The following is a 115,343-nucleotide window of genomic DNA, read 5'->3' as shown; positions in this document are numbered from 1 at the left end:
AGTCCTACGGCCTGCGCAGACTGCTCGCCGGTTTCGGCAAGCCGCTGCTGCTGGCGCTGCTCCTGGTCGCCGTCGACGCGGGCATGGGGCTGCTGCTTCCCGTACTGATCCGGCACGGCATCGACGAAGGCGTCTCGCAGCTCGCGCTCGGCGCGGTATGGGTGGCCGCCGGGCTCGCGCTTGGCACCGTGCTCGTGCAGTGGGCGGCGCAGATCGGCGAGACGCGGATGACGGGACGGACGGGCGAGCGCGTCCTCTACTCCCTCCGCCTGAAGATCTTCGCGCAGCTCCAGCGGCTCGGACTCGACTTCTACGAACGGGAGTTGACCGGGCGCATCATGACCCGGATGACCACGGACGTGGACGCCCTGTCCACCTTCCTGCAGACCGGGCTCGTCACCGCCTTCGTCTCCGTCGTCACCTTCTTCGGCATCATGGTCGCGCTCGTCGTCATCGACGTGGAGCTCGCGCTCGTCGTGTTCGCGACGCTGCCGCCGCTGATCATCGGCACGTTCTTCTTCCGCCGCTCCAGCGTCAAGGCGTACGAGCTGGCGCGTGAGCGCGTCTCGGTGGTCAACGCCGACCTCCAGGAGTCCGTCGCCGGGCTCCGCATCGTGCAGGCCTTCCGGCGCGAGCGCATGGGCGGCGAGAAGTTCGCCGCGGCCAGCGCCGACTACCGCAAGGCCCGCATCCGCGGACAGTGGCTGATCTCCATCTACTTCCCGTTCGTACAGCTGCTCTCGGCGGTCGCCGCGGCGGCGGTGCTCTGGGTCGGCGCGGGCCGCGTCGAGGCGGGGACGCTCACGACCGGCGCCCTGGTCGCCTACCTCCTCTACATCGACCTGTTCTTCGCCCCCGTCCAGCAGCTCTCCCAGGTCTTCGACGGCTACCAGCAGGCCACCGTCTCGCTCGGCCGCATCCAGGAGCTGCTCCGGGAGCCGACCTCCACCGAGGCCGCCGACGAGCCGCTCGACGTCCTGTCCCTGCGCGGCGAGATCGCCTTCGAGGACGTGGACTTCGCGTACGGCTCCGCCGACGAACCGGAGGAGGCCCTGAGCGACGTGCGCCTGCGGATTCCCGCCGGGCAGACCGTCGCCTTCGTCGGCGAGACCGGCGCGGGCAAGTCGACGCTGGTCAAGCTCGTCGCCCGGTTCTACGACCCGACCGGCGGCCGGGTGACGGTGGACGGCACGGACCTGCGGTCCCTGGACATCACCGCCTACCGCCACCGCCTCGGCGTCGTCCCGCAGGAGGCCTACCTCTTCGCGGGCACGGTGCGCGACGCGATCGCCTACGGGCGGCCCGACGCCACCGACGCCGAGGTGGAGGCCGCGGCCCGCGCGGTCGGTGCGCACGACATGATCGCCACTCTGGACGGCGGCTACCTCCACGAGGTCTCCGAGCGCGGCCGCAACCTCTCGGCCGGCCAGCGCCAGCTCATCGCCCTGGCCCGCGCGGAGCTCGTCGACCCGGATATCCTGCTCCTCGACGAGGCGACCGCCGCCCTCGACCTGGCCACGGAAGCGCAGGTCAACCAGGCCACCGACCGCATCGCGGGCAAGCGCACCACCCTAGTCGTCGCCCACCGCCTCACCACGGCCGCCCGCGCGGACCGGGTGATCCTGATGGACCACGGCCGGGTCGCGGAGGACGGCACGCACGAGGAGCTGCTCGCGCTCGACGGCCGGTACGCGACGCTGTGGCGGACGTTCGTCGGGGAGGCGGAGCCGTCCGCCGCCTAGCGGACGGCCTCGCGCATGGATCATGCCGGTGAACGAATCGGGGCGGTCGCGCAACCGGGCGCCCTACGGTAGGCGTCCGTACATCAGTACGCTGATGCGGATGTGTCGGGAGGGATACCGGTGAGCAGTGGTCGAATACGGCGGAGCCTTGCGCTCGGCGCCGTCGTCCTCGCGGCTGCCCTCCTGCTGGGTGTCGCGGGCGCCGGTGCGGCGCAGGCGCAGCCATCGTCCGGACGCTGCGCCGGGCACAAGGTGCGCACCCTTTCCTTCAGCACCGGCAAGATCGTCGTCTACAAGAGCCGCGGCTACATCTGCGCCGTCACCGTCGCCAAGCGCCCCGGCGCCCGCAAGACGATGTCCGTCAGCGTCCAGGCCCGCGGCAACCGCCCGGCCAGGGACAAGGGCCGCTACACGCGCCAGGCGGGCCCGGTGACGGTGCACGCCGGGCATCGGTGCGTGTGGGTGAAGGGCGCGGTGGGCGCGGGGGGCATCAGCTCGGGCTGGATCCTCTGCTGAGGGCGATGCCGCTACGGATGCCCCCTTTGTGACGTACTGCGTTCTGGTGTGACGCAAGAGCCCCTAGTAGTGAGCGAGTTGCTCCGATAAGTTCCGGCGGACGCAACCGTGAACTTATGGGGAGAGTGCATGCGCAAGGCGCTCAGATGGCTTCTGTCGCTGGTGGTGCTCATAGGCACCGTCGGCACGGCGAGTGCGGCAGGGGCGGCCACCGCCGCCGAACCGCGGGCCACCGACATCAAGGACCGACTCCTCGCGATACCGGGCATGAGCCTGGTCGAGGAGAAGCCGTACACCGGCTACCGCTACTTCGTCCTCAACTACACCCAGCCGATCGACCACCGGCACCCCTCCAAGGGCACCTTCAAGCAGCGCCTTACAGTCCTGCACAAGGACACCGCACGCCCCACGGCCTTCTTCACCAGCGGCTACGGAGTCTCCACGACCCCCAGCCGCAGCGAGCCGACGCGGATCATCGACGGCAACCAAGTCTCCTTGGAATACCGCTACTTCACGCCGTCCCGTCCCCAGCCGGCCGACTGGTCCAAGCTCGACATCTGGCAGGCGGCGAGCGACCAGCACCGCATCTTCAAGGCGCTGAAGCCCCTCTACGACAAGAAGTGGGTGGCCACCGGCGGCTCGAAGGGCGGCATGACGGCCACGTACTACGAGCGCTTCTACCCGCGTGACATGGACGGCGTCGTCGCGTACGTCGCACCGAACGACGTGGTGAACAAGGAGGACTCGCGCTACGACAAGTTCTTCGAGACCGTCGGCACCAAGGAGTGCAGGGCCAAGCTGGAGGCCGTGCAGCGCGAGGCACTCGTGCGCCGCGAGCCGCTGGAGAAGAAGTACGCCGCGTTCGCCGAGGCGGGCGACTACACCTTCAAGACGGTCGGCAACCTCGACAAGGCCTACGAGGCGGTCGTCCTCGACCTGGTGTGGGGCTTCTGGCAGTACCAGCCGGAGTCCGCGTGCGCCGACGTCCCCGACGCCAAGTCCGCCTCGGACCAGGCGATCTTCGACTACGTCGACGCGGTGGGCGGCTGGTCCTCCTACACCGACCAGGGCCTGACCCCGTACACGCCGTACTACTACCAGGCCGGTACGCAGCTGGGCTCGCCCGACATCAAGCAGCCCTGGCTCGGCGACCTGAGCCGCTACGGCTACCAGCCGCCGCGGAACTTCGTGCCGCGTGACATCCCGATGAAGTTCCAGTCGGGCGCCATGAAGGACGTCGACCGCTGGGTGCGGCACAACGCGCAGCGGATGCTGTACGTCTACGGCGCGAACGACCCGTGGGGTGCCGAGCCGTTCCGTCCCGCCAAGGGCGCGAAGCACGACTCGTACGTCTTCACCGCTCCCGGGGCCAACCACGGCGCGAACGTCGCCGGTCTCGTCCCGGCGGAGAAGGCCAAGGCGACGGAGCGGATCCAGGCCTGGGCCGGTGTCTCCACCTCGGCCTCTCCCAAGCCGCTGGCTCCGTACGACGCGAAGCTGGACCGCAAGGACGAGCACAAGCAGATGACCTTGCGGCCGTAACGCCCGCTCCGTCATCGGCTTCGCCGGGTTCGTCCCCAAACGCCGGACGGGCTGACTCGCAGCCCGTCCGGCGGCAGGGACCCGCTCACACCCGCACCGCACACCCCACCGGCTTCGCACCCCCCAGCGACACGTAGAGCTGTGTCGCGGCAGGGCACAGGGACCGTTCGGCGGCGGCCACCGTCACCCGGTACTCGGGGGCCTTCGTCCCGGACCCGTCGCAGGCCGTCTCCCGCACCTCGCCCCGCCCCGCCGCGTAGACGCAGTCCCCGACCACCGTCCGGGGCCCGCCCCCGCCCCCGGGGTCCCCGGGATGCGGCTTCTCCAGGTTCCGCATGCAGGCGTAGCCCCGCGGCACATCGCCGGTCCCGTCCTCGTCCGCCGCGGGCCTGTCCTCGCTGATGTGGAGCACGAAGTCCGTGTGGAGGGGGCACGAAGGGCCCTTTGAAACCTTGCCGTCGTAACGGGCGACGACCCTGGCCGTCGCCCGCTCGCTCGTGCACGACACCTCCGTGAAGCTCGCGCGGCCCCGCGAACTGCACTCGTCCACCGCGAGGAAGACGACGCCGTGCCCGGACGGCTCCGACGAGGCCGGCTGCCGGCCCTTCAGGCTCCCCGACGCGTCCGACCCCGGATCCGAGGACTTCTGGCAGCCGGTCACGGCGGCGCACAGCGCCACCGCGAGCAGCACGAGCAACCCCCGCACCACCCCGGACCACGCCGTGTTCCTGCCAAGCAAGGCATGCATGGCGAACCCCCCGATACGTGCACCCAGCGTGACCCGCCGGAGCGGGCGCGCACCAGGTGCGTGGGGTGCTTTGGGTCAGCCGGCGGTGGCACGCCGGGGGCGCGGCGTACAGGTCAGTACGTCAGCCCGTGCCCGACCGCATACAGCACCTGCCCCGGGTCATCCGCACGCTGCACCGGCACGGGCAGCTGCCCCCGCGGCTCGGCGCGCCCCGCGATCACCCGTACCGCGGCCCGCAGTTCGACGTCCGTCCAGCAGTACGCGGCGAGCGACGCGCCCACGCTCGGGAGCCACGCGATGTCGTACGGATTGCGGATCGCGAGGGCGACGACGGGGACACCGGTCGCCACCAGCGCCTTCACCAGCGCCTTCACCAGGGCGATCTGGGCGCTGCCCGCCCCCACGTTGTACGTGCCCACGAGCACCGCGGCCTTGCCCGAGGCCGCCGCCACCGCTTCGGCGATCTTCGCGGCGGAGGGGGCCGTACCCGTCGGCAGCACCGTCGGCGTGAAGCCGAGGTCCGTCAGCTCGCGGCCCATGACGGCCGTCGGCGGACCCGTCGTGCCCGACGGCGACGCCGGGTCGGCGCCCACGACGAGCACGTCCCGGTGCGTGCGCCCCGACAGCGGAAGCAGCCCGTCCGTGTTGAGTAGCAGCGTCGTCGTCTCCTCCGCGATCCGGTCGGCGGCAGCGAGGTGCGCGCGCGTGCCGACCGCCCGGTCGACACCGCGCGAGGTGACGTACGGGTCGGAGAAGAGGTCGAGCTTCGCCTTGAGACGCAGGATCCGCAGGATCGATTCGTCGAGCCGCGCCTCCGTCAACTCGCCGTCCCGCACGGCCTGGAGCACCGCGTTCCAGGCGGTCTCCGGCTTCGGCGGGTTCAGGAGCTGGTCGACGCCCGCCTTCAGCGCGAGCACCGGCACCCGGTCGTCGCCGTACTTCGTGCGGACGCCCTGCATGCCGAGCGAGTCCGTCACCACGACGCCGTCGTAGCCGAGTTCCTCGCGCAGGATGCCCGTGAGGATGGGGCGGGAGAGCGTCGCGGGATCTTCGGCCGGGTCGAGGGCGGGGACCACGATGTGCGCGGTCATGATCGAGTCGATGCCCGCGGCCACCGCCGCGCGGAATGGCGGGGCGTCCAGGGTCTCCCACTGCTCACGGGTGTGGTGGATGTACGGCAGCTTGGAGTGGCTGTCGTCCTTGGTGTCGCCGTGCCCGGGGAAGTGCTTGGACGTCGACGCGATGTCCGTGCCCTGGTAGCCCTTGACCTGCGCGGCGACCAGGTCGGCGACCGCTTCGGGGTCCGAGCCGAAGGACCGTACGCCGATGACCGGGTTGCCGGGATTGACGTTCACGTCGGCGACCGGGGCGTAGTTCTGCCGGATGCCGAGCGCGCGGAGTTCGGTGCCGGCGATGCGGGCCGCCTTGCGCGCGGTGGAGCGCGAGCCCGCGGCGCCCAGGGCCATCGCGCCGGGCAGGAGCGTGGCGGGGATGCCGACGCGGGCGACGGCGCCGTGCTCCTGGTCGGTGGAGAGGAGCAGCGGGATGCGGGCGGTGGGGGACTGCTCCGGGTGGTCCGGGGTGAGGGCCGCGCGCTGGATGCCGTTCGAGAGGTCGGCGATCTGGTGCGGGGCACGGGTGTTGTGCGCCCAGCCGAAGTAGATGATGCCGCCGAGGTGGTACTTGGCGACCGCCTCCGCGGCGGTGCGGACGCCGAGCTCCTCGACGTTGGCGTCGATGTCCGCCTGGTCGGGCTCGGTGGCGGAGTGGCCGTACACATGCATCACGAAGAGCTGGCCGACCTTCTCCTCGAGGCTCATGCGGGAGATGAGCTCCCGCAGCTTCCGGTCGCGACCGCGGTCGCCGCTGCCCGCCGCGTGAGCTGCGGAGGGCGCGGCCAGGGCCGTCGCCGCGACGGCCGTGGCGGTGAGCAGGGTGCGTCTGGAGGCGGGGCGGTGGGACATGTGCGCTCCTTCGGGGACGGAAGCCGGGCCGGAGCCTGGTGAAGGAAACTTTCCGGAAGTCACGGATATCCCGAAGATTTCTGCCGGTCAAGGGATGCGGCGGCCACGGTGGAGGAGAGGGGCCGTCACCGGCGCTGTTGAAGGGGTTCGCACCGGTGACGGCATGCTGCCGGCCGCGGGCGGCAGAGAGGGTGGTCAGCGTTCGCAGCCAGCAGCGATGCCGACACCGCCTCGCGGAGACTCACCCGGCAGCACGCCGGTTGGACGAGGGTTGCTCCGTCAGGGTTCCCGGTCGGAGGGCGATTTCAGGAAATGGTGCGGACGGGAATCCTGAGCTTCAGGAAGCCCGCGTCGCGGGCGCCGCGGCGGCTATCGCGGTCGCGCCATCGGGCGTCGCGGGTGCCGCGTCCGGCTTCGTCGGCGCCGCGTCGGACCAGTGGCCCCGCAGGGTCCGTACCGTCTCGGCGATCGCGGGGCGCCGCGACGCCCCGGCCCGCCACAGCGCGTACAGCCGCCGCACCGGCAGCGGATCGAGCCGCACGGTGACCGCGCCGTCCGGGATCGGCCCGCGGCCCAGGCGGGGGATGAGCGCGATGCCGAGCCCCGCCGCGACCAGCGCGACCAGGGTGGGGTTCTCCTCCGCGGTGTGCGCGATGTCCGGTTCGCAGCCCGCCTCCCGCAGGGTGCGGACCAGCCACTCGTGGCAGACGAGCCCCGGCGGCTGCGTGATCCACCGCTCGCCCTTCAGCTCCTCGCGGCGCACGGCACCGCGGCCCGCGAGCCAGTGCCCCGCGGGCACGACGAGGTCGCAGTAGTCGTCGCCGATGATGGCCTGTTCGACGCCGGGCGGCGTCGGCAGCGGTGCGATGTCCCAGTCGTGCACGACCGCCATGTCCACCGCACCCTTGGCCACCAGGTCGATGGAGAGATGCGGGTCGATCTCCGACATCCGGGCGTCGAGCGCGGGATGCCGGTGGGCGAGATCCGCGAGGACGCCGGGCAGCAGGCCGCGCGCAGCCGAGGCGAACGCCGCGATGGTCAGACGCCCCGCGGGCAGCCCGCGCCGCTCCTCCAGCTCGGTCTCCGCGCGCTCCACGATCGCCATCAACTCCTGCGCGGTGGCCGCGAGATGACGGGCTTCCTCGGTGAGCGCCACGCCCCTGCCCTGCCGTTCGAGGAGGGTGGTGCGCGTCTCGCGCTCCAGCTTGGCGATCTGCTGGGAAATGGCGGACGGGGTGTAGCCGAGCGCGGTGGCGGCGCCGCCGACGGTGCCGTGCACGGAGACGGCGTGCAGGGCGCGGAGCCGAGCGAGATCGAGCACGGGAAGCCCTCCCCATTCGTCGGCGGTGCCTCTCGGCGGCCACCCGACCAGTTAGCGTTGCTTCATCCCATCATGCAGATATCCGCGCTGGTCCTACATGGTCCGGGCGGGTGATCCTCGACGCATGCGACCCGCACATGTCTTTCTGGCCGTCCTCGTCGCCGCCGTCTGGGGCGTCAATTTCGTGGTCATCGAGGTGGGCCTCGACCACTTCCCGCCGCTGCTCTTCTCCGCCCTGCGCTTCCTGGTGGCGGCGCTGCCCGCGGTCTTCTTCGCGGGGCCGCCGAAGGTCGCCTGGAAGTGGGTCGTGGGGGTCGGACTCGTCCTGGGGGTCGCCAAGTTCGGGCTGCTGTTCATCGGCATGGACGCGGGGATGCCGGCCGGGACGTCCTCCCTGGTCCTCCAGATCCAGGCGGTGTTCACGGCGCTCTTCGCCTTCGTGGCCCTCGGTGAACGACCCGGCCGCGTACGCCTGTTGGGCATGGTCATCGCGCTCGCGGGCATCGCCGTCGCGGCCGTCGACGAGGGCGAGGCGGGCCCGCTCACGGCTTTCGCGCTGCTGATCGCCGCCGCGGCCTGCTGGGGCGCGTCGAACGTCCTGACCCGCAAGGCCTCCCCGCCCGACGCGCTGAACTTCATGGTGTGGGTGAGCACGGTCCCGGTCCTGCCGCTGCTCGGGCTCTCGCTGCTGTTCGAGGGCCCGACGGCGGACCGCGCGGCCCTGGGCTCCCTGGACTGGCAGGGCGCGGGCATCATCGTCTACGTAGCGTGGATCACGACGGTCTTCGGCTTCGGCGCCTGGGGCTATCTGCTGCGCCGCCACCCCGCGTCGACCGTCGCCCCCTTCTCGCTCCTGGTCCCGGTGTTCGGGATGTCCGCCGCCGGGCTCGTCCTGGGCGAGTCGGTGAGCGCCCTGGGGTGGTGCGCGGCGGCTCTGCTGGTCGGCGGGGTGGGCCTGGCGTCCCTGGCCGGGGCCGGGCGAGGCGGGGTCAGGCGAGGCGGTTCAGGAGCCGTGACAGGAAGTCCCTTCCCTGGCCCAGGAGTTCGGGCAGCGGAGCCGCGTCCTCGTACCACCGCTTCTCGTACTCCCAGCACAGCCAGCCGTCCCGGTGCTCCCCGCTGAGCAGCACGTCCACGACCTCGGCGAGCGGCAGGACGCCCTCGCCGAGCCCCAACGGCGTCGTGTCGCCGTCCCCCGCGATGTCCTTCACCTGGACGTAGCCGAGGTAGGGGGAGAGGGCCGCGTGGCTCTCTGTGGGGGACTCGCCGCCGAGCCAGGTGTGCATCACGTCCCACAAGGCGCCCGCGTGCCGGTGGCCGACCGCGCCGAGCACACGGGTCGCCGCGGCGCCCGTGCGGTGCGAGTCGTGGGTCTCCAGGAGGATGCGTACGCCGAAGTCCGCGGCGTGCTCGGCCGCGGTGCCGAGCCGTCGGGCCGCCGTCGCGTCGGCCTCCTCCGCGCTCTGCTCGGTGCCGCCGCCGGGGAAGACGCGGATGAAGGGGGCGCCCAGGTCCCGGGCGAGGGCGAGCAGGGCACGTATGTCGTCGAGGACCGGCTCGTCGTCGCCCGGTGCGGCCACGCGCGCGTACCCGGAGATCCCGAGGATCTCGATGCCCGCTTCCTTGAACCGGGCGGCCACGTCGGCCCGTTCGGCGAGGTCGATCCCCGGGTGGACCGGCTCCTCGGGATGCGCGCGCAACTCGATGCCTTGATAGCCGTGGGTGGTGGCCAGGCTCAGCACGTCGGCCAGGGGGAGCCCGGGCACACCGAGGGTGGAGAAGGCGAGTTTCATGACGCCGACCCTAGGTGCAGGTGCCAGTCCTGTCCCACCAGGTCGACGCCGAAGGAGCGGTGCGGCTTCTCGTCCACGAGGACGAATCCGTGCCGCTGGTAGATGGTGCGGGCGGCGCCGAGGATGTCGTTGGTCCACAGGACCATCTCGCGGTAACCCACTCCGCGTGCGAACTCGATGCAGGCGCCCACGAGTTGATCGCCTATGCCGTGACCGCGCGCGTCCGGCTCGACGATCAGGAGCCGCAGCCGGGCGGTCCCCGGCGCGTCGTCGCGCACGCACATCACACAGCCCGCGGGCCGCCCGTCGAGCTCGGCGATCCACACCCGCTCCAGGTGCGGGTCGTGATCCTCCGCGAAGTCGGCGACGATCCGGGCGACAAGGCCCTCGTAGTCGGTGTTGAACCCGAACTCGGCCGCGTACAGGGCGGCGTTGCGCTGCACGATCCACCCGAGGTCGCCCGGGGCGGGCTCGCGCAGGATCGAGCGTGAGGGGGCCGCCCCGCTCCCGCCGCCGCTCAGGATCTCCCGCACGGTGCGCATCGCGTCCGCGAGGCGGGGCCGGTCGGCGGCCGGGACGTTCGAGAGCAGCGACCCGACGGCTTCGCTGGACCGCTCGTCCAGCAGCCCGGCGGTCTCGCGCCCCCGCGCGGTGAGCGTGATGCGCTGGCGTCTCGGGTCACGCTCGGAGGGCGCCCGCACGACGATCCCGGCCTTCTCGAGCTTGCCGAGCAGACGGCTCAAGTACCCGGCGTCCAGGCAGAGTTCACCGCGCAGATCGGCCGCGTCGAGATGACTGGCGTGATGGAGCTCGTAGAGGACGCGCGCCTCGGTGAGGGTGTACGGGACGTACAGCTGGCGGCTGTAGTCGAGGGCGCCGATGAGGTTCGTGTAGAAGCGGTTGAACGCACGGATCTCATGGATGGGCGTGTCGGTGGCGTGCGGCACAGGGAATCACTCCGGAGCGTCGGGCCGGTCTACCCTTGACTGAGTCAAGGGTACGCCCGCGTCGCCGCTGCCCGCCATGGATTGCTGGGGAGGATTTTTCCCGGCCGACGCCCCCGGCGCCGCTGCCGCCGGATCAGTCCAGTCAGTCCAGGTCCCCGGCCTTCGGGAAGCCGTCCGTCGTGATGGTGATGTCACGCCCCTGGAGAGGCAGGACCAGATCCTGGCCGAACGGGACCTTCGCCGCGTCTTCGTAGCTCCCCGTCCTGGTCGGCCCGCGGTGGACGGTGCAGACCCCGTCCTCGGGGTCGATGACCACGTAGAGGGGGATGCCGCATTCCGCGTAGAGGTGGAACTTCTTGGCGAAGTCGTTGTCCCGGATGCTCCGCGAGACGACCTCGATGACCGCCTCCAGGCTGTGCCACTCGAAGCGGCCACGGCTGTTGCGCTCGGCGCCGGGGGCCACGATCGCCAGGTCAGGTGCGTAGCCGTACTGGCTCGACGGGAAGTCGATCATGACGTGCGAGAGGATGTCACCGTGCGCGGCGAGCTGCTGCTCGATCTGAGGGGCTGCCTTCAGGATGACTTTCCACCGGTACTCACCTTGTGGCGTCATGATGATCTTCCCCTCCGTGATCTCGACGCGGTAGCCGCGGGGAAGATGGACGCCGTCCAGTACGTCCCAGGCGCTGGGTGCATCCATGACCATGACTGCCATATGAGCCTCCTTTTCCCGGTGACGTCAAAGACATCGAGGGCTCAGCGACACGGCGGCGCCGTAGACCCCCGCACCATCAGCTCCGCGGCGATCGTCGCCACCCCGCCGGGGGGCGCTTCCTCCGCGCCCGTGGCGAGACGCCCCGCGCGGGCGCCCGCCTCGTACAGCGGCAGTCGTACGGTCGTCAGGGCGGGGACGGCGTCCACCGAGAACGGCAGGTCGTCGAAGCCCGCCACCGAGATGTCCTCGGGGATGCGCAGGCCGCGCTCGCGCAGGGCGGCGGACGCGCCCAGGGCGACCGTGTCGTTGGCGGCCACGATCGCTGTCAAGTCCGGGGCGCGGCGCAGGAGTTCGAGGGTGGCCTCGTAGCCGGACCGGCGGGTGTAGGGGCCGTGCACGGTCAGCTCGTCCTGGTCGGCGTTCCCGGCGTTCCCCGCGCCCGCCGCCGCGAGCGCGTCCCGGTGGCCTTCGAGCCGGTGCCGGGTGGTCGTCCGCTCCATCGGCCCCGCCACGTACCCGATCCTGCGGTGCCCCAGCGTCAGCAGGTGCTCCGTGAGGCGCCGCCCGCCGTTGCGGTTGTCGAAGGTGAGGGTGGCCACCGCCGCGTCCGAGTCCTCAAGGGGCGGCCGTCCGCAGAGCACGATCCGGGTGCCCGCGTCCGCGAGGCGCGCCAGCTTCGCGGACATCGCGGCGGCGTGGGCGGGGTCCTCCAGGGCGCCGCCGGTCAGCACGACGGCGGCGGCGCGCTGCCGCTGGAGCAGGGTCAGATACGTCAGCTCGCGCTCCGGGGAGCCCCCCGTGTTGCAGACCACGGCCATCCGCTCGCCCCCGGCGCGCCCGCCCGGCCCGCCGATCTCGGACTGGACGGCGCCCGCCATGATCCCGAAGAACGGGTCGGCGATGTCGTTCACGAGGATGCCGACCAGGTCGGAGGTGGCCGCGGCGAGCGAGCTCGCGGGCCCGTTGAGGACGTAGTCGAGGTCGTTCACGGCCCGAAGGACACGCTCCCGGGTGGCCGCGGCCACCGGGTAGTTGCCGTTCAGCACGCGGGAGACGGTAGCGGGGGAGACCTGGGCGCGGGCCGCCACGTCCGCCAGGGTCACGGTCATCTCGTCGTCCTCCGGTCACGGCTCTGGTCCGAAGCCCTTGTCCGAACCTTGTGCGGCAGGCTAGCTTCTTCTTGGATAGAAAGCGCTTGCTATGCGCTTACCTGCGTACGGAGGGACCCCTGTGACTCGCAAGACGGTGCGCATCGCCATGAACGGCGTGACGGGACGGATGGGCTACCGCCAGCACCTCGTCCGCTCCCTGCTCGCCCTGCGCGAGCAGGGCGGTCTCCCCCTGGGTGACGCCGAGGGCACGGTGCTGTGGCCCGAGCCGGTCCTGGTGGGCCGCAGAGAGCACGCACTGCGGGAGATCGCGGAGCGCCACGGACTTGACCCCGAGAAGGACGTATCGACGGATCTGGACGCGGTCCTCGCCGACCCCGCCGTCGACATCTACTTCGACGCGCAGGTCACCTCCGCGCGCGAGGAAGCCATCAAGCGGGCCATCGCCGCGGGCAAGCACATCTACACGGAGAAGCCGTCCGCGACCGGCCTCGCGGGAGCCCTCGAACTGGCCCGTCTTGCCCAGTCGGCCGGCATCAAGCACGGCGTCGTCCAGGACAAGCTCTTTCTACCGGGACTGCTCAAGCTGAAGCGCCTCATCGACGGCGGTTTCTTCGGCCAGATCCTGTCCGTCCGGGGCGAGTTCGGCTACTGGGTCTTCGAGGGCGACTGGCAGAGCGCCCAGCGCCCCTCCTGGAACTACCGCTCTCAGGACGGCGGCGGCATCGTCGTCGACATGTTCCCGCACTGGGAGTACGTCCTGCACGAGCTGTTCGGCCGCGTCCGCAGTGTCCAGGCGCTGGCCGCGACGCACGTGCCGCAGCGCTGGGACGAGCAGAACAAGCCCTACGACGCCACGGCGGACGACGCCGCGTACGGCATCTTCGAGATCGAGGGAGGCGCGATCGCGCAGATCAACTCCTCCTGGACGGTCCGCGTGAACCGCGACGAGCTCGTCGAGTTCCAGGTGGACGGCACGGAGGGCTCGGCGGTCGCGGGCCTGCGCAACTGCCGCGTACAGCACCGGAGCAACACCCCCAAGCCGGTCTGGAACCCGGACCTGCCCGCCACCCACTCCTTCCGTGACCAGTGGCAGGAAGTCCCCGACAACCAGGAGTTCGACAACGGCTTCAAGGCGCAGTGGGAGCTGTTCCTGAAGCACGTGTACGCGGACGCGCCCTACCACTGGGACCTGCACGCGGGCGCGCGCGGCGTGCAGCTAGCCGAACTGGGCCTGAAGTCCTCCGCCGAGGGCCGCCGCATCGAGGTCCCGGAGATCGCCCAGTGACGCTGCTGCTGCCGCGCGTGGACGGCACCACGTACGCGTACGAACCCCGCCCGGCGCCCGCGGAGGCGGCGGCCGGGGGCTCCGTCCTCACCTCCCGCACGGTCTTCTCGGCAGCACACGTGGTGGCGGACCCCCGCGCCGACGTGTCCCCGGACTCCCCGGCGGCCGTCGACTGGGACGCGACCCTTGCCTTCCGCCGCCATCTGTGGGCGCAGGGCCTGGGGGTCGCCGAGGCGATGGACACGGCTCAGCGGGGGATGGGCCTCGACTGGAAGGGCGCGGCGGAACTGATCACGCGGTCCGCCGCCGAGGCGAAGTCGGTGGACGGTGCGATCGCCTGCGGCGTGGGCACGGACCAGCTGACAGGACCCGCGGACCTGCCGGCGGTCCGCGCCGCCTACGAGGAGCAGCTCGCGCTTGTCGAGTCGACCGGCGCCCAGGTGATCCTGATGGCGTCCCGGGCCCTCGCGGCGGCGGCGACGTCACCGGACGACTATCTGGAGACGTACGGCCACCTCCTGCGGCAGGCGAGCGAGCCGGTGATCCTGCACTGGCTCGGCCCGATGTTCGACCCGGCGCTCACCGGCTACTGGGGCAGCGAGGACCTGGACGCGGCGACCGACACCTTCCTGGAGGTCATCGCCGGGCACCCCGACAAGGTCGACGGCATCAAGATCTCCCTCCTCGACCCGGGGCGCGAGATCGCGCTGCGCCGCCGCCTCCCGGACGGCGTGCGCTGCTACACGGGGGACGACTTCAACTACCCCGAGCTGATCGCGGGCGACGAACAGGGCTTCAGCCACGCCCTGCTGGGCATCTTCGACCCCTTGGCCCCCCTGGCGGCACAGGCGGTACGCCTTCTCGACACCGGTGACGTGAAGGGGTTCCGCGCCTGCCTGGACCCCACGGTCGAGCTGTCCCGCCATCTGTTCCAGCCGCCCACACGCTTCTACAAGACGGGAGTGGTGTTCCTGGCGTGGCTGGCGGGCCACCAGAGCCACTTCACGATGGTGGGCGGCCTCCAGTCGGCACGTTCGCTGCCGCACCTGGTGCACGCCTACGAACTGGCGGACGCCCTGGGTCTCTTCCCGGACCCGCTCCTGGCAGAGTCCCGCATGAAGTCCCTTCTCACCACGTACGGAGTCCAGCAGTGAGCGAGGCCTTGGCGCGGTTCTCCATCAACCAGATGACGGTCAAGCAGCTGTCGTTGCCGGAACTGGTCTCCGCGTGCACCGAGTTGGGGGTCCCTGGGGTGGGCCTCTGGCGGGAGCCGGTACAGGCCTACGGCCTTGAGGAGACCGCCAAGCTGGTGCGCGACGCGGGCCTGTCCGTCACCACGCTCTGCCGTGGCGGCTTCCTCACGGCGATCGAGCCGCACGCGCGCGTGGCGGCCATCGACGACAACAGGGCGGCGATCGACGAGGCGGCGACGCTCGGCACGGACACGCTGGTCCTGGTCTCCGGCGGGCTGCCCGCCGGCAGCAGGGACCTGCACGGGGCGCGCGCCCGTATCGCCGATGCGCTCGGTGAACTCGCCCCCTACGCCGCCTCGCGGGGCATCCGCCTGGCCATCGAGCCCCTCCACCCCATGTTCGCGTCGGACCGCTGCGTGGTCTCCACGCTGGCCCAGGCCCTCGACCTGGCGGAGCTGTTTCCCGCCGCGGAGGTCGGGGTCTGCGTGGACACGTACCACGTGTGGTGGGACGACCGGGCGCCTGCGCAGATCGCCCGCGCGGGGCGGGCGGGCCGCCTCCACGCGTTCCAACTGGCCGACTGGGTCACGCCGTTGCCCGAGGGCGTCCTGAACGGCCGCGGCCAGCTCGGCGAGGGCTCGGTCGACCTGCGCTCGTGGCGGGCGCTGGTGGAGGAGGCGGGCTACGGGGGTCCCATCGAGGTAGAGCTCTTCAACGAAACCCTATGGACCCACCCAGGCAAGGACCTCCTAAAACAAACAACCACCGCCTACGCCAGCCACGCCTGCTGACCCCCACCCCCTGAACGAACAAGCTTTTCCCGCCCACCCACCCGATTGCCCGGCAGCACCATCGATCAGCCAACGATGGGCCGCAGTCGGCGACGCTCGCGAGGGGACGTGCCGGTATGTCCGCCCGGAGCACGGTTCGCGGCGCTCCAGCTCCGAAGTAGCCCGGCGGCCACCGGACGATAGCGAGGACGGACATACCGGCGCGGCACCGCACCCACGACCGGACAGCCAGCCCCCCCCGCAGGGCTACCTCTTCTTGCCGCCCAGGATTTGGTTCAGGAGGTCTCCGATGCCGCCGCCGCCAGCAGGCGACCCCGTTGTCCCCGGCTTCGGGGACGTCCGGGCCCGCTTCGTCAGGACCGTGAGAAGCACCGGGATCAGGAGTTCGATCACGCGGGTCACCGTCGCCGCGGGCAGCCCCGTCCTTTTCGCGACCGCCTGGGCCACCGGCCTGCTCATCTTCGCCAGCACCCCCGACAGCATCCCGCCCGCCGCAAGCCCCCCGAACCCCCCGAACCCGGCGATCCCCTGCGGAGGCGTCGCCTCGGCGAAAGCCTGCTCGACCTCCTCGGCCTCCGCGGGATCCTCCGCCTTCTCCTGCAGGTTCCCCGAGAGCGCGCTCACCGTGGTGCCCACCACGTCCTGCGCCCCCGCGGCATCCGTACCGAGAAGCCCCGCGATCTCCTGAAGCTTGTCGTCGCCGAGTTCGTCGAGGACGTCCTTCTCCAGAGAGGTTCCGCTTCCGGGCGAGGTTTCGGGAGATTCTTGGCTCATGCGTTAAAAGTTACTTCTGCCCGACTTCGTCGGCACCCCGAAAAACTAGTGGCCTTGCCCGTGCAACCCTTCCCGCCCGACGCGGGTCGTACTGTGCGTCGGGACCTCCGTGGGGGGGATCTGGGGGGATCGCCGGAGGGCCGACAGGGGAGGGGAGACCCGAAGGGGCCCGGTCGAAAGACCGGGCCCCTTCGGGTCTGTCACCGCCCGGGCCCGAGCCGCGCTCACCGAGTTATCCACAGGCTTCCCGCACTGTCTCCCGCACTGTCAGCGCCGAGCGATAGCGTCGGCTCATGTCGAGTCCAGCAGAAGCAGCGGCCTCAACGGCAAAAGCGGCGCCAGGCACCGCCGTGGTCGAGGGGGTCCTGGAGCGGATCACGTACGCCAACGAGGAGAACGGGTACACGGTCGCCCGCGTGGACACGGGCCGCGGCAGCGGCGACCTCCTCACCGTCGTCGGCGCGCTGCTGGGCGCCCAGGCAGGCGAATCCCTGCGCATGGAGGGCCGCTGGGGCTCCCACGCGCAGTACGGCAAGCAGTTCACGGTGGAGAACTACACGACGATCCTCCCCGCGACCATCCAGGGCATCCGCCGCTATCTGGGCTCGGGCCTCATCAAGGGCATCGGCCCCGTCATGGCCGACCGCATCACCACCCACTTCGGCGTGGACACCCTCGACATCATCGAGAAGGAACCCAAGCGCCTCGTCGAAGTCCCGGGCCTCGGCCCCAAACGCACCAAGATGATCGCCGCGGCCTGGGAGGAGCAGAAGGCCATCAAGGAGGTCATGGTCTTCCTCCAGGGCGTGGGCGTCTCCACCTCCATCGCCGTCCGCATCTACAAGAAGTACGCGGACGCCTCCATCTCCATAGTGAAGAACGAGCCCTACCGCCTCGCCGCCGACGTCTGGGGCATCGGCTTCCTCACCGCGGACCGCATCGCCCAGTCCGTCGGCATCCCGCACGACAGCCCCGAACGGGTCAAGGCAGGCCTGCAGTACGCACTGTCCCAGTCCACCGACCAGGGCAACTGCTATCTCCCCGAGGACCGCCTCATCGCGGACGCGGTGAAGCTGCTCCAGGTCGACACGGGCCTGGTGATCGACTGCCTGGCGGAGCTGGCCACCGAAGAGGAAGGCGTCGTACGCGAGACGGTCCCCGGCCCCGGCGGCGAAGAGTCCGTCACCGCCGTCTACCTCGTCCCCTTCTACCGCGCGGAACTCTCCCTCTCCGCCCAGCTCCTGCGCCTCCTGCGGACCCCCGAGGACCGCATGCCCGCCTTCCAGGACGTGGCCTGGGACAAGGCTCTCTCCTGGCTGGCCGCCCGCACCGGCGCCGACCTCGCCCCCGGTCAGGAGGAAGCGGTCAGGCTCGCGCTCACGCAGAAGGCGGCCGTCCTCACCGGAGGCCCCGGCTGCGGCAAGTCCTTCACGGTCCGGTCCATCGTGGAGCTGGCCCGCGCCAAGAAGGCCAAGGTCGTCCTCGCGGCGCCCACGGGCCGGGCCGCCAAACGCCTCGCCGAGCTCACCGGGACGGAGGCCTCCACCGTCCACCGCCTCCTGGAGCTCAAGCCGGGCGGGGACGCCGCGTACGACAAGGACCGCCCGCTCGACGCGGACCTCGTCGTGGTCGACGAGGCGTCCATGCTGGACCTGCTCCTGGCCAACAAGCTGGTGAAAGCCGTCGCCCCCGGCGCCCACCTCCTGTTCGTCGGAGACGTGGACCAGCTGCCGAGCGTCGGCGCCGGCGAGGTCCTGCGGGACATGCTCAGCGAGCGGAGCCCCATCCCCGCGGTCCGGCTCACCCACATCTTCCGCCAGGCCCAGCAGTCCGGCGTCGTCACGAACGCCCACCGCATCAACTCGGGGGTGCCGCCCATCACCCAGGGCCTCTCCGACTTCTTCCTCTTCGTGGAGGACGAGACCGAGGACGCGGGCCGGGTCACGGTGGACGTGGCCGCGCGCCGCATCCCGGCGAAGTTCGGCCTCGACCCGCGCCGCGACGTCCAGGTGCTCGCACCCATGCACCGCGGCCCGGCGGGCGCGGGGAACCTGAACGGCCTGCTCCAGCAGGCCATCACCCCCAGCAGACCCGACGTACCGGAGAAGCGCTTCGGCGGCCGGGTCTTCCGCGTCGGCGACAAGGTCACCCAGATCCGCAACAACTACGAGAAGGGGCAGAACGGCGTCTTCAATGGCACCGTCGGAGTAGTCACCTCGCTCGACTCCGACGAGCAGCGGCTCACGGTCCTGACGGACGAGGACGAGGAGATTCCGTACGAATTCGACGAACTGGACGAACTGGCGCACGCGTACGCCGTCACCATCCACCGCTCCCAGGGCAGCGAGTATCCGGCGGTGGTGATCCCGGTGACCACGGGGGCATGGATGATGCTGCAGCGGAACCTGCTCTACACGGCGGTCACGCGCGCCAAGAAGCTGGTCGTCCTGGTCGGTTCGCGCAAGGCTCTGGGGCAAGCGGTGCGCACGGTCTCCGCGGGCAGACGCTGTACGGCCCTGGATTTCCGGCTCGCCGGAGGCCGTGGATCCGCTCCGGGATCCATGCTCGGATCCACCCCCGGATCCGCCTCCCGAAATTTTGATCGATCAAACGAGTAGGAAAGGTCACAGAGCACTTCCGCAACCGGGGCGAAGAGGGGCAGGATGAGAAGGTTGGCGGCACTCAGTGCCGCCAATAGGCCCAATGGTCGACCCCGAGTGCACTCTCCAGGGCCAAATGGGGGATGGTAGAGACAGTCAGGGCACCTCGAAGAAGAGGCACAACGTCGGTGAGGGATGACGTGAGCGACAACTCTGTAGTACTGCGGTACGGCGATGGCGAGTACACCTACCCGGTGATCGATTCGACCGTCGGCGACAAGGGCTTCGACATCGGGAAGCTCCGCGCCCAGACCGGTCTGGTGACCCTGGACAGCGGCTATGGCAATACCGCCGCCTATAAATCCGCCATCACCTATCTCGACGGTGAGCAGGGGATCCTCCGGTACCGCGGCTATCCGATCGAGCAGCTGGCCGAGCGCTCCACCTTCACCGAGGTGGCGTACCTGCTGATCAACGGCGAACTGCCGAAGGTCGACGAGCTCGCCAGTTTCAAGAACGAGATCACGCAGCACACCCTGCTGCACGAGGACGTCAAGCGGTTCTACGACGGCTTCCCGCGTGACGCCCACCCGATGGCGATGCTGTCCTCCGTGGTCAGCGCGCTGTCGACGTTCTACCAGGACAGTCACAACCCGTTCGACGAGGAGCAGCGCGACCTCTCGACGATCCGCCTGCTCGCCAAGCTTCCGACGATCGCGGCGTACGCCTACAAGAAGTCCGTGGGCCACCCGGTCGTCTACCCGCGCAACGACCTCGGCTATGTCGAGAACTTCCTGCGCATGACCTTCTCGGTGCCGGCCGCCGAGTACGACCTCGACCCGGTCGTCGTGTCCGCGCTGGACAAGCTCCTGATCCTGCACGCGGACCACGAGCAGAACTGTTCGACCTCCACCGTGCGTCTGGTGGGCTCGTCGCAGGCGAACATGTTCGCCTCGATCTCCGCCGGCATCTCGGCCCTCTGGGGCCCGCTGCACGGTGGCGCCAACCAGTCCGTCCTGGAGATGCTCGAGGGCATCAAGCAGGACGGCGGCGACGTCGACAACTTCATCCGCAAGGTGAAGAACAAGGAAGACGGCGTGAAGCTCATGGGCTTTGGGCACCGCGTCTACAAGAACTTCGACCCCCGGGCGAAGATCATCAAGGCTGCGGCGCACGACGTCCTGTCGGCTCTCGGCAAGGATGACGAGCTCCTGGACATCGCGCTCAAGCTCGAGGAGCACGCGCTGGCCGACGACTACTTCGTCGAGCGCAAGCTCTACCCGAACGTGGACTTCTACACGGGCCTCATCTACCGCGCGATGGGCTTCCCGACCGAGATGTTCACCGTGCTGTTCGCGCTGGGCCGGCTGCCGGGCTGGATCGCGCAGTGGCACGAGATGATCAAGGAGCCGGGATCCCGCATCGGGCGCCCGCGCCAGATCTACACGGGCGAGGTTCTCCGGGACTTCGTCCCGGTCGAGGGTCGCTGACCCTCACTGGAGCGCCAAGCGAAAAGCGCCCCGCCGCCGATCCCCCCACGGGTCGACGGTCGGGGCGCTTTCCTGTTTCCCGGTGCGGATTCCCCCCACGGGATCCGGCCGGGCGTCTGTGGTGGCAGCGCGCCAGTCTTTCCTGCGATCTGCCGGGACGCGTACGTATCGGGAGGGCCGCTCAAAGCTCTCCGGTGCACGTGTCCCGGCCAACGCATTCCTAGGAACATCCCCCAAGATGTCCCCGATGTCTAGAGACGTCCCCCAAGACGTCTCTGGCATCGTCCTCTTAGACTCACGAGCCCCCTCGATGGTTACGTTGAGATCCCTGTGATCTGCGTCTCCTGCATATGTCCTGTACGTATGCAAGAGGTCCGATATGCCGATCGAGACTCAGGCGTGAGAATGCTGCGACCAAGATGTGAAGAGCTTATGTGAAGTTTCTGAGACGGAGGCTATTGCTGACCACAAAGACCGAGGAAAATGCCATCGCGGCCCCGGCGATCATCGGATTCAGGAGCCCGGCCGCGGCGAGCGGCAGTGCGGCGACGTTGTAGCCGAAGGCCCAGAAGAGGTTGCCCTTGATCGTGGCGAGGGTCTTGCGGGAGAGCCTGATGGCGTCGGCCGCCCCGCGCAAGTCCCCGCGCACCAGCGTCAGATCACTCGCCTCGATGGCCGCGTCCGTGCCCGTGCCCATCGCGAGGCCCAGATCCGCGGTGGCGAGCGCCGCCGCGTCGTTGACCCCGTCCCCGACCATCGCGACGACCTTGCCCTCGTCCCGCAGCCGCCGCACCACATCGACCTTCTCCTCGGGCAGGACCTCCGCGAACACGGCGTCCGCCCCGATGCCGACGGACTTCGCCACCGCGTCGGCCACGGCCCGGTTGTCCCCGGTGAGCAGCATCGGCGTCAGCCCCAGGGCGCGCAGCTCGCGCACCGCTTCGGCGCTGGTGTCCTTCACGGTGTCGGCGACGGCGATGACGCCGCGTGCCACGCCGTCCCAGGCGACCAGGACGGCCGTACGTCCCGCCGTCTCGGCCTCGGCCCTGAGCGCGGCCAGCGAAGCGAGCCCCTCGACCCCCGCGTCCGCGAGCAGCCGCTCACGGCCCGCGAGCACCACGTGCCCTTCCACCGTGCCGCGCACGCCCGACCCCGCCACGTTCCGGAACCCCTCCACGGCGGGCAGCGCGCCCACCGAGAGCCCCAACTCCGCGGCGGCGCCCGCCGCGACGGCCCGTGCCACGGGATGCTCGGAGGCGTGCTCCAGGGCCCCCGCGAGGCGCAGCAGCTGCTTCTCCTCGGTCTCCCCGGCGGCGTACACCTCCCGCAGCGTCATCCGCCCCGTCGTCACCGTCCCGGTCTTGTCCAAAACGACGGTGTCCACCCGCCGCGTGGATTCGAGGACTTCGGGGCCCTTGATGAGGATGCCGAGCTGCGCGCCGCGCCCCGTGCCGACCATCAGGGCGGTCGGGGTCGCCAGGCCCAGGGCGCACGGGCAGGCGATGATCAGGACGGCGACGGCCGCGGTGAAGGCGGCGGTCACGTCGCCGGTGGCGCCGAGCCAGCCGCCGAGCGTGGCGGTGGCGATCATCAGGACCACCGGCACGAAGACCGCGGCGATCCGGTCGGCGAGGCGCTGCACCTGGGCCTTGCCGGTCTGCGCGTCCTCGACGAGCTTCGCCATCCTGGCCAGTTGGGTGTCGGAGCCGACCCGCGTGGCCTCGACGAGGAGGCGCCCCGAGAGGTTCGAGGTCGCCCCGGTCACCGCGTCGCCCGCGGCCACGTCCACCGGCACGGACTCGCCGGTCAGCATCGAGACGTCGACCGCGGACGCCCCGTCGACGACGGTGCCGTCGGTCGCGACGGTCTCCCCGGGGCGTACGACGAACCGGTCGCCGACCACCAGACGCGCGACCGGTATGCGGACCTCCGCGCCGTCCCGCAGCACGGCCGCCTCCTTGGCGCCCAGTTCGAGCAGAGTGCGCAGGGCCGCGCCCGCCTTCCGCTTCGAGCGGGCCTCCAGCCAGCGGCCGAGCAGGATGAACGAGACGACGCCCGCGGCGACTTCGAGATAGATCGTCGACGCGGCGTCGGCGCGCGAGACGGTGAACGTGAAGCCGTGCCGCATCCCCGGCATCCCCGCGTCCCCGAGGAAGAGCGCCCACAGGGACCAGCCGAACGCGGCGAGCGTGCCCACCGAGACCAGGGTGTCCATGGTCGCGGCGCCGTGCCGCAGGTTCGTGAACGCCGCCCTGTGGAAGGGGTATCCGCCCCAGACGACGACCGGCGCCGCCAGGGTCAGCGAGAGCCACTGCCAGTTGTCGAACTGCAGCGCGGGGATCATCGCGAGCAGGACGACCGGGAGCGAGAGCAGCGCCGAGACGATCAGGCGTTGGCGCAGGGTGTCCGGCTCGGTGATGTCGGCGGTGGTGACCGGCGCCTCCTGCGCGGGAGGCGCGGGGACGATCTCCTGGGCGCTGTAGCCCAGCTTCTCGACCGTCGCGATCAGCTGCGCGACCTCGACCCCTTCCGCGTACGAGACCTTCGCCTTCTCCGTGGCGAGATTGACCGACGCGGTCACGCCCTCCACGCGGTTCAGCTTCTTCTCGATGCGGGCGGAGCAGGAGGCGCAGGTCATTCCGCCGACGGCGAGTTCGACTTCGTTCATGGCTCTTTCATGCGTCTGGGGTGAAGCGGCTGCGGGCCCTGTGACGGTGTCACAGGGCCCGGGGTACCCGGCAGAGGGCAGGTCAGACCTTGCTGACACCGGCGAGCTCATAGCCCGCCTCGTCGACGGCGGCGCGTACCGCGGTCTCGTCCAGCGGGGCCTCGGAGACCACGGTCACCAGGCCGGTGGCGGCCACCGCCTTGACGGAGCTGACGCCGGCGATCTCCGAGATCTCACCGGAGACGGCACCCTCGCAGTGACCACAGGTCATGCCGGTCACCTCGTACACGGTCGTCACGGCACCCTGCGGCGTCGCGGCGGCGCCGTCGGAGTGGCAGGAACCGCTGGGGGAGCAGCAGGAGCCGGTCGTCTCTGCCTGCGGGAGCTCGGTCTGGGCGCTCATGTCGTTCTCCTCGATGAGGGTGCGGCGTGTGTGCGGGCCTGCTTGTGCGTCGTAATGTGCAGGAGGGGTCCCGGTGTTCCCGGAGCCCTCCTGACACTCACCACTCTATACCCCTAGGGGGTACACCTCAACGAGGGGGCCACGGAGGGGGCCGAGGGTGGTGCCCCACCGGGGCGGTCAGTCCCTGCGCCCGCGGTTGCTCGGCCTCGCGGCCACCCAGGCGCGGATGGTGTCCGCGTACCAGTAGGGCTTGCCCGACTCCACGTGGTCGGGGTCGGGGAGCAGACCGTGCTTGCGATAGGAGCGCACGGTGTCGGGCTGCACCCGGATGTGTGCGGCGATCTCCTTGTACGACCAGAGCTTTCGGTCGGTCATCGATGGCACCTCCCTGGCGGGCGCCGCAGGGGCGGCTCGGGGGAGCCGTCGGGGGAGCTGCGGCGCGACGCTGGCGATCACTCAGCCTGTGCCCGGTGAACGACGCGGAGTGAGCGCAGGGGGGCGGCTGTCGACTCCCTGTGACGCAAGACCCGCGTATACGGGACATGTGTGACAGGAGGAGGTTGTTTGTGACGCTTGTGATGCATTCAGGCGGCGCATGACCACGGCGCGAATCGGGCGCACGGGACGCGGGGCAGGGCCCACGGGGCGAGCGGCACGTCGATGCCCGTGAGGTGGCCGCCGTGCTCGCCCAGCACCGGCGTCGTGCCAAGCCCCGAGAGCACCGACACCAGCGTCACCGGCTCCTGCCTCGACCTCGCGAGCGGGACCCCCCAGCCGTCCGCCGCGCTAGGCGCCGCAGGAGCGCAGATACGAGCGGGTGCGGCGGGCGATGGGCAGCGGCTTGTCCGGCGGGCACGGGTACATGTCCTGCTCCACGATGGCGAACAGGTCGACGCCCAGTTTCTGGGCCGCCGCGAGGACCGGCTCGATGGCGGGCACCCCGGTCGGCGGCTCGCACATCACGCCCCGGGCCACGGCGGGCCCGAACGGCATCTCCTGGGCCCGGACTTCGGCCAGGACGGCCGGGTCGACCTGCTTGAGGTGCAGATAGCCGATGCGCTCGCCGTACGTCTCGATCAGCTTGACGCTGTCGCCGCCGCAGTAGGCGTAATGGCCCGTGTCCAGGCAGAGCGAGACGAGGCCGGAGTCGGTCGCGTCCAGGAAACGGGTGACGTTGGCCTCGTCGTCGATGTGCGTGTCGGCATGAGGGTGGACGACCACGCGCAGGCCGTACCGCTCGCGCACCTCGTGCGCCAGGCGCTCGGTCTGGAGCGTGAGCTGACGCCACTGCTCCGGGGTGAGCGTGCGGTCCTCCAGGACCTCGCCGGTCTTGTCGTCCCGCCAGAAGGAGGGGATGACGACGAGGTGCTCGGCGCCCATCGCCCGGGTGAGCGCGGCGATGTCGGACACATGGGCCCAGGTCTTGTCCCAGACGGCGGGGCCGTGGTGCAGGCCCGTGAAGACCGTCCCGGCCGACACCTTCAGGCCGCGCCGCTGGGTCTCGGCGCTCAGGACGGCCGGATCGCTCGGCAGATAGCCGTACGGGCCGAGCTCGATCCACTCGTATCCGGAGTCCGCCACCTCGTCGAGGAAGCGGCTCCAGGGGACCTGGCCCGGATCCTCGGGGAACCACACCCCCCACGAGTCGGGTGCCGAGCCGATCCGGATGCGTGACAGCGTCGTCATGTCCGCCAGCTTTCAGGGCGCCGCGGAACGGTGTCAAGGAGTGGTCCGAATGTAAGGACAATGTGTTGACAGGGTTCGTGGTGCGGCATAGACCTAGGGGAGGACTCAAGGGGGCGATGCCGAGGAGGAGTACAGGGTGACCGATCCGAACGACGCCAGCGATCCGTACGACGTGATCACGATGGGCCGGATCGGGGTGGATCTGTACCCCCTGCAGGCCGGGGTGGGTCTCGCCGACGTCAGCACCTTCGGCAAGTTCCTGGGCGGCTCGGCGTCGAACGTCGCCGTCGCCGCGTCCCGGCTCGGCCGCCGGGTCGCCGTCGTCACACGCACCGGAGAGGACCCCTTCGGGGACTATCTGCACCGCGAGCTGCGGGAGTTCGGCGTCGACGACCGGTGGGTGAGCGGGGTCGCGGGCCTGCCGACCCCGGTGACGTTCTGCGAGGTCTTCCCGCCTGACGACTTCCCGCTCTACTTCTACCGGCAGCCCAAGGCGCCCGACCTCGAGATGTACGAGAAGGAGCTCGACCTGGACGCCATCGCGTCCGCACGGGTGTTCTGGATGACGGGTACGGGGCTCTGCGCGGAGCCCAGCAGGTCGGCGACGCTGGCCGCACTGCGCCGGCGGGCGAAGGCGGGGCTCACCGTCTTCGACCTCGACTGGCGGCCGATGTTCTGGGAACGGGCGGACGAGGCGCGGGGCTTCTACGCCCAGGCGCTCGCCCAGGCCACCGTCGCGGTCGGCAACCTCGACGAGGTCGAGATCGCCACGGGCGTACGGGAACCGGAGGCAGCGGCCCGCGCGTTGCTGGACGCCGGCGTCGAACTCGCCGTCGTCAAACAGGGCCCCAAGGGGGTCCTCGCGATGAACCGCGCGGGCGAGCGCGCCGAGGTGCCGCCACTGCCCGTGACGGTGCTCAACGGCCTCGGCGCCGGGGACGCCTTCGGCGGGGCGCTGTGCCACGGGCTGCTCTCCGGCTGGGAGTTGGAGCGGATCATGCGGTACGCCAACGCGGCGGGGGCGATCGTCGCCTCCCGGCTCGAATGCTCGTCCGCGATGCCGTTCCCGGACGAGGTCGACGCGGCGCTCGCCGCGGGAGCCGTGACCCATGATTGACCTCGCCGAACTCGTCAGGACCCGGGCCCGGCACCCCGAGGCCATCGCCGAAGCCGCCGTCCGGCGCGTCCGGCGCCCGCTCCTCGGCGACAGCGGACGGCTGATGATCATCGCCGCCGACCATCCCGCGCGGGGCGCCCTCTCCGTCGGCGGGGACCGGTTGGCCATGGCCAACCGCGGGGACCTGCTCGAACGGCTCTGCGTGGCGCTCTCGCGGCCCCGCGTGGACGGCGTGCTCGCCACCGCCGACATCCTCGAGGACCTCCTGCTGCTCGGCGCCCTCGACGGCAAGGTCGTCATGGGGTCGATGAACCGCGGCGGGCTCGCGGGAGCCTCCTTCGAGCTGGACGACCGGTTCACGGGGTACCGGGCCGAGGACATCGACCGGCTCGGTTTCGACGCCGGGAAACTCCTGCTGCGGGTGGACCACGACGACCCCGGCTCCCTGGCCACCCTGTACTCCAGCGCCCGCGCCGTCGACGCCATGGCCGCCCGGAAACTGCCCGTCTTCGTGGAGCCGTTCCTCTGCCGCCGCGCCCCCGACGGCGGGCCGCCGCGCAACGACCTGAGCGCCGGGGCCGTCACCACGTCCATCGCGATCGCCTCGGGGCTCGCCGGGACATCGGCGTACACCTGGCTGAAGGTCCCCGTGACGGAGAATCCGGACGACATGGCAAGCGTCATGGAGACCTCGACCCTGCCCGCCGTCCTCCTCGGAGGTGACCTCGGTGACGACAGCGATGCCGCGTACGAGAAGTGGCGCGGGGCGCTCCAACTGCCCACCGTGCACGGTCTCGTCGCCGGGCGCACGCTGCTCTACCCGGCCGACGGTGACGTGGCGGGCGCTGTCGACACCGCCGTCGGACTGCTGTAGGAGGGCCACATGACGTACGTACCGAGGGGCAGCGCGGCCGAAGGCCCCTATGCCCTCGAACTCGACCCGAAGCGGTCCGGTCTGGTCTATTCCGCGCTGCGCGTGGTCGACATCGAACCCGGCACCGCACACTCCTTCGCGACCGGGGAGAGTGAATGGATCGTGCTGCCCCTGACCGGCGGCTGTACGGTGCACGCGGAAGGCGAGATCATTGAACTGCTGGGCCGACAGGGTGTGTTCAGCGGAGTGAGCGACTTCGCCTACGTGCCTCGTGACGCCCAGATCCAGATCGCCTCCGGCGCGGGAGGCCGCTTCGCCCTGGCAGGAGCGAAGTGCGAGCGTCGACTCCCCGCCCGCTACGGCTCCGCGCCGGAGGTTTCCGTCGAGCACCGCGGCAGTGGCACCTGCGCCCGCGAGGTCCGCAACTTCGCGTCCGCCGACGCCTTCGACTGCGACCGGCTCATCGCCGTCGAGGTGATCACGCCCGGCGGCAACTGGTCCTCGTACCCGCCGCACAAGCACGACGAGCACCGCCCCGGCATCGAGGCCGAGCTCGAAGAGATCTACTACTTCGAGATCGAGGCCGGCCAGGGAGGGCAGGACGGCTTCGGATACCAGCGGGTGTTCCCCTCGCGCCCCGGCGGTACGGACGTCCTCGCCGAGGTCCGCACGGGGGACGCCGTGCTCGTACCCGACGGCTGGCACGGGCCCTCGATCGCCCAGCCGGGGCACAGCATGTACTACCTGAACGTGATGGCAGGTCCCGGAGACGAGCGGGAGTGGCGGATCTGCTTCCACCCCGATCACACGGAGGGATACCGATGACGGCGGAGGGAAATCGATGACCTCGACGATCAGGCTGACCACCGCGCAGGCCCTCGTCCGCTTCCTCGCCCGGCAGTTCACCGAGCGCGACGGCGAGCGGCAGCGGCTCATCGGCGCCACCTGGGGCATCTTCGGGCACGGGAACGTGGCGGGCATCGGCCAGGCCCTCGTCGAGTACGGCGACGAGATGCCCTTCCACCAGGGCCGCAACGAACAGGCCATGGTGCACGCCGCCGTCGGCTACGCCCGTCAGTCGGGCCGCCTGTCCACGCACGCCGTCACCACCTCCATCGGCCCCGGCGCCACCAACCTCGTCACGGGCGCCGCGCTCGCGACCGTCAACCACCTCCCGGTGCTCCTGCTGCCCGCCGACACCTTCGCGACCCGCCCCGCCGACCCGGTGCTCCAGCAGCTCGAAGTCCCGTACGCGGGCGACGTGTCGGTGAACGACTGCCTGCGCCCGGTGTCGAAGTACTTCGACCGCGTGACCCGCCCCGAGGCCCTCATCCCGGCCGCGCTCGCCGCGATGCGCGTGCTCACCGACCCGGCCGCCACCGGAGCCGTCACGCTCGCGCTGCCGCAGGACGTGCAGGCGGAGGCGTACGACTGGCCGGAGGAGTTCTTCGCGGAGAGGGTGTGGGGTGTACGCCGTCAGGCACCCGATCCGCGTGAACTGGCCGCCGCCGCGCGGGCCGTGCGCGAGGCGCGGCGCCCGCTGATCGTCGCGGGCGGCGGGGTCCACCACAGCGCGGCCGAGGAGGCGCTGCGGGACCTCGCGGACGCGACCGGCATCCCCGTCGCCTCCACCCAGGCGGGCAAGGGGTCCCTGCGGTTCGACCACCCGGCGGACGTCGGTGGCATCGGGCACACGGGCACCGCCACGGCCGACGAACTGGCCCGCACCGCCGACCTGGTGATCGGCGTCGGCACCCGCTACAGCGACTTCACCACCGCGTCCGGCACGCTCTTCACCGAGCCCGGCGTCCGCTTCCTGAACCTCAACATCACGGCGTTCGACGGCCACAAGATGGCGGGCACACCCCTGATCGCGGACGCGCGCGCCGGACTTGAGGGTCTGACCGGCGCCCTGGAGGGATGGCGCGTGCCGCCCGCGTACGTCGCCGAGTACACCGAGGACAAGGTGCGCTGGGAGCAGCGGGTCGACGCGGCGTACGCGACGGACGAACCGGACGTACGGCCCACCCAGCTCCAAGTCCTCGGCCTGCTGGACGCGTTGGTGACGGACGAAGACGTGCTCATCAACGCGGCGGGGTCCCTGCCCGGAGATCTCCACAAGCTGTGGAGGGCGCGCTCGCCCCGGCAGTACCACGTCGAGTACGGCTACTCCTGCATGGGATACGAGATCCCCGCCTCGATCGGGGTGGCCCTCGCGGTACCGGACCGGCCGGTCTGGGCGCTGGTGGGCGACGGGACGTATCTGATGATGCCCACCGAGATCGTCACGGCCGTCCAGGAGAACATTCCGGTCAAGGTCGTGATCCTGCAGAACCACGGGTACGCGTCCATCGGCGGGCTCTCCGAGTCCGTGGGAGGCGAGCGGTTCGGCACCGCCTACCGCTTCCGGGCCTCGGACGGGACGTACACCGGGGCCCCGCTGCCCGTGGATCTCGCGGCCAACGCGGCCTCGCTGGGGATGCGTGTGATTCGCGCCAAAACAGTGGCTGACCTGCGGGATGCCCTTGCGGAGGCGCGGGCGGCCGACGGTCCCACATGTGTCTACGTGGAGACGGAAACGGCAGACACAGTGTCGCCCCCACCCCCGGCGCAGGCGTGGTGGGATGTGCCCGTGGCCGAGACCGCGGACCGACCGTCGGCGGTCGAGGCCAGGAAAGAGTACGACCGGCACGTCTCAGCCCGACGCCGCCACCTGTGAGAGTAGGGATGCTTGTCATGACGAAGACCGTCAATCACTGGATCGGCGGGAAGACCGTCGAGGGCGCGTCGGGTACGTACGGGCCGGTGACCGATCCGGCGACCGGCGCCGTCACCACGCAGGTCGCCTTCGCCTCCGTGGAGGAGGTGGACGCCGCCGTCGCCTCCGCGCGTGAGGCGTACGCCACGTGGGGCAAGTCGTCGCTCGCCAAGCGCACCTCGGTGCTCTTCGCCTTCCGCGCGCTGCTCGACGCCAACCGTGACGCGATCGCCGAGCTCATCACCGCCGAGCACGGCAAGGTGCACTCGGACGCGCTCGGCGAGGTCGCCCGCGGCCTGGAGATCGTGGACCTGGCCTGTGGGATCACGGTCCAGCTCAAGGGCGAGCTGTCGACCGAGGTCGCCTCGCGCGTGGACGTCTCGTCCATCCGCCAGCCCCTTGGTGTCGTCGCGGGCATCACGCCGTTCAACTTCCCGGCCATGGTGCCGATGTGGATGTTCCCGCTGGCCATCGCGTGCGGCAACACCTTCGTCCTGAAGCCCTCGGAGAAGGACCCCTCGGCCGCGATGAAGATCGCGGAGCTGCTCTCCGAGGCGGGCCTCCCGGACGGCGTCTTCAACGTCGTGCACGGCGACAAGGTGGCCGTGGACGCGCTCCTTGAGCACCCGGACGTGGCGGCCGTCTCCTTCGTCGGCTCCACCCCGATCGCCCGCTACATCCACACCACCGCGACGGCCAACGGCAAGCGCGTCCAGGCCCTCGGCGGCGCCAAGAACCACATGCTGGTCCTGCCGGACGCCGACCTCGACGCGGCGGCCGACGCTGCCGTCTCGGCGGCGTACGGCTCCGCCGGTGAGCGCTGCATGGCCATCTCGGCCGTCGTCGCGGTCGGCTCGGTCGGCGACGAGTTGGTCGCGAAGATCAAGGAGCGGGCCGAGAAGATCAAGATCGGCCCCGGCAACGACCCGGCGTCGGAGATGGGCCCGCTGATCACCGCGGCCCACCGCGACAAGGTCGCCTCGTACGTCACCGGCGCGGCGGCGGAGGGCTGCGAGGTCGTCCTCGACGGCACGGGCCACACGGTCGAGGGCTTCGAGGACGGCCACTGGATCGGGCTCTCGCTCCTGGACCGCGTGCCGGTCTCGGCCGCCGCGTACAAGGACGAGATCTTCGGCCCCGTGCTGTGCGTCCTTCGCGTCGACACGTACGAGGAGGGTGTGGCGCTGATGAACGCGTCGCCCTTCGGCAACGGCACCGCGATCTTCACGCGTGACGGGGGCGCCGCGCGCCGCTTCCAGCTGGAGATCGAGGCGGGCATGGTGGGCGTCAACGTCCCGATTCCCGTGCCGGTCGGCTACCACTCCTTCGGTGGCTGGAAGGACTCCCTCTTCGGAGATCACCACATCTACGGAAATGACGGGACGCACTTCTACACCCGCGGCAAGGTCATCACCACCCGCTGGCCGGACCCGTCGGACGCGCCGGAGGGCGTGGACCTGGGCTTCCCGCGCAACCACTGAGGTCATCCCTGATCGCCGTGCGGGCCGAAGCCCCGGCCCGCACGGCGATCAGTGCCGTACCGCGCCTGTCGTACGCCGCCCTTCCCCCGTACTCCCCAAGTAGTCAACCGGGTTCAGACCACCGGCTGCCCCGGTTGTCGGACGTCGCCCGTACGGTTGAACCATGGATCTACGACTGCCCAGGCGCAGACTGCTTGCCGCCGCGGCCGCCCTCGCCGTTCTGGCGGGGGCGGGCACGTGGACGGCGGCGGCATCGGACGACGGGCCCGCCGTGCACCGTGAGGACCGCCTCATGGAGATGCCCGGCGTGGACACAACGGGCGGCGCGAAGATCGACACCTCGTACTTCACCGCGGGGGACCCCGACAAGAAGCGCCCCGCCGTCCTCATAGGCCACGGCTTCGGCGGCAGCAAGGACGACCTGCGCGCCCAGGCCGAGGACCTGGCCGAAAAGGGCTACGCGGTCCTCACCTGGTCCGCCCGAGGCTTCGGCAAGTCCACCGGCAAGATCGGCCTGAACGACCCCAAGGGCGAGGTCGCCGACGCCCGCAGGCTCATCGACTGGCTGGCCAAGCGGCCCGAGGTGGAGCTGGACAAGAAGGGCGACCCCCGCGTCGGCATGACCGGCGCCTCGTACGGAGGCGCGATCTCCCTCCTCACCGCCGGGTACGACAACCGGGTGGACGCCGTAGCGCCCCAGATCACGTACTGGAACCTGAGCGACGCCCTCTTCCCGAACGGCGTGTTCAAGAAGCTCTGGGCCGGGCTCTTCATCAACACCGGCGGCGGCTGCGAGCGGTTCGAGAAGCGGCTCTGTGAGATGTACAACCGCGTGGCGGAGGCCGGGAAGCCGGACGCGGCGGCACGCAAGCTGCTCGCCGAGCGCAGCCCGCAGGCCGTCGGCGACCGCATCAAGGTGCCCGCCCTGCTCTTCCAGGGCCAGACCGACTCCCTCTTCCCGCTGAGCCAGTCCGATGCCATCGCCAAGGCGATCCGCGGCAATCACGCGCCCGTGTCCGTCGACTGGATCTCCGGCGGCCATGACGGCGGCGACCGCGAGACGGGGCGGGTCGAGTCACGCGTCGGGTCGTGGTTCGACCGCTATCTGAAGGACGACAAGAGCACGGACACCGGCCCCGCGTTCCGCGTCACCCGCACCGGAGGCATGGACTCCACCAACGGCTCGGCACAGCTGCGGGGCGCGAGCGCCGACACGTACCCCGGCCTGGAGAGCGGGCAGCGGAAGATCGCGCTCAGCGGGCGCCAGCCGCAGCGCGTCGAGAACCCCGCGGGCGCGTCGCCGCCCGCGATCTCCGCGCTCCCCGGCGCGGGCGGTGGCGGGCTCAACCAGCTCTCCTCGCTCGGCGTCGGCGTCTCCCTCGACTTCCCCGGCCAGCACGCCGCGTTCCAGTCGGCGCCGCTCAAGGACGACCTGCGGGTCACCGGATCGCCGAAGGTGCGGGTGCACGTCAAGTCGTCCAGCGAGGACGCCGTGCTCTTCGGGAAGGTGTACGACGTGGGGCCCGGCGGCGGGCAGAAGGTGCTGCCCTCGCAGCTCGTCTCGCCGATCCGGGTGGAGGGCACGAAGGCCGGCAAGGACGTCGACCTCACCCTGCCCGCCGTCGACCACGACCTGCAGAAGGGCCACCGGCTGCGGCTCGTCCTCGCCTCGACGGATCTCGGCTATGCCTCCCCCACGAAGCCCGCCACGTACGCGGTGTCCGTGAAGGGTGACCTGAGGGTCCCGACGGCGCCCGGCGTGAAGACGGCCGCTGCCCCGCTGCCCGCCTGGGTGTGGTGGCTCCCCGCGGCCGGAGCGGTCATCGCGGTGCTCCTCCTGGTCACCGCCCGGCGGCGGACCTCGGCGCCCGCGCCGGACCCGGCGCTCGCGGAAGTACCGCTGGTGATCGAGGACTTGAGCAAGCGGTACGCCAAGTCGACGGACCGCTATGCCGTCCGTGACCTCTCCTTCAGCGTCGAGAAGGGGCAGGTGCTCGGCCTCCTGGGCCCGAACGGCGCGGGCAAGACGACCACCCTGCGCATGCTCATGGGCCTGATCCGGCCCGACGCGGGCGAGATCCGCGTCTTCGGGCAGGCGATCCGGCCGGGCGCCCCGGTCCTCTCCCGGGTCGGCGCGTTCGTCGAGGGCGCGGGCTTCCTGCCGCACCTCTCCGGCCGCGAGAACCTGGAGCTGTACTGGAAGGCGACGGGACGCCCCGCAGAGGACGCCCGCATGGACGAGGCGCTGGAGATCGCCGGCCTCGGCGACGCCCTGGCCCGCGCGGTGCGGACGTACTCCCAGGGTATGCGGCAGCGGCTCGCGATCGCTCAGGCGATGCTCGGCATGCCGGACCTGCTGATCCTCGACGAGCCGACGAACGGCCTCGACCCGCCGCAGATCCGCGAGATGCGCGAGGTGATGATCCGGTACGCGGCGGGCGGCCGCACGGTCATCGTCTCCAGCCATCTCCTCGCCGAGGTCGAGCAGTCCTGCACCCACCTGGTGGTCATGGACCGCGGCCGCCTTATCCAGGCGGGCCCGGTCTCCGAGATCGTCGGCTCCGGCGACACGCTCCTGGTGGGCCTCGCGGACGACATCTCCGACCCGCTGGTCGACAAGGTGGCCGCGCTGCCCGGCGTCGCGTCGGCGGTCCGCGCGGACGGCGGCCTCCTGGTGCGCCTGGACGGCACGGACGGTGCGAGCGCAGCCCGGCTGCTGCCCGAACTGGTGCGCCTGGAGCTGCCGGTGGAGTCCATGGGCCCGCACCGGCGCCTCGAAGACGCGTTCCTGACCCTGATCGACGGAGGCACCGCATGAGCGCCCCAGCCCCAGTCACACGCACGGAGCCGGGCACGGAACGCGCCACGGCCCCCGGATACCGCCCCGGCCGTACGCTGCCGCTGCGGGTCGAGGCGGTCCGCCAGCTGAAGCGACGCAGGACCCTGGTGATGGCCGGGGTGATGGGCCTGCTGCCCTTCGTCCTCGTCCTCGCGTTCACCATCGCCGGTTCGCCGGAGTCCCGGAGCGGCCGGGTGACGCTGATGGACACGGCCACGGCGTCCGGCGCGAACTTCGCGGCGACGTGCCTGTTCGTGTCGGCGGGCTTCCTCCTCGTCATCCCCGTCGCGCTGTTCTGCGGGGACACGGTCGCCTCGGAGGCGAGCTGGTCCTCCCTGCGCTATCTCCTCGCGGCCCCGGTGCCACGGGCCCGGCTGCTCTGGTCGAAGCTGGCCGTCGCGCTCGGCCTCAGCGCGGCGGCGATGGTGCTGCTCCCCCTCATCGCCCTCGCGGTGGGGACGGTGACCTATGGCTGGGGTCCGCTCCAGATCCCGACCGGCGGCGCACTGCCCGCCGGGACGGCCGCGCAGCGCCTGGTGATCGTCGTGGTGTACATCTTCGTCTCCCAACTGGTCACCGCCGCCCTCGCGTTCTGGCTCTCCACGAAGACCGACGCGCCCCTGGGCGCGGTGGGCGGCGCGGTCGGCCTGACCATCGTCGGCAACGTCCTGGACGCGGTGACGGCACTGGGCAGCTGGCGCGATTTCCTGCCGGCGCACTGGCAGTTCGCCTGGGCGGACGCGATCCAGCCCAGGATGGAATGGGGCGGAATGATCCAGGGCTCCGCGGTCTCGGTGACATACGCCTTGGTGCTCTTCGCCCTGGCATTCAGGGGGTTCGCGCGCAAGGACGTGGTGTCCTAGGAAGTTTCAGCCCGTCCGGCGTTTGAGGACGAACGCGGCGAAGCCGGTGACAGACCCCGCCCAAGGGCCAGGGGCCCGTTCCCGCATCGAGACTCTTCCGCAACGGTTTGGAGCGAGCGTTCACGGTGCCCCGCGCGTCACAGTCATGTGAACCGACGACGCGAGGGGGCCAGGATGCGGACCTGGAAAGTACGGCGGGGGCTGCTCGCCGCGGGCGTGGCGGGCGGGCTGTTGCTCACCGGGTGCAGTTCCGGCGGCCAGAACACGGACCGGGCCAGTGACAGCAGCGGGAAGGACCGGCGCGGCACCGCGCCGCTGCCCGCGCCGGGCCCCGCGTCGCCGGGCAGCGGCGAAGCTGCCACCCCCGGCGAGCAACAGGACGGCAAGGAGCGGGACTTCGCGCCGCCCCCGGACTACCTCTCCACGTTCGCCCTGGACGTGGACACCGCCTCGTACGGCTTCGCCCGCCGCACCCTCGCCGAAGGACGCCTCCCGGACCCGGCGACCGTACGCCCCGAGGAGTTCGTCAACAGCTTCCGCCAGGACTACCCGCGCCCCGACGGCGACGGCTTCTCGGTGAACGTGGACGGCGCCCGCACCGACGAGGACGACTGGTCCCTGATGCGGGTGGGGCTCGCCACCCGCGGCGACGCATCGGACGGCGAACGCCCGCCCGCGGCCCTCACCTTCGTGATCGACGTGTCCGGTTCGATGGCGGAGCCCGGCCGCCTCGACCTGGTCAAGGAGTCGCTCGGCATCATGACCGACAAGCTGCGCGACGACGACTCCGTCGCACTCGTCACCTTCAGCGACAGCGCCAGGACGGTGCTGCCCATGACCCGTCTCGGTGACCACCGCGGCAAGGTGCACTCGGCGGTCGACGCCATGGAGCCGGCCCAGTCCACCAACCTGGAGGCGGGCATCCGCACGGGCTACGACACCGCGGTGGGCGGCAAGCACGACGGCGCCACCAACCGCGTCGTGCTCCTCTCCGACGCCCTCGCCAACACCGGTGAGACCAGCGCCGACGGCATCCTGGAGCGCATCTCCGATGCCCGCCGTGAACACGGCATCACCCTCTTCGGGGTCGGCGTCGGCAGCGACTACGGGGACGCCCTGATGGAACGCCTCGCCGACAAGGGCGACGGCCACACCACCTACGTGTCGGACAGCGAGGAGGCCCGCAAGGTCTTCTGCGAGCAACTCCCGGCCAACATCGAACTGCGGGCCCGCGACGCGAAGGCACAGGTCGCGTTCGACCCGCGGACCGTCAAACAGTTCCGGCTGATCGGCTACGACAACCGCGCGGTCGCCGACGACGACTTCCGCGACGACAGGGTGGACGGCGGCGAGGTCGGGCCGGGCCACACCGTGACCGCGCTGTATGCCGTACGGATGAGGCCCGGCGCGAGCGGGCACGTGGCGACGGCGAACGTCCGCTGGCTCGACCCCGACAGCCGTGCCCCGCACGAGAAGTCGAACCAGATCGAGTCCGACGACCTGGACGGCGGGCTGCGGAACGCCGACGACGGGCTGCGCACCACCGCGGTCGCCGCGTACTTCGCGGACGCGCTGCGGCACGGGACCTCCACGCAGGACGCCCCGGAGCCGATGTCCACCTCCACCGATTCCCGGTCCACCTCCTGGCAGCCCCTGCCCGGCGCGCCCTCGCTCTCCGAACTCGCCGGAACAGCCGACGAGTTGTCCTCGGACAGCGACGGCGACAAGGCCCTGCGCGACCTCGCCACCGCCGTCCGCCAGGCGGACCGCCTCACCGGCGGGTACGAAGGCAGCGGCGGCGGAGAGGACGAGGGCGAGATCAGGACGGGCTGAGCGCCCTCAGCCGGTACGCGTACGTGTACGTGCGCCCCGAGTGCAGCAGATACGCGGCCAGTGGCGGCGCACCCCAGGAGTCGTTGCCGCCGACCCCCATCTGCCGGTGGTTGACCCCGAGCACCGTCTCGTCGCGCCGCTTCACCTCGTGCGGGTGCCGCGGCCCGTCGAGATCGGCGGGCGAGTGGTGCAGCGCGCTGGTCTCAAGGAGCGGCTCGCCCTCTCCCGGGTCGGCGAGCACGGTCAGTCCGCCGCCCGAGCGGTCGGCGAGCGAGAAGCGCCGCACGTCCGTCATGTTGCCGGTCTGCTGCGGCCTGACGTACGGCGCGACCTGCTCGTCCACCGTGGAGCGGTAACGTCCCACGAACGCCGCCGACTTGCGGTCCTGGTAGTTCTCGTGTGGCCCGCGCCCGTACCAGTCGATCCGCTCGAACCCGGCGGGCACGGTCAGCAGGGCGCCCACCATGGGCAGGTCGGGCAGGCCCGATGCCGCCTTCAGCGTGTGCCTGACCCGCACCTCGCCGTCGCCGCGCACCGTGAACACCGTGTGCCAGGAAGACTCCTGTGGCGCGGTCGGCAGCGTGCAGCTCACCTCGATGGTGACCTCACCGGGCGCGGGCTGCGCGGCCTTGACCTCCGTGACCTTCGCCTTGGCGCCCGCGTCGCGCCAAGTGGCCGCCTTCTCATGGAACTTGCGGCCGATGTCGTTGTCGGTGGGTCCGCGCCAGAAGTTGGGCACGGGGCCGCCCGCGAGCAGCGCCTTCCCCTTGACCTTGTACGAGGCGAGGGTGCCGGTCTCCTTGGACAGGACGACCTCGACGTCCCGCCCGGTGACCTTCACCTCGTTGCCGCTCTCGGTGAGTTCGAGGGCGGGCAGGGTTCCGGGGGCCGGGTCGGCGGGTGCGGGGGCGTGCCAGTCCAGGGGGAGCTGCTCGGCGGCGACGGTGTGGCCCGCCGGGGCCCAGCGGGTCTTGTGGCGCAGGGCGAAGGTGACGTCGAGCCAGTACTCGGAGCCGGGCTCGAGACGGCCCGGCTTCTTGTACGGGATGTGTACGGCCTTGGAGGTGCCGGGAGCCACATCGGGTGCCCGGAGCGTGCCGTGCTGGATCCGCTCGCCGTCGCATGTCACGCTCCAGCGCAGCTCGTACGCGTCCAGACCGCTGAAGAGGTGCTTGTTGCGGATCTTGACGGTCCCCGCCCCGAGGTCGTCCGCCGTCACGGCCAGCGGCTGGTAGACCTTCTTGATCTCCATGAGGCCGGGGTGGGGCGCACGGGTCGACGCCACCAGGCCGTTGCAGCTGAAGTTGCCGTCCGTCGGATAGCCGGGGTGCCAGTCGCCGCCGTACGAGAGATAGCTGTGCCTGCGGTCGCCGGGGATGGGGAGGCGGATGTTCTGGTCGACCCAGTCCCAGACGAAACCGCCGTGCAGATTCGGGTACTTCTCGAAGATCTCCCAGTACTCGGGGAGGTTTCCGTTGCTGTTGCCCATCGCGTGCGTGTACTCGCAGAGCATGAACGGCATGGGGTTGCCGGACTTGCCGTACTTCTCGACGTCGGCGGGCTTCGTGTACATCTCGCTGTGCACGTCGGCGACGGAGTTCATGCCTTCGTAGTGCACGGGCCGTGAGTCGTCACGGCCGCGGACCCAGTCCGCCATCTTCTTGAAGTTGTCGCCGTTCCCGGCCTCGTTGCCCAGCGACCAGGCCACCACGCAGGCGTGGTTCTTGTCGCGCTCGACCATCGAGCGGATCCGGTCCACGCAGGCGTCGGTCCACTCGGGCAGCGAGGCGGGCAGCCGGTCGCGCACCCCGTGCGTCTCCAGGTTGGTCTCGTCGATGGCGTACAGGCCGTACTCGTCGCACAGCTCCAGCCAGCGCGGATGGTTGGGATAGTGCGAGGTCCGGACGGCGTTGATGTTGTGCCGCTTCATCAGGAGCACGTCCTCGACCATCACCGACTCCGGTACGGCCTGCCCGTGCTCGGGGGTCGACTCGTGCCGGTTGGTGCCGTGGAACATGACGTGCTTGCCGTTGACCGTCCACTTGCCGGGACCGAAGTCGACCTGGCGGAAGCCGATGCGGGTCCGCTGGATGTCGGTCGTGCGGCCCTTGGCGTCGGTGAGGGTGACGACGAGGGTGTAGAGATTCGGGTCCTCGGCGGACCAGAGGGCGGGAGCCCTGACGTCGGCCTTGAGGGTGAGCGGCTTGTCGAAGACGGGCTCGCCGCTCAGTTTGGTGCCCGGCACGGGGCGGCCGGCTGCGTCGTACAGCCGGGCCGTGACGCGATGGCTGCCCGCGCGCGCCTCGCCGGTCCGGTCGCGTACGACGGTGGTGACGGACAGCGTCGCGTCGCGGAACGCCGCGTCCAGGTCCGTCCGTACGAAGACGTCGTGCACATGCACGAGGGGGATCGCGTACAGATACACGTCCCGGAAGATCCCGGACAGGTCGATCATGTCCTGGTCCTCGAGCCAGCTGCCGTCGGACCAGCGGTAGACCTCCACCGAGAGGGAGTTGGCGCCGGGCCGCAGATACGGGCTGATGTCGAACTCGGCCGGGGTGTAGCTGTCCTCGCTGTAGCCGACCTTCTTGCCGTTGACCCAGACGAAGAAGGCCGACTTCACACCCTGGAAGGAGATCAGGGTGCGCCGTCCGGACCAGTCGTCGGGGACGGTGAAGGTGCGGCGGTAGGAGCCGACGGGGTTGAAGTCCTTGGGCACGTCGGGGAAGTCGGGCTTCTCGTAGCCCTCCCACGGATACCTGATGTTGAGGTAGATCGGCTCGGGATAGCCCTCGATCTCCCAGTTGGAGGGCACGGGGATGTGGTCCCAGCCGCTGACGTCGTAGTCGTCGGCCTCGAAGCCGGTGGGGCGCTGCTCCGGGTTCCTCGACCAGTGGAAGCGCCAACTTCCGTTCAGCGAACGGTAGTACGGCGATTTGGTGAGCTCGCCGCGCAGGGCGTCCGCGGTGGAGGCGTACGGGACGAGTCTGGGCCTCGCCGCTTCTCTGTTGACCTGGAAGACGCGCGGATCGGCGTTCCACTCGGGGGTGTCCGCCGCCTTCGCCTCCGCCGCGAAGGCCTGTTTCTGAGCCGAGAAGGCGGCCCAGCCCACGAGGGCGGTACCGGTGGCGAGGAAGGACCGGCGGCTCGGCAGATGTGCGCCCATGCTGCAACTCCGAACGTAAGGCAACAAGAACCGCCAGCATCAGACGTGTTCGCTCAACATTCAAGACCCGAGCGGGCGGCGGAATCCGACGTTCGACGGGCCGCACAGGACCGGCGTGATCCGGCCGCCGCGCGGCCCCTCCGAGGAGCTTCTAGCCGCCGCAGAGCTGCCGTTCGGCCCGCACCGGGTCGTTGGGGAAGCGGAAGGAGGTGCGCTCCCAGGAGCCGGTGATGTTGTGCAGGAACCTGCCCGGCGTCAGGGGATCCCGCGTCGCCGCCCGCAGTTCGGCCAGCGGACCGCAGTCGAGCGCCCGCCGGGCCGCGGCGACCCCCGCCGGGTCGAGGCCCTCGGGAAGGGGGCCGCGGCCACGGTCGGCGAAGATCCAGGTGTCCGGGAGCCGCTTGTCGTGGCCCACCCTGCCGTCGATGCGCTCGGAGTGCGCGGCCAGCGGATAGGCGAGCCCGATCGGGTCGAGCGCGGCGCCGTCCAGCGGGACCACCGTGCCGCTGAAGCCCAGCGTGCTGTAGACGCCGGTGACGACGGGGGAGTTGGCGCCGGCGGGAGTCCTGGCCAGAAACAGGCTCGGCGTGCCCTCGCGACTGGCCTCGCGTACGAGACGTGCGTACGCGACGTTGCTCGGGTAGCCCGCGAAGTCGTGGTGCAGGGGATGGGCCGCCGCGTTCTGCTGGACGTACACCCCGCGTTCGTCCGCCACCCCGGCGGGCCCGATCCGCCCCTCGTACGGAATCCGCAGCAGGCTCGCGCAGACCACGGCCCAGATCCCGACGCCCACGGCCGCGATGGTCCACGCGCGCGTGAGGGGCACCAGGAAGACCGGCAGGAGCATCAGGAGCAGCCCCGGCAGGAACATCCGGCCGTGCATGAAGTCGCCGCCCACCTTGATGACGTAGGCCCAGCAGAGGAGCCCCGCGACGACGGGCGCGAGCGCCGGGACGAGGGAAGCGGCGTCGCGCCGGACCGTCCGCGCGGGCAGCAGGGCCGCGAGCAGGAACAGCCCGGGCACCCACAGCAGATAGGGGTCCGCGAAGTCCGCGAGGTAGTCGAAGCCGCGCCCCCACAGGCTCTGCGAGGCCTCCTTGGTCACACCGGGCAGCGGCATCAGCTGCCCGTAATACCCGACCCGGAAGATCTCGTACGCGACCGGCAGCGCGAGGGCGGCTCCGAGGCCGCCGAGCGCGGCCCGCCGCGAGGGCCGCGCCAGCAGCCACTGCGCGCCGAGGAAGACGGCGGACACGAGCGCCAGGTCGGGCCGTACGAGCGGGCCGAGCCCGAGGACCACGCACGTGACGGGCGAGTGCGCCCGCGTCACGAGCAGCAGCCAGGCCCCCGCGATCCAGCAGGTGGCGAGGCCGGTCTCCAGGCCGGAGGTGGCGAAGTCCCAGACCGGCGGCAGGGCGAGCAGGACGAGGCAGCCGAGGGGGAGGGCCGCCCTGTCCGCGTACAGCCGCATCGCCCCGAGCGAGGCGAACGCGAACCCCGCGGCGGTCAGCAGCAGCCCGCCGTACATCGCGGCCCTCGCGATGTCGAGCCCCGGCAGCCCCGCCAGCACCAGGAGCCACTGCCAGAGGGTGCCGGTGGAGGACTCGGCGCGTTCGCCCGCGTTGAAGACGGGGCCGTTGCCGGCCAGGATCTGCCGGACCGTGCGGACGTAGATGTGCCCGTCGTCGGACATCCAGCGCCGCTGGAACCCGGCAACCGCGATGACGAGGGCAGGCAGCAGACAGAGGACGCCGCGCCGGAGCCTGTGCCCGACGCCGCGCCGGCTGTTGATCAGCCCGAGGACGGCGTCGGGCTCGCGGAGGGAGAGGTGCGTCGACGTCATGATCTTTTCATCGGCGCCGGTCAGGCGTGGCTTGAGAGGGGGCCTTCCGGGGCCGGGGCCGCACCTCGGTCGCCGGACGGGCCGGTCCCCCCGCCCAGCATCCCCTCAGCGGATCTGCCGGCCCGAAATCGCCCGGGCGATCACCAGGCGCTGGATCTCGCTCGTCCCCTCGAAGATCGTGTAGATCTTCGCGTCCCGGTACATCCGCTCCACGGGATGCTCCCTGCTGTACCCCGCGCCCCCGAGCACCTGCACCGCCTTCTCCGTGGCCGCCACGGCCAGCTCCCCGGCGCGCAGCTTGGACATCGAGCCCTGCCCCGCGTCGAACGCCTTGTCGTTCCGCGCCATCCACGACGCCTGCCAGATCAGCAGCCGCACGGCCTCGATCTCGGTGCGCAGATCGGCGAGCGCGAAGGCGATGGACTGGTTCTCGATGATGGGGCGGCCGAAGGCGACCCGGGAGCCCGCGTAGTCCAGCGCGTACTCGTACGCGGCCCGCGCGATGCCGAGCGCCTGCGCGCCCACCGTCGGGCGGCTCACCTCGAAGGTCGCCATGGCGGCCTGACCGCGGCCCCCGGAGCCCGTTTTGGCCCCTTCGCGGGCCCGCGCGAGCCGGGCGTCGAGGCGCTCCTTGCCGCCGAGCAGACAGTGCCCCGGCACGCGTACGTCGTCCAGGAACACGTCCGCGGTGTGCGAGGCCCGAAGGCCCAGCTTCTTTATCTTCTTGGCGCCTTCGAGGCCCTGCGTGCCGGGCGGCACGATGAACGCGGCCTGCCCCCGCGAGCCCAGTGCCGGATCGACCGACGCGACCACCACATGGACGTTGGCTATGCCGCCGTTCGTGATCCACGCCTTCTGGCCCGAAAGGGTCCACTCGTCGCGTGCCTCGTCGTACGTCGCGCGCGTGCGCATCGCCGACACGTCCGAGCCCGCCTCGGGCTCGGAGACGCAGAACGCCGCGACCTTGGGGTCGTCCTCGTCGCCGAAGCACTGCGGCACCCATTCGGCGAGCTGGTCGGGCGTGCCCGCGGAGAAGATCCCGGCCACCGCGAGCGAGGTGCCGAACAGGGCCATCCCGATGCCCGCGTCGCCCCAGAACAGCTCTTCGTTGGCGATCTGCAGCGAGAGTCCGCTGGGGTCGCCGAACAGGTCGGCCAGGGACTCGAACCCGTACAGGCCGATCTTGGCGGCCTCCTGGATGACGGGCCAGGGAGTCTCCTCGCGCTCGTCCCACTCGGCGGCCGCCGGCCGCACCACGTCGGCGGCGAAGCCGTGCACCCAGCCGCGCAGGTCGCGCTGTTCCTCGGTCAGTTCGAGCGAGAAGGCCATGGTGTGTTCCCTTCCTGAAGTCGGTGGAAGTCCGTGTGCCGGGTCAGGCCTTCGGGATGTCGAAGTAGCGGGTCAGACCGGCGGCGAACGCCACGTCGCCCACGATCTTGAGCTTGCGCATCATGAACATCGTCACGGGGCTCGCATTGCCGGAGACCAGCTTGAGGAACTCGGCGTCGGCCATGACGAGCGTGACGCGCGGCTCGGCGTCGGAGCGGCCCTCGCGCACGGTGCAGGTGCCCTGTGAGATCTCCGTCTCGTGGACCGCCTCCTCGACCCCGGTGATCTTCCAGCGGATCAGTGCCTCGACGCTGCCCGCGGCCTCCGGCTTGAACTGCCGTCCCATGCGCCCGAACACCTCCTGCAGGACGCGGGAGCGCAGCTCGGCGTCCTGGGCGATCGCGGTGATCTCCTTGCCGGAGAGCCCCTTCACGATCTTCGCGAACTCCTCGGGCGTGACGCTCGCGAAGTCAAGGCCGGCCAGGCCCTCGGCGCCGCCGATGCCGTCCGTCATGGCGATCTCCTTACTCAAGAGTAAACTTACTAAGGGGTAAGGTAGCCCCGAGTCTGGGAGGCTGCAAGGGTGACGGTCAACGGGAGAACTGAGGGACGGCGTCGGCGCGTTCCGCGCCAGGAACGCGAGCAGCAGATCATCGATGTGGCGGTGACGGTCTTCGCCAAGCGCGGCTATCACGCCGCGTCCGTGGACGAGATCGCCGAACTGGCCGGAATCTCCAAGCCGATGGTCTATCTCTATCTCGACTCCAAGGAAGGGCTCTTCCTCGCCTGCCTGCGGCGCGAGGCCGACCGCCTGGTCGCCGCCTTCCAGGACGCGGCGCGGGCCGGCGGCGGCGCGCCCGAACTGCGCCTGCACGCGGGCCTCTCGGCGTTCTTCGCCTTCGTCGCCGAGCACCGCGACAGCTGGATCGTCCTGCACCGCCAGGCCTCGGAGCTGAGCGAGGCGATCGCCACCGCGGTCGCCGACGCGCGCCGGGCGGTGATGGCGCAGGTCGCGGGCCTGGTCCGGGACGGCATCGAGGAGAGCCCCGGCGGTTCGCAACTGGACGACGAGGACGCCGACTTCGTCGCGCACGCGCTGGTCGGCGCGGCGGACTCGCTCACCGACTGGATGGGCGGCCACCCGGGCCAGTCGCCGGAGGGGGTCACCCTGCGGCTGATGAACATGGTGTGGGTGGGGATGGGGCGCGTGCTCGAGGGGGAGGTCTGGGTGCCGGGGGAGGGGACTGCGTGAGGCTCCTCGCCGGGTCTGCCCCGGGCTCGGCGTTGTGAGCGCTTTGTCACCGGCGTGACGGCCGACCGGCGATTTCTCCGCCGCCCGCCCCATTGAACTTTCCCTACGCTTGAGTAAGTTGACCTCCCAGTAAGTACGCACCGCATCACCTCTGTATGACCTCTGCATGACTCTGCACGTCAGCTGGTAGCCGGGAGCCGGGAGCCGTCATGGGCGTACGCAAGGATCTGAAACGGGCGCAGCGCCACAGCGAGCTGGCGGACCGCGCCGCGGTGGACATCGTCAGGGACGAGCACGGAACCGTCCGCGAGGCGCGTACCGCCCCGCTCGCGGCGAAGGCCACCACGGGCAGCACCGCCGACATCCCCTTCACCAACGCCGCCGAGGCGCCCGGCGCGGTCGTCCTGCGCCGCAAACAGGACGACCAGTGGCAGCCGGTCACCGCGGCGGCCTTCGCGCGCGAAGTCACCGCCACCGCCAAGGGGTTGATCGCCGCCGGGCTCCAGCCGGGCGGCCGGGTCGCGCTGATGTCCCGTACGCGGTACGAGTGGGCCGTACTGGACTTCGCGATCTGGGCGGCGGGCGGCCAGACCGTGCCCGTCTACGCGACATCGGCGGCGGACCAGATCGAGTGGATCGTGCGGGACTCCGGCGCGACGCTGCTGATCGCGGAGACGGCGGAGAACGTCGCGACGGCCGAGGCGGCGGTCCGGGGCCTCACAGACCCGCCGCGCGTCCGCTGCGTCGACGACGGCGCGCTGACCGACCTGGCGGCCGAAGGCGTGGAGTTGTCCGACGAGGAGGTGACCAAGCGGAGGGCCGCCCTCACCCCGGACTCCGTCGCCACCATCTGCTACACCTCGGGCACGACCGGCAAGCCCAAGGGCTGCGTCCTCACGCACGGCAATCTGCACGCCGAGGCCGCGAACACGGTCGACCTGCTGCACCCCATCTTCAAGGAGATCACCGGCCAGGTCGCCTCCACGCTCCTCTTCCTGCCGCTCGCCCACATCCTGGGCCGCACCATCCAGATCGCCTGCATGCTCGCCCGCATCGAACTCGGCCACTGCCCGAGCATCAAGCCGGACGAACTCCGGCCCGAGCTGCGCTCGTTCAGGCCGACGTTCGTCGTCGGCGTCCCGTACCTCTTCGAGAAGATCCACGACACGGGCCGCGCGACCGCCGAGAAGATCGGGCGCGGTGCGTCCTTCGACCGCGCCGAGGGAATCGCGGTGCGGTTCGGTGAGGCGTACCTGAACAAGTTCCTCGACCAGCGCGGACCCGGCCCGTCGCTCGGGCTCCACCTCGGCTGGGCGCTGTACGAACTGCTCGTCTACCGCCGCATCCGCAAGGAGGTCGGCGGCAGGCTGCGCTACGCGATCAGCGGCGGCTCGCCCCTCGACCGGCGCCTCAACCTCTTCTTCTACGCCGCCGGGATCATCATCTACGAGGGGTACGGCCTGACGGAGACCACGGCCGCCGCCACCATCACCCCGCCGCTGAAGCCGCGCCCCGGCACGGTCGGGACGCCGGTGCCGGGCACGTCCGTACGCATCGCGGACGACGGCGAGGTGCTCATCAAGGGCGGCATCGTCTTCGGCTCGTACTGGAACAACCCGGCGGCGACGGATGCCGTGCTGCGGGACGAGTGGTTCGCCACCGGTGACCTGGGGGCGCTGGACGGCGACGGCTATCTCACGATCACCGGGCGCAAGAAGGACATCATCGTCACGTCCGGGGGCAAGAACGTATCCCCCGCGGTCCTGGAGGACCGGCTGCGCGGCCGGGCGCCCGTCGGGCAGTGCATCGTCGTCGGCGACAACCGTTCGTACGTGGCGGCGCTCATCACGCTGGACCCGGAGGCCGTCGAGCACTGGCTCGCGGTGCGCAAACGCCCGAAGGACACCCCGCTCGCCGAACTGTGCCGTGACCCGAAGATGATCGCGGAGATCCAGAAGGCCGTGGACTACGCCAACAAGGCGGTCTCGCGAGCGGAGTCCATCCGTAGATTCTCGCTGGTCGAGGGTGAGTTCACCGAGGACAACGGCCTGCTCACGCCCTCGCTGAAGATCAAGAGGCATGCGGTGACGGCCGCGTACGAGGCCGAGATCGAGGCGCTCTACGGCGAGTCCGCACGGTGAGCGGGAACGACGGGGCGTACGACTTCGACGTGCTGGTGGTCGGCTCCGGGTTCGGCGGGTCCGTGGCCGCCCTGCGCCTCACCGAGAAGGGCTACCGCGTCGGCGTCATAGAGGCGGGCCGCCGCTTCACCCGCGCCTCGCTGCCCAAGGACTCCTGGGACCTGAGGAACTACCTGTGGGCACCCGCCCTGGGGCTCTACGGCATCCAGCGCATCCACCTCCTGCGCAACGTCATGGTCCTCGCGGGCGCCGGGGTGGGCGGCGGCTCGCTCAACTACGCGAACACCCTCTACGTGCCGCCGCCCGCCTTCTTCCAGGACAAGCAGTGGGCGGGCATCACGGACTGGCAGGCGGAACTCGCCCCGTACTACGACCAGGCGCGGCGCATGCTCGGCGTACGCCAGAACCCGACCGTGACCGAGGCGGACGAGCACCTGCGGGCGGCGGCGGACCGGATGGGGGTGGCGGACACCTTCCGGCTGACGCCCGTGGGCGTGTTCTTCGGCGACGGGGCGGACGCGGGTGGTGGCTCGGGTGGTGGCGGTGCCGGTGGCGCCACCAGCATCGTCCGTTCAACGGACGGGACAGGCGCGGAAGTTCCCGATCCGTACTTCGGCGGGGCGGGTCCTTCCAGGAGGGCCTGCACCGAGTGCGGATCATGCATGACGGGCTGCAAGGTCGGCGCCAAGAACACCCTCACCGAGAACTACCTCTACCTGGCCGAGCGGGCGGGCGCGGAGATCCGCGCGATGACGACCGTGGTGTCCGTCAAAGAGAAGGGCGAGGGGGAGGGGCAGGGCTTCGAGGTGGTCGTGGTCCCCACCGGCAGGCGCCGCCGGGGCCGCCGCACCGTCCTGCGCGCCCGCCATGTCGTCCTCGCGGCGGGCACGTACGGCACCCAGACCCTCCTGCACCGCATGAAGGACGAGGGAACCCTGCCGCGCCTGTCCGACCGTCTCGGCAGGCTCACCCGCACCAACTCCGAGGCTCTGGTGGGCGCGGTGACCTTCCCGCGCCGCTACCGCAAGAAGCACGGGGACGGCCGCCCCCTGGACTTCACGCGGGGCGTCGCCATCACGTCCTCCATCCACCCGAACCCCACCACCCACGTCGAGAACGTTCGCTACGGCAAGGGCTCCAACCTGATGGCGCTGATCTGCGTCCCGCAGTACAGCCGCAGCCTCCCCAAGCCGCTGGCCGCGCTGCTCGCCTTCCTCACCCACCCCATGCTGGTGGCGCGGGTCGCGTCGACGCACCGCTGGTCGGAGCGCACGATCATCGGCCTCGTCATGCAGACCCACGACAACTCCCTCACCACACGCCTGGGACGCCGCCGCATGCTGACGGCCGAGCAGGGGCACGGCGCACCCAATCCCGTACACATCGCGGAGGGCTGGGAGGCGGCAGGACTGGTCGCCGACCGCATCAACGGCTTCGCGGGCACGAACCTGGGAGAACTCCTCAACAAGCCGCTGACCGCACACTTCCTGGGCGGCTGCCCGATCGGCGCATCGCCGGACAAGGGAGTGATCGACCCCTATCACCGCCTTTACGGCCACCCGGGCATCTCCGTGGTGGACGGTTCGTCGGTCTCGGCGAACCTGGGCGTGAACCCCTCCCTCACCATCACGGCACAGGCCGAACGAGCCATGGCGTACTGGCCGAACAAGGGTGATCCGGACACTCGACCGAAACAGGACATGAGGTACGCGCGCGTGCCGGCCGTCGCACCGGAGAACCCCGCGGTGCCGAAGGGGTCGTACGGGGAGCTGCGTCTGCCGGAGTGAGGTCGGGGGCGCCGCAGTGGGCGCCGGAGTGAGGCCGACGTTTGCAAAGTGAACCACTTCAGGATCCGGCACGTGATCACCAGTGACACCTTTATGCCGCACCTCCTGAGGAACATTCATGACGCGCAGATGGCCGCTCATCACCACGATCGCCGTATTGACCGTCGCGCTGGCCTTCGTCGTCGTGCAACTGGTGCGCGGCCAGGACTCCGGCAAGGAAGAAGAGGCCGGGGCGAAACCGGCCGCGTCCAGCCCGGACGGCGGCGCCGATTCGCTTCAGGGCCTCGGATGGTGGCCCCTCCACCAGTCCGGCACCGCGAAGGTCGGCGAGCACGACGCCGTGACCAGCGGCGACACGCGATGGACCGACGGCCCCGAGGGCGGCGCCCTGCAACTGGACGGCTCCACCGGATACGCGGACACCAACACCAAGCTCGACACCGCGGGCAAGGACTACTCGGTGGCCGCGCGGGTGCGCCTCAGCTCCGAGGGCATGACCGGCGTCCACACCGCCCTGTCGCAGGAGGGCGACCGGTTCAGCGTGTTCTTCCTCCAGTACTCCGGACCCGACGGAAACTTCGCCTTCAGTTTCCCCGGCGCCCGTACCGTCGCTGACACGCCCGAGGAGCCGCAGCCCGGCCGCTGGTACCACCTGACCGGCACGTACAGTCAGAAGGACCACCGGATGCGGGTCTATGTGGACGGCAAGCTCGCGGGCACCAGGGTGGCCTCCAGCAACGTGAAACCCACGGGCGCTGTGCTGGTCGGACGCGGCAAGTTCAACGGCGAAGCGGCTGACCACTGGAACGGCGACATCGCCGACGTCCATGCCTACGACCGGGAGCTGACCTCCCGTGAGGTGGGCTCGCTCTCCTCCCACGAACCGGGCTGACCGGCCCCGGCGAGCGAGCTCACCGCCGCCCCGGGCCGGCCGGCGCCGCACAGGCGCACGGCGGCCCGCGGCGGCGCCTGCCTGCTCTCCCGCAACCGGCTGTACCCGTCTCCCCACAGACGACCGGAGAGGAAGGCCCTTGTCGGCCAGCACTTCGACCGAAAACCCGACAACCCCTCATATACCCGGCCCTCACACACCGGGACCCCACACACCCGGCCCCCACGCCGCGGAGCCCCGCCCCGACGAATTCCTCAGAGCGCTCTACGACTCCCACGGCAGCGCGCTGCTGCGGTTCGCCGCCCGGCGCCTTGAGGGTGACTGGCACCGTGCCGAGGACGTCCTCCAGGAAGTCGCGATACGCGCCTGGCGGCACGCCGGGGAACTCGATCCGACCGCGGATTCGGTGCGGCCCTGGCTGTTCACCGCGCTGCGCAACCTCGTCATCGACGGCCACCGCGCCCGCCAGGCCAGACCGCCGGAGACCGGTGACCCCGAGCTCGCCCACCTGCCGGTGTCCGACGGCGTGGACCACATACTCACCTCCCAGGTGCTCAGGGAAGCGCTGCGCGACCTGCGCCCGGCCCAGCGCGAGGTCCTGCTGCACGTCCACTACCTGGGACGCAGCGTCAACCAGACGGCCAAGGTCCTCGGCGTGCCGCCGGGCACGGTCAAGTCCCGTACGTACTACGCCGCCCGCGCCATGCGGGAAGCCCTGCACACGCGTGGGATGTACGGCCTGGACCGCGAGGCCGGATGACACTCATGCCAGACGGCCCGCGTGCCGGGTGATCTCCAGACCGAGCGGCCCGGTGTCCAGCGAGCCGTCCGCCCCCACACGCCAGCGCCACCCCGTGGGTGCCTCGCCGATCACCAGGAGCGCGTCCCCGCGCCGCAGGCCCGCGAGGACCCCTTCCCGTCGGGGGAGCTGTGAGGCGTCCACGACGAACAGATGCGGCACCTCGCCCTGGACGGCGATCCGGCTGCTGCCCTCGATCAGCCGGTAGACCTGGGTGACGTCGGGCGATCCGGGTTCCGGGGCTCCCGTGCCCGCCGACGCCGCCGTGGCGAACGCCTCCTCCAGGCTGGCCGCGTCGTGCAGCCGCGAGGTCCGCGGCTCGTCGCCGGACAGGAGCCTGCCGTCGGTCAGGGACCCCACCAGGGTGACCTCGGCGAGTGCCCCCACCGGTCCCGCGAGCGCCTCGGCGACCACGGCCCGCACCAGGGCGCGCACCTCGTCGTCCGGACCCGTCACCGAGACGGGACCCGCCGCCCTGGAGAGGTCGACGAGGACACGGTCGGGGCCGTCCAGGCCCACCGTCACCGTCAGCGCGTACGGCAGGGCGGGCTCGCCCTCGGGGCCCGGACGGTGCAGATCGTCGGGCCGGATCGTCCAGCGCTCGCCGTCCGCCTCGGCGGCCCAGGGCGCGGGGGCGGTCTCCTCGGCCCCGGCGAGGAGCAGCCCGAGCCGCTCCTCGGAGTAGACGACCGCGTACAGGTCGGGCAGCGACCGGCCGGAGCGCAGGCATTCGCCCGTCAGCCGGCGCAGGCCCGCGTTGACCACGTCCAGCGCCTCCCGGCCCACGACGGCGGCCGAGGCGGCGCCGGGCTTCGGCGGGCGGGGCCGCCGCTCGGAGAGGACCAGCGCGGCCACCGCGCCGATCAACGCCAGCCCCAGCACCACGGCCAGGACGTACCAGATCATCTTCTGACTCCTTGTCGGGACGTCCCGGCGGAGCGGGGACGGTCGAGAGCGGGGGCGGCACAGTCGCCGCGCCGCCCACCCGTTGGCCACTACGGCGCCCGTCCGCGGATGGTTCACCGGTGCGCCGGGTGAACCATCCGACGACGGGCGCCGTAGCTCCGGTCAGTGGCTCGGGAGCCGTCGACTACGGCTGCCGAGCTCCCCATTCGCGCTGGCTGGAGGACGTTTTCGTGTCGTTGATGTTGACCGTGGTCGAGGGGGGCGGTGACGCGTTCGACGTCCACCTCGACGCCGACCCCGACACGCCCGTGAGCGCCGTGGCGGAGGCGCTGGCCGGGGCAGGAGGCGTCCACCGGCCCCCGGAGGGCCTCGGCCTGTACGCCGACGACCGGCTGCTGCCCGCCGACATGCGGCTGCGGGAAGCGCCGCTCCACCACGCGGCCATCGTGGGCCTGGGCCGCCCGGCGGGCACCGCGTCGGCCGAACCGAACGGCCTCGTGGAGCTCCGTGCGGTCGGCGGCCCCGGCGCGGGCGCCGTGCACCGGCTCGACATGGGCGAGTACCGGATCGGGCTCGGCCACGACGGAACCGCCCAAGTACTGCGCGCCGTACCGGACCGCCCGTCCGCCGTCCTGGCGATCGGCCCCGGAGGACGCTGCCGTATCCAGCCCGACGCCGCCGCGCCGGACGGCAGCATCCCGCAACTGGACCGCGAGGACCTCACCGAGGCGACCGCCTGGCCGGTCGGCGCGCAACTCCTCGTCGGCGGCTGCCTGCTCGAACTCGCCCGGCCGCAGAAGCCGGACGCGGCCGTGCAGCCGTCGGAGGACGGCACCGGCTGGAACTACAACCGGCCGCCGCGGCTGCGGCCCGCCGAGAACGCCACCCGCTTCACCCTGCCGTCACCGCCCGCACCGCCCGCCGCCCGGCCGCTCCCGTGGATCACCGCGCTGGCCCCGCTGGTGATGGCGGGCGCCGGGGCGCTGATCTTCGGCCGTATGACGATGCTGCTCTTCGGGCTGCTCTCGCCGGTCGCGATCCTCGGCAACTACCTGATGAGCCGCCGCACCGGCCGCCAGTCCCACTCCGACAGCGTCACCGCCTACGAGGAGAAGAAGGCGCGCATCGAGGGCGACGCGACGCAGGCCCTGGCCGCCGAACGCACCGCCAGGCGCCGGGGTTTCCCCGACCCGGCCGAGGTCGTCCTGACCGCCGTCGGCCCCCGACGGCGCCTGTGGGAGCGCCGCACCTCCGACGCCGACTTCCTCGAACTGCGCGTCGGGACCGCCGACATGGCATCCGACGTGGTGCTCCAGGACCCGACGAAGGACGAGCACCGCCGCGAGGACCCGTGGACCGCGTACGACGTCCCGGTGACCGTCCCGCTGCGCGAGCACGACGTCCTGGGCATCGCGGGCGAGGGCCCGGCCGCACGCGCGGTGGCACGCTGGGCGGTCGCCCAGGCCGCCGTCCTGCACAGCCCGCGTGACCTCCAGATCCATCTCCTGACGACCGGTGAGCGGGGCCGCGACGGCTGGTCCTGGCTGCGCTGGCTGCCGCACGTGCGCAAGAAGTCCGGCGACACCCCGGCCAGCATCGGCTACGGCACGGAGACCTGCGCCCGGCGGGTCGCCGAACTGACCGCGCTGATCACCGAGCGCGCCGGACGGCAGGACCGGCGCGGCAGGACCGCCGGGCCCGACGTGCTCGTCATCCTCGACGGGGCCCGCAGGCTGCGCTCGCTGCCCGGCGTGGCGCAGATCCTGCGCGACGGACCGGCCGTCGGCGTCCGCGCGGTCTGCCTGGACGCCGAGGAGCGGCTGCTGCCCGAGGAGTGCCAGGCCGTCGTCGCCGAGGAGCCCGGCGGGACCGTACGGGTGGGGCGCTCCGGCAGGGGCACCGTCGGGGGCATCCGGCCCGACGCGGTCTCCCTGGACTGGTGCCGTTCGCTGGCCCGCGCGATGGGCCCGCTGCGGGACCCGGGCGAGGCCGACGAGGGGGCCGCGGTGCTTCCCGGCTCCGCCCGGCTGCTCGACGTCCTCTCCCTCGACCCGCCGCGCGCCGACGGGATCCGGGCGCGCTGGGCGGCGGGGGGCCGCTCGACGCGGGCGGCCGTCGGCGTCTCCCTGGACGGCCCGTTCCACCTGGACCTGCGGCGCGACGGACCGCACGGCCTGATCGCGGGCACCACCGGCTCCGGCAAGTCCGAACTCCTCCAGACACTGGTCGCCTCGCTCGCGGTGGCGAACCGCCCCGACGCGATGACGTTCGTCCTGGTCGACTACAAGGGCGGCTCCGCGTTCAAGGACTGCGTGGACCTGCCGCACACCGTCGGCATGGTCACCGACCTCGACGCCCACCTCGTCGAGCGCGCCCTGGTGTCCCTCACCGCGGAACTCACCCGGCGCGAGCACATCCTCGCCGCGGCCGGCGCCAAGGACATCGAGGACTACGTCGACCTCCTGGAGCGCGAGCCGGGCGCGGGCCGTGATCCCATGCCCCGACTCCTCATCGTCATCGACGAGTTCGCCTCGATGGTGCGCGACCTGCCGGACTTCGTGAAGGGCCTGGTCAACATCGCCCAGCGGGGCCGCAGCCTCGGCATCCACCTGATCCTGGCGACCCAGCGCCCCAGCGGCGTCGTCTCCTCGGAGATCCGCGCCAACACCAACCTGCGCATCGCGCTGCGGGTGACGGACGCGGGCGAGAGCCAGGACGTCCTCAACTCCGGTGAAGCCGCCGGGATCTCGCAGCGCACTCCCGGGCGCGCCTATGTGCGCCTGGGCCAGAACTCCCTCGTGCCGTTCCAGTCCGGCCGGGTCGGCGGCCGCAGGCCCGGCGCCGCGGCGACCTCGCTGCCCGCGCCCTGGGCCGTCACGGTCGGCTGGGAGCGGCTCGGCGAGCCCCTCCCGGCGCGGCCCCGCGGAGCGGCCGTACCCGCCGAGGTGGAGACCGACCTCACCGGGCTCGTCACCGCGATCCGCGAGGCGGACCGGGAGATGGGCATCCCCGCGCAGCACAGCCCCTGGCTGCCGCCGCTGCCCGAGGTCCTGGTCACCGCCGAACTGCCGCCGCCCCCGCCCTCGGCGTACGACCTCGCGCCCGTCGCGTACGGCGTGGTGGACCTGCCCGCGCAACAGGCCAGGCTGCCCCTGGTGATCGACCCGGCGACGCTCGGCCACCTGCACATCATCGGCTCGCCCCGGCAGGGCAGGTCGCAGACGCTGCGCACCATCGCCGGCACCATGGCCGCCGCCCACTCCCCGGACCAGCTGCACATGTACGGCATCGACTGCGGCAACGGCGCGCTGCTGCCCATCGAGCGCCTTCCGCACTGCGGGGCCATCACCCAGCGCACCCAGCCCGACCGGGTGGCCCGGCTGCTCGCCCGGCTGACCGCGGAGGTGACCCGGCGCCAGGAGATGCTCGCCGCCCGCGGCAGCGCCGACCTGCCGGAGCTGCGCCGCGCCCTCCCGGAGGCCGAACGGCCGCCGCACGTCCTGCTGTTCATCGACCGGTGGGAGGTCTTCGACAAGCAGCTCGGCGAGTACGACTCCGGGAACCTGCTGAGCTCCGTCCTGAACCTGCTCCGGGACGGCGCGAGCGTCGGCATCCACCTGGTGATGACCGGTGACCGTGCGCTGTTCTCCAGCCGGGTCAACGGCTCCACCGAGGACAAGCTCGTACTGAAGCTGAACGAGAAGTCCGAGTACGGGGCGATCGGCATCACCCAGCGCAACGTGCCCGACGAGATCCCGCCGGGCCGCGCGTTCCGTGCCGCCGACCGGGCCGAGGCGCAGATCGCGCTCCTCACGGACAACCCGGAGGGCCAGGCGCAGGCCGCGGCGCTCCAGCGGATCGCCGAGCACTGCCGCGAGCGGTCGGCCCAACTGCCGTCCACTGCAAGGCCGTTCCGCGTCGACACGCTGCCCGACCGGCTCACCTGGGAGGAGGCGAACCGGTACGTGCCGCAGCCGCTGCCGTCCGCGCGCTGGGCGCTGGCCGGTGTCGGCGGCGACGAACTCACGGCGTCAGGACCCGACTTCACCCTCACGCCGACCTTCCTGGTGGCGGGACCCGCCCGTTCCGGACGCAGTACGGTCCTGACCACGCTGGCCCTGTCGCTCCTGTCGGCCGGGACACCCGTCGTCATCGGCGCGCCCGCGAGGTCGCCGCTGCGCGAACTCGCAGGACGGCCAGGGGTCCTGGCGGTCTTCGACGAGAGCGACATCGACCCCGCCGCCCTCGAGGAGACACTGGCGTCCTCGCCGGAAGGAGCCGTGGTGATCCTGGACGACGCCGACCTGCTCCTGAAGACGAAGGCCGAACCCGTCCTCACCCAGATCGCCAAGTCCGGCGCCGAGAACGGCCGGGGCCTGGTGATCGCCGGACAGACCGACCGGCTCTCCTCCGGCTTCTCCGGCTGGCACACCGAGGCCCGCCGCAACCGCTGCGGACTGCTCCTGAAGCCGCAGAACATGAGCGACGGCGAACTGATCGGCGTGAAGGTGCCCCGCAGCCGCCTGGGCGCGAGCCGGCCGGGGCGGGCGATCCTGCATCTGGGGGACGGGGTGCTGCGTACGGTGCAGGTTCCGGAGATGTCTTGAGAGAGATGTCGTGAGGGTGGCTTGAGGACGAGCCGAGGGCTCCCGCCGACGAGTTCGGCGGGAGCCCTCACGCGTGTCGTGGGCGAGTCCCGGTCAGGTCGAGCCCTCCAGGTAAGTGGAGTCGTGCACGGTCGTCTTGTCCGAGCCGTTGGGGACCGCCCCGTTGATGGCCCAGCCGAGACCGGCAAGTCCGATGAGGTTCGAGCTCTGGTCGACCCACCCCCCGAACTTCGTCCAGAAGGTGGAGATGTTCGGCAACGCCTTCAGCACGTCCGGTGTCTTCAACAGCCCACCGGGGATCTTCGACAGCACGTTCCCGACGATGCCCACCGGGTCCTTGAACCCGGTGAACGACTTGAAGGCGGGGACCACGGTCTTGATGTTGACCTGGATGGTCTTGAGGTCGTTCCCGACCGTCTTGAGGGTGTTCGCGATCCCGTTCAGGTTGGCGATCTTGATCAGGCCGACTCCGCCGAGCACCAGCCCCAGACCGCTGAGGACCATGTCGAGCACGTCCCACTCGCCCGACTCGATGCTGTCGACGATGTTCATGATGAACGGGATCGCGGCGGTGACCAGACTGGCGATCGTCAGGATGAGCCCGAGGCCCTGCAGCCCGGGGATGAGCATGGCGATGATGCCCAGGGCGGCGCTGATGAAGCCGAGCACCTGCTTGAAGATGTCCTTGATCTTCTCCCACAGGGTCTTGCCCGGGACCGCCTCGCTCGTCGCGTCGTCCAGCGCACGGGCCGCCGTCGAGGCGTCCGTCTCGCGCAACTCCCGGGCGTCCTCGGCGAGCATGCGGGCGGCGTCGAGGTCCCCCTGGGCGCTGTCGGCGTCCCCCTGCGCCGCGGACTGGTCGCCGCGGGCGTCCTCCATGGCAAGGCGCGCACTGCGCCGGGCCGACTCGTCGTCCGGCGGTGGCGGGTCCGCGGCGTCCAGGCCGCTGATCACGGAGCCCGCCGCGGCGGCGGCGTCGGTGGCCCGCTCAAGGCGTTCCTTGGCGTCCCGTCCGTCGACCAGGGCGTTGTCGGCCTTGCGCTGATGGTCGCCCAGCTGGTCGGCGTACGTGTCCAGGGCACGGGCGGCCTTGTCGTACGAACTCTGCAGCTTGTCGACCTGGTTGGCGAGGTCCCCGAGCTTGTCCCGGAGTTTGTCCATGGCCTTGCCCTCGCCGAGCTGGCTGTTCTTCAGGCCGCTGACAACGGGGAGCGCCTGGTCCGCGTCGTCGGCGACGGACCGGTACTGGCCCGCGAGCCGCGCGAGCATCTCCGCGTCGCCCGGCGTCGGGTCGTCCGAGAACCCGAAGACCGTCTCCCAGTCGGACACCGCTGGCCGCGCCATTGCCGCGCCCTCACTTTCCGTTCTCGTTCGTGGAACTGCTCTTGACTGCCACTTCCACTTCCACGAAGCGCAGGGTCCCCGCGATGGCGTCGAACACCTCGAAGAACTGGTCCTTGAGATCCACGTTGGGCGTGGAGCTGGAGACCAGCAGGTACTCACGGCGGCCCGGGATCGGGAACAGGGTGTGCAGCAGCGCCGTGGGCACGGGTCTGCCCTTGTAGTCGATGTCCTCGACCGAGGCGATCCGCCCGACGGGACCGACGTCCGGAAGCTCCAGCAGCTCCACCTCGCGCGGCGGGTATCCGCTGCTCTGCGGCCCCCCGGCCTGCATGCCGGCCCCGAAAAGCACCTCGGCCAGATCGGCCGACTGGTCGTCCGGCACGGGCATCCGCAGCACGACGGACGTGGCGCTGAGCATGGCGTCCCCACCGGGGAACCTGACCATCCCGGCCGCCTGGAGCGCGCCGCGGCCGTAGGCCTCGCGGGCGGTCCTGCGGGTGTCGCGGATCAGACCGTCGAGCCGCTCGCGGGAGAGCTGCGGGATCCCCTTCGCCTGGTGCTCGATACGGCGGCGGATGGACGCGTCCCGGGTGCTCGGGTCGAGGTCCAGATACCACCAGGAGCCGGGGTAGCGCAGTTTGTAGTGCGCGGGTGCCCCCGTGGCCCGGTCCGTGACCGGATGCGTCATCACGCATGTCCCTTCTTGGCCGCGGCCTTGCCGGCTGGCTCAACCGGCGGTCAAGGCCTACGGGCTCTCGTGAGTTCTCAGTTCTCAGTTCTTAGTTCTTCTTGGAGTCGTCGAGCGCCTTGCCGGTCTCGTCGTCCGTCTGCGTGAAGGCGTCGGAGATCTTCTTCGTGTTCTCGGAGAAGACCTTCACGTTCTCCTGCACCTTCTCGTGGCCCTCGCCCCACGCCTTGTCGAAGTCGGCGAGGGAGCCGGCGAGCGTCGAATCACCCACGTCGTCCTCCGACCCGATGTCGCTGAGCCGCGCGGTGTTGTTGATCCGCTCCCCGATGTCCTCAAGTGACTTGACGGTCTCGTTCAGATCTTCGAGGGGAACGCTGATGCGAGTCATCGGTTACTGGTCACTCCTCTCAGGCCGCTGCCGCCCGGCCCCGCCACGGAGGGGCGGGACCGGACACGGGGGCACGTCAGCCGACGGAGTTGGCCGTCTGGTCGTCGGTGTCGACGAACGCGTCGGCGACCTGCTTGATGAACTCGCTGACACCCTGCAGGCCCTCGATCGCCTTGTCGGTGCCGTTCTTGTACTCCTCCCAGAACGGACGGAACTTGGTCTCGGAGCCGGGCGTCGCGTAGGCCGCCTCGACCATCTCGTCCATCTTGGTGCTGGCCTCGTGGAGGCTCTGCTGCATCAGTTCCTTCTGGTTCTGGAGCCAGGTCGACGCCTCGTGCATCTCGTCGGGGCTGATCTTGATGTTGCCGCCGGCCATGTCGCTGCCTTCTCTCGTCTCGTTCCGCCGCGGTCACTGATCCGCGCACAACTGGCTGTACGGGGCATCCGGCGGGGCGGTTCATGCCTGTTGCGGAACGGTGACGAAGGGGGCACCCGGGACCGGCGAGAAGGCCCTCCGCATGGCACCGGCGGCAGCTGCTATGGGGGGTGATACATACGGATGAATCTGCTCCGAAGCGCGAACCAGATTTTTCTGAAGTCCGACAGCCTGCGGATGTCGAGAACGTGCCACCGGCTCCGTCCCAGGGACATCAGCGGCCACCACCGGCCGCGCGAGGAAGCATCAGGAAGAAGGAGAAACCAGCATGGCGATTCAGCGGATGGACAATGTCGGCATCGTCGTCGAGGACATGGATGCCGCCGTCGCGTTCTTCGTGGAACTCGGTATGGAGCTGGAGGGCAGGGCGGAGGTCAAGGGCCTCGTCGCCGACCAGTGCACCGGACTCGACGGCGTCCACTGTGACATCGCGATGGTCCGGACCCCGGACGGCCACAGCCGGCTCGAACTGGCGAAGTACCGCAGCCCCGCGGCGACCAGCGACGAGCCGCGCAACCGGCCGCACAACATCCTGGGCACACACCGCGTCATGTTCGCCGTCGACGACCTCGAGGCCACCGTCGCCCGCCTGCGCCCGCACGGCGCCGAACTCCTCGGCGAGATCGCCCGCTACGAGGACAGCTACCTGCTCTGCTACGTCCGCGGCCCGGAGGGAATCATCGTGGGCCTGGCGGAGCAACTGGGCTGAGACGGCTGGACCGAGCAGGCCGGGACAAGAGGAGCGGGCGCTTACGCGCCCGCTACCACCCGCTCGCTACGTTTCCCCGACCAGCAAAAAGGCCCTCCCGGCGAGGAGGGCCGACCAAGGATGCACCGCACTGCACTGAAGCGCCCCCGGCAGGACTCGAACCTGCGGCCAAGCGCTTAGAAGGCGCTGAACCGTTGCATCGTCATCTTGGTCTTGACCTGCACATTTTCGGGGCGGCTCTAGTCGGGGTCCCCAGCTTCGACACGTATTCGACTCGGCCGCCATGATTGCTGGAGGGCGGGCCGCTCGTGACCGGTCACGAGCGACACCGTGAATTGGTTTGGGCGACGGGAACTCAGGCCTCATGTTTTCTCAGTGTTTCTCCCGTATCGGCGGAGTCGAGTGCCACACTGGTGGTGGCTTCGCTTCCGGGGGTCACTCCGCAGGCCGTACGAGCACCGGTAGGTGCAGGCACGCGACAGGGCTGAGAATCGCTCAGAACTGCTCGTATCGTACGACTAGAGACTCGGTCGGCGTCACATATTGATCAAGAGCACGTGGGTGTGACCCCCTCGTCCTCACGCGCCATGCAAGGCGTGGTCTGAGGAGGAGCGCCGTGGAACCCCACGACGAGATCGAGTACGTACTTTCGCCGGATGCCCTGTTCTGGGCGATGGAGCCCTTCGGACCGCCTCTGGGTGAGGCGGCCTGCCACGCATGGGACGCGATGAGGTTCCCCAGCAAAGCGCAGCAGCAGGCCGCCTTCGACGGGGAACCGGTCGAACCGAAGCAGGACATTCCGCAGGCTCGGGCCATGTGTCGCGACTGCTCGCTGCTGCAGAGCTGCCGACAGTACGCCCTAGACAGCCGAGACGAGCACGTCTTCCTGGCGGCCGAGACGGCGGAGGAGCGGCGCAAAAGGTGGCGTAAGTCTGGCGAGGTCGTCAAGCGGCGCCGCCAGGTGGCCGAACTGCATGTCTTGAGGGTGCCGACGACGATGATCGCTCGGCTGCTCGGCCGTGACGAGAGTTCGATCCGCAGCGATCTTCGGAACCTCGGAGAGCGCGATCCGCAGCTGCCCCCTACCGCGTGAGTCGGGTGGCCGCCAGCGGTTACACGGGCCCGCCGGCGGCCACGTGCGGAGCCCCCATTCGGCGTGTCCGCACACTGCCAGACCAAACCCCTGTGCTGATGGAAAAGAACATGACGGGACGTCAGGAAGTGGAGAATCACGAGATGGTCGAAGACATGGAAGAGCTGGAAAGCGCTGTGGACGAGTTTGACACGGACGACAGTACGGAGGAGGACAGCGCTGCGATCTGGTCGCGCTTCGCTGAAGAGGACCTGCCGTCGATGGCAAAGATGGCCGCAGTTCGGCGCGCAGCTGTAGCGGCTGAGGAAGTCGGCCTGCCCGCCGACTTCGCCGCAGCGCTCGCCCACGCCGCCGTTGACCCCAGTGAGCTACGGTCCTTGCTAAAGCGACCCACGCGAGTCAATGTCGCAGGGGGCATGATCGAGGCGATTGACCTGGATCTCTACGTCCCCGGACTCGTTCCACTGCCGACCAATAACCGCACGATGGAACGACGCGTCTACCCGGCGGCCGGAGCCGAGGGATTCGTGGGTCCGCTCACCGGGCCGCGGTCTGACCCGGGCGAGACCAGCACGCTTTGGATCGGGGGCGACAGTGTCAGCCACGTCTTGGAAGAGACGGAGCGCGCCCGCGAGTTCATCCTATTGAACAACAACCTGCGTGAGTCCATCGCCGCACGTGGCATCGCCATGCCGGTGACTGTTGTGCTGTTCGAACTGAGGCATCGCGATGGCGAATCGTCGATGCCCCTTCTGGGGACTGCGGACGGTTCCAGCCGGATCACCAACGCGCAGGACGTCTTGGGGCTTACGGACGAACAGATCCACTATCACTACGCCACCAACCGGGACGACTATCGCCGCTTCATCGGTCGCGTTAGCGGGGAAGATCCTGAGGCTCTGAAGCCGACGGCGCATCGCAAACTGATCCGCCAACGCAACGCCTTGATCACACCGGCCCGTGTCTTCCTTCGCTTCACTCCGACCAGGGAGGGCTATGACTACGCGCGCGCCGTCAACGCCTTCGTCGGCATGCTCCACGTCGACCCTCCTCGGCCGTGGAGCCAAACGGGCAAACTTGAGGCCATGGCAGAAGCCGTCTTGGACGTGCTCCGCGGGGCCGAAGTGCTCGACGACCCGGTACACGACTACCTCGCTGGCCTGCTCACGCCAGAGGAGGCGAGGGCCGCAGGCCTTCCTGTGGAGCGAGACGAACAGGCGGCATTTGTCCTTGCCTCCCTGCTGCGCGAGCATCATCGCGAAATGGTCGAGCGCGGAATCCGAGACGTCACCGCCAAGAAGAGCGTGAGTGCCGGCCGGCGAACTGAAGTCATCGCAGAGTTGGCCCTACGGCCCACTCGAAGCATCGCCACCACCCTGGAATCCCGTGACCCAGAACGGCTGCGGGCTGAGCGGATGCGTGCCCCGTACCTGCGCTGTACCCGGCTAGCGCGATACGCCACAGTGCCATGGACGGTCACCGGCCGCACGCCCCAAGAGCTCCTTGACGCTGCTCTTTTGGAGCTTGCTGCTGGCAATATCTCCTCTGCTGAACCTGATGCGTGCGTGGCCCGGCTGGAACTAGCTGCCCTCGCCCAGTATCACCTCACCGCTTGGGGCGGGCTGCAGCGCGAGCCGATGAGTAGCCCCAACGCCGATAAGCGTGGACCGCATCAGATCCTGGAGCTGATGCTCCATGACGAACTGGGGTTGCGGTTGCTGACGCAGGCGATCGTCGACGGACGTGCCAAGACACGCCCTCGCCGCGTCGACGAGAACGGCGAGTTCAGTCTCGGCAAGCTCGACGACTTCGGGAAGTGGCAGGAAGATCCCGAAGGCAAGCCGATGCCGATCGAGGATACGTGGTTGCGTTATGAGTCCTATCCCGCAGGCACCGTGGTCCCGCGGCCGGCGACGGCGCCGAATGAGACTCCTCGGATGAAGGCAACTCGTCTGAAGGGCCAGATCACCCAGTTCATCGAGCAGACCAGCTTGGATGTTGACGAGCTGGCCAGCGTTGAGGAGCCGGAGGGCGCCCGGTTGCTCGACCGGGAGGGATGGTCCAAACCGAGTGAACTCCTCAGCCAGCTCATGGACATCCACTCGCAGATCGGCTACTGGGCGCGCGTAGCCGAGCGTCGGATGCCGTGATCTGATTTCGGAGAGGGGGAACCCTAGGGCTCCCCCTCTTGCTATTCCGAGATTCCGATTCTGCCCTAGTTTAGAGCGCTGTATTGACCTTGCGAATCCATTTTGCAGGGGGACCGTGGCCTGTGCGAAGGCCCGACAATGCATAGCGGCTCGGCGGTGTGGTGGGCCCAGCTGCGGAGCCGCCCCATACGACCGGACTGTTACTCAAAGTGGCCGAATGCCGATAGTTAGAGCAACGCTCGCCGCAGGAAGGCGAATCTGCATCTAGACCGAACTTACGGAGTGGCAGAATCTAGGGGTCTCTTAGTGATCAACGAACTGACGCAAGTGTTGTACTTGGTCGATGACTCTATCAGCAGATGTGCGGGGATCTTCGTGCTCCCAGAATCGCATCACGGTCCAGCCAGCGTCACCCAGTAGGCGATTGGTTTCCGCATCCCGAGATCTGTTCTGCTCGATCTTCTGCTGCCACATCTGTGCGTTCTTCTTAGCGGGGCGAAAGTGATCTGGACATCCGTGCCAAAAGCAACCGTCAACAAAAATAGCCAGCTTTTGTCGAGGGAAGACTAGATCGGCTCGCCTACGCACTCCGGTCAGCGGACTGATGTCAACGCGATAGCGCAAACCTTGCGCATGTAGTAGGGAACGCAAGGCAAGCTCAGGCTTAGTATCGCGACCCCGATTCGCACGCATTACGGCCCGGACTTCACGCGAGGAAGCCTTAGAATGAGATGGCAATGGCTCTTCGGTGAGGAGCCCTTGATCCCACGCACGGTTCCAGGCTTCCCGCAGGTTGGCCATACGCGTGGAGTGAGAGACCTCGCCGAGATAAATTTCTGGCGAACTCCCATCCTGTGACCACCTTAGGACTGCGCGAATCCTCCTGGTTCGTTTGTACAACCTCAATGTCACAGAGGCACGTGCAAAGCAGTTGTCGTCGAGGGCGACCATTCGACGATGGCGGCCGCCGGCAGCGCGGTCCTGCTCGGCAGTCGGAGAGGTACGGCTAGCGCGCTTGTAGGCACGATCAGGCGGGAGGGCCATCTTCCAAGGGGTGCCGTGGCTATCGTCTGTCATCTCGGCGTCAGTGGCCAACACTGCTGAGGGCGTCAGCTACTGCTTTCGCGAAAAATTCCCCGAGAGTAACAGGAACTGCGTTGCCCAATTGCCGCATTTTCTCCCCACGACGGCCGGATCCCTGCCACTCGTCTGGGAAAGTCATGGCGCGTGCCGTCTCACGTACCGACATGTAACGATGAAGGTAGCGCCAACCGCTGGGCTCGTTGGAGTCACGAATCCGTTCGTCGGTTAGCATGACCGACTCCCCGCCGGGCACGCCGTGAACTCCAGCCTTTACCGTCTTGGCTGGACGATCAAGTTCGTTCGGAGTGTGCCCCTTATAGATACGCGCCCCTGGCCAGCCGATATGGTCCGTGATACCCAAGTGGGCGGCCTGCTCTGTTTTTCGATCCAACACATCGTGATCGATTGGGGGGAGAGCCAGGGAAGGGGATGAAGTGCCAAAGCCTCGAACTGCGTCGCGAAGCGTCCGCCAAGGGGCGCAGTCGTCATCATCAATTTTTGCCGGAAGTGACGACCGAACGCGCTGCTTAACGTGTTCCTCTACATAAGAGTGGCGAGTCCAGTACTCGCCATCTTCATCTCTCATCGAGCGAAATAGAGCATCGATGGAATACTGGGGTGTATTGACATACTTTTCAAAGGCGTCCACGTCTACACCGAGATCGGTTCGGAATGCTACGAGGACTACACGATGGCGGACCTGCGGGACTCCATAGTCTGCTGCGTTCACCGCGACCTTTACGACGCGATAGTGCTGGTCGTCTGAATCGTTCTCGGACCGCAGAGCGAGGAGTCGTTCAAGTTCAGCATTGTGGACTTGCCAGGAGACGGAGTCGTCGCGCTGAACGAAGGGCAATGAAAGCTCTCGCTGAATATATTCAAAATAATCATTGAAGGATGGCCTTAGTAGACCGCGAACGTTCTCGCAGATTACTGCTTTCGGTTGCATCTCGCGAACAGCTTTGAACATAGCGGGAAACATATTCCGCTTGTCTTCGTCGCCCTTGGCCACACCGCCCGCGCTGAAAGGTTGGCAAGGTGGGCCGCCCGCCAGAATATCTACTTGTCCGGAGAGTCCTGACAGGTCCAACTCGCGTACGTCACCCGGGTAGAGGGGTGCAGGGTCTCCAGGCTTAGGGGGTTGGGGCCGACGGTCGTCTGTGCGTGTGATGCCGTCAACACCGAGCGTCTTCGTGGCGCTAGCCTCTAGTGTCGCGCACGCGTGTGCGTTGAACTCGTTCAATAGAAGTGGGCGGAAGCCTGCTTGGTGCACTGCCATGGCGAGGCCACCACCACCCGCGAAGAGCTCTACGCTGGTGCGGTCGTGCTTCATGCCTTCACCCTGTTCAGCCATGCTGAAAGCATACCGCGGAGGCGTCGGGCTTGAGCGACAGATGAGCGAAGTGTGTCGCAAGCTACTACCGCCGGGCGTAGGGTGCGCCCCAGTCAAGTGATCATTCAGGGGAGGGGTGGCGCAGTGGCTAGGCAGCTCGGTCTTGGTGGTGGATCTTCGCATCGAGCGGAGTTCCGGCTAAGCATTACGCAAGCTCTAAAAGATCAATTGGCCGAGGCGCTTCGAGGGCTGCAGCCGACACCTCTAACCAAGCTGGCGCTCGAGCAGCTCGAACGTCGCGGGGGAATCTATCAGCTCTACCTGGATGGGAAGTTCGTCTACGTAGGGAAAGCCGATAAGAATCTACCGGGACGCATTGCTAAGCATCGACGAAAGATCTCGGGGCGGATCGGTATTTCGCTAAGCCGCATGTCGTTTACGTGTCTCTATGTTGATGAAGATTTTCCCGCTGTCGCACCAGAGAGGCTCTTGATTGCTAAGTACAGAGAGCAGGGTGAGATCCCATGGAACACTAATGGGTTCGGGAATAATGACCCGGGTCGCCGACGAGATGACACAATCAATCCGGCAAATCATTTCGACGTGTGTTACCCCGTCGACCTAGAGCGAATTGCGGAAGGTGTTACGCCCGGAGAGATTTCGCTTCGCAAGCTTCTTGCGGACCTGAAGAAATGTCTTCCGTATAACTTCCGGTATGCGGTCACCTCGTTGGGCGAAATGGGGGATAGGGTCGTTCATGTTCCGGGTGGAGGTCTGACCGCTGACCAGCTGTTTTCATTGGTTGCTTCGGCAATAGATGAGGAATGGCAGATTGTTGTTCTTCATGGATATGTGATCATGTATCCAGATGTTATGCGCCAGTACCCGAGTGCGCGACGCTACTACCGCGATGGCGCTCAGTTTGATGTGACGCCGGAAGTTGACGACGTGGCACTTGAAATCGCCGAGGAAACCGAAAGCGATGATGACTCATAGGTGCGGCGTCAGCTGAGGTCGGTGGAGCGGCTTTGGGCGGGAGCTGGCATGGGGCGAGTGATCATGGCCCCGTAAGCTCATGTCGAGTCGGGCAGTCTGTGGACCTGCCCGTTAAAGCACGACGTTGGGGCCATGATCTTCGAGGCTCGCCCCATGGTGGCTGCCTAAAGCCGTGGAGCCGACCGCCCCAGCCGCGGGGCAACGGCCCAGGTAGTGGGTTTGCCCGCCGGGCACCGCCGCCGCGATCCGGCCTTATCGGTAACACAAAGCTCTCTGTGGCCTGCTGTGCGGCAATCCCCTGTGCCTTATGGCTGCGTGCTTGGTTTTGGCCGCTGCCGGGGCGACGGACGGACGGCGCGCGCAGCTGGTGGCGGAGACATGGAAGCGGCGGGCGGCGGCCGGACGGCGCCCCCGCGCTGTGCGCGGCCCCTCGGTCCTTGGATCGATCCCGACTTCGTTGGGTGGCGCGTGCCCGGTGGTCTTGATGGGTGTGTTCTTCGGCGTGCGCTTCTCGGGCCTACGGATGCTGCTGGTTCTTCTTCCCTTCCTAGGTCGGATCGCGGCGGCGGTACCCGGCGGGCTTCTCCCGCGTCACCGGGGACGGAAGATCTGGGCAGGGGTGGTTGAAGCTCGCGGCTGACTCTGGCGGCCGCGAGCGCAGCGAGCCTTGATTAAGTAGGGAAACTCTGTCCGCGCAGCTCGTCTCGCGGCCCGCCCCTTTGGCGTGTGTCGTCGTGACCTGCTGGTTTGACTCCGTCACGAACTGGCATATGCGGATCTGACAAGACAGGTTGTCTCACGCGAGACAAATCGGGACTATCGAGTTATGTCCACTCGGCGAACTCGTCACCGCAGCAAGGGTGTTCAGCAGCACCAACCTCGCGTAACGGCCGCGCCCACTGCACATGCCCCCGCGGGGACCCCGGAAGATGCCCGCGCTGAGGCCGTGCGGGGGCTGATGGCTCCTGGCGAGCAGCGTCTGCGGCTCGTAGCTGAGTTGGACCGCTTGGATACCGCTTTGTGGCCCCTTGTCGTCCAGGCCGTCCATGCCGGCGTCCCCTACCGGCGCATTGCTGAGCTCACGAACATTTCCCGTGCGACCGTTGCCCGTTGGGGCAAACAAGATCCTGAGGCTTGACGAGCGGGAAGGAAAAGGGCCGCGCCCGATTGCAGCGGACGCGGCCTGACCGATTCGAAGGAGTCGAAGCCATGCCGAATCGATCCCCTTCAATTCTGGCAGAAGATCAAGGGCTCGCGAACGAGCGTTTGCGAGCGGCGATGGTCGCTGCCAACGTCACCACGGAAGGGCTGGCAGACCACTTGGGGATAGACCCGAAGAGCGTGGATCGGTGGATCACAACAACGCGCATCCCTCACGCACGGAACGCGCACGCAGTGGCCAAGGTGCTTCGCATTGACCCGTACTACTTGTGGCCCATGCTCGACGAGCGGCATCGTTCCAGTGTGAGTCCCCGTGACGAGCTGATGGCCTGCTACCCGAGTCGCGGCGCCATTCCACACGGCCTGTGGCGTGGAACGCTGCTTGAAGCATCCAGCGTGATCGACCTCGCGATCTCCAACCTGATCTTCTTGACCAACGCTGTCTTCGACCTGCACGCGATTCTCGTCGCGAAGTCTGAGGCCGGTGTACGGGTTCGCATCGCCACTCCTGCTGGCTCCGGCCAGCACGTGGCCTTGATGGATGTCTTCCCCTCGTTCCCTGGGGTCAAGCTGGTAACCCATCCTGGGCTACGGGCCGACCTCTACCGCGCCGATGACGAACTTCTGGTCATCACTCCCGTAGATGGGCTCACTCCCGTCCTGTCTCCAGTGCTGCACCTGCGCCGCGTCGGCCCGGCACCGCTGACGGCGGGTTATCTGACCGCGCTGGACAACATCTTCGAGACGGCCACCCCGATGGAGCAGGCAGACGCTCCCTGATCCCACTGTGGCCGTGTATCGCTCCTGTGCGGGCAACAGCGTTCCGGTCCTGCTCGCGTTCTACGCCGGCTGCTTCGAGGGCCAGCTCCCGGATCTCAAGCGGCAGATGGAGGCCGTCGGGGATCTCCCTGATCTCGACCTGGGTCCTGGCGACTGATCCGCCCGGAGGAACTTCGACACGTATTCGACACAGCGACCCGCAGAAACCCGGTGACAGCCGGACGGCGCCGGACCCTCCCCACCCTGACCTGGGGGCGGTCCGGCGTTTACGCGTCCGCTACCCGGCCCTCGCTACGTTGCCCCGACCAGCAAAAAGGCCCTCCCGGCGAGGAGGGCCGACCAAGGATGCACCGCACTGCACTGAAGCGCCCCCGGCAGGACTCGAACCTGCGGCCAAGCGCTTAGAAGGCGCCTGCTCTATCCACTGAGCTACGGGGGCCGGATGGTGGCCGGTGGCCTGGAGCCCGGTGGGGACGAGCCGTGACCTTGCCGGGGACAAGGATAGGGCTCCCGGGTCCTTGTCCCTGGTGCTTCGCCTCCGCGGCACTATGTGGAGGTTCAGTGAAGCGGTCCTGATAATCGCAGGCAGGTGCGAATCTCGCAGCGCTTTTGGCGTCTCACGCCCCGGGTGTTGTGCACTCGTTATGCCTGTGCCCCAGTCGCCCCTTCCATCCCATGTGTCCGATCGGCGCGCAGGGGTGTCCATATGCTTCAGAAACCCGTCAAAATTGGGCATTCTTCGCATGTGGTGACCTTGGACGTACGGCCTCAACTGCTTGACGCACTCTCCGCCCTGCGCGAGCGTGTCGCCGCCGCACGCTTTCCGCTCCCCTTGGCGGGGGCGCCACGCGCGCGTGCCAACCGGGATGAGCTCCTTGCCCAGCTCGACGACTACTTGGTGCCCCGCCTGCGGGCCCCCGAAGCGCCGCTGCTCGCCGTGATCGGGGGTTCCACCGGGGCGGGCAAGTCCACCCTGGTGAACTCCCTCGTGGGGCGGCAGGTCAGCGAGGCGGGGGTGCTGCGGCCGACGACCCGTACGCCGGTCCTTGTATGCCATCCGGAGGACCATCACTGGTTCGCCGGCATGCGCGTACTGCCCGACCTCACGCGCGTGTGGGTGCCCCGTCCGGAGCCTTCGGGCACCCAGGACGAGGACGACGGGAGCGACGACCTGCTGCCGCCCGGGCCCGAGGGCGAGCGCGCGCTGCGCATCGAGACCTCGGAGACCCTGCCCCAGGGGCTCGCGCTCCTGGACGCCCCCGACGTCGACTCCCTCATCTCCGACAACCGGATCCTCGCCGCCGAGCTGATCTCCGCTGCCGACGTCTGGGTCATGGTGACCACCGCGTCCCGGTACGCGGACGCCGTGCCCTGGCATCTGCTGCGTACCGCCAAGGAGCACGACGCCACCCTCGTCACCGTCCTCGACCGGGTGCCGCACCAGCTGGTGGCCGAGGTGTCGCGGCAGTACGGGGCGCTGCTCCTCAAGGCGGGCCTGGGCGACGTGCCGCGTTTCACCGTGCCCGAGCTGCCCGAGTCCACGGGCGGCGGCGGACTGCTGCCTTCCACCGCTGTCGCGCCGTTGCGGGCCTGGCTCACCCACCGGTCCCAGGAACCCACGGCAAGGGCGCAGGCCATCGCGCGTACGGCACATGGCGTCATCCAGTCCCTCAACGTGCGGGTGCCGGAGATCGCGGCCGCCGTCGCCCTCCAGTACGCGGCCGCACTGCGGCTCACCTCCGCCGTCGACGAGGCGTACGGACACGAGCACGCGCGCGTGCGGGAACGTCTGCAGGCGGGAGCCGTCCTCGCGGGCGACGCGTTGAAGCGGTGGCGCAGCTATCCGCTGGACTGCGGCCCCGGCGAGCTCCTCGACGCCGTCGCCGAGAGCCTGGAGGCGCTCCTGCTGTGCGCGGTGACCGCCGCCGACGAGCGGATCGACGAGGCGTGGCGCCGTGAGCCGGCCTCCGCCGCCCCCGGGCTGGGCGGGCGCGAGCGGTCCATCGAGAGCGCAGAGGGCGCCGAGAGCGCCGAGCACCGCATCGGGATGGCGGTACGGCGCTGGCGACGCGTCCTGGAGGAGTACGCGGAGGACGAGGTCCGCGAGCTCGACCGGATCGAGAAGAACTTCGTGCCCGACCCCGAGATGGTGGCCGCCCTGCTCGCCACGGCCCTGCTCGGCGGGGCCCGCGGACGCTCGGCGGGCGAGACGCTCGCCGAGCGGATCGGCGCCCAAGGAGCGCTCCGGCTGCGGGACCGGGGCGGCCGACTGCTCGCCACCTACCTGGACAACGTCCTGGACGCGGAGCGCGAGCGACGCCTCGCCCCTCTCGACCGCCTCGACGTGAACCCCGAACCCCAGGCCGACCTGATCGCCGCGCTGTCCGTACTGCAGAAGGAGAGGTGACCGCGGTGACTGCCGTCACTGATCACACCGAGCACGAGCGAGAGCGCGACGAGCCTCCCGCAAAGCCGAGCAGCACCGATGGCACTCCCGGAGAGGCCCGTAACGCCGGAGAGACCTCTACGGCCGGGGAGACCCCCGCCTCCGGAGAGGCTCGTCATGGCTCCTCCGAAGGCGTCTGGGACGACGGGCTGATCGCGCGGCGCGGAGGCGCCACGAGTTCGTCCGGTGCGCCTTCCGGAGGACCGTCCGGCGCGCCATCCGTTACGCCGTCCGTTGCGCCGTCCGGTGCACCCTCCGGTACGTCTGCACCCTCCAGTACGTCTGCGTCATCCAGTACGTACTGCGGTACGTCTACGTCATCCGGTGCCTCATCCAGTACCTCCTCCGGCATCTCGACCGCGTACGAAGGGCCCCTGCGCGCCCGGCTTGACGCCCTGCGTGAACTCGTCGGGCTCTCGCGCACGCGCCTGGACAGCGCCACGCTCGCCGAGGCGGGACGGGTCCTGGACGAGGCCGCGGCCCGGCGCAGGCTCTCGGGACGGCACACCGTCGTGGCCATCGCGGGTGCCACGGGGAGCGGCAAGTCGACGCTGTTCAACGCGCTGGCCGGGGTGACGATCTCGGAGACCGGCGTTCGCAGGCCGACCACGGCGGCCCCCATCGGGTGCAGCTGGACCGACGGCGCCGCGGGGCTCCTGGACCGGCTCGGCATCCCGGGGCGGCTGCGCAGACGCCCGCTCCAGGGCCCGGACCTGAACACCCTGGAGGGGCTCGTCCTGATCGACCTGCCCGACCACGACTCGGCGGTCGGGGAGCACCGCGCGCACGTGGACCGGATCCTCGCGCTCGTCGACGCGGTCATCTGGGTCGTCGACCCGGAGAAGTACGCCGACGCGATGCTCCACGAACGCTATCTGCGGCCCATGGCGGGGCACGCCGAGGTCACGTTCGTCGTGCTCAACCAGGTGGACCGGCTCCCGGGCGACGCCGCCGACCAGGTGCTCGACGATCTGCGGCGGCTGCTCGACGAGGACGGCATCGCCCTCGGCGAGCACGGCGAACCCGGGGCCACCGTGCTCTCCCTCTCCGCTCTGACCGGCGAGGGAGTCGATGAACTCCGCGATTCCCTCGGCCAGTTCACCAAGGAGCGGGGCGCCGCCGCCCGGCGGATCGCGGCCGACCTGGACGCCGCCGCCGATGAGCTGTGGCCGGTGTACGCCGCCGGGGCAGGGACGCACGGGGGCCGGGGCGGAGTGCGGATCGGGCTCAGCGAAGAGGCGCGCGAGGAGTTCGCCGACCGGCTCGCGGACGCGGTGGGCGCGGCGGCTGCGGGGCAGGCCGCGGAACGGGCCTGGCGGCGCAACGCGGGCAAGGCGTGCGGCACCCCCTGGCTGCGGCTGTGGCGTTGGTACGAGGCCCAGCGCTCGCCCCTGAACGTCGGCTGGCCCGCGACGCGGGAGCCCGCGGACGAGGAGGCCACGGCCCGGCAGCGCGTCGAGCACGCGGTGCGCACGGTGGCCGACGAGGCTGCTTCGGGCCTGCCCCAGCCTTGGGGCCAGGCCGTTCGCGAGGCGGCGGTGCGGGGCGCGGAGGGGCTGCCCGAGGCCCTGGACGAGCTGACGGTCTCGGCCGGCGTACCGGAGGGAAGACCTCCGAGGCCCGGATGGTGGCCGGTCGCGGTCTTCGCCCAGGCGGCGATGACGATGCTCCAAGTCGTCGGCGGGCTCTGGCTGGTGGCTCAGATCATCGGCATCGCGGTACCGAACCTGGGCGTGCCGGTGCTGCTGATGCTGGCCGGGATCGTGGGCGGCCCCTGCGTGGAGTGGGGGAGCCGGATGGCGGCACGGGGGCCGGCACGACGCTACGGCGCGGACGCGGAACGACGGTTGCGGGAGGCGGCCGCCGGGTGCGGGCGGGCGAGGGTGCTGGATCCGGTGGCGGCGGAGCTGTTGCGGTATCTGGAGGTGCGGGAGCAGTACGTGCGGGTGACGGGGGCGGTTGTCGGCTGAGCGGGGGGCCTCGCCTGCCTCGCCTCACATGATCCGCCCCCTCGGTGACGCCGCGGGGCCCCGTTCGGGTGAGGGAGTTTTCCACAACTGCCCGGTAGACCACAGGGCTCAGCGGGATCGTGCCGACCGGTCCACTCTGAGATCGAAGCCGCGGGATCGACCGCCGCGGCGGCGAAGCGGAGTGGACGAGGGAGGGGTTCGGCATGAACGAGACCATGGTGACGGTGGTGGGGAACGTCGCGACGACGCCGGTGTTCCGGGAGTTGCCCTCGGGGCCGGTGGCGCGGTTCCGGCTCGCGGTGACGGCGCGGTATTTCGACGCGGTGCAGAACGTCTGGACGGACGGACACACCAACTTCTTCACGGTGTGGGCGAGGCGAGGGCTCGGATCGAATGTGCAGGGGTCCCTGGCGATCGGCGAACCCGTGATCGTGCAGGGCAAGTTGAAGGTGCGTGACGAGGAACGGGGCGGCCAGCACTGGACGTCGGCGGACATCGACGCGACCACCATCGGCCACGACCTGTCGCGCGGGACGGCTGCGTTCCGCCGCGTGCTCAAGGCGAACGCGGCGCTGACGGATACGTATGCGGGTGCGGATGCGGCGGCGCGCGAGCCGCTGCCCGAGCCCGAGCCGGTGGGGTGATGGGCCGTCAGTGTGAGATGAGGACCCAGGGGGCCGGGGGACCCAGGGGACCCGGGGGAGGGGGGCGACCGATGTGCGGCATATGGCCGACTGGGAGCGATTGATTTGTCGATAAGCCCAGTTCGGAAAGGTTGTTGGCGATAACGATTCCGAGTCGGATCGGTTATCGAACGGCAGGACGGGGGACCGTGGTGTGCCGCGTCCCTAGGATGCCGAAGGTAGCTAACGGGGCAGTTGGTAGTGGTTGCCACGCAGGTGGCAGGTGATTCTGCCCCCTCAATCTGCTGGCGGGACCACCCCCCTCGAAGTGAACGGGTCCCGCCCGGAGGGGAATTCTGTGTCTTTTGCGCGTTCTGTGTGTGCGGCGTTTTCCGCGTTCTCTGCGTTTCCCGGGTCCTCCGGGGGTCGTGCGTTCTCTGCGTTCTCTGCCCCGACCCGGGGGAGACGAGGTGCCACGCGCCTCGCCGCGGTGACGCTGGCGACCGGGGCCCTCGCGGCGGGGGCGATAGCCACCGCGGGACCCGCCGCGGCGGAAGAGGCCCCGCAGAGCCGGGGTGGAGCCGTCGCGACGCTGGGCGGGCTCCAGACGTACGACCAGGCCGTCATCCGTGAGGACGGGACGAGCCAGCAGGTGCCCGCAGGCCTCTTCGAGATGTCCGTGGACGGCGGCGGCACGCTGCAGACGTACTGCATCGACATCCAGAACCCCACGCAGAAGGACGCGAAGTACCAGGAGACCCCCTGGAGCGGCACGTCGCTGAACGGCAACAAGGACGCGGGCAGGATCCGCTGGATCCTGCAGAACTCCTACCCCCAGGTGAACGACCTGGCCGCGCTGGCGAGGAAGGCGGGCGCACGGGCGCTCACCGAGCAGGCGGCGGCGGCCGGTACGCAGGTGGCCATCTGGCGCTACTCGGACGGCGCCGCGGTGGACGCGGTCGACCCGCAGGCCGAGAAGCTCGCCGACTACCTCTACAAGAGCGCGCGCGGCGCGGCGGAGCCCAGGGCCTCGCTGACCCTCGACCCGCCCGCGGTCTCCGGGCACGCGGGGGAGCGACTGGGTCCGGTCACCGTGCGGACGGACGCGGACGCCGTGTCCGTCACCCCGCCCGCGGACACGGCAGCGAGTGGGGTGAAGGTCGTCGGCAAGGACGGTAAGCCCGTCACGTCCGCGGCTAACGGAAGCCAGCTGTTCTTCGACGTCCCCAAGGACACCCCGGACGGCTCAGCGGCACTCGCCGTGCAGGCGTCGACCACGATTCCGGTCGGCCGCGCCTTCGCCTCCGAGACCAGGAGCCAGACGCAGATCCTCGCGGGCTCCAGCGAGTCCACCGTCTCCGCGACGGCGAGCGCCACTTGGGCCAAGGACGGCGCGATACCGGCACTGTCCGCGGAGAAGAACTGCGCCAAGAGCGGCGTGGACATCACGGCGAGCAACAAGGGCGACCGTCCGTTCACCTTCCGCCTCATGGGCCTCAAGCACACCATCGAGGCCGGCACGTCCCGGACGGTGACGATCCCGCTCCAGGAAGACCAGGCCTACGACTTCACGATCAAGGGCCCGAACGGCTTCGAGAAGCGGTTCAAGGGCGTACTCGACTGCCGGACCGAGGGCAGCGTGATCGACAACAAAACAGCACCGGTATCCGACCCGAGCCCGGCATCAGCAGGCGGCACGGGCATAGGCACCGGCGACCTCGCGGAAACGGGCAGCTCCAACGCCACCCCGAAGATCGCCGGAATAGCGGTCCTGCTGGTCGTACTCGGCGCGGCGGCAATGTTCTTCCTCCGCAAGAAGAAGACCCCGCCGGAGCCGACGGAAGACTGAACCACGACCTGCCCGCCCGGCAGTTACATAACTGCCGGGCGGGGCTCCGGGCAACCGGCTGGCCGGACGTCGTGGCGGTGGCCGGGCGTCCGGCTCAGGTCATGGCCTCGAACGACCTGGGGGAGCTCGTTGCGCTGCAGGGAATCGCTGACCGGGCGCGCGGCAGTCGCGCTGGTTCGGAGGCGGAACCGGACGGGTCGGGCTGTCGCTGACGATCGCGGCCGGACCGTCTCCGGGCCGTGCGAGGTCGCCCGCCAGTGACCTGTAGCGACAGGCAGTGACACATCGATTACCCAAGTGACCGGTGAACGTCCAGGTCATGGCCCCGGGACCATACTGGTTTCCTCCGGGAGGTGGCTGTCAGGCAAGATGGGGTGTATCTGCCCACTCACTGATTGCCGGACGGTTTCTCTTGGCTGAGTACATCTACACCATGCGCAAGACGCGCAAGGCGCACGGCGACAAGGTGATTCTTGATGACGTCACCCTGAGCTTCCTCCCTGGCGCGAAGATCGGTGTCGTGGGCCCCAACGGCGCCGGTAAGTCCACGGTGCTGAAGATCATGGCCGGTCTCGAGCAGCCGTCCAACGGTGACGCGTTCCTCTCGCCCGGGTACACCGTCGGCATCCTCATGCAGGAGCCGGAGCTCGACGAGTCGAAGACCGTCCTGGAGAACGTCCAGGACGGCGCCGCCGAGATCATGGGCAAGCTCAAGCGCTTCAACGAGGTCGCCGAGCTCATGGCGACCGACTACTCCGACGCGCTCATGGAAGAGATGGGCAAGCTCCAGGAGGACCTGGACCACGCCAACGCGTGGGACCTCGACGCCCAGCTCGAGCAGGCCATGGACGCGCTCGGCTGCCCGCCCGGCGACTGGCCCGTCACCACCCTCTCCGGTGGCGAGAAGCGCCGCGTCGCGCTCTGCAAGCTCCTCATCGAGGCGCCCGACCTGCTCCTCCTCGACGAGCCCACCAACCATCTCGACGCCGAGTCGGTGAACTGGCTGGAGCAGCACCTCTCGAAGTACGCGGGCGCCGTTGTCGCCGTCACTCACGACCGGTACTTCCTCGACAACGTCGCCGAGTGGATCCTTGAGCTCGACCGCGGTCGCGCCCACCCCTACGAGGGCAACTACTCCACGTACCTGGAGAAGAAGCAGACCCGCCTCAAGGTCGAGGGCCGCAAGGACGAGAAGCGCGCCAAGCGGCTCAAGGACGAGCTCGAGTGGGTGCGGTCCAACGCCAAGGGGCGTCAGGCCAAGTCCAAGGCGCGCCTCGCGCGTTACGAGGAGATGGCCGCCGAGGCCGACAAGATGCGGAAGCTGGACTTCGAGGAGATCCAGATTCCGCCGGGCCCGCGGCTCGGTTCCATCGTCGTCGAGGTCGAGAATCTCTCCAAGGCCTTTGGCGACAAGGTTCTGATCGACGACCTCAGCTTCACGCTGCCTCGCAACGGCATCGTCGGCATCATCGGTCCGAACGGCGCCGGCAAGACCACGCTGTTCAAGATGCTCCAGGGCCTGGAGACGCCGGACTCCGGCAAGATCAAGATCGGCGACACGGTCAAGGTCTCGTACGTCGACCAGAGCCGCGCCAACATCGATCCGAAGAAGACGTTGTGGGCCGTCGTGAGTGACGAGCTCGACTACATCAATGTGGGCCAGGTCGAGATGCCCTCGCGCGCCTACGTCTCCGCCTTCGGGTTCAAGGGGCCGGACCAGCAGAAGCCCGCCGGTGTGCTCTCCGGTGGTGAGCGCAACCGCCTCAACCTGGCGCTGACCCTCAAGGAGGGCGGAAACCTCCTCCTCCTCGACGAACCGACGAACGACCTCGACGTCGAGACCCTGTCGTCGCTCGAGAACGCGCTCCTGGAGTTCCCCGGTGCCGCCGTCGTGATCTCCCACGACCGGTGGTTCCTGGACCGAGTGGCCACCCACATCCTTGCCTACGAGGGTGACTCCCGGTGGTACTGGTTCGAGGGCAACTTCGAGTCGTACGAGAAGAACAAGATCGAGCGGCTCGGTGCCGACGCGGCCCGTCCGCACCGCGCCACCTACAAGAAGCTCACCCGAGGCTGAGACCAAGGCTGAGAAGACTGAGGCTGAGACTGACATGAGTCGGCATATCTACAGTTGCCCCCTCCGGTGGTCGGACATGGATGCCTTCGGGCACGTCAACAACGCCGTCTTCCTGCGGTACTTGGAAGAGGCGAGGATCGACTTCATGTTCCGGCTCGCACCGGGGGACGGCAGCCCGTCGTTCTCGGGCGGGTCCGTCGTGGCCCGCCATGAGATCGACTACGTACGGCCGTTGGTCCATCGGCACTCGCCGGTGACCATCGAGTCGTGGGTGACGAAGATAGGCGCTGCCTCGCTCACCATCTCGTACGAGGTCAAGGACCCCGAGCAGGTGTACGTGCGGGCCTCGACGATCGTCGTCCCGTTCAACCTGGAGGCGCAGCGGCCGCGGCGGATCACCGCCGACGAGAAGGCCGTGCTCCTGACCTACATGGACGACGACGGCGACGACACCGCGGGTACGGAGGCGCTCGTCGCATGACGGCGCAGCTGCACTTCGCCGACGCCGGGGAGGCGGGGGATCTCGCCGCCTTCCTGGCCCGGCTGATCCACTACGACAAGGCAGCGGCGGTGCGGCTGCAGGCGGCGGGGGACACCCTCGCCGTGTTCGGGCGCCCGCCGTCGTTCGAGGTGCTCGCCATCCGTACGGCGCGCCTCGCGAAGCCGTACGAGCACGGCCTCGACTCCTCGCTCGACGTCACCGTCTCCGCCGGTGAACTCCTGGAATCCGTGGGGGAGTCGGCGGAGTCCGTCGAGTCGGCGGGCGTGGCCTCCGTGCCGCAGGCCGTCACCGGGCCGCCGTGGGCCGGGGTTCTTCCGCCGCGGGGCGGCTGGCAGCCGGAGCAGGGACTTCCGCCCGCGGACGCCGTACGGGGTCTTGTGGCGGCCGCGGTCGCCGAATTCAAGTCCCGCGTCGAGGAGTTGCCGCAGGAGCGGCGCGTGCGGGCCGAACTCGACCAGCTGGGGCGGGAGATCTGGTCCCGGACCATCGGGGACACGGGGCTGCCCGTGCGGGCCGCGCATGCCGCGCAGGCCCTCGGGTTCCTGCGGGGGGACTCGCTCGACCTGCTGTCCTCCGGGGCGTGGCTGCGGCTGCGCACGAACTACGGGTCGATCGCCGTGCGCCGGGCGGGTGCCGGCGTCGGCGGGCTTCTCGTCACGCCTGCGTAACCCTCGTCTGCTGGAGCCCGCCCGCGTCGCGTCGCGTCTCCCACGTCACTTCGCGTCGCCCGACCCGTCCGGCCACACCCCGATGTGATCCCGTTCGAGCTCCAGCGCCACCCTGTCCCGCATCTCCAGCGACGCCGTGTACGCGGCGGGCCAACTGCCCTTGGTCAGGCGGACCCTGGAGCGGTCGAGCGCCGCGTAATGCGTGAGCTCCCGTTCGTCGCCCTCGCGGCCCCCCGGCAGTGCGTACGGCCCCGAACGGGCCAGGGACCGCAGCCCCACCGGCAGTCCGGTCCCGTGCGCGGGCCGTGCCGCAGTGCCACGTCCCCGATGAAGCCGGAGAACGCCGTGAGCGTGGCCAGGACCGCCGTGGTGAGGAGGACGGCCACGAGCGTGGCGGCCAGCAGCAATGGAAGGGGAGCCGTCAGCCCTCGGAGTTGACCATGGACGCCGCCGCGTACGTCAGGTAGTTCCACAGCGTCCGCTCATGTTCCTCGGAGAGCTTCAGCTCCTCGACGGCGGCCCGCATGTGCTTCAGCCACGCGTCGTGCGCGGCCCTGTCGACGGTGAACGGGGCGTGGCGCATCCGCAGCCGGGGGTGGCCGCGGTTGTCGCTGTACGTGCGGGGGCCGCCCCAGTACTGCATGAGGAACAGCGCGAGGCGCTCCTCGGCGGGGCCCAGATCCTCCTCCGGGTACATCGGCCGCAGCAGCGGGTCCTCCGCGACCCCCTGGTAGAAGAAGTGCACCAGGCGCCTGAAGGTCTCCTCGCCGCCGACCTGTTCGTAGAAGGTCTGCTCCTGAAGCGTGCCGCGCGGGATCTCTATCACACCGTCCATGGTCTCAGACGGGACGGCCGAGGACGGAAGACTTAGGACCGGGGTCATCCGGATCAGGCCCGGCGGCCCTCGCACCGGGACCGATCTCCTCCGGATCGCTACGTCCCGCGGCTCGCATCGTGGGCCATACCGCAGCACAGTGGCTATATGGGACCCACAGTCGACCCACTGCTCGCGGCGGAGGCCGGATCCGCCCTGGTGCGTGAGATCGGGGCGAGCGGCGCCTGGACGCGGGACCCCGGGCTGCGCGCGGCGTTCGAGCAGGTCCCTCGGCACCTGTTCGTGCCGTACTACTACGTCACCTCGTCGGCCGGCGGCTACGAACGCCTCTGGGGCGAGGACCCCGACCCCGCACGCCGGGCCCGCTGGCTGCGCGGCGCCTACGCGGACGCCCCGCTCGCCACCCGCGTACGCGACGGAGAGCTGCTCTCGTCCAGCAGTCAGCCCTCCCTGATGGCGAAGATGCTGGGGGAGCTCGAGCTGCCCGACGGGGACTGCGACGTCCTGGAGATCGGCGCGGGGACCGGCTACAACGCGGCCCTGCTCGCCCACCGCCTCGGCGAGGAGCACGTCACCACCGTCGACCTGGACCCGGAGATCACCGAGTCCGCGCGGCGGCATCTCACGGCCGCCGGATACCGCCCGGCCGTGGTCACCGGTGACGGCGCCGCGGGTTGCCCCGAGCGCGCTCCGTACGACCGGATCATCGCGACCTGCACCCTGACCTCCGTGCCGCGCCCCTGGCTGGCCCAGTGCCGCCCCGGCGCCCGCGTCCTGGCCCCGCTGGCCACCGGCCTGATCGCGCTGACCGTGCGGGACGCCGAGCACGCCGAGGGCCGCTTCCTGCACACCCCCGCGTACTTCGTGCCGCTGCGGGGCGGCAGCGGAAGGGCCCCGCACGAGCAGCACCTCGGGGGGCTGCCGCGCAGGGCCCTGCAGAACGAACTCTTCCGCTTCTTGCTCGAGCTGACCGCGGGGAGCCTCGATCCCTACGAAACCTTCGCCCTGTGGCAGCGCGAGGACCGGCCGGTGCGCGAGCGGTTCGGGGTCAGCGTGAGCGGCCCGCACGAGTGGGCCTGGCTGGATGACCCCGAAGGGCCGTACGCCTGGCCACTCGTGTGAGCCTCTGTGCTCCGCCGCTCAGCTGTGCCGGATCGTGATCGTCGTCCAGGCGCCCACGTGCACCCGGTCGCCGTCCTGGAGCGGCACCGGGACGAACGGCTGGATGGGCTCCTCGCCGTTGTTGACCGTGGTGCCGTTGGTCGAGTTCTGGTCGACGACCGCCCAGCTGCCGTCCGGCTGCTGGACCAGGACCGCGTGCTGGTGCGAGACGCCCGGGTCCTCCGGCGGCACCGACAGGTCGATGTCCGGGGTGTCACCGGTGGAGTGCCTGCGGCGGCCGATGGTGATCTGGTCGCCGGCCAGCGGGCGCTGCTGCTCGGGCGAGTACGCGGGCAGGTTCAGGCCCGATGCCTCGGGACCGCTGCGGTGCATCATCGCCATGAAGTACTCACGGTCCGGACCGATCGTCGCCGACCAGGTGACCGTGCCGGTGCTGGGACCGGGCACCGCCTGATAGCCGGGAGGACCCTGGGGCGCCTGCGTCGGCTGAGGGCTCGGCTGGCGGACCCACTCGCCCCGCTCGGGAGCCTGCGGGGCACCGGGAGCCGGGGAGGACTGCGAGGGCGGCGGGAGCATCCAGTCGTCGTCGCCGCCGAAGGACGGGCCGCCCTGACCCGACGGGCCGGGCTGCTGCGGAGGCGGCGGAGTCCCCGTCTCCTGCGGGAACGCGGGCGGCGCCGGCGGACCCTGCTGCTGGAACGACTGCGGGGGCCGGCCCGACGGGTCACCGCTGTAGGGCGGCGGGGGCGCGTCGCCGTTGTACGGCGGGGGCACCTGGCCCTGCGGGTTGCCGTTGCCGAACGGCGGGATCGGCTCGGCGGGCCGGTTCATCTGCGAGGGCCGTGAGCCCTGGTAGCCGAACGGGTCCTGGCCGGGCTGGGTGCCGTGGGGCTGCTGGCCGGGCGGCTGCTGGAACTGCTGCGCCGGGTTCGGCGTCGGCGGGTGCGGGGCGGCCGGAGTGTACGAGGTCGCCGTGTTCGTCAGGAAGTTCCAGCGGCACTCCTCGCAGAACGGCGCGCTCGCCTCGCGGGGCGTGCGGCACTGCGGGCAGAGCTCGGCCTCGGCGGCCTGGTCCGGCACGGCCGACAGGTGCGGACGGCCGGGGGCCTGCTGGGGGTATCCGTACCCGGCGTCCTGGCCGGGGCCGGGCGGCGGATAGCCGTAGCCGGGCGCGGCCGGTGGCGGCGGGGGAGGAGGCGGTACGGCTCCGGCCATGCGGTGACCGCAGACCTCGCACCAGTCGTCGGAACCCGACTGGTGTCCGTTCGGGCAGGTCGGCATGTCGGCGCTTCCCCCTCTCCTTCTCCGGCCCGAGGGCCGTACGTGCTGCTGTGGGGCTACTGATGGGTATGGGTGGTGCGTATGGGTGGTGCTACTTCTTCACGCGAACAGTCTTCGTGGACCGCGTCTCGAGAGTCATCTCGTCGGCCTCGGCAACCCTCGCCTTCAATCGAACAGTACCTGCCACGGCGTCGACCACGTCGACCACCTTCGAAAGCAGCTTCGCGGTGTCCTCGTTTCCCGAGGCGCTCGCGAGCTGAACGGCACGACCCAGTTTGGCCGTTGCTCCGTCCATATCTCCCGACTTGCGCGCATCGAGGCCCTGCTGGATCACCTGGGCCAGTTCCGCCTGGCCCGTGTAGTGCGCCACCTGCGGGTTGATCGATGTGGAGGCGGACATGTCATCCGTCCAGACCGCCCGGACGAGGCCCTGCGAGAGCGTCTGGGCGCTGCCGTCCGGCTGCGGCACGATCAGCGAGACACGGGCCGCGAGCATCTCCTGGCCGAGCTCGGCGTCCGGCACCTCGACACAGATGTGGTAATCGCGGGACTCGTCCCCCCAGGACCCGGTGGGATAGTCACCGGCCCGCGGCCCCGCCTCCGTGCGACGGCTCGTCAACTCCTCGACCGTGGGCGCCACTTGCTTGACGAACTTGATCTCCGAGCCCATCGGCGTCCACAGCCGCAGGCTGACGTCGGCGACCTCCTTGCCCATCGCCGCCTCCATCATCTGCGTGAAGTCGGCGGCGAGCCCCGAGGGGTCGGCGACGATGTCGGCGGTGCCGAGCAGCGCGGAGGCGATGCCCGTGACCTCCTTCACCTCCCAGTCGGTGCCGACACCGCGGGCGTCGCAGGTGAAGCGGCCCGCGCAGGCGTCGAGGGAGGCCTGCAGGTCCTCGGGTGACTCGTGTTCATTGCGGCCGTCCGTCAGCACGATCCCGTGCCGTATGGAGACATCGGCCGAGGAGAGGAGCCGGTCCGCGAGCCGCAGCCAGGTGCCGATGGCCGTGCCACCGCCCGCGCTGAGCTTGCGCAGCGCCTGCTTGGCCTGGTCCCGGGTCTGCGCGTCCGCGACCGCGAGGCGGCCGTTGCCCGGATAGACCTCCTTGGCGACATGGGTGCCACCGATCACCGCGAAGTGGACTCCGTCACGTACGGCGTCGATCGCGGCGGACGTCGCGTCGCGGGCGCCGCGCATCTTCGTCGGCGGGTAGTCCATCGAGCCCGAACAGTCGACCATGATCGCCACGGCCGCGTCCGGGGTCTGCCCCGCCGCATAGAGGTGCGGGGCGCTCACGGCGGCCCCCACCGTGCCACCGCCCGTCGAGGTGACCGTGGCGATCGCGTTGACCTCGCGGCCGCCCTCCGGGAGGTATTCGTTCTGGTACACGTCGACCGAGAACTGCGGCACGTTCGACTTCGAGAAATTGGCCATGGATCCCTGCTCCCCCTAGACGTTCCCACCGGCTTCCCCAAGCCGGCGGGTGACAAGTGCGCGTGGTCGGCTCCCCATGGCGGGGGCCTTCACTAGGCGGATCCTGCCCCTTGCGGCACGACACGGAACGGCAGAATCGCCACTGTTACGTTGTCGTGGCCCCCGCCGTCCAGCGCGTGGCCGACCAGGACCTGGGCGCTGTGCAGCGGGCGCACGGCGGAGTCGACGGGCACGGCGCGTGCCATGTCCTCCACCGCTTCCGCGTAGTTCCAGAGCCCGTCGGTGCACACCACCACTACACCCGCGCGATCCGGCTTGAAGGAAGCGGTGTGCGGCTCCAGTTCGTACGCGTCGGCGCCGAGCCAGCCCGTGATGGCGTGCGCGCGCTCGTCGGCGTACGCCTCCGCCTCGTTCATCAGACCCGCGGCGACCATCTGCGCGGCCCACGAATCGTCCTCGGTGAGCCGGACCGTCGGACCGGTGCGGTCGTCGGGGACCCAGTAGGCACGGCTGTCGCCGACCCAGCCGACGACCAGGAGGTCACCGGCGACGATCGAGCCGACGAGCGTGCACGCGGGCGCGTTCTGGTGCGGGGAGTGCTCCCTGGCCTGAGTGGGCTCCGCGGCAAGGGCGTTGACGGCGTCGGACGCCGACAGGATCGCGTCGTGCATGGCCTGCTGCGGGTGCGTGCCGCGCGGCAGGGCCTCAAGGAGCGACTCGTTGGCCGCGCGGGACGCGGCGAGCGAGGCCTCGTCGGGGCGCGTCGCGGACGAGACGCCGTCACAGACGATCGCGACGACGGCGGGGGAGCCGTCCGGCAGCGCGGCCGACGAGATCGCGAACGCGTCCTCGTTGCGGTGGTGGCGCAGACCCCGGTCGCTGACCGCGGCGACCGCGTCGAGCTCCTGCTCCATGTGGTCGCGCTCGCGCGGCTGGGCGTGCCCGCAGTTCTCGCAGTAGCCGTCCGGGTCCACCCGGCCCGAACGGCACGCCACGCAGAGCTTGGTGCCCGCGGGCGGCGTGGGCTCGGAGAGGACCGCCCGCGGATCGGCGGGCTCCGGTTCCGGCGCGGCGCCGGGGGCGGGCAGGGGGTACTCGTCCGGCTCGGCGGGGCGGGCGAAGGGGGCGTCCGTCCGCACCTCCCCCGCGTTCGGGGAGAGCTCGCCACCCGACGACTCCGTGACGGGCAGGTCCGTGGGCAGGTGCACGGGCACCGGCATGTCGGAGCTGTCCACGTCCGGGGCGACGGGCCACTGCGACGAGGCGCCGGGCTGCGGCGCCGGCGACGAGCCGTTCATCGCGACGGTGGGGCGGTCGTCCGACCCGGCCGGCCGCGCCGACAGGTCGTACCCGCACGCGCCGCAGAACAGGTCACCCGATTCCAGCGGCTCTTCGCAGCCGGGGCACGTGCCTGCCCCGGCAGTCTGCTGGTGCATCTGTGACATCTTCACACCCACGTCCGAGGGCGGAAACGGTTGGCCCGCTCCACCAGTTCGATCCTTTCCTCGCCACCCTGTGCGAGCCGGGCAAGCGTTCGGTACGAGCGCTCCAGACCGAACCGGAGGCCGCGCTCGTCCAGGTCGCTGCCGAGCAGCACGGTCCGCGATCCGCCTGCCGGTGCGGCGGGTGCCGCCGGCGGGGTGGAAGCGTGACCAGAGTGCCTACCGGAGAGTACCCAGTCCAGCGCGCTGCCAAGGACTTCGGTGGAGAGTCGCTCGCGGCGCACCGCGTCGAGGCCGAAGCCCGCGAGGGCCTCCACCTGCCCCGCCGCGGCCGTCAGATCGTCGAGGAAGAGCGCGCCGGGCGACGGCGCGGTGGCCAACGTCATACGGTGCCGCAGCCTCGCCCGCACCGCCGCCACGCGGGCCGCGGTGTAGTGGATCGAGGACTCGGGCACCGACTCCAGGGTGTGCACGGCACCGCGCCGGTCGTCCGACGCGAGCTGTACGCGGGCCAGGCCGAACGCCGCGCTGACATAGCTCGGGTCGGTGGCCCACACGAGGCGGTAGTACTCGGCCGCGTTGTCCAGCTGCTCCAGGACCTCCGCGCAGACGCCCAGGGCCAGCTTGGGCGCGGGCTCGCCGGGGAACGCGTCGTACACGGCGTCGAAGGACAGCGCCGCGTTCTCGTGGTCGCCGGTGGCGAGCGAGGCGATGCCGCGGTACCAGACCACCCGCCAGTCGTCCGGATGCTGCACCTCCAGGTCGGCCAGCGCCTGGGCCGCGGAGTCCGGTTCACCCATCGCGAGCCGGGCCCGCAGGCCGCGCAGCCGCAGCTCCACGGAGTCGGTGGGCGCGGCCCGCAGCGCGGTGATCAGCTCGGCGGGCGCGGAAGCCATGAGCCCGGCGAGGAACCCTGCGTTCGCGTCGTTCGGGTCGACGCGCGGCACCGGCAGGGCGAGAGCCGTCGCGGGGGCGTCGAGCGTGCGGACGATCCGGGCGGGCGGGGCGGCCGGGGGCACCGGCGGCTGGGCGGCCGACCGCACGGCGGGCGGCGCGGACGGCGGCGCGGGCGGTGCGATCGCCGCCGTGCCGTTGGCCTTGCCCTGGCCGTTGCCCGCGGCCGGTCCGGCACGTCCGTTGCGTCGGCCCGCGGGCAGCACCCGCACCCCGAACTGCGAGACGTCGCCGGTCAGCTCGGCGAACAGCTCCGTGTCCGTGACCTTCACCTCGGGCCCGAACAGCGTCGAGAGCGCGGGCCGCGGCCGGCCCGACTGGAGGGCCACGACCTCCCTCAGGACGCCCGTGAGCTGCTCCGCCATCTCCTGGGCCGAGGCGAACCTGCGGGCCGGGTCCGGGTCGGTGGCACGCACCAACAGGCGGTAGAACGACTCGTACGTACGGAAGACCTCGATGTTGTCGGGGTCCGGCAGGGAGTCCACAAAGACGTTCGTGTAGCCCTGGAAGTCGAAGGTGAGCACGGCCAGGGTGCGCGCCACCGTGTACAGGTCGGAAGCCACCGAGGGGCCCAGCTCGGCGACTTCGGGGCCCTGATAGCCGACCGTGCCGTAGATCGCCGACTCGTCGTCGTCCATGCGGCGGACCGCGCCCATGTCGATCAGCTTGAGCTGGTCCTCGGTCTGGATCGCGTTGTCGACCTTGAAGTCGCAGTACAGGAGATTGCGGCTGTGCAGATGCCCGAGCGCCTCAAGGGCCTCGATGCCGAACGCGCAGGCCTGCTCGACGGGCAGCGGATCGCGCTTGCCCAGCGGCGTGCGGCGTTCGTTGGCGATCTCCTTCAGGGACTTGCCGCCCACGTACTCCATGACGATGTAGCCGTCCATGGAGCCCGTGCGCTGGTCGAGGTGCTCGACGAAGTTGTAGATGCGGACGATGTTGCTGTGCTCGATCTCCGCGAGGAAGCGGCGCTCGGAGATCGCGGCGGCCATCGCGTCCTGGTCGCCCGTGTCGAGGAGGCCCTTGAGGACCACCCAGCGGTCGGAGACCGCGCGGTCCACGGCGAGATAGACCCAGCCGAGTCCGCCGTGCGCCAGACAGCCCACGACCTCGTACTGCCCGTGCACGATGTCCCCGGCGGCCAGCTTCGGCACGAACGAGTACGGGTGGCCGCACTTGGTGCAGAACCCCTCGGTGCGTCCCGGCCGTTCACCGCGCGCGCGGCCCACCGGCGCCCCGCAGTCGGAGCGCGAGCAGAACCGCTTCCGCTCGGGCACCTCGGGGTTCTCCTGCACCGCCTGGCGCGGATCGGGGCGCGGCACCTCGGGCACCTGCACCAGGCCCACGCCCAGTCTGCTGCGGGCCGACGTGGCCGCCCCGGAGCCGGAGCTGCGCACCGAGACCGAGCGGGACGTCGAGCTGCCGGACAGCGAGCGCGAGAGCCGCCCCGACACCGACCGGCGCGAGGACTGGGAGCGCGACGAACGCGACGAGCGGGACGAGGCACGCGAACTGGACCGGGAGCTGCTGCTGTTCGAGCCCTTGCCGCCGCCGGTGACGCCGGTCGGGGGAGAGGACACCATGCCCGTCGGCGAGACGACCGGGGCCATGCCGCAGGTGTCGCAGTACAGCTCGCCGCAGCCCACGTCCTCGTACGACCCCGCACATCCGGGTCGCTGGCACTTCCGCTGCTCACTCATGCTTCCCCCCTCCGGTCGGTGGGACCGCCCTGTTGCGGGACCCTTGACGCAAGGACCTCGGCGGCCGCCTGCTGATAACGAAGCACCGCCTGTTCGGCGACGCGCAGATCACAGGGCGCGCTCCACAGCATCCGGCGCGCCGCGTCGTACCGCTCGACCAGGAGGGGGTCCTCGGCGAAGCCGAGCCGCCCGACCTTGGCCTTGTAGGCGTCGAGCCGGCCGCGCAGCTCCGCGCGGACCGCGAGGGGCTGGGTGACGGCCGTCAACGACTCGCGGGCGCGCATCAGTTCGTCCTCGGCCTTCTGCTCCAGGGACTCCAGGAGCGGCGAGAGCCGGTGCCACTGGGCGTGCCTGCGGTAGTCGGACGCCATCGCGAGCTGCTCCTGCAGCGCGGTCGAGGGGCCGCTGACGGCGGGCACCTCGGACGCCGCGATCTTGGCGAGGACCTCGCCGCGCGCGGAGCGTGCCTCCGCCAGCGTGCGGTCCGCGCGCGAGAGCACGTCACGGAGCCTGCCGAGCCGCAGCTCGGCGTCCTGCCGGACGGTGAGCACCGCGTCGATCTCCCGGCGCACGTCCTCCAGGGCGCGGGCCTCGCGGTCGTACCGCTCGGTGTGCGGACGGCCGCCGCCGGGGGCCGAACTGCCCCGCGCGGGCTGCCAGAAGGCCAGCGGATCGGACACCACCTGCTCGCGCAGGCGGGTCAGCTCCGCTGTGATCCGCTCCAGGTCGTCGCCCGCCGGGTGCTCACCCGGGCGCACTCCCACGGAGTGGGCGAGCTGGCGGGTGCGGTGCAGCTCGGCCGCCAGGAGGTCTATCCGGGCGGGCAGCGCCGACCAGACCGCGTCCGCGGCGACGACCATGTCGAGCGAGTGCGCGTACAGGTCGTTCATCCGCGCGACGAGGTCGATGAGCGTGAAGCGTTCGGTGAGCTTGGCGGGGCCGGTGATCGAGGCCGACGGCGCGGGGGCGGCGCCGCCGGCGACGGTGACGCTCTCACCGCGCAGCAGCTCGGTCAGCTCCACCAGGTCGTCCCTGTTGGGCCAGCGTCTGCGGGCCCGCACCTCGTGCGCCGTGCGCAGGGCGTCGGCGTACGCGTCGAAGTACGCCCAGAGAAGCGTGATCTGCTGCTCGGTGGACTGCCAGCGCTCCTGTGTGGTGCCGGTGAGACCGGCGCCTTCGAGGAGGCGTCGGCCCGCGTGATCCTGAAGGGCGAGGAGCGAGGTCTCGATCGCCTCGTGCTCTGCGTCGAGCCGCGCCAGCGCACGGTCCACCTCGTCCCGGTCCATCACAGGACCGGGGGGTCCCGCGACGCTCATCGATCACCTCTCCGCTCTGAATTGCCGTGCACGTCAGGATCAGTCGCTGTACTTAGGGGCGGGCGGACCCGCCGATTCGCCGAGGCCCGGCTTCAGCCACTTGTCGTACGACTTCTGCCAGCCGCTCTTTCGATAGTCCTCCAGGACCTGGTTGACCCGGCGCACCAGGTCGTCCTTGCCGTTCTCCGGCTTCTTCATCGCCACGCCGTAGTACTCGGTGTTCAGCGGTTCGTCGCCCTTGAGTTCGACGGTCGGGTCCTGCGCGGCCTGGCTGGCGGCGAGCGCGCTGTCGGTGACGACGGCGTCCACCTCACCGAGCTGGAGCCGCACCAGACAGTCGAGCTGGTTCGGGACCGTGGTCGAGATGTCGGCGTCGATGACCTTCTTCTTCTTGAGCTCCCCCAGCTGGGTGAGAGCCGTGGAACCCTTCGCGGAGCAGACCCTCTTGCCGTCCAGTGTGTCGTCGAACCCGGTGATGTCCGAGGACTTGGGGGCGAGGACCTGCTGGCCGGTCTTGAAGTAGGCGGTGGAGAAGGCGACATCCTCCTTGCGGTCACAGTTGATCGTCATGGTCCGCACGACCATGTCGACCTGGCCGCTCTGTATCGCCTTGACGCGCTGGTTGGTGGGGATGGCGCGGAACAGCACGGCGTCGCGGTCGCCGAGGATGTCCTCGGCGATCCTGTGCGCGAGGTCGATGTCGAAGCCTTCGAGCGTCGCCGTCTTCTTGTTCGGGTCGCGATAGCCCCAGCGGTAGCTGTTCTGGTCGACGCCGACGATGAGCTTCTTGACCTTGCGGTTGCGGATGTCCTCGATCGTCGGGCCGTCCTTGCCGCTGGGCGACAGGCTCTCCTCCGGGGTCTCGCACTCCTTGGCGCGGGCCGGAGCGGCGGCCGCGGAGCCCTGGGAGACGCGGTCCTCGTCCTTGCCGGACCCGGCCGCACCGCCGGCCTGCGGCAGCACGAGCACGAGGGAGCCCGTGAGTGCGCAGGCCACCGCCATGGCGCCAGCTCCACCCCAGCCGCGCATCCTCGCCAGTCCTCGCGTACGCATCGTCCGCTCGCCCCCTCTCACCTGTACTCCGACAGCCTGCGCCCGACGCCGAGCACGGCGCCGGCGGCGGCGAGCACCGCGAGCACGGCGGCGCCCACAGGGAGGCCGGTCATCGCACCCTTGCCGTCCCCGGCCGCCTGCTCGAACTCGCTGCGCTCATGCTTCAGCGCGACCTCGAGCGCGTCGTCGACGTTGTCGAAGCACTCACCGGTGGGCTCGTCGCTCTTGTCGCCGACGACCTTGGCGAGCGCGCCCTTGTAGTCACCCGCGTCGTCGCTGTCCCGCGCGGTCTTGTGCCGGTCCTTCCAGACCGAGACGTTCTTCGCGGCCGACTCGACGGGGTTCTTGCCCGAGGAGTCGTCGGCGATGGCCGCGGCCTGGGCGAGCAGCCCCTTGGGGCTGCTGAGCTTGTTCATCTGGTCCTGGTAGGCGACATCGAACTTGTCCTTGATGTCCTTCTTCGCGCCTACCTCGACGGTCTCCGCGCCCCGGCTGACCAACGTGAGGTTCTCGTTGCTGCGGGCCTTGAGCGAGCTGATGCGGGCGTCGTTCAGGACGTTCAGGGACATCACGCCGTGGTCGTACGAGTCGTTGAGCCCCGAGCGCGCGAAGGTGTGCCCGGCGACCAGCCAGAGCAGGACGACCGTGGACGCGGCGGTCGCGGCGACCAGGCCGTGGTTGAACACGCGGTTCGTCCGGCGGTAGTTGCGGCGCTGGGCCCAGAACAGGGCGCCGAGCGCGAGCAGGCCGAGGGCGATGGCGAACCAGGGATACGGCTTCGCGTCGTCGTAGTCCCTGTTCAGCCGCTCCTTCTCCACGGTGTAGAGCTGCTCGGCGGCCGGGAGCATCTGGGTCTGCATCTTGTCGTTCGCGTACCGCAGATAGGCGCCGCCCAGGGGCAGGCCCTGGCGGTTGCTCGCGCGGGCCCGCTCGATCAGGCCGGTGTACTCCGGCAGGAGCTTGTTCAGCTTGCTCACCGAGGCGGCGGCCGACGAGCCGGAGCCCGCGTTCGACGCGGCGTTCGCCAGCTTCTCGGAGGCCCGGTCGATGTCCGCCTTGTACCGGTCGCGTACGTCGGCCGGTTCCTGGCCGCCCGCCAGGAAACCGCTGGAGGCCGCCGTGTTGGCGTCCGCGAGGGAGCGGTAGATGGCGGCCGCGTCGTCGCTCAGCGGCTGGCTGCGGTTCAGGACGCTGTCCGCGGCGGCCGCACGGTCGGACATCTGCCAGGTGGTGACGGCGCCGAACGCCACGACGAGCAGCGCGAGGAAGGCACCGATGATCCGCAGCCTGCCCGGCTCCGTCGTCGCCGCGGCCCGCAGCCTGTCCCGTCCCTCGACCCAGGCGGGGCGCCGGGGTACCGCGTTCTGCACGGCCTGTGCGGCTGCCGCGGATTCCGGGCCCGCCTGCGGCGGGACGGTGGGCATCGTCGGCGCGGCCCGTCCCGGCGGCGCGGCGCTGCCGTTCGGCGGATATGTCACCTCGACCTCGACCTCCCCCTTGGTCATCGGACGTTCACTTCCGACCGGCGTGCGCGGCGCGGGAAGAAGTGCACGGCGGCAAGTATCGCCGCAGGGACCGACATCCGCACAGGTCTTGACTGGATCTTGTTCTGATCACTGCGCCCGGAGACCTGTCCGGAGCATGCGAAGATCGCACACCACCCCTGCCCTTGAATACGCGATCCAGGGCGGATCGGTTCCCTTCCGGGCCGACGAACTCAGCCGCCGCGGGCCCCCGGATCACGCTCGTAATGCCCCCGCACGCGCGCGTACACCTCGGTGGGCGCCCCCACCTGGTCCAGGCCGAGCAGCGCGGCGCCGAGCACGGGACGGGCGACGACCACCCTGGCCACCGCCTTGGGTGCCCGGTCGGCGAGCAACGCCTCGATCCGGTCGTCCAGTTGCGGATGGCGGGCGGCGAGGACGCTGCCGCCGAGCAGTACCGGGGTCTCCTCGCCGAGCAGGTCCAGGCGGTCCAGGGCCACGGTCGACATGGCGACGACCTCGTCGGCCATCCGGTCCACCAGCGCGCGCGCCACCGCGTCGCCCGCTGCCGCCGTGGCGAAGAGCACCGGCGTCAGCTCGTGCCGCCGCACGGGGGCGATGGCGCCCAGGTGCAGGGCCTCGATCAGCGCGTACATGGAGGACAGGCCGAAGTGCGCGGGCAGCGCCTCGCGCAGCGCGGTCGCCTCGCCGCGGCCGTCCTCGGCCCGCGCCGCGAACCAGAGCGCCTCCTCGGCCAGGCCGCCACCGCCGCCCCAGTCGCCGGAGATCCGGCCGATGGCGGGGAAGCGGGCGGTGCGCCCGTCGGGCAGCATGCCCACGCAGTTGATGCCCGCGCCGCACACCACGGCGACGCCCCGCGGCTCGGCGTCCTCCAGGAGACCGGCCCGCAGGATGGCGAACGTGTCGTTGCGTACATCGACCGAAGGGCCCCACGCGCGCCGGCGCAGGGCCAGGCCCAACTCCCGCTCCTCGACCGGCAGGTCGGCGTTGGCGAGGCAGGCGGACACATGCCCGACGGAGTCGGTGCCCGCCTCGGCCAGGGCCCGCGTCACCGCCTCCTCCAGGATGTCCACCGCGGCCTCGACGCCGACCTGGGGCGGCTGGAACCCGCCGCCGCGGGCCGAGCCGACGACGGTGCCGTCGGCCGCGATCACCGCGACGTCGGTCTTGCTGTTGCCCGCGTCGATCGCGAGCACGCTCGTGCTCACGCCCACGCCAGGTGCTCCCGGTTGTGGGCGATCAGCCGGTCGGTGAGCTGCTCCGCGTAGGTGTACTGCCCGACCAGCGGGTGGGCGAGCAGCGCCTTGAAGACGCGGTCCCGGCCGCCGTGCAGCGCGGCCTGGAGGGCCAGGTCCTCGTAGCCGGTGACGTGCGCGATGAGCCCGGCGTACAGCGGGTCGAGCTTCGGCACGGCGAGCGGCTTGGCACCCTTGCCGTCGACCGTGGCCTGCACCTCGATGACCGCGTCGTCCGGCAGGAACGGCAGCGTGCCGTTGTTGACGGTGTTCACCACCTGGTAGGGGCTGCCGCCGTTGCCGAGCAGCGAGGCCGCCAGGTCCACGGCCGCCTCCGAGTAGAAGGCGCCGCCGCGCTTGGCGAGCAGCTCCGGCTTCTCGTCGAGCGCCGGGTCGCCGTACATCTTCAGCAACTCCTGCTCCATCGCGGCCACTTCGGAGGCGCGGGACGGCTTGGTCCGCATCTCCTCGACCACCGCGTCGTGCTGGTAGAAGTAGCGCAGGTAGTACGAGGGCACGACGCCGAGGCGGTCGACGATCTCGCGCGGCATGCGCAGGTCGGCGGCGACCGCGTCGCCGTGCTCGGCGAGGAGCCTGGGCAGGATGTCGTCGCCGCCGGGGCCCCCGAGACGTACGCCGGTCTCCCACGTCAGGTGGTTGAGTCCCACGTGATCGAGGTGCACCTCGCCCGGCGCGACGTCGAGCAGCTTGGCGAACTTCCGCTGGAAGCCGATCGCCACGTTGCACAGGCCGACGGCCTTGTGGCCGGCCTGGAGCAGTGCCCGCGTGACGATGCCGACCGGGTTGGTGAAGTCGATGATCCAGGCGTTCGGGTTGGTGCGGCGTACGCGCTCGGCGATGTCGAGGACGACGGGCACCGTGCGCAGGGCCTTCGCGAGACCGCCCGCGCCGGTGGTCTCCTGGCCGACGCAGCCGCACTCCAGGGGCCACGTCTCGTCCTGGTTGCGGGCGGCCTGGCCGCCGACGCGCAGCTGGAGCAGGACCGCGTCGGCGTCCGCGACGCCCGCGTCCACGTCGGACGTGGTGCGGATGACGCCGGGGTGGCCCTGCTTGGCGAAGATGCGCCGCGCCAGGCCCCCTACGAGTTCGAGCCGGTCGGCCGCCGGGTCGACGAGGACGAGTTCCTCGATCGGCAGGCTGTCCCTCAACCGGGCGAATCCATCGATCAGTTCGGGTGTGTAGGTCGACCCTCCGCCGACCACTGCGAGCTTCATATCGGTTCTCAGCCCTTTACTCCGGTGAGGGTGACGCCTTCGACGAAGGCCTTTTGTGCGAAGAAGAAAACGAGGATGACGGGGGCCATGACCAGCAGCGTCGCCGCCATGGTCATGTTCCAGTTGACGGCGTGGGCGCTCTTGAACGATTCGAGCCCGTAACTCAGCGTCCAGGCACCGGGGTTCTGGGCGGCGTAGATCTGCGGACCGAAGTAGTCGTTCCAGCAGTAGAAGAACTGGAAGAGCGCGATGGCCGCGATGCCGGGCTTGGCCATCGGGACGACGATCTTGATCATCGTACGGAAGTCGCCGCAGCCGTCGACCTTCGCCGACTCGATGTACTCCTTGGGGATGGTGAGGAGGAACTGCCTCAGCAGGAAGATCGAGTACGCGTCGCCGAAAGCCATCGGGATGATCAGCGGCCACAGCGTGCCCGACAGGTGGAACTGCTGGGCCCACACCAGATACATCGGGATCACGATGACCTGCGGCGGCAGCATCATCGTCGAGATGACGAGCAGCATCGCGGTGCGCCGGCCGCGGAAGCGGAACTTGGCGAGCGCGTACGCCACCGGGATCGCCGAGCAGACGGTGAACAGGGTGCCCAGACCCGCGTACATCAGCGAGTTGCGCCACCAGTCGAGGAAGCCCGGCGTCTCGAAGACCTCCTTGTAGTTCGACCAGTGCCAGGAGTCGGGCCACAGGTCGCCGCTCATCGCCTGCGAGTCGCTCATCACCGACGTCAGGAAGACGAAGACGAACGGCAGGACGAAGAGCAGCGCGACGGCTATCGCGATGCTGTGTACGGCGATCCAGTGCAGGATCCGCTTGCGGCGGGCACGGGCGGCGGCCGGGCCGCGCTGCTTGGGGGCGGCGGGGGCGGATGCCGTCGGCGCGGTGAGAGTCGTGGTCGTCATGAGTCCTCAGTCCTCCGCCGAGAGCAGCCCGGAGCGCTTGCGCATCAGGAGCATGGTCACGGACATGGCGATGGCGAAGAGCACGAGCGAAAGCACGCACGCGGCACCGGTGTTGAAGTTCTGGAAGCCCATCTGGTAGACGAGCTGGGGGACCGTGAGGGTCGAGTGGTCCGGATAGCCGGGCTGGATCACCGAGCCGGGGCCGACGTTGACGCCGGAGGCGACCTTCCCCGCGACCAGGGCCTGCGTGTAGTACTGCATGGTCTGCACGACGCCCGTGACCACCGCGAACATCACGATCGGCGTGATCGCGGGCCACGTGACGTAGCGGAACTTGGACCACGCGCCGGCGCCGTCCAGGTCCGCCGCCTCGTACTGCTCCTTGGGCACGTCGAGCAGCGAGGCCATGAAGATCACCATCAGGTCGCCGATGCCCCACAGGGAGAGCAGGACGAGCGAGGGCTTGGCGGTGTCCGGGTCGTTGAACCAGTTGGGCCCGGAGATCCCGATCGTATCGAGGATCTCGTTCACCGGTCCCGTGCCCGGGTTGAGCAGGAAGACGAAGGCGACGGTGGCGGCCACCGGCGGGGCGAGATACGGGATGTAGAAAGCGGTGCGGAAGAACCCGGCCCCCGTCTTGATCTTCGTGATGAGCAGTCCGAGCGAGAGCCCGAAGACCACCCGCACGGCCACCATGATCACGACCAGCCACAGGGTGTTCCACAGGGCCGGGCCGAACAGGGGCATCTGCTCGAACACGTACTTCCAGTTCCGCAGGCCCACGAAGGTGGGCTCTTTGATCTGGTTGTAGTGCATGAACGAGAAGTAGACGGTGGCGATCAGCGGATACGCGAAGAAGACGCTGAAGCCGACCAGCCAGGGGGACAGGAAGCCGACCGTGCGCAGTCTGCGGCGCGCGGGGTTGGAGAGGGAAAGTGCCATGGCGGGGTCCTCAGCTCAGCTCTTCGACTGGAGGGTGTCGGCGTCGATCTGCTCGTCGAGCTTCTTCAGGCGCCCCCGGAGATCGCCCACGCGCCCGGCCTCGACGCCGTACGAGAAGTCCCCGAGGGAGACGACGTAGGCGCCGCCGTTGACGGAGGGCGGCAGGGCCTTGCTGTGCTTGTTCTCCAGGATGTCGAAGAAGGTCCGGAAGGTCGGATCGGCGTCCAGATCGGGGGACTTGAGCGCCGCGAACGTGGAGGGCACGTTGTGGATGGCGTTCGCGAAGTTCACGACCTGCTTGGTGTCCGCGGTCAGGAACCGCACCAGCTCCCACGCGGCGTTCTGGTGCTTGCTGCTGTGCGCGATCCCGGCGACGGTGCCCGTGATGAAGCCCCGCCCGTACGTGTCGGCCTGGTCGTCCGGCACGGGCAGCGGCGCCACGCCCCAGTCGAACTTGGCCTTCGCCTCGTCCAGCATCAGACCGCGCCACTCACCGTCCAGGTGCATGGCGACCTTGCCGGTCAGGAAGGCGTTCTGGCTGGACATCTCGTCGCCGAAGGTCAGCCGGAACCGCTCCAGCTCATTGAAACCGCCCTGCGCGTCGGCGAGTTGGGTGGCGGTCTTGAAGAATTTGTACGTCTTCGGCTCTTCGGCGAGGCGTGAGTTGCCCTCGGCGTCGAAGTACTGGGGGCCCCACTGCGCGAAGAGACGGTCCGGACTGTTCTGGTAGAAGCGGAAGTTGGGCAGAAACCCGACCTGCTTGTACGAGTGCTTGCCGTTGCGCACGGTCAGCTTCTTGGCGACCTTCTCGAACTCGGACATCGTGCGCGGCGGACGCTCGATGCCCGCCTTCTTGTAGGCGTCCTTGTTGTAGTACATCCCGAAGGCGTCCGCGAGCAGCGGCAGGGCGCACTGGTTGCCGCGGTAACTCGTGTAGTCAAGGAGGGTCTTGGGGAAGACCTTGCGCTTGTCCAGGCCGGTTTTCTCCATGAACGGATCGAGGTCCGCCCACATCCCGGAGTCGCAGTACTGGCCGACGTTGTTGGTGGTGAAGGAGGACACCACGTCCGGTGCCTTGTCGCCGCCCGCCCGCAGGGCCTGGTTCACGGTCTCGTCGGAGACGTTCCCGGTGGCCTTCACATTGATGTTCGGGTGCAGCTTCTCGAAGCGGGCGATGCTTTCGTTGACGGCCTTGACCTCGCCGGGCGTCGACCAGCCGTGCCAGAACTTCAGGGTGACCGGCTTGGTCGGGTCGTCGTTCGCGCTGCCGACGCTCGGGTTGGCGCAGCCGGAGAGCAAGAGACCGGCTGCGGCGAGCGCCGCGGACGCGCAGGTGGGCATGCGCCATCGCGGCATGGCGGACTTCCTTTACGGGGGAGGAGAGGGGAAGTGAGGTGTGGGAAAGGAGGGAACGGGCGGGCGGTTCAGGCCGTGTCGAAGACCTGGTCGCGGGCCTGGGTGAGGGCCGAGCGGAGGGCGCCGGTGAGGATCGGGTCGCCGTCGAGTTCGCTGATGCGGATCTCCGGGCGGGGGAGTGCGAGCCCGGTGAGCTCCTCCTCGACACGGACCCGCAGTTTGTCGCCGCCGGCCTGCGCCACCGAGCCGGAGAGCACGACGAGTTCGGGGTCGACGACGGCGACGACCGCGGCGATGCCGGTGGCGATGCGCCGCGCGACCTCACCGAGTGCGGTGTCGTCGGCCATGACCTGCGTCAACGTCGCTCCGCCGCCGGTGAGTTCGCGCACCACGTACGCGGAGACGAGGCTCTCGAAGCCGCCTCCGCTGCCGTTCCCGCGCGCCAGCGGGGCGTCCGGCAGCGGCATGTAGCCGATCTCGCCCGCGCCGCCGGTGGCGCCGCGCAGCAGATTGCCGCCGAGCACGATGGCGGCGCCCACGCCCTCGTCGAGCCAGGTGAGGACGTAGTTGTCGTAGTCCTGGGCGGCGCCCTCGTACTGCTCGGCGACGGCGGCCAGGTTCACGTCGTTCTCGATGACGACGGGGGTGCCGAGGACGGCGGCGAGGTCGTCGCGCAGCGTCCGCGAGTGCCAGCCCGGCAGATGCGGGGCGTACCGCAGCTCACCGGTGTGCGGGTCGATGGCGCCGGGGGTGCCGATCACCGCGGCCCGCAGGTCGTCGTGGCCGAGGCCCGCCTGGCGCAGCGCCTCGTCGACGGCCTCCGTCACGAGCTGCGCGGTGCGGTGGCGCACGTCCTCGGCGACGGCGACCGCCTCGACGCGGGCCTGGCCGAGGACGGTGCCGGTGATGTCGGCCACGAGGGCGGTGATGCCGGTCGGATCGGCGGAGAGCGCGGCGACATGGCCTGCGCCCGGGTCGATCTCGTACAGCAGGGCGTTGGGGCCCGGCCGGCCGCTGAGGCTGCCGGTCGTGTGCACAAGCCCGGCCGCTTCGAGGCGCCCGAGGAGCTGCGAGGTGGTGGGCTTGGAGAGGCCGGTCAGCTCACCGATGCGGGTACGGGTGAGGGGGCCGTGCGCGACGAGGAGGTCGAGCACCGCCCGGTCGTTCATGGCGCGCAGGACGCTCGGCGTGCCCGGGGTCCCCGGAGTGCTGCCTGCTGCTGCCATGACGTCACCCTACTTCGGTCGGCCGCTAACTGTTAGGAAACTTTCCAATTCGTGAGGACCGTACGACTGGCGTGAATGGGCCGTCAATAGCGAACGCCCCCGCGGCAACCAAGTCGTTACCTGCGGGGGCGGGGTGTTGCGCGGGGTGCGGCTCGCCTGGGGGGCGCTGGGGGTGGTGATGCCCGGCGGCGTGCCCGCCCACGTGCGCGGCGGATGCTCGGTTCCGGGGGCAGGGGCGTCCCGGAGCTCAGTGGAGTGACGCGGTGAAACTCGCCCAGGTGGCCGGGGCGAGGCGGAGTATCGGGGCGTCGGGGTCCGGATCCTTGGAGTCGCGGATGGCGATGGTTCCGGGGACGTTGAGGGCGACTTCGACGCATTCGTAGTTGGCGGTGCTGTAGCTGGACTTCGCGAAGTCGAATTCGGGCATGGGTCACATTTCCTTGCGCAGGCCGGCGATAAGCGCGGTGGAGTCACGTGGGGCCAGGCTGAGTCGGGCGGTGCGGTCGAAGCGGTCGCTGTATGTGTGGCACTCTGCCTCGTTCTCGACCCAGGCCATGCCTGACACGGTGTCGGATTGGACCACGTCGAGGGCGTCGGCCTCTTCGAAGGAGACGATGCTGAATGGGCCTGCGATGCAAGGGTGCGCGCCCGCGCGAAAGGGGAGCACTTGCAGGTGTACGTGCGGCAGTTCGGCGAGTTCCAGCAAGCGCTCAAGCTGGGCACTCATCACGGTGGGTCCTCCGATCTGTTGGCGCAACGCAGCTTCCCAGACCACCGCATACAGCCGGAGGGGTCGCTCACCGAATAGCCGTTGCTGACGCTTCTGCTTGATCTCGACCCCACGTTCAATGTCGTCCGGGTCTTCCCAGAAGCCTTCGCTCACGCCGAGTGTGCGGGTGTACTCGGGTGTTTGGAGCAGTCCTGGAACCAATGAAGACTGCCAGTTGCGGATGTGGCTCGCGGCTTGCTCCATGGCGATGTATTCGGGCATCCCGCCGGGGGCGGGGGTGTGACGCCACCACCCCTTGGCTCGGCGCCTCTCGCGGTCCAGCTTCGCCAACTCAAGCAACCGAACAACGGCCTTGCGGTCCTCCAGGCCGTAGAACTCGCACAGCACACGGATGTCCGGGTCGCGCATTGGGACCCAGCCCCGTTCCATCTTCACGATCTTCGTGCCTGTCGCGTTGATGGACTCGGCGGCTTGTTGCTGCGTCTTACCCGCAGCGTTGCGTAGGCGCAGTAGGTCGCCACCGAGCCTGCGCCCCAAGACAGTTGATGCTCGGGTGCTGGTCTGCTGAGTGGATCGCATCACGGTCACAGTGTGTCTCGTCGTCATGGCTGAGTCGACACGGTTCACGCTTTGGGGAAGAACTTCCCCGATTGGATTGCGCCTGGAGTGGAGATCTCGCTACGTTCAGTACTCAACCGCTAACCCAGCGGCGCCAGTTGGCGGAAGTGCACCGCCCTGCTCTGAGCAGGAGCGGCAGAGCCACCGTCGCCCCTGACCGCACAAGGAGGTGCGCGTCACCATGGCCGAACCGTCCCGCTCGGACCCGGTGTCCCTGACGGTGCTCCACGAGGACCGCCTCGACTACACCCCCCTGGCCCGCAGCGTCTCCCTCGCCCGCCGTCGAACCGCCCGCCTCGTCAGCGACTGGGGGCACCCCGACCTCGCTGGAGACGCGGCAGTGGTCCTCTCCGAGCTGATGACCAACGCCCTGCTCCACGGCAGCCTCCGTGACCGCCTCATCCGCGTACGGATCACCCTCACGGCCACCGCCCTGCGCATCGAGGTCACCGACCCGCGCGGCGAGCGGCTGCCGAGCCCCCGGGAGGCGGACGGAGAGGATCAGTTCGGGCGGGGGCTGCTGCTGGTGGGGGTGCTGGCTGACGACTGGGGAGTGGAGCCGACGGACGGCCTCGGCAAGACGGTCTGGGCCGTCCTGAAAGGGGGCCGCTCATGCTGACAGAACGCCCCCGCGCCCAGGTGCCGGCCTCCGTATGCTGGGGATCTGACCCCGCAGTGGCAGGAGGACACAGGTGACCATGCTCGCCGACCGCCCGCAGATGCTGGCCATAGAGTTCGAGGAAATCGCGCGTCACGCGGCCCGCACCACCGAAGGTGCCCGGCTTGAGTTCATCAATGGCCACATCGGGGGGAAGGCCGTGCCTGACGGCGATCACGGACGCATCATCCAGTGGCTGACGCGAATCTGTATGCAGCATCGGCCCGAACTGTGGCTCGACCCCGGCCAGGGACTGGTGATCGAGACCTATCGAGAGGGGCGTGCGCGCCCGGACGGATCCCTGACGCCCGCCGACGCGTTCGTCGGTGAGGGGGAGTGGGCCGACCCCGCCCCCGTGCTCATGGTCGTTGAAGTCACCTCCTACGACTCCGACACGGACCGGCGCGACCGCGTCGAAAAGCCCCGTGCCTATGCCGAGACCGGGATCCCGGTGTACCTCCTGATCGACCGCGACACCTGCGAGCTCAAGGTGCACAGTCAGCCGGACGGCGGTCGCTACGAGCAGGTGATGACTCTGCCCTTCGGTAAGGAGTGCACGCTCCCGGACCCGGTCGGTATCACACTCGACACCGGGGACCTGAAGAATTGGGTTCGCTGAGGAGCGCGTAGGCAGTCGCACGGGGAGGGGCGGCCCACGGATCCACCGTGGGCCGCCCCTCCCCGTGCCTACGACTTACTTCGCCAGGTTCGGCGGCGGGGCTATCGGGGAGGCCGCGAGCGACTGCGGGGACGTCGTGGACGCGTACGCCGAGGGGGCCGCGACGCCCGCCGACGGGCCCGCGGCGCCCTCCTCCGTCACCTGGAGCGGGAGGCCGCCCACGATGCGGATGCCCGCCTCGTCGAACGCCCGCTTGATGCGCCAGCGCAGCTCGCGCTCCACGCCGAGCGCGTTGCCCGGCATCGTCTTGGCGGAGACCCGTACGACCATCGAGTCGAGCAGGACGCTGTCCAGGCCGAGGACCTCGACCGGGCCCCACAGGCGCTCGTTCCACGGCTCGTCCTTGGCCATGGTCTCGCCGACCTCGATCAGCGTCGCCTGCACCTTCTGCAGGTCCTCGTCCGGGCGGACGGTGACGTCGACGCCCGCCGTGGACCAGCCCTGGCTGAGGTTGCCGATGCGCTTGACCTCGCCGTTGCGGACGTACCAGATCTCGCCGTTGTCGCCGCGCAGTTTCGTGACGCGCAGGCCGACCTCGATCACCTCGCCGGACGCGACGCCCGCGTCGATCGAGTCGCCCACCCCGTACTGGTCCTCAAGGATCATGAAGACGCCGGAGAGGAAGTCCGTGACCAGGTTGCGGGCGCCGAAACCGATCGCCACACCCGCGACACCCGCCGAGGCGAGCAGCGGGGCGAGATTGATCTGGAACGTGCCCAGAATCATCAGCGCGGCCGTGCCGAGGATCAGGAACGACGCCACCGAACGCAGCACCGAACCGATGGCCTGCGAACGCTGGCGGCGGCGCTCCACGTTCACGAGGAGACCGCCGAGCGCCGTGCCGTTCACGGACTGTGCCGTGCGGTTCATGCGCTCGATGAGCTTGGTGATCGAGCGCCGGACGACCACACGCAGGACGACGGCGACGGCGATGATCAGCAGGATGCGGAGACCGATGCCCAGCCACGCCGACCAGTTCTGCTCGACCCAGCTAGCGGCGTTCGTCGCGCTCTCCTGGGCGTCCTCGAAGGTCGGGGACTTCGGCGTCTTCTTGTCGTCCGGGTCCGTTCCGGCTGCTGACAGGACGGACAGGAACACGGCAGGTACCTCCAGGCATAGCGGCCTGCCCAGGAGATGCACCGGGCAGAGACACCACACTAACGGGGCATTGTGTGTGGATCGTTGTGATGTTCGAGGGAGAGACAGTGCTCACCTGGGGAAGATGAGGGTGTAGCACATGTGTGGTCGAAAACACTCCGAGCCCGTTACCAGCTGATGGTGGCGCTTGGACCAGGCATGAGGGGAGACTGGCTACAGATCGTCCCGGCGCGAGCCACGCGCCGCCGGCGTAATAGGAGGCATCCGTGCCGCACGTCCTGGTCCTCAATGCGTCGTACGAGCCTCTGGGCGTCGTACCGCTCCGCCGCGCGCTCGTCCTCGTCCTGGAGAACAAGGCTCTCTGCCTCGAGGAATCCGGCGCCTTCATGCACAGCGCGACGCGCACTGTCCCCGCACCCAGCGTGGTCCGCCTCAAGCGGTTCGTCCGGGTCCCTTACAGGGGGCCCGTTCCTCTGACCAGGCGGGCGCTCTTCGCCCGCGACGGCGGTCGGTGCATGTACTGCGGTGGCGTCGCAACCAGCGTCGACCACGTCATTCCGAAGAGCCGTGGCGGTCAGCACGCCTGGGAGAACGTGGTGGCGTCCTGCCGCCGCTGCAACCACACCAAGGCGGACCGTCATCTCCTGGAGCTGGGGTGGCGCCTGCGTCACAAGCCCGCGCCGCCCTCGGGCCTCGCGTGGCGCATCATCGGGACCGGGCACAGGGATCCGCGCTGGCTGCCGTACTTGCAGCCGTTCGGCGCGGACGACGCGATGGCCCGGATCGACGGCATTTCCGCCTGAGAGATCCGGGCTTTTACGTGTGGCCGGGGCGGCCTCGCCAGCCCCGGCCTCCAGCCCCGGCTTCCCTCACCGGCCGTTGCGCCGCTGCACGGCCGTGATCACCGCTGCCAGCGCGGCGACACCGCCGCCGAGCAGACCGGCGCCCGCACTCGCCGAGCCGTGGTCGACGCAGTACTTGGCGATCCACAGGTAGCCGACGATCCCGCCCGCCCCGAGGGTCACGCCGGTCACCACGCCCGCCGCCCGGAACCACACGTTGACCAGGTCGAGGCGGCGGTTGTGCTCGGCGTCCCTGACCCGCTGGTCGACGAGCTTGTTCTTCATCTGGAATTCCTGCTCGACGAGCGAAAGCATCCGCTCGGCCGAATCGGACACCAGCTCGTTCCAGATCTTCATCTGCTCGCCGGACGGCAGCTCGCGGTACTCGCCGGTCGTCGCGGGCGGCGCCGCGGGCTCCGGGGACGTCTCCGGGGCCGGTGGGTCTTCCGGTTCCGGAGAGCGGGGTGGGACGGGGGCGGTCATGGAGTGGTCCCGTTGTCGTCGGGCGAAGGGGATGAGGAAGCGGCCGGGGACGGTGGCGGGTCCGGCGCCCGCATCTGGGGCACCGGCAGGCGGGCGTACAGGGCGTTCAGGGACCGCTCGACCGCGGCCCGGCTCTCCTCACGTGTGGGGCGCGCTGGGATCGGCTGCCGGGGGCGTCCGGTCGGCTGCGGCACCGGTCCTGGGAATCCCCATGCCGCCCACATGCCGTCCATGAAGGCCTGGCTGCGGGGTGCGGGGGACGACGCCTTGTCGGGCGGGCGGGCGCGGGTGGGCGGCGTCCGCAGCCGCGTGATGATCCCGATGACGGCGAGCACCGCCCACAGCCCGAGCAGCACCACCGCCGCCCACGTTCCCCGCATCGGCGGCAACGCCCGCAGCAGGGCGAAGAGACCGCCCGCGACGACCGCGACGGCCAGCAGCAGGAGGGCGAAGGGCGCGGCGGCGGAGAGGGCCGAGGCGGTGGACTCGCGGGCCTTGGTCAGGGCGGGGCGGGTGCGGTCGAGTGTGCGGTACAGGGCGGATGGTGTGGTGCTGCTGTGCCTGACGGCCGGCCTCCCGCCGCCGCGTCGTCCGCTCTCCGTCAGGCGTACGTCGCGGCCGTGCGCTTGTGCCAGGACCTGGGCCCGGGTGTGGGCGGCGAGCGTGCGCGTGGAGACCGGGCCGTCGGCGCCGAGCGCGTCGGCCAGGAACGGGCGGGGACGGGGGTCGGGGCGGGTGACGATCAGGGTGAAGTCGGCCAGGAGGCGCAGCCCCGCCACGTGGTCGTACAGGCTGCGGATCGTCCGTTCATGGGAGACGTCGGCCGACCAGTCCGGTTCAAGAACCATGACGATGTGCTGGGCCGGGGACATCCTGGCGGCTTCCGCCAGCTCGGAGACGGGCAGGCCGCCCCGGCCGGAGGCCCGACTGTAGGGGTCGCCGCTGCCCGCGGCGCCCGAGTAGTGGACGAGGAGCAGATCGCGGGCGTCGCGGATGACATCGTCGAACCTGCGCGCGCCTTCCGGCGAGGTGATGTCGAGCACAGCGACGCGGTCCGGTTCGGCGTGGAAGAGGCTGTCGGGCCAGCGGGTCAAGGCGTCCCGGAGGGCTCGTGTGGCAGGGGGAGGGCCGGACGGGCGCCGCCCGTGGTTCCGCCGGTTCCACTCGTACGGGTTGTGTTCACAGACGAGGGCATGTCCGGACTCCGGGTCGTACCCGTCGCAGTTCCGATCGCCGTCGCAGCCCGGGCGGCGGCGGTAGGCGTCCGGCCCGTCCGTATCGCCGTCGTACAGCAGAACGGCATACGAGAGCCGCGCATCCGGTCGGTGCGGCGGTAACCGCATGTCCGTCCTCCCCCCCCGGCCGACGAGGCCCCGCCTCCATCATCGCGTGCCGGGGCGCCCAACTGGCAAGACTCACAGGCAATTGGTTGACGACCCGCCCGGCTACGCCCCCTCCGCCACGGCGTACGCCTCCACCGACCAGAGTGAGTAGCCGAAGCGCGTGGCGCGCTTGTCGCCCTGGACGCGGATGTAGCGGGTGTCGCGGGCGTCCATGCGGACCGATTCGCGGCCGCCCTTGCCGTCCTTCACGGTCGCCGCCGTGCGCCAGGTCTTCCCGTCGGCGGACGTCTGCACGCGGTAGCCCGCCGCGTACGCGTCCTGCCAGCGCAGCACGACCTGGCCCAGCCTGACCGGCTCCTCGAGCTCCAGCTGCCACCAGGCGCCGTCCTCGACCGGCGAGGACCAGCGGGTCGAGGGGTCGCCGTCGTTCGCGCCGGACGCCGGGAAGTCCTTCGTCTCGTCGCCCGAGGACGAGGCCTTGGCGCCGCGCGCCAGGTCGGGGCCGTCCGTGCGCGGGTAGGCGCGGACCGAGACCGTGCGGGTGAGGCCGTCGAAGGAGACGGGGATCTCGTACGTCCCCGCGCGCGTGCCCGCCGGGACGGTGACGTCGACCGGGACGTCCACCTGTGTGCCGCGTGGCAGCGTCGAGTTCTCCGGGGTGCGCACCTCGATGCCCTTGGGGGCCTTCGCCGTGACCTTGCCCCGTACGTCGCCGGGGCGCAGGGACGTCAGCTTCGCGGTGATCCGCTGCGGGCCGCCGCCGATCTCCACGTCGGCCTCGGAGCGGGCCAGGGAGAAGCGGGCCTCGGGGGCGTCGGCGTACCAGGGGACCAGGTGGCGGACCGTGCCCTCGGTGAGCGTGACGCGGACGGCGTCGGCGCGCGGGCCGGCGCCCTTGGGCCTGGCCTCGGTGAAGCCCGTGGCGGAGAGGGCGCCGATGCGGCGCCAGCCCTCGCCGGGGACGTGCGCCTCGATGCTGCCCTTGGTGCCGGGGTCGGTCAGCGCCGTCACCGCCGTGAGGGGGCGGGCGCGGGGGACACGGACCGTCGCCCGGTCCGACGCCTGCGCGCTGTCGAGCCCCGCCCAGGCCTCGTACGCCTTCTGCGACCGTGTCAGGAAGGGGGCGAGGACGCCCTTGCCGACGGTCGCCCGGCCCGCCTTCAGGTCCTTCTGGAGACCCGTCAGGGTGCGTGAGGCGCGCCAGGCCGCCGCGCCGTCCCCCTCGGACTGCGCGCGCAGCATGTCGACCGCCGTCTCACCGGCCTCGCCGAAGCGCGCCAACTGCTCCACCCAGGGCCGCACCTCGGTGTCGACATCGCTGCCGGCGAGCCGCCGCGGAGCCTCCTTCATGACCGTGAAGGCGTCCCGCAGGTCCTGCGCCGACTTCTCGATGCGGGCCGTGTTCGTCGTCGTGCGCGCCCGCCAGAAGTCGTTCATGAGCGGGCGCAGATACGCCGATTCGTCGGCGCCGAGCACGGACGACGCGTCATTGCCCGCGAGGGCCCGCAGGGCGCCCCGCGCCTTCGCGTCGCCGCCCGAGAGGTCGTCGATCGCGGCGAGCCAGGACTCGTGCGGGCGGTAGGCGCGCGGGTTCCAGGCGTAGTCGGCGGCCGTGAAGAGGGGGATGCGGGACGCGGAGGGCTGCTCCATGGCGTTGCCGAGGAGCGCGGCCGAGCCGGTGGCGACGGCGGGCTCGCGGCCGGTGTAGGGGCCGAGGAAGATACGGTCCTGCGCGAAGTCGTTGACGGGGTAGTTGTCCATCGTCACGAGCGGATGCGAGCCGAACGCCTTGCGCGCGCCCGCCAGTTCACGCCCGGTGATGGTCCTGGGGACCACGCCGACGCCGGTCCACGCCACCTCGATGCCCTGGTGGAGGCGCTCCGCGATGGCGTCGCGGTACTCGGTGGAGCCGTCCTGGTAGTACTCCGTGGGCATCAGGGAGAGCGGCTTCGCGCCGGGGTGGCGCTCGGCCAGGTGCGCGGAGACGGCGTTGGCGACGCGGGACTGCGCCTTCGCGGCGGCCTCGGGCCCCGAACCGAAGGCGTCGGCGTCCGCGCCGCAGTGCCACTCGCTGTAGCTGACGTCCTGGAACTGCAGCTGGAACGCGCGTACGCCAAGGGCCCACATCGCGTCGATCTTGCGGTTCAGGGCCTTGATGTCCTTGTCGGACGACATGCACATCGCCTGGCCCGGGGCGACGGCCCAGGCGAGCGTCACGTGATTGCGCCGGGCCCGCTCGGCGAGGGCGCGGAAGTCGGCGCGCTGGTCGGCGGGGTACGGCTCGCGCCAGCGTGCCTGGCGGTACAGGTCGTCGCCGGGGGCGTAGAGATAGCGGTTCTGTTTCGTGCGCCCCATGAAGTCGATCTGGTCGAGGCGCTGTTCGCGGGTCCACGGGGTGCCGTAGAAACCCTCCGTCATGCCGCGGACCGCGGTGCCGGGCCAGTCGCGGATCTGGACTCCGGGGACGGTGGCCCGGCCGCCGGTGTTCTTGGTGATCAGCTGGCGCAGGGTCTGTACGCCGTGGAAGAGGCCGTCGTCGCCCGTGCCCGCCAGGGCGATGGTGTCCCGGCCGCCGATCCGGCCCACCGCGAGGCGGTAGCCGCCGGACGGGAGGTCACCGCGGGCGCGGGAGCCGAGGGTCCGCAGGGCCTGGTCGGCGCCGGTGCCGTCGGCGCGGACGACGAGGTTCCGGCCGCCGTCCGTCGTCTCGGTGGCCTCCGTGATCTCGGCGACCTCGGTGACCTTGTGGGCGCCCGCGTCGCGCAGCACGGCGTGGAGGGCGTCGATGGCGTACGGATCGGGGTTCTGGCCGGTGGCGAGGACGACCTCGTCCGTCACGGTGACCGTGGCCCCGGCCGTGGTCATCGACTGGGGGCGGGGCCAGACCGGGGGAAGCGAGCCGTCGCTCTCCCGGTCGTCGTCCGGGGAGGTGGCCGGGGTGCCGGGCTTTCCGGGGAGGCCGGGGGCGGCGACGGCGCCGGGGGCGCCACCGAGTGCGCCCGCGATGACGGCGATGGCGATGGCCGCCGCGCCCTTCCTGCGCCGCAGTTGCACGGCCCTCTCCTCGTTGTCCCTCGTGCTGCTGATCACGTTTGGTGCGTTGGTTGTCTCAGGGTGTCACTGAGCCCACCACTCGCGTGGTGGGGGTGTCAACGGGCGTGGGTGTTGTGGGGGTTTTCTTCCCTGTGACATGGCCCCGTCCGCCCTGCGGCGGGGACTGTTCGCCGTCAAACTCGTCGTGAAACCGAAAAGGGGCTGGAATGTATGGGCCGGATGCGGGCAGGGACGGTGAGGTACCGAAGGCGGGGAGAAGGAAGATCTTGCGTCCAGACCCCCACTCAGGGAAACGAATGTGAGCACGCGCACGTTCATACAACGGATATGTCTGCGATCCCGTGCACTGGGTAGGGCTGCCGAAGACCTGCCCCCTGACAATGGAGCCCTACGTGCCCGCTTCCGCGAATCTTCTTCTCTCCGCCCTCTCCAAACAGGTGTCCGGCCCGGACTCGGGTCTCGACGGCTCCTGCTCCTGCGGCTGCTTCGAGCCGCCCCTGACCAGTGAGCCCCCGCTGGCCGACGCCGCCCCCCTGACCAGCGAGCCTCCCCTCGCCGACGCCGCTCCGCTGACCAGCGAGCCGACCTCCACCGGCACCGCGTCGGGCCTGGCCTACATGGGGGTCTAGGTGGCCCCACCCGGAGCGACCGGACCCGTCACCGGCCCCATCACCGGGCCCACCGCCCCCACCGGACTTTCCCGCCTCGCCGCCCTGCACGGCGTGGCTACCTCTTACTCCCCGTCCCCGGACCGCACGGTTCCGGCCACCGACGCCGCGGTGATCGCTGCCCTGGCCGCCCTCGACGTGGACGCGAGCACTCCCGAGGCGGTGCGGCGCGCCCTCACGGCCCGCGAGGCGGTGCCGAGCGCCCGCCTGCTGCCGCCGACACTGGTGATGTGGCGGGGCGGCGCTTCTGACCTGGGTGCTGCTCCTGGCCCCTCCTCCGACCCGGGCCCCGCCCCTGAGGCGCCCCCGCCCTGGGCCGGGCTGCCGCCGGGCACCCGTGTGCGCGTCGAGACGGAGCAGGGGGAGCGGCTGGAGTGGGAGCTGCCGGGCGGACAGGGCGAGTCACCGCGAGACGGCGGAGAGACGGGACCAGGAGCGGCGACAGAGCCAGGAGCGGCGGCGCCGACCCTGCCGCTGGGCGTCCACGGACTCCGGGTCGAGACCCCGGACGACCGCACCGCCACCGCCCATCTCATCGTCGCCCCGCACCGCTTGCCGCCCCCGCGCGCGAAGACGTACGGACTCCTCGTCCAGCTCTACTCCCTCCTCTCCCGCCGCTCCTGGGGCATGGGCGACCTCGGTGACCTCGCCGAGGTCGCGGCCTGGTCCGGGCGGGCCCTGGGTGCGGGATTCGTACAGGTCAACCCCTTGCACGCGGCGGTGCCGAAGCCTTCGGACGGGGCGTCCGACCCCTCCCCGTACCGCCCGTCGTCGCGCCGCTTCCCCGACCCCGTCCACCTCCGTGTCGAGGACGTCCCCGAGTACGCCCACCTGGACGGCGCGGCCCGCGACCTGGCCGCCGATCTCACCCGGCGGGCCGCCGCGCTCCGTGAATCGGTCCTCCAGCAGGGCCAGTTGATCGACCGTGACGCGGTCTGGGAACTCAAGCTCCAAGCCCTGGAGCTGATCCGCGAGGTCCCGCTGGGCCCCGGACGGCGCGCCGCCTACAACGACTTCCTCGCCGAGCACGGAACGGACCTGGAGGACCACGCCACTTGGTACGCGCTCGCCGAGCGGTACGGCCCCGACTGGCACGCCTGGCCCGCGCCGCTGCGTGACCCCGCGTCCCCCGAATCCGCCCGCGCCCGCCGCGAGTTGATGGACCGCGTGGACTTCCACTGCCGTCTGGCCTGGCTCACCGACGCCCAGCTCGCGGCCGCCCAGCGCTCCGCGCGGGACGCGGGCATGGACATCGGCCTCGTGCACGACCTCGCGGTCGGCGTCCACCCGGCCGGAGCCGACGCGTGGGCGCAGCGGCGGCACTTCGCCGCGGGCATGTCGGTGGGCGCACCGCCGGACGCGTTCAACGCGCGCGGCCAGGACTGGGGCCTCCCGCCCTGGCGCCCGGACCGCCTCGCCGAGTCCGGATACGCCCCGTACCGCGCCCTCCTGCGTGGACTGCTCCGGCATGCGGGCGCGATCCGCATCGACCACGTCATGGGGCTCTTCCGGCTCTGGTGGATCCCGGAGGGCCGCGCGCCCACCGAGGGAACGTATGTCCATTACGACGCCGACGCGATGCTCGCCGTCCTCGCCCTGGAGGCGCACCGCGCGGGCGCCCTCGTCATCGGCGAGGACCTCGGCACCGTCGAGCCCGGCGTCCGCGAGGCCCTGCAGCGCCGGGGTGTGCTCGGCACCTCCGTGCTCTGGTTCGAGCGGGACTGGGCCGGCACGGGGCGGCCGCTGCCGCCCGAGCGGTGGCGCGCGGACTGCCTGGCCACCGCCACCACCCACGACCTGCCGTCCACGGCCGCCCGCATCACCGGCGAACACGTCCAGCTCCGCGACAGGCTCGGCCTGTTGACCCGCCCCGTGGCCGTGGAGCAGGCCGAGGCGGCGGCCGACGTGTCGGAGTGGCTGGCGCTGCTCTCCCGCCTCGGGATGCTGCCCGGCGGCGGCGGACACGAGCAGGAGGAGATCCGCGCCGTCCACCGCTTCCTGCTCGCCACCCCGGCGCGCATGACCGGCATCTGGCTGCCGGACGCGCTCGGCGACCGCCGCCCGCAGAACCTCCCCGGCACCTGGGACCAGTACCCCAACTGGCGGCTGCCGATCGCCGACGCCGCGGGCCGCCCCGTCACCCTGGAGGAACTCGCCGCGTCACCCCGCGTGCACGCGTTCATGGACGTGTTCCGCACCCGTACGGCACCCCCGGGCGCGCGGCCGGTTTAGCAGTTCGCTACGTTGGCACCGTGGACAAGAAGAACGCCCTGCGCGCCGGCGCCCTGGCTTCCGGTACGACGCTGATGATGCTGCTCATGTCGTCCCCCGCGCTCGCGCTCACGCGCGACGACGGCGACGACCCGGGTCCCGGCCTGAGTGTGATCGAGACGCTCGGCCTCTATGTCGCGGCGCCCATCGTGCTGTTCCTGGTGATCGCGGGTCTCGTCATGGTCGGTGACAAGTCCCGCAAGCAGGAGAAGAAGGTCTGACGTCAAGGCCTGAAGCCACTTCGCTTTCCGAGTCCCTTCGTGGGGGCTCTTCCGTAGGGGCTCTTCGCCGGTACGCGCATGCACCCATGCGTACGCCGACGAAGGGCCCCTACGTATGTCCCGGTCGGGTGCGGTGGGGGCGTTCGTATCTCACGGCCGCTCGGCCGTGAGATACCGCTGTACCGTCGGCCCGACCCAGTCCGCCATCTCCTGGACGGACAGCGCGACCGCGGGCGGGAACCGCAGCACATAGCGGGTCAGCGCCATGCCGAGGATCTGCGAGGCGCAGAGCCCGGCCCGCGTCGGGGCCTCGGCGGGATCGGGGCAGACGCGGCGCGCGACCGGCAGCAGCTGGTCCCTGAAGATGCCCTGCATGCGCTCGGCGCCCGCCGTGTTCGTGATGCCGACCCTGAGCATCGCGGTCAGCACCCCGTCCTTCTCCCAGACGTCCAGGAAGTGCGTCACCAGGGCGCGCCCGACGGCCTCGTGCGGCACCTCGGTGAGATCGGGCAGCCGCAGATCGATGGAGCAGGCCGCGGCGAACAGCCCCTCCTTGTTGCCGTAATAGCGCATCACCATCGACGGATCGATCCGCGCGTCCTTGGCGATGGCGCGGATGGTGGCCCGTTCGTAGCCGTCGGCGGCGAACCGCTCGCGAGCGGCGGCGAGGATCGCGCCTCGGGTCGCGTCGGAGCGGCGGGGCGGCGCCGCGGCCGCTGCTTCGGCCAGGGCGTCGGGCGTGGCCCCAGGCGTGGCCTCGGGCACGGCCTCGTTCACTGGATCGGGTGCACTTTCGGTCATGCCAACAAGCGTAGGCCAACATGTGTTGACAGTCCATGAGGACGGTCCTACGTTGGCCAACAAGCGTTGACCAACAGCTGTTGGCACAAGGAGGCCGTCATGAACGGAACACAGGACACGACCGGCACCGCGGGCCCCGCTGTGATCGTCGTCGGCTCCGGCCCCACCGGGCTGCTGCTCGCCGGTGACCTGGCCGCCGCGGGTACCCCCGTCACCCTGCTCGAAAAGCGGCCGCACGAGATCAGCAACCTCTCGCGCGCCCTGGTGCTGCACGCCCGCACCCTCGAACAGCTCGACGCGCGCGGCCTCGCCGACGAACTGGAGGCCAAGGGCAGGACGCTCGACCGGCTGCGTCTCTTCGCCCACCTCGACGTCGGCCTCGACAAGCTGCACTCGCGCTACAACCACCTCCTGGTCCTGCCGCAGTACGAGGTGGAGCGCGTCCTGGAGCGACGGGCGATCGAGGCCGGTGTCGACTTCCAGTACGAGAGCGAGGTCACCGGACTCACTCAGGACGCGGACGGCGTGAGCCTCGAAGTCCGGGGCCCCGACGGCGGTTCGAGCACGCGACGGGCCGCGTACGTCGTCGGCGCGGACGGGCTGCACAGTCCGGTCCGCAAGGCCGTCGGCCTGCCCTTCCCCGGCAAGTCCGCCATCCGCTCCCTCGTGCTCGCCGACGTGAAGCTCGCCGAGAAGCCCGCATCGGTCCTCACGGTGAACGCCGCCGGGGACGCCTTCGCCTTCATCGCGCCCTTCGCCGACGGCTATTACCGCATCATCGGCTGGAACCGCGCGCACAACGTGCCCGACAGCGAGCCCCTCGACCTCGCGGAGGTCAAGGAGATCACCCGGCTCGCGCTCGGCCACGACTACGGCATGCACGACGCCCGCTGGATGTCCCGCTTCCACAGCGACGAGCGCCAGGCGCCCGCGTACCGGGTCGGCCGGGTCTTCCTCGCCGGGGACGCCGCGCACGTCCACACCCCGGCGGGCGCGCAGGGCATGAACACCGGCCTCCAGGATGCCGTGAACCTGAGCTGGAAACTGGCGGCGGCGGTCGGCGGCCGGGCTCCGGAGGGCCTGTTGGACACCTACCAGTCCGAGCGGCACCCCATCGGCAAGGCGGTCCTGCGCAGCAGCGGCGGGATCGTGCGGCTCGCGATGGTCAAGCGCCCGTGGTCGCGGGCGGGCCGCGCCGTGCTCGCGTCCTTCATCGGCGCCGTGCCCCCGGTCCGCGACAGGGCGATCGGCCAGATCACCGGCATCGGCTACAGCTACCCCGCCCCGAAGGGCGCCCACCGCCTGACCGGTCACCGCGCTCCCGACATCGCACTCAAGGAGGGACGGCTGTACGAGGCCCTGCGCGAGGGCAGGTTCGTGCTGATCACTCCTCAGGGCGCGGACGCGGACACGGTGGTGGAAAGCGACGCGGGGCGTGCCGTCGTCACCCACTGGACGAGCGGGCGGCGTACGACCGTCCTCGTCCGCCCTGACGGGTACGTGGCGTGGGCGGCGGACGAGGCGGACGCGGGGGCGGTGCGGGGGGCGCTCGCGGAGTGGGGGGTGGCGGCGTGACGGGGCCGGGCCGAGCGTGATGGTCCGCTCCGTCGATCGTTCAGTTCACCTTCAAAGATATCTCGAAAAGATTCGATGGACCTGATGGGTGTTGGGGTGCGACGGTAGCCCCGCAGCCAACCAAGAAGAGATCAGCCAAGAGATCCCCGCCGGGTGGTGACCACCTCGGCGGGGTTCGTGTTTTCCCGGGACGACCTTGTGAACCGGGAGAGAGACAAGGGATATCAGTGACTGTCCTGGACCGGACGACCCCCACCCGCACCGCGTCGACGGCGACGACCGACTCGCCCGTATCGGCGTCGCCGGCGCCGAGCAAGGCGCAGGGGGCCGCGCGCCCCATCGGCCTCGGTCTCGCTCTCGCGGCGCTCGCCACGGTCGTCTGGTCGGGCAGCTTCGTCACCTCGCGGGCCCTGGCCGACAGCGTGCCGCCCGTCCAGCACGCGTTCTGGCGGTGGATCATCGCGATCGTGGCCGTGGCGCCGTTCGCGGCACGCCAGGCGTGGCGGCAGCGGGCCGTGCTCCGAAAGCACATCCGCTTCCTGCTGCTCGCCTCGCTGCTCGGCGTCACCATCTACAACACCCTGGTCAACCAGGCGGGCGTCACCACCACCGCGGGCAACATGGGCATGATCATGGCCGCGTCGCCGGTCCTGATGGCGGTGTACGAGCGCCTCGGCGGCGCGCGGCTCGGCGCGCGCCGGGTGACGGGCATGCTGATCGCCTGCGCGGGCGTCCTGGTCCTGGTGTCCGGGGGATCGCTCTCCATGGACTTCGCGGTGGGCGACCTGTGGGTGATCGCGGGGGCCGTGTCCTTCGGTTCGTACAGCGCGCTGCTCAAGCGGAAGCCGGCCGAGATCGGCGGACTGCCGTTCCTCTTCGCGACGTTCACGCTGGGTGCGCTGATGCTGCTTCCGGTGTTCGTGGCGAGCTTCGTGATCCAGGGCGGCTTCGAGCCGACCGTCGGGACGGTCTCGCCGCTCCTGTACGTCGGTGTCGTCTCGTCCGCGATCGCCTTCTTCGCCTGGAACAAGGCGATCTCGATCATCGGCGCTGCCCGTGCCGGGGTCATCTACTACCTCCAGCCGGTGTGCGTCGCGCTGCTCTCCTTCGCGGTGCTCGGCGAGGCGATGGGGTGGCTGCGGGTGATGTGCATGGCGCTGATCCTGGGCGGGGTGGTGCTGGGTTCGGCGCGCGCGAAGTCCCCCGCGAAGTCCCCCGCGAAGTCCCCCGCCAAGTCCCCCACGAAGTCCCCCGCGAAGTCCCCCGCCAAGTCCCCCGCGAAGTAGGGGGCGCGTCCTGTGGGATCACCTCCTGTGACCAGTCGGTACGTTGACTCCATGAGCGAGTGGGACATCAAGAAGCTGCAGATCCTGCGTACGTTGAGTGAGCGGGGCACGGTTACGGCGACGGCGCGGACGCTGCGGATGACGCCGTCGGCGGTGTCGCAGCAGCTGTCCAACCTCGCGAAGCAGCTGGGGGTGCCGCTGCTCGAGGCGCACGGGCGGCGGGTCCGCCTGACGGACGCGGCGCACCTCGTACTGCGGCACGCGGAGGCGGTTTTCGCCCAACTGGAGCGTGCGGACGCGGAGTTGGCGGCGTACGCGCAGGGTGAGGCGGGGGAGGTGCGGGTCGGCGCCTTCTCGACGGCGGTGCCCGCGCTCGTCGTCCCCGCGGTGCGGGAGCTGCGGGCGGCGGCGCCGGGGATCTCGGTGCGGGTCCGTGAGGTGGAGGCGGCGGAGGCGTACGAGCTGCTGGCCGCGGGGGAGGTGGACGTGGCGCTCTCCCTGGCGGTGCAGGCGCCGGCCTCGGCGGACACGGACTCCCGCTTCACCCGGGAGTCACTCCTGGCCGACCCGCTGGACGTGGCGCTGCCGGTGGACCACGCGCTGGCGGCCTCGGAGGGGCTTCGGCTGGCGGATCTGGCCCGGGAGCCGTGGATCTTCGGGGGCAGTGGGCCTTGGTCGGAGATCACGCGGGCGGCGTGCGAGGGGGCGGGGTTCACGCCTGAGCAGGCGCATTCCGCCTCCGGCTGGACGGCGATCCTCGCCATGGTGGAGGCGGGGATGGGGGTCGCTCTCGTCCCGCGGATGGCGGCGGTGCGCCGGGACGGGGTGGTGATGCGGGCGCTGTCCGCGGATCGGCCTCGGCGGCATGTGGTGGCTGCGGTGCGGAGGGGGGCGGCGGGGGGTGCGGCGGTCAGCAGGGTCTTGTCGGCACTCCGCGACGCGGTCCCTGAGCGGGGGCCGGACCCGACCTAGGGGCCACCCCTGCTTCCGGGGGCCCGTCCTCTCCCCTCCGGGGGGGGCGAGCCCCTTCCCCTCCCGCCCTGGCCGCGCTGCGCGCGAATCTCTCCCGCCCACCCACCCACCCGATTGCCCCGCAGCGGCCAGGTACCGAGTCGTTCGTGTGCGGGCCGCGTCTGCTCTGGCCGCGCTGCGCGCGATGCTTTCCCGCCCGCCCACCCGATTGCCCCGCAGCGGTCAGGTGCCGCGTCGTTTGGCTGCGGGCGTTGCCGCTCTAGTCGCGCTGCGTGCAAATTTCTCCCACCCGCCCACCCTGTAGCTGCGGGGTAATCGGGTGGGTGGGCGGGAAAAATTCGCGCGCAGCGCGGGATGGCTCGTGGGGGGGGGGGCGGGGGTGGGTTGGGGGCGGCGGGCGGGGGGCCGCGCGGGCCC

Annotated in this window: 90 protein-coding genes, 2 tRNA genes and 2 pseudogenes (1 of these 94 running past the window's edge); 47 read left to right on the top strand and 47 right to left on the bottom strand. The window is 70.4% G+C overall.

Translation table 11 applies throughout. The annotated features are described in order from the left end of the window. The 3 genes from AB0E78_RS24370 to AB0E78_RS24360 all read left to right on the top strand — a co-directional run. Positions 1-1,742, top strand: partial view of an ABC transporter ATP-binding protein gene (locus AB0E78_RS24370; protein ID WP_361836145.1) — the final stretch only. 1,996 nt of this gene lie to the left of the window's left edge; the window shows 1,742 of its 3,738 coding nt (coding positions 1,997-3,738); its start codon lies off the left edge, out of view; the stop codon is at positions 1,740-1,742. A gap of 120 nt (positions 1,743-1,862) precedes the next feature. Next, a complete protein-coding gene (locus AB0E78_RS24365; RefSeq protein WP_361836143.1) occupies positions 1,863-2,258 on the top strand; it encodes a hypothetical protein in 396 nt (131 codons plus the stop codon). Positions 2,259-2,387: 129 nt separating this feature from the next. Beyond that, positions 2,388-3,800, top strand: a complete 1,413-nt coding sequence (locus AB0E78_RS24360; RefSeq protein WP_361836141.1) for a S28 family serine protease — start codon at positions 2,388-2,390, stop codon at positions 3,798-3,800. 85 nt (positions 3,801-3,885) lie between these two features. Here the strand turns inward: AB0E78_RS24360 and AB0E78_RS24355 are convergent, their stop codons facing one another. The 3 genes from AB0E78_RS24355 to AB0E78_RS24345 all read right to left on the bottom strand — a co-directional run bounded on the left by AB0E78_RS24355 (position 3,886) and on the right by AB0E78_RS24345 (position 7,833). Continuing rightward, a complete protein-coding gene (locus AB0E78_RS24355; protein WP_361836138.1) occupies positions 3,886-4,548 on the bottom strand; it encodes a hypothetical protein in 663 nt (220 codons plus the stop codon). Between the two features lie 113 nt (positions 4,549-4,661). Beyond that, positions 4,662-6,512 (bottom strand): glycoside hydrolase family 3 protein, encoded by a 1,851-nt coding sequence (locus AB0E78_RS24350; protein ID WP_361836135.1) that lies wholly within the window; start codon positions 6,510-6,512, stop codon positions 4,662-4,664. Positions 6,513-6,849: 337 nt separating this feature from the next. Further along, entirely contained in the window at positions 6,850-7,833 is a 984-nt protein-coding gene (locus AB0E78_RS24345; RefSeq protein ID WP_361836132.1) for a LysR family transcriptional regulator, read from the bottom strand. Between the two features lie 124 nt (positions 7,834-7,957). Between AB0E78_RS24345 and AB0E78_RS24340 the strand changes: the two genes are divergently transcribed. Then, positions 7,958-8,956, top strand: coding sequence for an EamA family transporter (locus tag AB0E78_RS24340; RefSeq protein ID WP_361836130.1), 999 nt, complete (start codon positions 7,958-7,960; stop codon positions 8,954-8,956). Here AB0E78_RS24340 and AB0E78_RS24335 read toward each other — a convergent pair. The 4 genes and pseudogenes from AB0E78_RS24335 to AB0E78_RS24320 all read right to left on the bottom strand — a co-directional run. Continuing rightward, positions 8,904-9,626 (bottom strand): annotated as a pseudogene (locus AB0E78_RS24335) (sugar phosphate isomerase/epimerase family protein); the annotation flags it as partial. The gene AB0E78_RS24340 and the pseudogene AB0E78_RS24335 sit on opposite strands and share 53 nt — an antisense overlap. After that, positions 9,623-10,573 carry a bifunctional helix-turn-helix transcriptional regulator/GNAT family N-acetyltransferase gene (locus tag AB0E78_RS24330; RefSeq protein WP_361836127.1) on the bottom strand — a complete coding sequence of 317 codons (951 nt, stop codon included), beginning with the start codon at positions 10,571-10,573 and terminating at the stop codon, positions 9,623-9,625. The pseudogene AB0E78_RS24335 and the gene AB0E78_RS24330, both read right to left, overlap by 4 nt. Before the next feature lie 142 nt (positions 10,574-10,715). Then, a complete protein-coding gene (locus AB0E78_RS24325) occupies positions 10,716-11,288 on the bottom strand; it encodes a Uma2 family endonuclease (protein ID WP_361836124.1) in 573 nt (190 codons plus the stop codon). A gap of 41 nt (positions 11,289-11,329) precedes the next feature. After that, positions 11,330-12,397 (bottom strand): LacI family DNA-binding transcriptional regulator, encoded by a 1,068-nt coding sequence (locus tag AB0E78_RS24320; protein WP_361836121.1) that lies wholly within the window; start codon positions 12,395-12,397, stop codon positions 11,330-11,332. A 121-nt stretch (positions 12,398-12,518) separates the two neighbouring features. On the opposite strand from AB0E78_RS24320, the gene AB0E78_RS24315 reads away from it, so the two are divergent. From AB0E78_RS24315 to AB0E78_RS24305, 3 genes are read left to right on the top strand one after another with little or no spacing between them, the layout of a single operon-like run. Next, positions 12,519-13,685: a Gfo/Idh/MocA family oxidoreductase gene (locus AB0E78_RS24315; protein ID WP_361836119.1), complete on the top strand. Its 1,167-nt coding sequence runs from the start codon at positions 12,519-12,521 to the stop codon at positions 13,683-13,685. Continuing rightward, positions 13,682-14,839: a dihydrodipicolinate synthase family protein gene (locus AB0E78_RS24310; protein ID WP_361836117.1), complete on the top strand. Its 1,158-nt coding sequence runs from the start codon at positions 13,682-13,684 to the stop codon at positions 14,837-14,839. The genes AB0E78_RS24315 and AB0E78_RS24310 overlap by 4 nt, the downstream gene beginning before the upstream one ends. Before the next feature lie 32 nt (positions 14,840-14,871). Beyond that, positions 14,872-15,669, top strand: coding sequence for a sugar phosphate isomerase/epimerase family protein (locus AB0E78_RS24305; protein WP_361836771.1), 798 nt, complete (start codon positions 14,872-14,874; stop codon positions 15,667-15,669). Between the two features lie 246 nt (positions 15,670-15,915). Here the strand turns inward: AB0E78_RS24305 and AB0E78_RS24300 are convergent, their stop codons facing one another. Beyond that, positions 15,916-16,443 carry a DUF937 domain-containing protein gene (locus AB0E78_RS24300; RefSeq protein WP_361836115.1) on the bottom strand — a complete coding sequence of 176 codons (528 nt, stop codon included), beginning with the start codon at positions 16,441-16,443 and terminating at the stop codon, positions 15,916-15,918. 293 nt (positions 16,444-16,736) lie between these two features. On the opposite strand from AB0E78_RS24300, the gene AB0E78_RS24295 reads away from it, so the two are divergent. Beyond that, the gene (locus AB0E78_RS24295) at positions 16,737-19,061 is read left to right on the top strand and encodes an ATP-dependent RecD-like DNA helicase (RefSeq protein WP_361836112.1); all 2,325 of its coding nucleotides are present in this window, start codon (positions 16,737-16,739) and stop codon (positions 19,059-19,061) included. 125 nt (positions 19,062-19,186) lie between these two features. Next, positions 19,187-20,533: a citrate synthase gene (locus tag AB0E78_RS24290; protein ID WP_249589823.1), complete on the top strand. Its 1,347-nt coding sequence runs from the start codon at positions 19,187-19,189 to the stop codon at positions 20,531-20,533. A 430-nt stretch (positions 20,534-20,963) separates the two neighbouring features. Here AB0E78_RS24290 and AB0E78_RS24285 read toward each other — a convergent pair whose 3' ends face one another. From AB0E78_RS24285 to AB0E78_RS24270, 4 genes are all read right to left on the bottom strand, one after another. Further along, on the bottom strand, positions 20,964-23,201 hold the full coding sequence (locus AB0E78_RS24285; protein WP_361836108.1) for a heavy metal translocating P-type ATPase: 2,238 nt from the start codon (positions 23,199-23,201) through the stop codon (positions 20,964-20,966). Between the two features lie 82 nt (positions 23,202-23,283). After that, complete coding sequence (locus AB0E78_RS24280; protein WP_361836106.1) at positions 23,284-23,604, bottom strand: heavy-metal-associated domain-containing protein; 321 nt, start codon at positions 23,602-23,604, stop codon at positions 23,284-23,286. A gap of 177 nt (positions 23,605-23,781) precedes the next feature. Then, entirely contained in the window at positions 23,782-23,979 is a 198-nt protein-coding gene (locus AB0E78_RS24275; RefSeq protein WP_361836104.1) for a MarR family transcriptional regulator, read from the bottom strand. A 411-nt stretch (positions 23,980-24,390) separates the two neighbouring features. Continuing rightward, positions 24,391-25,290 (bottom strand): sugar phosphate isomerase/epimerase, encoded by a 900-nt coding sequence (locus AB0E78_RS24270; protein WP_361836102.1) that lies wholly within the window; start codon positions 25,288-25,290, stop codon positions 24,391-24,393. Between the two features lie 136 nt (positions 25,291-25,426). On the opposite strand from AB0E78_RS24270, the gene iolC reads away from it, so the two are divergent. The 8 genes from iolC to AB0E78_RS24230 all read left to right on the top strand — a co-directional run bounded on the left by iolC (position 25,427) and on the right by AB0E78_RS24230 (position 37,055). Then, entirely contained in the window at positions 25,427-26,407 is a 981-nt protein-coding gene (gene iolC / locus AB0E78_RS24265; RefSeq protein WP_361836099.1) for a 5-dehydro-2-deoxygluconokinase, read from the top strand. Then, positions 26,400-27,281 (top strand): deoxyribose-phosphate aldolase, encoded by an 882-nt coding sequence (locus AB0E78_RS24260; protein ID WP_361836096.1) that lies wholly within the window; start codon positions 26,400-26,402, stop codon positions 27,279-27,281. Before iolC ends, AB0E78_RS24260 begins: the two co-directional genes overlap by 8 nt. Before the next feature lie 9 nt (positions 27,282-27,290). After that, complete coding sequence (gene iolB / locus AB0E78_RS24255; RefSeq protein ID WP_361836093.1) at positions 27,291-28,106, top strand: 5-deoxy-glucuronate isomerase; 816 nt, start codon at positions 27,291-27,293, stop codon at positions 28,104-28,106. A gap of 16 nt (positions 28,107-28,122) precedes the next feature. Next, positions 28,123-30,000 (top strand): 3D-(3,5/4)-trihydroxycyclohexane-1,2-dione acylhydrolase (decyclizing), encoded by a 1,878-nt coding sequence (iolD, locus tag AB0E78_RS24250; protein ID WP_361836090.1) that lies wholly within the window; start codon positions 28,123-28,125, stop codon positions 29,998-30,000. Positions 30,001-30,017: 17 nt separating this feature from the next. Continuing rightward, positions 30,018-31,520: a CoA-acylating methylmalonate-semialdehyde dehydrogenase gene (gene mmsA / locus AB0E78_RS24245; RefSeq protein ID WP_361836087.1), complete on the top strand. Its 1,503-nt coding sequence runs from the start codon at positions 30,018-30,020 to the stop codon at positions 31,518-31,520. A 163-nt stretch (positions 31,521-31,683) separates the two neighbouring features. Further along, a complete protein-coding gene (locus tag AB0E78_RS24240) occupies positions 31,684-34,338 on the top strand; it encodes an alpha/beta fold hydrolase (RefSeq protein ID WP_361836085.1) in 2,655 nt (884 codons plus the stop codon). Beyond that, entirely contained in the window at positions 34,335-35,222 is an 888-nt protein-coding gene (locus tag AB0E78_RS24235; RefSeq protein ID WP_361836082.1) for an ABC transporter permease, read from the top strand. Before AB0E78_RS24240 ends, AB0E78_RS24235 begins: the two co-directional genes overlap by 4 nt. Before the next feature lie 174 nt (positions 35,223-35,396). After that, positions 35,397-37,055 carry a von Willebrand factor type A domain-containing protein gene (locus AB0E78_RS24230; RefSeq protein WP_361836080.1) on the top strand — a complete coding sequence of 553 codons (1,659 nt, stop codon included), beginning with the start codon at positions 35,397-35,399 and terminating at the stop codon, positions 37,053-37,055. Here the strand turns inward: AB0E78_RS24230 and AB0E78_RS24225 are convergent. The 4 genes from AB0E78_RS24225 to AB0E78_RS24210 form a co-directional block, all read right to left on the bottom strand. Beyond that, positions 37,042-40,221 (bottom strand): glycoside hydrolase family 2 TIM barrel-domain containing protein, encoded by a 3,180-nt coding sequence (locus tag AB0E78_RS24225; protein WP_361836077.1) that lies wholly within the window; start codon positions 40,219-40,221, stop codon positions 37,042-37,044. The two genes, AB0E78_RS24230 and AB0E78_RS24225, sit on opposite strands and share 14 nt — an antisense overlap. Positions 40,222-40,372: 151 nt before the next feature. After that, positions 40,373-42,064 (bottom strand): hypothetical protein, encoded by a 1,692-nt coding sequence (locus AB0E78_RS24220; RefSeq protein WP_361836074.1) that lies wholly within the window; start codon positions 42,062-42,064, stop codon positions 40,373-40,375. Positions 42,065-42,169: 105 nt separating this feature from the next. Then, complete coding sequence (locus tag AB0E78_RS24215; RefSeq protein ID WP_361836071.1) at positions 42,170-43,393, bottom strand: acyl-CoA dehydrogenase family protein; 1,224 nt, start codon at positions 43,391-43,393, stop codon at positions 42,170-42,172. A gap of 43 nt (positions 43,394-43,436) precedes the next feature. Next, positions 43,437-43,907 carry an SCP2 sterol-binding domain-containing protein gene (locus AB0E78_RS24210; RefSeq protein WP_361836068.1) on the bottom strand — a complete coding sequence of 157 codons (471 nt, stop codon included), beginning with the start codon at positions 43,905-43,907 and terminating at the stop codon, positions 43,437-43,439. A 69-nt stretch (positions 43,908-43,976) separates the two neighbouring features. Between AB0E78_RS24210 and AB0E78_RS24205 the strand changes: the two genes are divergently transcribed. From AB0E78_RS24205 to AB0E78_RS24185, 5 genes are all read left to right on the top strand, one after another. After that, a complete protein-coding gene (locus tag AB0E78_RS24205; RefSeq protein WP_361836065.1) occupies positions 43,977-44,645 on the top strand; it encodes a TetR/AcrR family transcriptional regulator in 669 nt (222 codons plus the stop codon). 209 nt (positions 44,646-44,854) lie between these two features. Beyond that, a complete protein-coding gene (locus AB0E78_RS24200) occupies positions 44,855-46,786 on the top strand; it encodes an AMP-dependent synthetase/ligase (protein ID WP_361836062.1) in 1,932 nt (643 codons plus the stop codon). Next, positions 46,783-48,573, top strand: a complete 1,791-nt coding sequence (locus AB0E78_RS24195; RefSeq protein WP_361836059.1) for a GMC family oxidoreductase — start codon at positions 46,783-46,785, stop codon at positions 48,571-48,573. The genes AB0E78_RS24200 and AB0E78_RS24195 overlap by 4 nt, the downstream gene beginning before the upstream one ends. Positions 48,574-48,691: 118 nt before the next feature. Continuing rightward, positions 48,692-49,465: a LamG domain-containing protein gene (locus tag AB0E78_RS24190; RefSeq protein WP_361836056.1), complete on the top strand. Its 774-nt coding sequence runs from the start codon at positions 48,692-48,694 to the stop codon at positions 49,463-49,465. A 181-nt stretch (positions 49,466-49,646) separates the two neighbouring features. Then, complete coding sequence (locus AB0E78_RS24185) at positions 49,647-50,225, top strand: sigma-70 family RNA polymerase sigma factor (protein WP_361836768.1); 579 nt, start codon at positions 49,647-49,649, stop codon at positions 50,223-50,225. Between the two features lie 3 nt (positions 50,226-50,228). On the opposite strand, the gene AB0E78_RS24180 is transcribed toward AB0E78_RS24185, so the two are convergent. Next, on the bottom strand, positions 50,229-51,170 hold the full coding sequence (locus AB0E78_RS24180) for a hypothetical protein (protein ID WP_361836053.1): 942 nt from the start codon (positions 51,168-51,170) through the stop codon (positions 50,229-50,231). A 239-nt stretch (positions 51,171-51,409) separates the two neighbouring features. On the opposite strand from AB0E78_RS24180, the gene AB0E78_RS24175 reads away from it, so the two are divergent. Further along, positions 51,410-55,777 carry an FtsK/SpoIIIE domain-containing protein gene (locus AB0E78_RS24175; protein ID WP_361836766.1) on the top strand — a complete coding sequence of 1,456 codons (4,368 nt, stop codon included), beginning with the start codon at positions 51,410-51,412 and terminating at the stop codon, positions 55,775-55,777. A gap of 93 nt (positions 55,778-55,870) precedes the next feature. Here AB0E78_RS24175 and AB0E78_RS24170 read toward each other — a convergent pair whose 3' ends face one another. The 4 genes from AB0E78_RS24170 to AB0E78_RS24155 all read right to left on the bottom strand — a co-directional run bounded on the left by AB0E78_RS24170 (position 55,871) and on the right by AB0E78_RS24155 (position 58,573). Continuing rightward, the gene (locus AB0E78_RS24170; protein ID WP_361836051.1) at positions 55,871-57,121 is read right to left on the bottom strand and encodes a hypothetical protein; all 1,251 of its coding nucleotides are present in this window, start codon (positions 57,119-57,121) and stop codon (positions 55,871-55,873) included. A gap of 10 nt (positions 57,122-57,131) precedes the next feature. Further along, entirely contained in the window at positions 57,132-57,809 is a 678-nt protein-coding gene (locus AB0E78_RS24165; protein ID WP_361836048.1) for a hypothetical protein, read from the bottom strand. 91 nt (positions 57,810-57,900) lie between these two features. After that, positions 57,901-58,197 (bottom strand): hypothetical protein, encoded by a 297-nt coding sequence (locus tag AB0E78_RS24160; protein WP_361836045.1) that lies wholly within the window; start codon positions 58,195-58,197, stop codon positions 57,901-57,903. Positions 58,198-58,273: 76 nt separating this feature from the next. Then, positions 58,274-58,573, bottom strand: a complete 300-nt coding sequence (locus AB0E78_RS24155; protein WP_361836042.1) for a WXG100 family type VII secretion target — start codon at positions 58,571-58,573, stop codon at positions 58,274-58,276. A gap of 328 nt (positions 58,574-58,901) precedes the next feature. Here AB0E78_RS24155 and AB0E78_RS24150 point away from each other — a divergent pair, with 328 nt between their 5' ends. Further along, positions 58,902-59,342 (top strand): VOC family protein, encoded by a 441-nt coding sequence (locus AB0E78_RS24150; RefSeq protein WP_361836039.1) that lies wholly within the window; start codon positions 58,902-58,904, stop codon positions 59,340-59,342. A 141-nt stretch (positions 59,343-59,483) separates the two neighbouring features. On the opposite strand, the gene AB0E78_RS24145 is transcribed toward AB0E78_RS24150, so the two are convergent. After that, positions 59,484-59,580 (bottom strand) — tRNA-Arg (locus AB0E78_RS24145). 378 nt (positions 59,581-59,958) lie between these two features. Between AB0E78_RS24145 and AB0E78_RS24140 the strand changes: the two genes are divergently transcribed. Together AB0E78_RS24140 and AB0E78_RS24135 are read left to right on the top strand one after the other, a co-directional pair. Then, on the top strand, positions 59,959-60,435 hold the full coding sequence (locus AB0E78_RS24140; protein ID WP_361836036.1) for a WhiB family transcriptional regulator: 477 nt from the start codon (positions 59,959-59,961) through the stop codon (positions 60,433-60,435). A 98-nt stretch (positions 60,436-60,533) separates the two neighbouring features. Further along, positions 60,534-62,585, top strand: coding sequence for a hypothetical protein (locus AB0E78_RS24135; RefSeq protein WP_361836034.1), 2,052 nt, complete (start codon positions 60,534-60,536; stop codon positions 62,583-62,585). Between the two features lie 303 nt (positions 62,586-62,888). Here the strand turns inward: AB0E78_RS24135 and AB0E78_RS24130 are convergent, their stop codons facing one another. After that, positions 62,889-63,386, bottom strand: a complete 498-nt coding sequence (locus AB0E78_RS24130) for a very short patch repair endonuclease (protein ID WP_361836031.1) — start codon at positions 63,384-63,386, stop codon at positions 62,889-62,891. Between the two features lie 283 nt (positions 63,387-63,669). Next, positions 63,670-65,022, bottom strand: a complete 1,353-nt coding sequence (locus tag AB0E78_RS24125; protein ID WP_361836029.1) for a DNA cytosine methyltransferase — start codon at positions 65,020-65,022, stop codon at positions 63,670-63,672. A gap of 123 nt (positions 65,023-65,145) precedes the next feature. On the opposite strand from AB0E78_RS24125, the gene AB0E78_RS24120 reads away from it, so the two are divergent. From AB0E78_RS24120 to AB0E78_RS24105, 4 genes are all read left to right on the top strand, one after another. Further along, positions 65,146-65,997: a GIY-YIG nuclease family protein gene (locus tag AB0E78_RS24120; protein ID WP_361836026.1), complete on the top strand. Its 852-nt coding sequence runs from the start codon at positions 65,146-65,148 to the stop codon at positions 65,995-65,997. 826 nt (positions 65,998-66,823) lie between these two features. Further along, the gene (locus tag AB0E78_RS24115) at positions 66,824-67,135 is read left to right on the top strand and encodes a helix-turn-helix domain-containing protein (protein WP_361836023.1); all 312 of its coding nucleotides are present in this window, start codon (positions 66,824-66,826) and stop codon (positions 67,133-67,135) included. A gap of 71 nt (positions 67,136-67,206) precedes the next feature. Beyond that, positions 67,207-67,938: a helix-turn-helix transcriptional regulator gene (locus AB0E78_RS24110; RefSeq protein ID WP_361836020.1), complete on the top strand. Its 732-nt coding sequence runs from the start codon at positions 67,207-67,209 to the stop codon at positions 67,936-67,938. A 7-nt stretch (positions 67,939-67,945) separates the two neighbouring features. Then, on the top strand, positions 67,946-68,095 hold the full coding sequence (locus AB0E78_RS24105) for an integrase (protein WP_361836017.1): 150 nt from the start codon (positions 67,946-67,948) through the stop codon (positions 68,093-68,095). 209 nt (positions 68,096-68,304) lie between these two features. On the opposite strand, the gene AB0E78_RS24100 is transcribed toward AB0E78_RS24105, so the two are convergent. Continuing rightward, positions 68,305-68,377: transfer RNA gene (locus AB0E78_RS24100), tRNA-Arg, on the bottom strand. Positions 68,378-68,683: 306 nt separating this feature from the next. Here AB0E78_RS24100 and AB0E78_RS24095 point away from each other — a divergent pair. From AB0E78_RS24095 to AB0E78_RS24065, 7 genes are all read left to right on the top strand, one after another. Further along, positions 68,684-70,345 (top strand): dynamin family protein, encoded by a 1,662-nt coding sequence (locus tag AB0E78_RS24095; protein WP_361836015.1) that lies wholly within the window; start codon positions 68,684-68,686, stop codon positions 70,343-70,345. Continuing rightward, positions 70,342-72,354 carry a GTPase gene (locus AB0E78_RS24090; RefSeq protein ID WP_361836012.1) on the top strand — a complete coding sequence of 671 codons (2,013 nt, stop codon included), beginning with the start codon at positions 70,342-70,344 and terminating at the stop codon, positions 72,352-72,354. Before AB0E78_RS24095 ends, AB0E78_RS24090 begins: the two co-directional genes overlap by 4 nt. A gap of 203 nt (positions 72,355-72,557) precedes the next feature. After that, positions 72,558-72,998 carry a single-stranded DNA-binding protein gene (locus AB0E78_RS24085; protein ID WP_361836009.1) on the top strand — a complete coding sequence of 147 codons (441 nt, stop codon included), beginning with the start codon at positions 72,558-72,560 and terminating at the stop codon, positions 72,996-72,998. Between the two features lie 469 nt (positions 72,999-73,467). Beyond that, positions 73,468-74,826 carry a Cys-Gln thioester bond-forming surface protein gene (locus AB0E78_RS24080; protein ID WP_361836006.1) on the top strand — a complete coding sequence of 453 codons (1,359 nt, stop codon included), beginning with the start codon at positions 73,468-73,470 and terminating at the stop codon, positions 74,824-74,826. Between the two features lie 412 nt (positions 74,827-75,238). Further along, a complete protein-coding gene (gene ettA / locus AB0E78_RS24075) occupies positions 75,239-76,903 on the top strand; it encodes an energy-dependent translational throttle protein EttA (protein ID WP_361836004.1) in 1,665 nt (554 codons plus the stop codon). A 34-nt stretch (positions 76,904-76,937) separates the two neighbouring features. Next, complete coding sequence (locus AB0E78_RS24070) at positions 76,938-77,384, top strand: thioesterase family protein (protein WP_361836001.1); 447 nt, start codon at positions 76,938-76,940, stop codon at positions 77,382-77,384. Continuing rightward, on the top strand, positions 77,381-78,073 hold the full coding sequence (locus tag AB0E78_RS24065) for a hypothetical protein (protein WP_361835998.1): 693 nt from the start codon (positions 77,381-77,383) through the stop codon (positions 78,071-78,073). Before AB0E78_RS24070 ends, AB0E78_RS24065 begins: the two co-directional genes overlap by 4 nt. Before the next feature lie 147 nt (positions 78,074-78,220). Here the strand turns inward: AB0E78_RS24065 and AB0E78_RS24060 are convergent. Both AB0E78_RS24060 and AB0E78_RS24055 read right to left on the bottom strand, forming a co-directional pair. Continuing rightward, positions 78,221-78,498, bottom strand: a pseudogene (locus tag AB0E78_RS24060) (hypothetical protein); the annotation flags it as partial. Then, positions 78,495-78,908, bottom strand: coding sequence for a globin (locus AB0E78_RS24055; protein WP_361835995.1), 414 nt, complete (start codon positions 78,906-78,908; stop codon positions 78,495-78,497). The pseudogene AB0E78_RS24060 and the gene AB0E78_RS24055, both read right to left, overlap by 4 nt. A 147-nt stretch (positions 78,909-79,055) precedes the next feature. On the opposite strand from AB0E78_RS24055, the gene AB0E78_RS24050 reads away from it, so the two are divergent. Continuing rightward, positions 79,056-80,030, top strand: a complete 975-nt coding sequence (locus AB0E78_RS24050) for a methyltransferase domain-containing protein (RefSeq protein WP_361835993.1) — start codon at positions 79,056-79,058, stop codon at positions 80,028-80,030. Positions 80,031-80,048: 18 nt separating this feature from the next. Here AB0E78_RS24050 and AB0E78_RS24045 read toward each other — a convergent pair whose 3' ends face one another. From AB0E78_RS24045 to AB0E78_RS23975, 15 genes are all read right to left on the bottom strand, one after another. Further along, positions 80,049-81,311 (bottom strand): FHA domain-containing protein, encoded by a 1,263-nt coding sequence (locus tag AB0E78_RS24045; protein ID WP_361835990.1) that lies wholly within the window; start codon positions 81,309-81,311, stop codon positions 80,049-80,051. A 91-nt stretch (positions 81,312-81,402) separates the two neighbouring features. Beyond that, positions 81,403-82,746 (bottom strand): VWA domain-containing protein, encoded by a 1,344-nt coding sequence (locus AB0E78_RS24040; protein ID WP_361835987.1) that lies wholly within the window; start codon positions 82,744-82,746, stop codon positions 81,403-81,405. Between the two features lie 92 nt (positions 82,747-82,838). Continuing rightward, positions 82,839-84,191, bottom strand: a complete 1,353-nt coding sequence (locus AB0E78_RS24035) for a protein phosphatase 2C domain-containing protein (protein ID WP_361835984.1) — start codon at positions 84,189-84,191, stop codon at positions 82,839-82,841. A gap of 2 nt (positions 84,192-84,193) precedes the next feature. After that, positions 84,194-86,842 carry a tetratricopeptide repeat protein gene (locus AB0E78_RS24030; RefSeq protein WP_361835981.1) on the bottom strand — a complete coding sequence of 883 codons (2,649 nt, stop codon included), beginning with the start codon at positions 86,840-86,842 and terminating at the stop codon, positions 84,194-84,196. After that, positions 86,839-88,158 (bottom strand): hypothetical protein, encoded by a 1,320-nt coding sequence (locus AB0E78_RS24025; RefSeq protein ID WP_361835979.1) that lies wholly within the window; start codon positions 88,156-88,158, stop codon positions 86,839-86,841. The genes AB0E78_RS24030 and AB0E78_RS24025 overlap by 4 nt, the downstream gene beginning before the upstream one ends. A 39-nt stretch (positions 88,159-88,197) precedes the next feature. After that, a complete protein-coding gene (locus tag AB0E78_RS24020; RefSeq protein ID WP_361835976.1) occupies positions 88,198-89,211 on the bottom strand; it encodes a glutamate ABC transporter substrate-binding protein in 1,014 nt (337 codons plus the stop codon). Positions 89,212-89,228: 17 nt separating this feature from the next. Then, positions 89,229-90,716 carry a hypothetical protein gene (locus AB0E78_RS24015; RefSeq protein ID WP_361835973.1) on the bottom strand — a complete coding sequence of 496 codons (1,488 nt, stop codon included), beginning with the start codon at positions 90,714-90,716 and terminating at the stop codon, positions 89,229-89,231. Positions 90,717-90,928: 212 nt separating this feature from the next. Continuing rightward, positions 90,929-91,930, bottom strand: coding sequence for a BadF/BadG/BcrA/BcrD ATPase family protein (locus AB0E78_RS24010; RefSeq protein WP_361835971.1), 1,002 nt, complete (start codon positions 91,928-91,930; stop codon positions 90,929-90,931). Further along, the gene (locus AB0E78_RS24005; RefSeq protein ID WP_361835968.1) at positions 91,921-93,186 is read right to left on the bottom strand and encodes a 6-phospho-beta-glucosidase; all 1,266 of its coding nucleotides are present in this window, start codon (positions 93,184-93,186) and stop codon (positions 91,921-91,923) included. The genes AB0E78_RS24010 and AB0E78_RS24005 overlap by 10 nt, the downstream gene beginning before the upstream one ends. Before the next feature lie 8 nt (positions 93,187-93,194). Continuing rightward, a complete protein-coding gene (locus tag AB0E78_RS24000) occupies positions 93,195-94,103 on the bottom strand; it encodes a carbohydrate ABC transporter permease (protein WP_361835965.1) in 909 nt (302 codons plus the stop codon). A 6-nt stretch (positions 94,104-94,109) separates the two neighbouring features. Next, a complete protein-coding gene (locus AB0E78_RS23995; protein ID WP_361835962.1) occupies positions 94,110-95,045 on the bottom strand; it encodes a sugar ABC transporter permease in 936 nt (311 codons plus the stop codon). A 15-nt stretch (positions 95,046-95,060) separates the two neighbouring features. After that, entirely contained in the window at positions 95,061-96,401 is a 1,341-nt protein-coding gene (locus tag AB0E78_RS23990) for an ABC transporter substrate-binding protein (protein WP_361835960.1), read from the bottom strand. A 68-nt stretch (positions 96,402-96,469) separates the two neighbouring features. Then, complete coding sequence (locus AB0E78_RS23985; RefSeq protein WP_361835957.1) at positions 96,470-97,627, bottom strand: ROK family transcriptional regulator; 1,158 nt, start codon at positions 97,625-97,627, stop codon at positions 96,470-96,472. Positions 97,628-97,874: 247 nt separating this feature from the next. Further along, a complete protein-coding gene (locus tag AB0E78_RS23980) occupies positions 97,875-98,054 on the bottom strand; it encodes a DUF397 domain-containing protein (RefSeq protein ID WP_361835954.1) in 180 nt (59 codons plus the stop codon). A gap of 3 nt (positions 98,055-98,057) precedes the next feature. Continuing rightward, a complete protein-coding gene (locus AB0E78_RS23975; RefSeq protein ID WP_361836764.1) occupies positions 98,058-98,936 on the bottom strand; it encodes a helix-turn-helix transcriptional regulator in 879 nt (292 codons plus the stop codon). Positions 98,937-99,156: 220 nt separating this feature from the next. On the opposite strand from AB0E78_RS23975, the gene AB0E78_RS23970 reads away from it, so the two are divergent. Both AB0E78_RS23970 and AB0E78_RS23965 read left to right on the top strand, forming a co-directional pair. Further along, a complete protein-coding gene (locus AB0E78_RS23970) occupies positions 99,157-99,594 on the top strand; it encodes an ATP-binding protein (RefSeq protein ID WP_361835951.1) in 438 nt (145 codons plus the stop codon). A 73-nt stretch (positions 99,595-99,667) separates the two neighbouring features. Further along, positions 99,668-100,252 (top strand): Uma2 family endonuclease, encoded by a 585-nt coding sequence (locus AB0E78_RS23965; RefSeq protein WP_361835948.1) that lies wholly within the window; start codon positions 99,668-99,670, stop codon positions 100,250-100,252. A 75-nt stretch (positions 100,253-100,327) separates the two neighbouring features. On the opposite strand, the gene AB0E78_RS23960 is transcribed toward AB0E78_RS23965, so the two are convergent. After that, a complete protein-coding gene (locus AB0E78_RS23960) occupies positions 100,328-101,410 on the bottom strand; it encodes a mechanosensitive ion channel family protein (RefSeq protein ID WP_361835945.1) in 1,083 nt (360 codons plus the stop codon). A 266-nt stretch (positions 101,411-101,676) separates the two neighbouring features. On the opposite strand from AB0E78_RS23960, the gene AB0E78_RS23955 reads away from it, so the two are divergent. After that, the gene (locus AB0E78_RS23955; protein ID WP_190080400.1) at positions 101,677-102,213 is read left to right on the top strand and encodes an HNH endonuclease; all 537 of its coding nucleotides are present in this window, start codon (positions 101,677-101,679) and stop codon (positions 102,211-102,213) included. Positions 102,214-102,279: 66 nt separating this feature from the next. Here AB0E78_RS23955 and AB0E78_RS23950 read toward each other — a convergent pair whose 3' ends face one another. From AB0E78_RS23950 to AB0E78_RS23940, 3 genes are all read right to left on the bottom strand, one after another. Beyond that, a complete protein-coding gene (locus AB0E78_RS23950; RefSeq protein WP_361835941.1) occupies positions 102,280-102,735 on the bottom strand; it encodes a hypothetical protein in 456 nt (151 codons plus the stop codon). After that, positions 102,732-104,078 (bottom strand): hypothetical protein, encoded by a 1,347-nt coding sequence (locus AB0E78_RS23945; protein WP_361835938.1) that lies wholly within the window; start codon positions 104,076-104,078, stop codon positions 102,732-102,734. The genes AB0E78_RS23950 and AB0E78_RS23945 overlap by 4 nt, the downstream gene beginning before the upstream one ends. Positions 104,079-104,180: 102 nt before the next feature. Continuing rightward, complete coding sequence (locus AB0E78_RS23940) at positions 104,181-107,132, bottom strand: beta-N-acetylglucosaminidase domain-containing protein (RefSeq protein ID WP_361836761.1); 2,952 nt, start codon at positions 107,130-107,132, stop codon at positions 104,181-104,183. A gap of 392 nt (positions 107,133-107,524) precedes the next feature. Here AB0E78_RS23940 and AB0E78_RS23935 point away from each other — a divergent pair, with 392 nt between their 5' ends. From AB0E78_RS23935 to AB0E78_RS23925, 3 genes are read left to right on the top strand one after another with little or no spacing between them, the layout of a single operon-like run. Beyond that, positions 107,525-107,761, top strand: coding sequence for a hypothetical protein (locus AB0E78_RS23935; RefSeq protein ID WP_361835935.1), 237 nt, complete (start codon positions 107,525-107,527; stop codon positions 107,759-107,761). 39 nt (positions 107,762-107,800) lie between these two features. Further along, positions 107,801-110,032: a 4-alpha-glucanotransferase gene (gene malQ, locus AB0E78_RS23930; protein ID WP_361836759.1), complete on the top strand. Its 2,232-nt coding sequence runs from the start codon at positions 107,801-107,803 to the stop codon at positions 110,030-110,032. Positions 110,033-110,052: 20 nt separating this feature from the next. After that, positions 110,053-110,292: a hypothetical protein gene (locus AB0E78_RS23925; protein WP_361835932.1), complete on the top strand. Its 240-nt coding sequence runs from the start codon at positions 110,053-110,055 to the stop codon at positions 110,290-110,292. A gap of 150 nt (positions 110,293-110,442) precedes the next feature. Here the strand turns inward: AB0E78_RS23925 and AB0E78_RS23920 are convergent, their stop codons facing one another. Then, positions 110,443-111,093, bottom strand: a complete 651-nt coding sequence (locus AB0E78_RS23920; protein WP_361835930.1) for a TetR family transcriptional regulator — start codon at positions 111,091-111,093, stop codon at positions 110,443-110,445. A 99-nt stretch (positions 111,094-111,192) separates the two neighbouring features. On the opposite strand from AB0E78_RS23920, the gene AB0E78_RS23915 reads away from it, so the two are divergent. From AB0E78_RS23915 to AB0E78_RS23905, 3 genes are all read left to right on the top strand, one after another. After that, on the top strand, positions 111,193-112,668 hold the full coding sequence (locus AB0E78_RS23915; protein ID WP_361835927.1) for an FAD-dependent monooxygenase: 1,476 nt from the start codon (positions 111,193-111,195) through the stop codon (positions 112,666-112,668). Positions 112,669-113,006: 338 nt separating this feature from the next. Next, on the top strand, positions 113,007-113,954 hold the full coding sequence (locus AB0E78_RS23910) for an EamA family transporter (RefSeq protein WP_361836756.1): 948 nt from the start codon (positions 113,007-113,009) through the stop codon (positions 113,952-113,954). A gap of 51 nt (positions 113,955-114,005) precedes the next feature. Beyond that, positions 114,006-114,926, top strand: a complete 921-nt coding sequence (locus AB0E78_RS23905; RefSeq protein WP_361835924.1) for a LysR family transcriptional regulator — start codon at positions 114,006-114,008, stop codon at positions 114,924-114,926. The last annotated feature ends 417 nt before the right edge of the window (positions 114,927-115,343 follow it).

This window comes from Streptomyces sp. NPDC032198 (assembly GCF_040636975.1).
Lineage (GTDB): Bacteria > Actinomycetota > Actinomycetes > Streptomycetales > Streptomycetaceae > Streptomyces.
This window is presented reverse-complemented; position numbering and strand designations above follow the sequence as displayed.

What these genes read in the sequence shown, in the direction of transcription:
- AB0E78_RS24360 (WP_361836141.1), top strand. Translation starts at nt 2,388, where the DNA reads ATGCGCAAGGCGCTCAGATGGCTTCTGTCGCTGGTGGTGCTCATAGGC.
- AB0E78_RS24355 (WP_361836138.1), bottom strand. Translation starts at nt 4,548, where the DNA reads ATGCATGCCTTGCTTGGCAGGAACACGGCGTGGTCCGGGGTGGTGCGG.
- AB0E78_RS24350 (WP_361836135.1), bottom strand. Translation starts at nt 6,512, where the DNA reads ATGTCCCACCGCCCCGCCTCCAGACGCACCCTGCTCACCGCCACGGCC.
- AB0E78_RS24340 (WP_361836130.1), top strand. Translation starts at nt 7,958, where the DNA reads ATGCGACCCGCACATGTCTTTCTGGCCGTCCTCGTCGCCGCCGTCTGG.
- AB0E78_RS24325 (WP_361836124.1), bottom strand. Translation starts at nt 11,288, where the DNA reads ATGGCAGTCATGGTCATGGATGCACCCAGCGCCTGGGACGTACTGGAC.
- AB0E78_RS24320 (WP_361836121.1), bottom strand. Translation starts at nt 12,397, where the DNA reads ATGACCGTGACCCTGGCGGACGTGGCGGCCCGCGCCCAGGTCTCCCCC.
- AB0E78_RS24305 (WP_361836771.1), top strand. Translation starts at nt 14,872, where the DNA reads ATGACGGTCAAGCAGCTGTCGTTGCCGGAACTGGTCTCCGCGTGCACC.
- AB0E78_RS24300 (WP_361836115.1), bottom strand. Translation starts at nt 16,443, where the DNA reads ATGAGCCAAGAATCTCCCGAAACCTCGCCCGGAAGCGGAACCTCTCTG.
- AB0E78_RS24295 (WP_361836112.1), top strand. Translation starts at nt 16,737, where the DNA reads ATGTCGAGTCCAGCAGAAGCAGCGGCCTCAACGGCAAAAGCGGCGCCA.
- AB0E78_RS24290 (WP_249589823.1), top strand. Translation starts at nt 19,187, where the DNA reads ATGGTAGAGACAGTCAGGGCACCTCGAAGAAGAGGCACAACGTCGGTG.
- AB0E78_RS24285 (WP_361836108.1), bottom strand. Translation starts at nt 23,201, where the DNA reads ATGAACGAAGTCGAACTCGCCGTCGGCGGAATGACCTGCGCCTCCTGC.
- AB0E78_RS24280 (WP_361836106.1), bottom strand. Translation starts at nt 23,604, where the DNA reads ATGAGCGCCCAGACCGAGCTCCCGCAGGCAGAGACGACCGGCTCCTGC.
- AB0E78_RS24275 (WP_361836104.1), bottom strand. Translation starts at nt 23,979, where the DNA reads ATGACCGACCGAAAGCTCTGGTCGTACAAGGAGATCGCCGCACACATC.
- AB0E78_RS24270 (WP_361836102.1), bottom strand. Translation starts at nt 25,290, where the DNA reads ATGACGACGCTGTCACGCATCCGGATCGGCTCGGCACCCGACTCGTGG.
- AB0E78_RS24260 (WP_361836096.1), top strand. Translation starts at nt 26,400, where the DNA reads ATGATTGACCTCGCCGAACTCGTCAGGACCCGGGCCCGGCACCCCGAG.
- iolB (WP_361836093.1), top strand. Translation starts at nt 27,291, where the DNA reads ATGACGTACGTACCGAGGGGCAGCGCGGCCGAAGGCCCCTATGCCCTC.
- iolD (WP_361836090.1), top strand. Translation starts at nt 28,123, where the DNA reads ATGACCTCGACGATCAGGCTGACCACCGCGCAGGCCCTCGTCCGCTTC.
- mmsA (WP_361836087.1), top strand. Translation starts at nt 30,018, where the DNA reads ATGACGAAGACCGTCAATCACTGGATCGGCGGGAAGACCGTCGAGGGC.
- AB0E78_RS24240 (WP_361836085.1), top strand. Translation starts at nt 31,684, where the DNA reads ATGGATCTACGACTGCCCAGGCGCAGACTGCTTGCCGCCGCGGCCGCC.
- AB0E78_RS24235 (WP_361836082.1), top strand. Translation starts at nt 34,335, where the DNA reads ATGAGCGCCCCAGCCCCAGTCACACGCACGGAGCCGGGCACGGAACGC.
- AB0E78_RS24230 (WP_361836080.1), top strand. Translation starts at nt 35,397, where the DNA reads ATGCGGACCTGGAAAGTACGGCGGGGGCTGCTCGCCGCGGGCGTGGCG.
- AB0E78_RS24225 (WP_361836077.1), bottom strand. Translation starts at nt 40,221, where the DNA reads ATGGGCGCACATCTGCCGAGCCGCCGGTCCTTCCTCGCCACCGGTACC.
- AB0E78_RS24220 (WP_361836074.1), bottom strand. Translation starts at nt 42,064, where the DNA reads ATGACGTCGACGCACCTCTCCCTCCGCGAGCCCGACGCCGTCCTCGGG.
- AB0E78_RS24215 (WP_361836071.1), bottom strand. Translation starts at nt 43,393, where the DNA reads ATGGCCTTCTCGCTCGAACTGACCGAGGAACAGCGCGACCTGCGCGGC.
- AB0E78_RS24210 (WP_361836068.1), bottom strand. Translation starts at nt 43,907, where the DNA reads ATGACGGACGGCATCGGCGGCGCCGAGGGCCTGGCCGGCCTTGACTTC.
- AB0E78_RS24200 (WP_361836062.1), top strand. Translation starts at nt 44,855, where the DNA reads ATGGGCGTACGCAAGGATCTGAAACGGGCGCAGCGCCACAGCGAGCTG.
- AB0E78_RS24190 (WP_361836056.1), top strand. Translation starts at nt 48,692, where the DNA reads ATGACGCGCAGATGGCCGCTCATCACCACGATCGCCGTATTGACCGTC.
- AB0E78_RS24180 (WP_361836053.1), bottom strand. Translation starts at nt 51,170, where the DNA reads ATGATCTGGTACGTCCTGGCCGTGGTGCTGGGGCTGGCGTTGATCGGC.
- AB0E78_RS24175 (WP_361836766.1), top strand. Translation starts at nt 51,410, where the DNA reads ATGTTGACCGTGGTCGAGGGGGGCGGTGACGCGTTCGACGTCCACCTC.
- AB0E78_RS24170 (WP_361836051.1), bottom strand. Translation starts at nt 57,121, where the DNA reads ATGGCGCGGCCAGCGGTGTCCGACTGGGAGACGGTCTTCGGGTTCTCG.
- AB0E78_RS24165 (WP_361836048.1), bottom strand. Translation starts at nt 57,809, where the DNA reads ATGACGCATCCGGTCACGGACCGGGCCACGGGGGCACCCGCGCACTAC.
- AB0E78_RS24160 (WP_361836045.1), bottom strand. Translation starts at nt 58,197, where the DNA reads ATGACTCGCATCAGCGTTCCCCTCGAAGATCTGAACGAGACCGTCAAG.
- AB0E78_RS24155 (WP_361836042.1), bottom strand. Translation starts at nt 58,573, where the DNA reads ATGGCCGGCGGCAACATCAAGATCAGCCCCGACGAGATGCACGAGGCG.
- AB0E78_RS24150 (WP_361836039.1), top strand. Translation starts at nt 58,902, where the DNA reads ATGGCGATTCAGCGGATGGACAATGTCGGCATCGTCGTCGAGGACATG.
- AB0E78_RS24135 (WP_361836034.1), top strand. Translation starts at nt 60,534, where the DNA reads ATGGAAAAGAACATGACGGGACGTCAGGAAGTGGAGAATCACGAGATG.
- AB0E78_RS24130 (WP_361836031.1), bottom strand. Translation starts at nt 63,386, where the DNA reads ATGGCCAACCTGCGGGAAGCCTGGAACCGTGCGTGGGATCAAGGGCTC.
- AB0E78_RS24125 (WP_361836029.1), bottom strand. Translation starts at nt 65,022, where the DNA reads ATGGCTGAACAGGGTGAAGGCATGAAGCACGACCGCACCAGCGTAGAG.
- AB0E78_RS24115 (WP_361836023.1), top strand. Translation starts at nt 66,824, where the DNA reads ATGTCCACTCGGCGAACTCGTCACCGCAGCAAGGGTGTTCAGCAGCAC.
- AB0E78_RS24110 (WP_361836020.1), top strand. Translation starts at nt 67,207, where the DNA reads ATGCCGAATCGATCCCCTTCAATTCTGGCAGAAGATCAAGGGCTCGCG.
- AB0E78_RS24085 (WP_361836009.1), top strand. Translation starts at nt 72,558, where the DNA reads ATGAACGAGACCATGGTGACGGTGGTGGGGAACGTCGCGACGACGCCG.
- AB0E78_RS24070 (WP_361836001.1), top strand. Translation starts at nt 76,938, where the DNA reads ATGAGTCGGCATATCTACAGTTGCCCCCTCCGGTGGTCGGACATGGAT.
- AB0E78_RS24065 (WP_361835998.1), top strand. Translation starts at nt 77,381, where the DNA reads ATGACGGCGCAGCTGCACTTCGCCGACGCCGGGGAGGCGGGGGATCTC.
- AB0E78_RS24055 (WP_361835995.1), bottom strand. Translation starts at nt 78,908, where the DNA reads ATGGACGGTGTGATAGAGATCCCGCGCGGCACGCTTCAGGAGCAGACC.
- AB0E78_RS24050 (WP_361835993.1), top strand. Translation starts at nt 79,056, where the DNA reads ATGGGACCCACAGTCGACCCACTGCTCGCGGCGGAGGCCGGATCCGCC.
- AB0E78_RS24045 (WP_361835990.1), bottom strand. Translation starts at nt 81,311, where the DNA reads ATGCCGACCTGCCCGAACGGACACCAGTCGGGTTCCGACGACTGGTGC.
- AB0E78_RS24040 (WP_361835987.1), bottom strand. Translation starts at nt 82,746, where the DNA reads ATGGCCAATTTCTCGAAGTCGAACGTGCCGCAGTTCTCGGTCGACGTG.
- AB0E78_RS24035 (WP_361835984.1), bottom strand. Translation starts at nt 84,191, where the DNA reads ATGTCACAGATGCACCAGCAGACTGCCGGGGCAGGCACGTGCCCCGGC.
- AB0E78_RS24030 (WP_361835981.1), bottom strand. Translation starts at nt 86,842, where the DNA reads ATGAGTGAGCAGCGGAAGTGCCAGCGACCCGGATGTGCGGGGTCGTAC.
- AB0E78_RS24025 (WP_361835979.1), bottom strand. Translation starts at nt 88,158, where the DNA reads ATGAGCGTCGCGGGACCCCCCGGTCCTGTGATGGACCGGGACGAGGTG.
- AB0E78_RS24020 (WP_361835976.1), bottom strand. Translation starts at nt 89,211, where the DNA reads ATGCGTACGCGAGGACTGGCGAGGATGCGCGGCTGGGGTGGAGCTGGC.
- AB0E78_RS24015 (WP_361835973.1), bottom strand. Translation starts at nt 90,716, where the DNA reads ATGACCAAGGGGGAGGTCGAGGTCGAGGTGACATATCCGCCGAACGGC.
- AB0E78_RS24005 (WP_361835968.1), bottom strand. Translation starts at nt 93,186, where the DNA reads ATGAAGCTCGCAGTGGTCGGCGGAGGGTCGACCTACACACCCGAACTG.
- AB0E78_RS24000 (WP_361835965.1), bottom strand. Translation starts at nt 94,103, where the DNA reads ATGACGACCACGACTCTCACCGCGCCGACGGCATCCGCCCCCGCCGCC.
- AB0E78_RS23995 (WP_361835962.1), bottom strand. Translation starts at nt 95,045, where the DNA reads ATGGCACTTTCCCTCTCCAACCCCGCGCGCCGCAGACTGCGCACGGTC.
- AB0E78_RS23990 (WP_361835960.1), bottom strand. Translation starts at nt 96,401, where the DNA reads ATGCCGCGATGGCGCATGCCCACCTGCGCGTCCGCGGCGCTCGCCGCA.
- AB0E78_RS23985 (WP_361835957.1), bottom strand. Translation starts at nt 97,627, where the DNA reads ATGGCAGCAGCAGGCAGCACTCCGGGGACCCCGGGCACGCCGAGCGTC.
- AB0E78_RS23980 (WP_361835954.1), bottom strand. Translation starts at nt 98,054, where the DNA reads ATGCCCGAATTCGACTTCGCGAAGTCCAGCTACAGCACCGCCAACTAC.
- AB0E78_RS23975 (WP_361836764.1), bottom strand. Translation starts at nt 98,936, where the DNA reads ATGCGATCCACTCAGCAGACCAGCACCCGAGCATCAACTGTCTTGGGG.
- AB0E78_RS23970 (WP_361835951.1), top strand. Translation starts at nt 99,157, where the DNA reads ATGGCCGAACCGTCCCGCTCGGACCCGGTGTCCCTGACGGTGCTCCAC.
- AB0E78_RS23950 (WP_361835941.1), bottom strand. Translation starts at nt 102,735, where the DNA reads ATGACCGCCCCCGTCCCACCCCGCTCTCCGGAACCGGAAGACCCACCG.
- AB0E78_RS23945 (WP_361835938.1), bottom strand. Translation starts at nt 104,078, where the DNA reads ATGCGGTTACCGCCGCACCGACCGGATGCGCGGCTCTCGTATGCCGTT.
- AB0E78_RS23920 (WP_361835930.1), bottom strand. Translation starts at nt 111,093, where the DNA reads ATGACCGAAAGTGCACCCGATCCAGTGAACGAGGCCGTGCCCGAGGCC.
- AB0E78_RS23915 (WP_361835927.1), top strand. Translation starts at nt 111,193, where the DNA reads ATGAACGGAACACAGGACACGACCGGCACCGCGGGCCCCGCTGTGATC.
- AB0E78_RS23905 (WP_361835924.1), top strand. Translation starts at nt 114,006, where the DNA reads ATGAGCGAGTGGGACATCAAGAAGCTGCAGATCCTGCGTACGTTGAGT.